The organism is Actinomadura rugatobispora (assembly GCF_042656285.1).
Lineage (GTDB): Bacteria > Actinomycetota > Actinomycetes > Streptosporangiales > Streptosporangiaceae > Spirillospora > Spirillospora rugatobispora.
This window is the reverse complement of sequence record NZ_JBHSON010000017.1, coordinates 1-114853: the sequence shown is the minus strand read 5'-3', so window position 1 is coordinate 114853 and position 114853 is coordinate 1. Positions and strand designations below refer to the sequence as shown.

Sequence of the window (114853 nt, the reverse complement as noted above, 5' to 3'; positions counted from 1 at the left end):
GCCCGGCTGCGCCTGGCGCGTCCCCGGTGGTCGGCCGCCGAGTCGTTCCTGTACGCGGCGAGCAGGCTGGGGCCCGTCCGGGCGTACGCGCGGCGCCGCGGCCTGCTGCTCCCCGACCTCGGTGCCCTGGAGGTCCCGGGGGAGGGGCGGATGCGGCACATCTACACGGGACGGTGGCTGCCCGGCGTGCCGCGCGGCGCCCTGTCCCTCGCCAAGATCGTCCAGGGGCCCGCGGAGGAGCCCCCCGATGCCGGGGATCCCGACGCGCCCGCCACCGTCATCTTCACCTCCGGCACCACCGAGAACCCCCGCGCGGTCGTCCATTCGCAGGGTTCGCTCGCCGCCGCGCTCGACCTGTTCCGGGAACGGCTGCCGCTGGGGCCGGGCGACGTCGTCCACACCGACCAGCTCATGCTCGGCCTGCCGACGCTCATCTCGGGGGCGCGCTGGTCGATGCCGCCGCTGTTCTGCTCCCCGGCCGCGTTCGCGCGCCTCCTCAGGGACCGCGGAGCCACCCACACCTTCTGCGTCCCGGTCCACCTCGCCGAGATCCTGGACGCCGCCCCCGAATTCCCGGCCGCCCTGCGCTACGTTCTTCTTGGCGCGGCCCCCGCACCCCCCGCGATCCTGCGCCGCGCCCTGTCCGCAGCCGCCCCCTCAGCCAAGGTCCTTTCCGTCTACGCGATGACCGAGATCCTCCCCGTGGCGATCGCCTCCGCCGAAGAGAAACTGGCCCACACCCGCTCGGGCTCCGACGGGGACCTGCTGGGCGAACCCCTCGTCCCCGCACGCCTCGACGCCTCCGGCGAACTCCACCTGTCCGGGCCCAACCTCTGCCGCGGCTACCTCGGCGACCCGCCCCTCACCGAGCTGCCCACCGGCGACCTGGCCCGCCTCGACGACGGCCGCCTCGTCCTCACCGGCCGGAAGAAGGACATGCTGATCCGGGGGAAGTTCAACCTCTACCCCGGCCTGTACGAGCCGGCCATCGCCGCGCTGGACGGCGTCGCCGAGGCCGCCATCGTGGGCCTGCCCGACCCGGAGACCGGCGACGAGGAGGTCGTCCTGGCCGTCGTCGGCGACACCGACCCCGGCCGCCTGCGCCGCCGGCTCCCCGAGGTCATCGACCACGACGCCCTCCCGGACCGCGTCGTCGTCCTCCCCGCCCTGCCCCGCTCCGGGCGCGGCCGCAAGCTCGACCGGGACCGCCTGCGCGAACTGGTAAGGGAGGCGGCCGTATGAAAGTCGCCGTCACGGGGGCATCCGGATTCGTCGGCGGGGCCGTGTGCCGCGCCCTGGCCGAGCGTGGAATCGAGACGCACGCTTACGGCCGACGCACCGTCGTGGACCGCGCGCACGTGGGCGGCGCGTCCTACCGTTCCTGGGACCTGACCCAAGGGCCCCTCCTGGACGCCCCAGAGGTCAACGCCGTCATCCACTGCGCGGGCAGCGTCAGCGACTGGGGCCGGGCGTCCACCCTCTTCGCCACCAACCTGACCGGCACCAAGAACGCCCTGGCCGCCTTCCCCAAGGCGCGGTTCGTGCACGTCAGCACCGCCAGCGTGTACGACCCGTACAGCCCCACCGTCATGGCCAAGGAGCACGAGGCCCCCGCGCCCCGCTACCTCAACGCCTACGGGGCGTCCAAGGCCGCCGCCGAACGGGCCGTGCTGTCGGTGATGCGGGGCCACGGCAGGGCGCTCTGGCGCGGCCCCAGCCGCCGCGAAGCCCTCATCCTCCGGCCCCACGCCGTCTACGGCCCCGGCGACACCACCCTCCTGCCGCGCGTCCTGTCCTCGGTGCGCGGCCCCGTCCTCACCGCCGTCGGCAGGCCCCGGCAGCGCGTCAGCCTCACCTCCGTCGCCAACCTCGCCCAGGCGTGCCTCCTGGCCGCCTGCGGCCCCGTCGGGACGGGCGTCTACAACATCACCGACGCCGAACCGGTGACGCTCGACGAGGCGTTCCGCGCCCTCCTCGGCGAACGCGGCGTCAAGGCCCGCCCCGTCTACCTGCCCGCCGCGCCCGTCCGGTCCCTGGCCGCCGCCGTCGAGGGCGCCTACCTCCTCGCCCGCCGCCCCCAGCCGCCCACCCTCACCCGGTACGCCATCGGCCACCTCGCCGTCGAACGCACCCTCGACATCACCGCCGCCCGCTCCGTCCTCGGCTACGAGCCCGCCGCCACCACCTTCGCGGGCGCCGCCGCCTGGTAGAGGAGCCGCCCGGCCGGGGAAGGTAGGACGGCATGGAGATCGAACTCACCGGGCGCACCGCCCTCGTCAGCGGCTCCACCCAGGGCATCGGCCGGGCCATCGCCGCCGGGCTCGCCCGCGCCGGAGCCCGCACCGTGATCAACGGCCGGTCCGGGACCGGGGTCGCCGCCGCCGTCGAGGAGCTCACCGCCGAACTGCCCGGCGCCGACCTCACCGGCGTCGCCGCCGACCTCGCCACCGCCGCGGGCGCCCACACCCTGCTGGAACGGGTCCCGGCCGTCGACATCCTGGTCAACAACCTCGGGATCTTCGGCCCGCGGCCCGTCCTGGAGATCGACGACGCCGAATGGCGCCGCTACTTCGAGATCAACGTGCTCTCCGGGGTGCGGCTCACCCGCCAGTACCTGCCCGGCATGATGGAACGCGGCTGGGGCCGGGTCCAGTTCATCGCCAGCGACTCCGCCGTCGTGACGCCCGAGGAGATGGTGCACTACGGCATGACCAAGACCGCGCTGCTCGCCGTCTCCCGCGGCTACGCCAAGGCCGCCGCGGGCACCGGCGTCACCGTCAACACCGTCATGGCCGGGCCCACCCACACCGAGGGCGTGGAGGACTTCGTCGCCGAACTGGTCGGCGCCGGCCTCCCCTGGGACGACGCCCAGCGCCGCTTCATGGCCGAGCACCGCCCCAACTCCCTGCTGCACCGCCTCATCGAGCCCGAGGAGATCGCCAAGATGGTCGTCTACCTCGGCTCCGACCACGCCTCCGCGACCACCGGCGGCGCCGTGCGGGTCGACGGCGGCTACATCGACGCCATCCTGCCCTGACCCACCGGCCGCTCCCAGTCGATCCGGAACCGGTGCTCCTCGCCGAGCGTCCGCTCCGGCGTCATGAACGTCCGCGTCGCGACCGGCATCATCAGCTTCATCATGGCCAGCGCCGCCGGGCCCAGCGTCTTGCTGTTGTTCGTCCGCGCCGCCCGCGCCGCGACCTTCCGCACCCGGCCGCGGCGCAGCCGCTCGTACGCGGCGAACGCGTCGCCGAGATCGGGCAGGTCCCGCACGCACCGGGCCAGCTCCACCGCGCTCTCGGCGGCCAGCGACGCGCCCTGCCCCGAACTGGGCGACGGCGCGTGCACCGAGTCCCCGACCAGCACCATCCGGCCCCGGTGCCAGCGCGGCACGTCCGGCATGATCTGCGTCGTGCCCAGCACGAACAGCCGCTCCGCCGGGGTGCTCTCCACCAGCTCCCGCCCCGGCCGGTCGGCGGCGTAGATCTCCCGCAGCCGCCGCAGCCACTCCTCGTTCGGCACCTCGCGGGCCTGCGCCGACGTCATCGGCTCCCGGTGCGGGACGTTGCCGAACCACGCCGTCGTCCCGTCCGGCTGCACCCAGTAGCCCAGGAAGGCCCGGTCGCCGAACGCGAAGTACGCCGTGTCCGGCTCGGCGTCGACCGCGATGTCGGCCCGCGCGCCCAGGTTCAGCAGCGGCACGTGCTCGGGGCCGGGCGCCTCCCGGTCGATCAGCGTCCGGACCGTCGACCGGATCCCGTCCGCCCCGACCAGCAGGTCACCGGTGGCGGTGCTCCCGTCGGCGAACCGGGCCGTGATCCCGCCGGGCCCCTCCTCGACATCGACCAGCCTTCTGCCGTGCTCGATCCGCACGCCCTCCGCAAGGGCCCTGTCCTGCAGCACCCGATAGAGGTCGTAGCGCCACAGCGCCCGACCGGGCGGGAGCCCGTCCAGGCCCCGCATCACGCCGATCTTCTTGCCCTTGCCGTCCAGCATGACCGAGTGGCTCATCGGCTGCCCGACGCCCCGCACCGCCTCCGCCGCGCCGACCGCCTCCAATGCCGCCAGCCCGTTGGGCGCGAGCGTGAGCTGCCCGCCCACGCCGTCGGCGCCGCCCGCGTACGCCTCGTACACCACGGGCTCCACGCCCGCCCGCTTCAACGCCATCGCCGCGACCGTCCCGGCGATGCCGCCGCCGATGACCAGTGCCGTCCTGTCCGTCATGCTCGGCTCCCGAAGATCCGTTGCCATTCCCGGCCGTACGCCGGGTCCCGGAGCGACTCCACCAGCCGCCCCACGAAGCGGCGCTCGGCGTCGAGCACCTCCAGGCGGTACTCCTCCTCGACCAGGAACACCCAGGCCACCCCCTGCTCGGTGGCCTGCCTGACCTTGCCGCGGATCTCCTCCGCCTGCCCGTCCAGCGCCTCCGCCCGCCGCCCGAGCAGCTCGACCGCCTCGTCCGGCGCGAGCACGCTGAGCAGCGACAGGGCGGCGCCGAACCGGGGGTACTCCTCCTGGGGCTGCGCCACCAGCTCCCGCAACCAGTCGTAGAGCTCCGCCCGGCCCTCGCCGGTGAGCTCGTAGACCGTCCGCTCGGGCCGCTGGGTGTCGCGCACCGTCTCCCGCTCGACGATGAACCCGGCCTTCCGCAGCTGGTTCACGACCATGTAGAGCGAGCCCCGGTTGTACTTGAAGCTGCGCTCCTTGTCGGTCTCCTTGAGGCGCCGCCCCAGCTCGTAGGGATGCATGGGCTCCCAGAGCAGGAACGCCAGCACCGCCAACGCCAGGGGATTGGCCACCCGCCGCTTCTCCATATAGCCAGGATCAACTATCAACCATCGAATAGTCAATCCCAACTATTGCGCCCGCCGCCGTCAGGAGCCGGACCCGTCCCGCCGCGGCGCCCGCCCGTCCAGCACCCTCCGGACCAGCCGCCGGAACTCCGGATCCCGGGAATGCTCGTCGAGGATCTCCAGATTGCGCCGCACCCTCCGCGACAGGCGCGCGCCCTCGCGCGCCCTGTCGATCAGCGGCGGCTCACCGTCCCGGGATTCGCGCATCGGATCACCACTTCGTTCGCGCTTTACAGGGATGGGCTTCGCATGGCGACATGGAGAGGAAAGAGCCCATCGCGAAATGTTATCGATTGGCCACGCTTCGTATTCAAAGCATACGAGAGCTGGTCCGATGTGGTCAACGTGGGGTCAAGACGCGATCCCTGCCGAGGTGGAAGGCCGCATTTTTCCGCCTTATCTAGAAAGAGCTGGCGGTCCGCTCCCGTGGCCTTCCGCCGATCGGAGCGATATTGAGGTGTTGTCGTCGGTAATGGCTTTGCGTGGCGCAGGTTCGGCGGATTCGTCGCCCTTGGTGCCCGCGAGACGGGAGACGGAAGCCGGCGGCCACGGGGCGGGCCCTCGGGCGGCTGCTCGCGGGGACCGGCACCGGGTACGGCGGGCCCCGGCTTCATCGGCGGAACCCGCGGGTGGGGGCGTGCGTCTGTAGCGGAGTTCTGGATGGCGATCTTGGTGTGGAGGGTTTCCATGGGTGACGCGGCGGTGCTCGATCCGGATCGGGTGGTCGAGGCCGCGGCCGATCTGCGCTCCGTGCTGCCCTCGGCGCGGCGGATGTTCGCGGAGAACCCGGCCGGCTGCCGGATGGTGATCGTCTTCGCGCTGCTCGGGCTGGTGCAGGCGCTGCGGGAGGGGAACCCCGGCGAGCGCGAGGCGGCGCTGCGGGAGATCGGCGCGGCGACGTCCGGGTACGAGGAGGACGAGGTCCTGCGCGGCGTGCCCGGGGAGATGCGCCCCTACCGGCTGCGGTCGCAGCGGCGGCTGGCGACGCTGCTGCGGGACGGCGGCGACCTGGACGGGGCGCTGGAGGCGGCGACGGCGGCCCGGGACGAGGCGCTGCTGATCGAGCCGGGACGGCACGGCCTCGGCCTGGACGAGGAGGCCGCGGTCTCCGAGGGGCTGCTCATCTCGGTGCTGGAGCGGGCGGGGCGTACCGAGGAGACGCTGGAGGCGGGCGAGCGGCTGGTGCGGTACGAGGAGGTGCTGACGGCGCGCGACCCCGGCCAGGGGGAGTTGGGGAACGCCTGCCTCGACCACGGGCTGCGGCTGCTGAGCGCGGGTCGTACTGAGGAAGGCGCGGGGCATCTGCGCCGTGCCGTGGAGGCGTACCGGGTGCAGACCGGTGATGAGGTGCGGTTCAACCTGGCGCTGGCGGCGGACCGGCTCGGGGTGACGCTGGCGAGAGGCGGCGAGCCCGAGGAGGGGCTGGCGTTCATGCGGGAGGCCGTGGCGGCGCAGCGGGCCATGGAGTCGCCTGGGCCGGACGAGATCGAGGCGCTGGCCTGGAGCCTGCGGAACATGGCCGTATGCCTGGGCGGTCTCGACCGAGACGACGACGCGGTGGAGTCCGGGCGGGAGTCGTTGGAGCAGTTCCGGCGGCTGGCCGGGCTGGATCCGCGGTGGTTCGACGAGGTCGTTTCCGGGGAGCGGTTGCAGGCGGAGTTCCTGGCCGCGGCGGGGCGCCTGGAGGAGGCGCTGGAGCTGGGCGAACGGTCGATCGCCGAGGAAGGGGAGCGGCTGGCGAAGGATCCGGGGCGCAGCCGGATGTCCCTGGCCGAGTCGCGGATCCGCCAGGGGCTGCGGCTGGAGCGCCTGGGGCGGCCGGACGAGGGCCACCTGAGCGGCGCGATGGAGATCTACCGGCAGGCCGTCGCGGCCGGTCCCGGTGATGGTCTGTACGACGATCTCGTCCGGACGGCCGGAAGGCAGGCGGTGTCCCTGGAAGGGGTGGCCGACCGCTATCGCGGGCGGCCCGAGTACGGGGAGCGCCTTGTGGAGGTGCTCGAAGTGCTGGAGAGGGCGCACGTCCTGGACGGCAACGAGGAGGACGCCGCCCGCGTGCGGGCCGAGAGGCTGTCGTCAGCGCAGGCGTAGGGCGAGGAAGAAGTCGACCCGGTCCTCCAGGCGGGAGAGGTCGCGGCCTGTGAGTTCCTCGATGCGCTGTATGCGGTAGCGGACCGAGTTGACGTGCAGGTGCAGCTGTTCGGCGCAGCGCGTCCAGGAGCCGGAGTGCTGGAGAAAGGTCTCCAGGGTGAGGACGAGGTCGGCTTTGTGCTCCTCGTCGTAGGTGAGGAGGGGGTCCAGCAGGCGCTCCTTGAACATCTGCCTGACGTCGTCGGGGACGCTGGCCAGCAGGAGTACGTGCGTGGCCAGTTCGTCGTGGCCGACCACGCACACCGGGTCGGTGCGGGCGGCGGCCAGGCGCCGCGCGTAGCGGGCCTCCTCCGTCGCGCCGCGCAGTTCTCCGGCGGCCACCGGTTTGCTCACGCCCACGGCGAGTCCGGCGAGTCCGGGGGCGAGGGCGGAGAGGGCGGTGCGCAGGGGGGCGGTCAGGTCGTCCCGGGCAGGGACCAGGGCGATGGCCTCCTCGCCAAGGAGACCTATGAGCGAGTGGTCGGGGAGGATCTCCGCCAGGACGGTGCGCAGTTCCCCTGGGCGAAGGTCGCCGTGTGCGGTGGCGGCCACGGCGGTGAACGGGACGTCCAGGTCCAGGCCGGTGAGCTTGAGGTGGGGCAGGATCTCGTCGTCGCGTGAGGCGACCACCCGGACCAGTTCCTGGGAGAGGCGGCCCTCGGTGCTGAGGCGGTCGTCCAGGCGGGCGCGTTCCAGGGCCACGATCGCGGCGAGCTCGTCGGTGAGGGCGCGGCGCTCGGCGGGCCATTCGGACCAGTCGCCCTCGCAGGCGATGAACCAGTCGGCCACCCGCGAGGTGGTCTCCTCGGCGACGGGGAGGAGCGTGATGTCGGGTCCGGCCTGGTGGCAGGGGAGCCGGTCCGCGGTGAGGAAGGCGCGGGCGAGGGCGGACGGGTCGGTGTCCAGGGGGTGCGGGCCCGCGACCAGGCGACCGGCCGGGGTGAGGACCCAGCAGCGCATGCCCAGGTCGCGGCCGACGAGCTCCAGCACCGGGTCCAGCCCGGTGCCGCGGGTCAGCCCGGCGACCAGGCGGCGGTGCCGGTCCAGGACGGCGCCGAGGTCGGCGGCGCGGGCGGTGGACAGCCGCCGCACGACCTGCTCGGTGATCGTGGCGAACGCCACGTCCTCGGGCACCTGGAACAGCGGGATGTCGTGCCGCTCGCAGGCCGCCGTCAGGTCGGCGGGGATGCGGCCGCGCTCGACGTCCCAGGCGGCCAGGCCGGACACGCCCGAGCGGGCCAAGGCGCGGACGAACACCTCGGAGTCGGCGGGCCCGGACCACCAGACCAGCCCGGTCAGGACCAGTTCGCCGCCGCTGAGGTAGCGGCCGGGGTCGAGCAGGTCGGTGGTGACGACCCAGCGGATCTCGCGGTCGAGGCCGTCCTCGCCCGTGACGGCGCGCAGCCGGAGGTCGGGCATGGCCAGCAGGGCTCGCAGTTTCATGGGGCCTCTCTTGGAGCAATGCACGAAAAGTACCCGTTCGGAGGAGGCGCGGTTCGGAGGTCCTGCGTCTCGACCGGCGCGGGGCGGGCTGTGTGTACTGCTGGTGGAGGGAGGGGGCCGGTGACCTTGGAGGAGTTCGACGCGCTCGCCGCGGCGGACGCGGAGGCCGCGCTGCTGGCGTGCTGCGCCTCGCGCCGCTGGGCGGCGGAGGTGGCGGGCGGGCGGCCGTTCGGCGACCCCGGGAGGCTGCGGTCGGCCGCGTCGGCGGCGCTGGACGGCCTGGAGTGGGCCGATGTCGAGGAGGCGCTGGCCGCGCATCCGCGGATCGGGGAGCGGGCGGCGGGCGCGGGCCGCGAGGCGTCCTGGTCCCGGCGCGAGCAGTCCGGGATGGACGCGGCCGGGCGAGAGGTGCGTGAGGCGCTGGCCGAGGGGAACCGGCGGTACGAGGAGCGCTTCGACCACGTCTTCCTGATCTGCGCGACGGGGCTCGGCGCGGCCGAGATGCTCGCGGCCCTGGAGGAGCGGCTCGGCAACGACGCCGCGGCCGAGCGGGTGATCGTGCGCCGGGAACTGGGCAGGATCATGCGGTTGCGGCTGGACGAACTGCTGGACGGCGCCGCCGCGCGCGGGACGGGGGGTTGATCGGGTGGCCATCGTGCTCGGGCCGAACCGGTACGGGAAGGCGGAGACCCGGGTCGTCCACGTGACCAGGGACGGCGATGTCCATCACCTCCGCGACCTCAACGTGGGGATCTCCCTGTCCGGCGACATGGACGAGGTCCACCTGACCGGCGACAACGCGGCGGTGCTGCCGACCGACTCGCAGAAGAACACCGTGTTCGCCTTCGCCCGGGAGCACGGGATCGGGGAGATCGAGGAGTTCGCGCTGCTGCTGGCCCGGCATTTCACCGCCGCGCAGCCCACGATCCGGCACGCCCGCGTCGAGATCGAGGAGTACTCCTGGTCGCGGATTCCCTCCGGGAGCGGGCACTCGTTCGTCCGGTCGGGGACGGAGGTCCGCACGGCGCTGGTGCACAGCGACGGGCCCGGCGGGGCCGAGTCGGTGGTGTCGGGGTTGAAGGACCTGGTGGTGCTCAATTCGACCGGGAGCGAGTTCCACGGCTTCATCCGGGACGAGTACACGACGCTCCAGCCGACCGACGACCGGGTCCTGGCCACGGAGGTGACCGCGCGCTGGCGCCACCGCGACCCCGGCCGCTCGGAGTACGGGGGCTCGTTCGCGGCGGCCCGCCGCTGCCTGCTGGAGGCGTTCGCCGGGACGCACAGCCTCTCGCTGCAGCAGACGCTGTACGCGATGGGACGCCGCGTCCTGGAGGAGCGGCCGGAGATCTGCGAGGTGCGGCTGACGATGCCCAACAAGCATCACTTCCTCGTCGATCTGGAACCGTTCGGGCTGGACAACGACAACGAGGTCTACTTCGCCGCCGACCGCCCGTACGGGCTGATCGAGGGCACCGTGCTGGACGACGCCGCCCCCGCCGTCCCGGCCGCGTGGACCTGAGACATTCTGGAGACAGGGGAATTCGGATGGACTTCCTGCGGCCCGCGTCCTGGGAGGACGCGCTCGCGGCGAGGGCGGAGCGGCCGGGCGCGCTGCCCGTCCAGGGCGGCACCGACGTGATGGTGGAGCTCAACTTCGCCGCGCGCCGCCCGGACGCGCTGCTGGACCTCACCCGGGTCGGCGGGCTGGCGGACTGGGACACGGCGCCGGACGGCCGGCTGCGGGTCGGCGCCGGCGTCACCTACGCGCGGCTGATCGACGGGCTGGGGGACCGGCTGCCCGGGCTCGCCCAGGCGTCCCGCACGGTCGGGTCGCCGCAGATCCGCAACCGCGGCACGGTCGGCGGCAACCTGGGCGCCGCCTCGCCCGCGGGCGACTCCCATCCGCCGCTGCTGGCCGCCGGAGCCGAGATCGAGGTGGAGTCGGCGGCGCGCGGCGTCCGGATGATCCCGGTCGAGGCGTTCTACGCCGGGGTGAAGCGCTCGGCGCTGGAGCCGGACGAGCTGATCCGCGCGTTCTGGACGGCCCCCGCGTCCGGCCCGCAGTACTTCTCCAAGATCGGGACGCGGAACGCGATGGTGATCGCGGTCTGCTCGTTCGCGATCGCGCTGCGCCCGGAGGAGCGCCGCGTCGGGACGGGCCTCGGCTCGGCGGCGCCCACCCCGCGCCGCGCCGCCGCCGCCGAGGAGTTCCTGAGCGCAGAGCTGGACTGGGACGGCGGCGCGCCCGTCTCCCCGGCCGCCGCGCGGCGCTTCGGCGAGCTGGTCAGGGGGGCCGCCTCGCCCATCGACGACGTGCGCGGCACCGCGGGCTACCGGGAGCACGCGCTGGCGGTCATGGCGCGGCGCACGCTCGCGTGGGCCTGGAACGAGCACACCGGAGCGGCGACCAGGGAGGCGTCCTGATGCGGGTGACGTTCACCGTCAACGGCTCGGAGGAGACCGTCGACGACGTGTGGGAGGGCGAGAGCCTGCTGTACGTGCTGCGCGAGCGGATGGGCCTGCCGGGTTCCAAGAACGCCTGCGAGCAGGGCGAGTGCGGGTCGTGCACGGTGTACCTGGACGGGGTGACGGCGTGCTCGTGCCTGGTGGCCGCCGGGCAGGTGGAGGGCCGTGAGGTCCGCACCGTCGAGGGCCTGGCCGGGCGCGAGGGGCAGGACGGGCTCGACCCCGTGCAGCGGGCGTTCGTGGACGCGGGCGCGGTGCAGTGCGGGTTCTGCACGCCGGGGCTGATCGTCCAGTCGCACGCCCTGATCGACCGGGTGCCGGACCCGTCCGACGCCGAGATCCGCGAGGCGCTCGCGGGGAACCTGTGCCGCTGCACCGGCTACGAGAAGATCCTGGACGCGGTGCGCCTCGCCGCGGAGCGGAGGAGGGGCGCATGAGCGTCGTCATCGAGAACGCCCATGTCGTCACCGTCTCCGGCGCGGAGCACCCGTCCGGGCACATCGTGGTCGACGGCGACCGGATCACCGCGCTCGGCCCTGGCTCCGCCCCCGCCGGCGCGGTGCCCGAGGGCGCGGAACGCGTCGACGCCGCGGGCCACCTCGCCACCCCCGGGCTGGTCAACACCCACCACCACCTCTACCAGTGGGCGAGCCAGGGCCTGGCCACCGACGGCACCCTTTTCGAGTGGCTGACCACGCTCTACAAGCCCTGGTCGAAGATGGACGCGGAGGTCGTCGCGGGCGCGGCGAGCGCCGGGCTGGGCTGGCTGGCCAAGTCGGGCTGCACCACCTCCACCGACCACCACTACGTGTTCCCGAAGGGGCGGGGCGACCTGTTCGCCGCCGAGATCGACGCCGCCGCCGAGCTGGGCATCCGGTTCCATCCGTGCCGGGGTTCCATGGACCGCGGGCAGTCGGAGGGCGGGCTGCCGCCCGACGAGGTGGTCGAGGACCTGGACACGATCCTGGCCGAGACCGAGGCGGCGATCGACCGCCACCACGACCCCTCGCCCGGCTCGATGCTGCGGGTGGCGGTGGCGCCGTGCTCGCCGTTCTCGGTCAGCCGGGAGCTGCTGGTGGAGTCGGCGCGGCTGGCTCGGGAGAAGGGCGTGCGGCTGCACACCCACCTCGCCGAGACGCTCGACGAGGAGGAGCACACCCGCGAGCAGTTCGGGACGACCCCGGCCGAGTACATGGACGATCTCGGCTGGCTCGGCGGCGATGTGTGGCTGGCGCACTGCGTCCACCTGCACGACTCCGACGTCAAGCGGCTGGCGGAGACCGGCACCGGCGTCGCGCACTGCCCCAGCTCCAACGCCCGGCTGGGCGCCGGGATCGCCCGGGTGGCGCATCTGCTGGAGGCGGGCGCGCCGGTCGGGCTGGGCGTGGACGGGGCCGCGTCGGCCGAGCTGGTCCCGCTGGCCGGGGAGGTCCGCCAGGCCATGTACATGCAGCGGGCCCGGTACGGCCCGTCCGCCCTGACCGCCCGCCAGGCGCTGGAGATCGCGACCCTGGGCGGCGCCCGCTGCCTGGGCCGCGCGGACGAGATCGGCTCGCTGGAGCCCGGCAAGCTCGCCGACATCGCGCTGTGGCGGCTGGACGGGCCGGGCGCCGAGTTCTACCCGGCCGTGGACGACCCGGTGGTCGCGTTCGCGTTCGGCCGGACGCCGCCGCTGGCCAGGCTGCTGGTCGGGGGCCGCACCGTGGTGGAGGACGACGCCCTGGTCACCGTCCCGCAGGACGAGGTGGGCCGCCGCGGCGCCGCCGCCCACCGCCGCCTCATGAAGCTCGCCGAAGAGGTGTTGTGATGACCATGGAGACGAGTGAGGCGGCGGTGACGGGGCTCGGCGGCGTGGGGGAGAGCGCGCGGCGGCCGGACGGCACCCTCAAGGTCTCGGGGGAGTTCGCCTACGCCTCCGACCTGTGGATGGACGGGATGCTCTGGGGCGCCACGCTCCGCAGCCCGCACCCCCGCGCGAGGATCCTGTCCATGGACGTCGGCCCGGCGCTGGCGACGCCAGGGGTGCACGCCGTCCTCACCCACGAGGACGTGCCCGGCAGGAAGCTGTACGGCCTGGGCGAGGTGCCCGACCAGCCCGTCCTGGCCGAGGGCGAGGTGCGGCACCAGGGCGAGCCGATCGCGCTCGTCGCCGCCGACCACCCCGAGATCGCCCGGAAGGCGCTGGGGCGGATCGCGATCGGGTGGGAGGTGCTGGAGCCGGTCACCGACCCGCGCGCAGTCGTCGCCGACCCCGAGCGGCACCGGGTGCAGCCGCGCGGCGGCGTCGTCCGCCACCAGCCGGTGCGGGTCGGCGACGTGGACCGCGCGAAGGCCACCGCCCCGGTGGTCGTCTCCGGCGAGTACGAGGTCGGCATCCAGGACCAGGCGTTCCTCGGCCCCGAGTCCGGGCTCGCGGTGCCCGCCGACGACGGCGGGGTCGACCTGTACGTCTCCACGCAGTGGCTGCACGGCGACCTGGAGCAGATCGTGCCCTGCCTGGGCCTGCCCGCGGAGAAGGTCAGGCTGACGCTGGCCGGGGTGGGCGGCGCGTTCGGCGGGCGCGAGGACCTGTCGATGCAGATCCACGCGGGCATGCTCGCGCTGCGCACCGGCCGGCCCGTGAAGATGTCCTACAACCGGCAGGAGTCGTTCTTCGGGCACGTGCACCGGCATCCCGCCCTGATGCGGTACGAGTACGGCGCCACCGTGGACGGGCGGCTGCTGTACGCCGACGTGGAGATCATCCTGGACGGCGGGGCGTACACCTCGTCCACCGGCGCCGTGGTCGGCAACGCGGCCTCGCTCGGCGTCGGCCCGTACGAGATCCCCGACATCCGTATCGAGGCGTACGGCGTCTACACCAACAACCCGCCGTGCGGCGCGATGCGCGGGTTCGGCGCCGTGCAGGCGTGCTTCGCCTACGAGTCGATGATGGACAGGGTCGCCGCGGCCTGCGGGATCGGCCCGCTGGAGGTGCGGCGGCGCAACGCGGTGGGCCAGGGGTCGAGGCTCGCCACCGGGCAGGTGATCGACTCCCCGGCGCCGATGGCGGAGATGCTCGACCGGCTGGAGGCCGTCCCGATGCCGCCGCCGCTGGACCCCTCCGACCTGCGCGACCTGCCCGGCGGCGCGTCCCAGACCACGCACGGCGAGGGCGTGGTGCGGGGCGTCGGCTACGGCATCGGGATCAAGAACATCTGCTTCTCCGAGGGCTTCGACGACCTGTCCACCGCCCGGGTCCGGCTGGAGGTGATCGGCGGCGAGCCGGCCGCGCTGGTGCACACCGCCGCCGCCGAGGTCGGGCAGGGGCTGGTGACGCTGCAGGCGCAGATCGCCCGCACCGAGCTGGGCGTGGAGAGGGTGACCGTGCAGCCCGCCGACGACCGGGTCGGCGACGCCGGGTCCAGCTCGGCCTCGCGCCAGTCGTACATGACCGGCGGCGCGGTGAAGGCGGCGTGCGAGGCGGTGCGGGAGCGGCTGCTCGCCCTGGCCGGACGCCGCCTCGACCGCACCTACGGGGACCTGACCCTGCTGGGCGGCAAGATCGTGTCGCGGTCGGCGGGCGTCGTCGCGTCCATCGAGGAGATCCTCGGGGAGGAGGCCGTCGAGGAGACCCGCGAGTTCCACCACCGGCCCACCGTGGCGATGGACCCGGTCACCGGGCAGGGCGCCAGCCACACCCAGCTCGCGCTGTGCGTGCACCGCGCGGTGGTGGACGTGGACGTGGAGCTGGGCCTGGTCAAGGTGGTGGAGCTGGCCGCCGTCCAGGACGTCGGGAAGATCATGAACCGGCAGGCGCTGGAGGGCCAGATCCACGGCGGCTCAGCCCAGGGTCTCGGGCTGGCGGTGATGGAGGAGATCGTGGTGTCGGGCGGGACGGTCCGGAACCCGTCGTTCACCGACTACCTGATCCCCACCATCCTCGACATGCCGCCGATGAGACTCGACATCCTGGAATATCCCGACCCGAACGCCCCCTACGGGCTGCGCGGCGCCGGGGAGCCGCCCACGCTCTCCTCGACGCCCGCGATCGTCGCGGCCGTGCGCGCCGCCACCGGCAGGCCGCTGACCCGCGTGCCGGTGCGCCCCGAGCACATCGTCCTCGGGGAGGCGGGCCGGTGACCCGGCACGACCTGGTGATCCGCTCCTCGCGGGTCGTGCTGCCCGGCGGGGAGCGCCCGGCGGCGGTGGCCGTCGACGGCGGCCGGATCGCCGCGGTCGGCGGCCGCGGCGACCGTCTGGAGGGCACCACCGAGGTCGACCTGGGCGCCGTCGCGCTGCTGCCCGGCCTGGTCGACACCCACGTCCACATCAACGAGCCGGGCCGCACCGAGTGGGAGGGCTTCGCCACCGCCACCCGCGCCGCCGCGGCCGGGGGCGTCACCACGCTGGTCGACATGCCGCTGAACTCCTTGCCGCCCACCACAGAGCCGCGGGCGCTGGAGGCCAAGCGGGACGCGGCGCGCGGACAGGTGCACGTGGACGTCGGGTTCTGGGGCGGCGCCGTGCCCGGCAACGTGCCGTCCGCCCTGCGCCCGCTGCACGAGGAGGGGGTCTTCGGGTTCAAGTGCTTCACCTCCGACTCGGGCGTCCCGGAGTTCCCGCCGCTCCCGTACGAGCGGATGCGGGAGGCGTTCGCCGAGATCGCCTCGTTCGGCGGCCTGGTCATCGTGCACGCCGAGGACCCGGCCGCCCTGGCGGAGCCCGGCGACGGCGGCTACCCGGCGTTCCTGGCCTCCCGGCCGCCCGGCGCCGAGCGCCGCGCGGTCGAGCAGGTCGTCCGGCTCGTCGAGGAGACCGGAGCGCGGGCCCACATCCTGCACCTGTCGTCCGCCACCTGCCTGGAGCCGCTCGCCGAGGCGCAGGCCCGGGGGCTCCCGGTGACCGCCGAGACCTGTCCCCACTACCTGACCCTGGCCGCGGAGGACGTACCGGCCCCGCACTCCACCGCCTTCAAGTGCTGCCCGCCCATCCGCGATGCCGCCAACCGCGAGGAACTGTGGCGCGGCCTGGACGGCGGCGTCATCTCCTGCGTCGTCACCGACCATTCCCCCTGCACGCCCGAGCTCAAGAAGGGCGACTTCGCGACGGCCTGGGGCGGCGTCTCGTCCCTCCAGCTCGGCCTGTCCGCCGTGTGGACCGCCGCAAGCGCGCGCGGGCACGGCCTCGCCGCAGTGGTCCGCTGGATGGCGGAGGGCCCCGCCGCCCTCGCGGGACTGGACGGACGCAAGGGGCGGATCGAGGCCGGGGCCGACGCCGACCTGGTGGCCTTCGACCCCGACGAGACGTTCGTGGTGGACCCAGCCGGGCTGCGGCACCGCCACCCCGTCACCCCCTACGGCGGGCTCGCGCTCACCGGGGCCGTCCAGACCGCCTGGCTGCGCGGGCAGGTCGTCGACCTCGACGGCCCGCCGCGCGGCGAGCTGCTGCGCCGCCCCGCCACCGAGAAGGGAGAGGCGTGAACGCCGCTGGTTTCGCCTCGCTGCCCGACCTGGCCGTTCGGACGCTCGGCGGCTCGGTCGTCGCCGCCAGCGACGAATCGTTCGCCGACAAGGAGAACCTCCTCAACCCGTGGGCGCCCGCCTTCCAGCCCCAAACGTTCGGCACCAAGGGGCAGGAGTACGACGGCTGGGAGACCGCGCGCCGCCGCCCCGGCGAGGACGGCGCACTGGGGCACGACTGGGCGATCGTCCGGCTCGGGCTGCCCGGCGTGATCCGCGGCGTCGTCATCGACACCGCCTGGTTCAAGGGCAACTTCCCGCCGTACGCGTCCGTGGAGGCGTGCGGTGTGGACGGCCACCCCTCGCCCGCCGAGCTCGCGGCCGCCGACTGGACGGAGATCGTGCCGCCGAGCCCGCTCGGGGGCGACGCCGCGCACGCCTTCGAGGCCGGCGCGGCCCGGCGCTTCACCCACGTCCGGCTCAACATCTTCCCCGACGGCGGCGTCGCCCGGCTGCGCGTGCACGGCGACGTCGTCCCCGACCCCCGGCTGCTGGCGGGGCTGACCGTCGACCTGGCGGCGCTGGAGAACGGCGCGCGGGTGATCGGCTGCTCCGACATGTTCTACTCCGTGCCGGACAACATGCTGTTCCCCGGCACGGCCCGCAACCAGGCCGAGGGCTGGGAGACCGCGCGCCGCCGCGGCCCCGGCAACGACTGGGCGATCATCAGGCTGGCCGCTCCCGGCGTCGTCCGGCTCGCCGAGTTCGACACCACGCACCTGAAGTTCAACGCGCCCGGCCACGTGTCGCTGTCGGGGATCGACGCCCGCACCGGTGACCTCGACGACCCCGGCGCCTGGCGCGAACTGCTCGGGCGCACCCGCGTCCAGCCCGACGGGCGGCACCGCGTCCGCCTCGACACCGCCCCGGACGCCCCGCGCGAGATCACCCACGCGCGCCTGGACATCCACCCGGACGGCGGCCTCACCCGGCTCCGCCTCCTCGGCGACCTGACCGCCGCCGGCGAGCGCCTCCTCACCGACCGCTGGAACGAGCTCACGCCGGCCGGAACGGGGCACCGGGCCCCGCCCCGGCCGGCGTGAGACCGGACCGCCCGCCGCTCAGCCGCCGGCGGGCGGCTCCTCCTCGAGCAGATCGTCGAACTCGCCGTCCTTGACGCCCGCGACGAAGGCGTCCCACTCGGCCTCGGTGAAGTACAGGATCGGGCCGTCGGAGTTCTTGGCGTCGCGCATGACGACCGCCCGCTCCCCGAAGTCCTTGTGCTTCACGGGCACGTCCTTGCCGTCGATGAACTCGATGATGACGCCGTCACTGAGTACCGGCTGCTGCTCGCTCACTGCGCACCCTTTTCCGTCCTGGCACCTGCTTGGCACTCAAGGCTAGTCCGGGCCGCGAACGCCGCGGCGCTCATCGGCGAAGGAGGGATGACCGTCCACCACCGAAAGGCGCACGATGACGCGAATGAGGCCCTCGTGGCAGCGTTGACACGCCTCCCTGACACCCCCGGACGCCGGGACACCGATGCCGCGATCATCGGCCGGTCGCGGCACGAGCCCGAGCTGTTCGCCGCCCTCTTCGACCGCTACCACGCCGCGATCCACGGGTACGCGGCGCGCCGCCTCGGCCCGGCCCTCGCCGACGACGTCGCCGCCGAGACCTTCCTGATCGCCTTCGACCGGCGCGGGGGATACGACCTCGACCGGTCCGACGCGCGGCCCTGGCTGTACGGGATCGCGTCCAACCTGATCGCCCGCCGCCACCGGGCGGAGGTCCGCCAGTACCGGGCGCTGGCCCGGGCCGGGACGGACGAGGTGGCCGAGGGCCACGCCGACCGGGTCGCGGTCCGGATCGACGCGCAGGCCGCCCGGGGCCCGCTCGCCGCCGCGCTGGCCGCGCTCGCCGACGGCGACCGGGACGTGCTGCTGCTGGTCGCCTGGGCGGAACTGACCGTCCAGGAGGCGGCCGAGGCGCTCGGCATCCCGGCGGGCACCGCCCGGTCGCGGCTGCACCGGACCCGCAAGAGGATCCGCGCCGCGCTCGGCGCCACCGCCCACGGAGAGGACAGCGACCGATGAACGACCTCGACGACCTGGAGACCCTGCGCGCCGCCTGGGCCGGAACCGAGCCGCCCTCCGACGAAGCCCGCGCGACGGCCCGAGCGGCCCTCCTCGAACGCGCCGCCGCGGACGCTCCCTCGGCTCCAAGGACCCGGCGCGGGTTCCGCCTGCCCCGGCTGGGCGTACGGCTGGTCGCGGTCGCGGCGCTGGCCGCCGCCATCGCGACCGGCGTGACCGTCCTGCAGAGCTGGGGCGGCGACCGTGCCGTGGTCCCCGGCGTCCCGCCCGCGCCCGCCGCGAGCGCGGCGGAGGCCCTCGACCGTGCCGCCACCGCCGCCGAGCGCCGGCCGTTCACGACGCCCCGTCCGGACCAGTGGGTCTACACGCGCTACAAGAACGTGAAGGTGAAAGAGCGCTGGCCCCTGACCGACTCTGCGGGGAACGATTTCAGCAGCCGCATCGTCGAGGAGCAGTGGGCGCGTGCGGACGGCAGGCGGTCGGCCTACCGCGACGGAGGAAAGCTGCACTTCGTCAACGAGGAGAGGCGCCCGCAGGATGTGTGGCCTCCGTCGGACTACGCGGTGCTGGCCGCGCTGCCGACCGACCCCGATGAGCTACTTGCCCTGGTCTACCGGCACGTCCCGCCCGTGGAGGAGCCACATAGCCGGCCGGGCGTCCGCCTCCTCGGATGCCCACCCGACCCGCGGTCACTCCGGGACGATTACGCGTTCAACGACCTCTTGAGAATGCTGGGGAACGGCATGCCCCCACCGAAGGTGGAGGCCGCGATCTACCGCGCGATGAAGAAGACCCCTGGCGTCCTCGTCACCAAGCACCTGGGCCCCGGCGACGACCAGGCGGAGGTCGGCCTGGGGCGCCACGTCAGCGGGTGGCAGTTCAACGAGGTGCTGTTCGACGCCCGGACCTACCGCTACGTCGGCCAGCGGTCCACCGCGGTCAAGGACCGCCGCGAGGTCATGAAGGCATGCGGAGCCCTCTCCGGCGGCGGGCTCAACATGCGGGTGGTCGGCAGCGGGGTCGTCGACAAGGCGGGGCAGCGCCCCTGAGACCCGGCCCTGAGGTCCCGGTCAGAAGTCGGTGAGGAGGCGGCCCGCGATCGTCTCCAGCCGGACCTGGATCTGCTCCATGGTGGCGTGGCCGCGCAGCATCTCGATCATCTCCATGGTCCAGACGCTGGACAGCGCCCGCGCCACCACGCGGCGCGAGTCGCCCTCGGGCACCTCGGTGCCCGGCCCGGCGGCGGCGCGCAGCAGCATCCCGGTCATCCGGTCGCCGAAGTCGGTCTTGACGTCCGACAGCAGCAGCGAGCGGATCAGCGCCTCGGCCAGCTCGGGCTCGCGCATCAGCCCGCGGGTGGCGCGCATCAGCACCTCCACCGCGCGCAGGGCCGGGCTCTCGGTGCGCGGCGGGCGGCGCTCGATGCTGCCCTCCAGCAGGTCGAGCTCCTCGCTGACCACGGCCACGACCAGGTCCATCTTGGACGGGAAGTAGCGGTAGAGGGTGCCCAGCGCGACCCCGGCGCGCTCGGCGACCGTGCGCATCTGCATCGCCTCGACCCCGCCGCGGGAGGCCAGCGCGGCGGCGGCCTGCACGATGCGCTTGCGCCGCTGGTGCTGGCTGCGCGAGCGCACGCCCTGCTCGGTCGCCGTCGGCTCTGCGGTCACGGTCGTGTTCCCTTCCCCGGGCGAGCGCGCGTACCGCGCTCAGAAGTGGCCCTCGCCCTAGCCTACCGCGCGAGCAAGAACGTGTTATCTGATAGCCCCCTGCCGGCGGGCGGTGAAAGCGTTTCCGGGCAGTCAGTCAACCCTGACATGCGTGGGGAACCAGGGATCTGCCAGGGGTGATCTTAGCTCTGGACACTGACTAGAATCTGTTCTAGTTTTGCGGCCGACGGCAAGGGTCGCGGACGGCGGTCCGGGAGGTGGGGCGCGGTGACGGTGGCGGAACTGCTGCGGGCCCGCGCGGACGACGACCGGCCGGGGCTGCGCTGCGCCGACGACGGCCGGTCCTGGACCTGGCGGGAGGTCGTCGCCGAGTGCGAGGACCGGGCCCTGCGGCTGGCCGCCCGGGCCCGTCCCGACCGCCCGGCGCACGTGGGCGTGCTGCTCGACAACGTCCCCGAGATGGTCTTCCTGCTGGGCGGCGCGGCGCTGTCGGGGGCGGTCCTGGTCGCCCTGAACCCGACCCGGAGCGCCGCCGAGCTCGCCGGGGACGCCGGCCGCGCCGACTGCGACCTGATCGTCACGCAGGCCCGGCACGCGGACCTGGCCGCCGCCGTCGCGGCGGCCGCGACGCACGCGCCGCTCCCGGTGCTCCCCATCGAGAACGCGTCCTACCGCGCGGACCCGCCGCCCCCGCCGACCGCCGCCGCGCCGCCCGGCCCGCCGGACGACGGGACGCTGCTGATGCTGATCTTCACCTCGGGCACGTCCGGACGCCCCCGCGCGGTCCGCGTCACCCACCGCAAGGTGACCGTCCCGGGCGAGAACCTCGCCGGGCGGTTGCTCGGACCCGGCGACGCGGTCTACTGCCCGATGCCGCTGTTCCACTCCGGCGCGGTCATGGCGGCCTACGCGCCCGCGCTCGCCGCCGGCGCCGAGCTGGTGCTGCGCTCCCGGTTCTCCGCCTCCGGGCTGCTGCCGGACGTCCGCGCGCACGGCTGCACCTACCTGCACTACGTCGGCAAGGCGCTGTCGTACGCGCTGGCCACCCCCGAGACCCCCGCCGACCGCGACAACCCGCTGCGGGTCGCGTTCGGGAACGAGGCGGCGCCGCGCGAGCAGCGGGCCTTCGCCGAGCGGTTCGGCTGCGCGGTCGTCGACGCCTACGGCTCCACCGAGACCGCGATCTCGCTCAGCCCCGACCCCGCCGGCCCGCCCGGCTCGCTCGGCCGCCTCGCCGAGGGGGTCAAGGTGCTCGATCCCGAGACCGGCCGCGAGTGCCCGCCCGCCCGCCTCGACGCGTCCGGGCGCCTGCTCAACGGCGAGGAGGCCATCGGCGAGCTGGTCAACACCCGGGGCCTGGGCCTCTTCGACGGCTACTACAACGAGGACGCCCCCGACCGGCTCCGCGACGGGATGTTCTGGAGCGGCGACCACGCCTACGCCGACGCGAACGGTCACGTCTACTTCGCCGGACGGTCCGCCGACCGGATCCGCGTGGACGGCGAGAACTTCGGCGCCGCCCAGGTCGAGCGGGTCCTCGCCGACCTGCCCGGCGCGCGGCGGCTCGCGGTGTACGGGGTGCCGGACGCGGCCTCCGGCGACCAAGTGATGCTCGCCCTCGTCCTGGACACCGCCGCCGGCCCCTTCGACCCCGAGGCGTTCGCCGCCTACCTCCGGGGCCGCGCGGACCTGGGCCCCAAGTGGCCGCCCCGCTACGTCCGGGTCGCGCCGGAGCTGCCCGCCACCGCCTCCAACAAGATCCTCAAACGGTCCCTGGTCCGGGACGGATGGGGCACCGGCGACCCGGTGTGGTGGCGTCCCGGCCGCGACCTCGGCTACCGCCCGATGACCCCGGACGACAAGGCCCGCCTCCGCGCCGAGTTCGAGCGGCGCGGCCGGCTGCACCTGCTGCACGACCTCCTGGAAGGGAGTGGATGAGTGGACTTCAACCTCGACGAGACCCGGCAGGAGCTGCGTGGCTTCGCCACCGGCCTGCTCGGGCGGGAGGCGTCCCGGGAACGGCTGGAGGCGTTCGAGAAGACCGGCGCCGCCTATGACGACGCGCTCTGGAAGGCTCTCGGCCAGGCCGGGCTGCTGGGCGTCTGCCTGCCCGAGGAGGTCGGCGGGGCGGGACTGGGCGCGATCGAGCTGACCGTGGTGCTGCGGGAGATCGGCGCGCACGCCGCGCCCGTCCCGGCGTACGCGTCGCTGGCGCTGGCCGCCGCCCCGGTCGCCGCGCACGGCACCGCGGAGCAGAAGGCCCTGCTCGCGCCACTGAACGACGGCGAGGCGGTCTTCACCGGCGCCTACCGCGAGGTCGGCCCGGCCGGGACGGTCGCGGCGACCGCGCGGCGCGACGGCGACGGGTACGTGCTGGACGGCGTGAAGACGTTCGTCCCGTACGCGGCCGAGGCGTCCCGCATCCTCGTCCCCGCCCGCGTGGACGGCGCCGGCATCGGAGTGTTCCTGGTCGAGCCGTCGGCGGTGGAGCTCACCCCGCAGCCGTCGGCGACCACCGAGCCGCTCTCCCGCATCGCGCTGGGCGGCGTGCGGGTGGACGCGGACGCGCTCCTCGGCGGCACCGCCGACGGCGCGGCCTGGCGCACCTTCCGCCGGTCGGCGGTCGCCGGGGCGGTGGCGCTGTCGTCCGGCGCGATCGAGGCGGCGCTGAACCTCACCACCGAGTACGTCAAGACCCGCGAGCAGTTCGAGCGCCCGCTGGCGCAGTTCCAGGCCGTGACCATGCAGATCGGCGACGTCTACATCGCCAAGCGGGCCCTGGACGTGGCGGTCTGGGCGGGCGCCTGGCGGCTCGCCGAGGGCGCGGAGGACGCCGACGAGGTCCTCGCCATCGCGTCGTACAACGCCTGCGACCCGGTGGTGAAGGCGCTCTACACCTGCCAGCACCTGCACGGCGGGATCGGGCTGGACGTGACCTACCCGCTGCACCGCCACTTCGCCTGGGCCAAGCAGGCCGGGCACCTGCTCGGCGGCGCCGAGGACCAGCTCGACACCCTCGGTGTCCTGATCTCCCAGGAGGCGTGAGTTGTTCATCGATCTGACCGCCGAGCAGAAGAGGCTCCGCGCCGAGCTGCGCGAGTACTTCCGGAACTGCCTGGACGCCGGGCAGCGCGCCGCGATCGCCGGCGACCCGTTCGGCGCCGCGTACATGGAGCACTGCAAGCGGCTCGGCGCGGACGGCATGCTCGGCGTCGCGCTGCCCAAGGAGTACGGCGGCCGCGGCTACGGCCCGATGGAGCAGCAGATCTTCGCCAACGAGATCGCGCGCGCCGAGGTGCCCTACCCGATCATCACGCTGAACTCGGTCGCGCCGACGATCCTGCAGTACGGCTCCGACGCGCACAAGGAGTTCTTCCTGCCCCGGATCCTGGCGGGGGAGTGCCACTTCGCGATCGGCTACAGCGAGCCGGGCGCCGGCACCGACCTGGCCTCGCTGCGCACCAGCGCGGTCCGCGACGGCGACCACTACGTCGTCAACGGCCAGAAGATCTTCACCTCCGGGGGGCACTTCTCCGACTACGTCTGGCTGGCCGCGCGCACCGACCCCGGCGCCAAGAAGCACAAGGGCATCTCGATGCTCATCGTCGACTGCGAGGACCCGGGGTACTCCTGGACGCCGATCGTCACCATGGACGGCCGCCACCACACCAACGCCACCTACTACCAGGACGTGCGGGTGCCGGTGGACATGCTGGTCGGCGAGGAGAACAAGGGCTGGGACCTGATCGTCAACCAGCTCAACCACGAGCGGGTCACGCTCGGCCCGGCGGGCAACATCGGGCACACCTACGACCGGTTCGAGCGGTGGGCCCGTACCGCCAGGGGCCGCGACGGCAGGCCGCTGACCGAGGAGCCGGCGGTGCGCCGCGCGGTCGCGCAGGTGTACGGCTACCTGCGCGTCAACGAGTTCCTGAACTGGCAGGTCGCGGCCAACCAGGACCTGGGCTGGCTGGGCGCCCCGGACGCCTCCGCCACCAAGATCTACGGCTCGGAGCGGATGCAGGACGTGGGCCGGATCGTCGGGGACGTCCTGGCCCGGTTCGGCGACCCCGGCGACCCGGCGACCGCCGAGTTCATGGACCGGCTCGACCACGGCGTCAAGGGCGCGATGGTGCTCACCTTCGGCGGCGGCGTCAACGAGATCCAGCGCGAGCTGATCGCGATGATCGGCCTCGGCCTGCCCCGGGCGCCGCGGTGACGGGCACCACCGGTGAGCCGGGGGAGGACGCCGGCGTCCACGCGCGGCTGACCGCGCTGGCGGCGGAGCTGGCCGCGGCCGGTGAACGGCCCTCGCCGCCCTGCGCCGACCCGGTCAACGAGCCGATGATCCGCAACTGGACGCAGGCGCTCGGCGACCCGGACCCGGCCTGGCACGAGGGCGGGCTCGCGCCCCCCGCCATGATCCAGGTCTGGTCGATGCCCGGGCTGCGCGCCCCGGGCGGTGGCAAGGGCGGCTCGGCCGGGGACCGCGTGCTGCGCCTGCTGGACGAGTCGGGCTTCTCGGGCGTCGTCGCCACCAACTGCGAGCAGACCTACGACCGCTACCTGCGGCACGGCGAGCGGCTGCGCTCCACCATGCGGTTCGGCGGCCTCGACGGGCCGAAGCGGACCGCGATGGGGGAGGGCTACTTCGTCACCTGGCACCAGACCTGGTACGACGAGCGCGACCGGCGCGTGGCGGAGATGCTGTTCCGGGTCCTGAAGTTCAAGCCGCGCAAGCGGGCGGCCGGGCGCGCTCCCGCCAAGGGCGGCACGTACCCCTTCCAGCCCGCGGTCGGGCCGGACACCGCGTTCTTCTGGGACGGCGTCAAGGCCGGCGAGCTGCGTATCCAGCGCTGCGCCGACTGCGGCGCCCTGCGCCACCCGCCCGGCCCGATGTGCCCGTCCTGCCACTCGGTGAAGCGGGACTTCGTCGTGGCGAGCGGGCGCGGCGAGGTGCACAGCTACGTCGTCCACCACCATCCGCCGGTGCCCGGCCGCACGCCGCCGTACGTCGTCGCGGTCGTGGACCTGGAGGAGGGCGTCCGGATCGTCGGCAACGTCAACGGCTGCCCGCCGGAGGACGTGGCGATCGGCATGCCGGTCAAGCTCGCCTTCGAGCGCATGGACGACGAGCTCGTCCTGCCGCAGTGGATCCCCGCCGCCTCGGCCGAGGTCGTGCCGGACGAGGACGGGCCGGAGGGGCCGCCGCCGGTCCTGGAGATCCCGCTGACCCCCACGTTCGTGATCGCGACGGCGCTGGCGACCCGCGACTTCACCCCCGTCCACCACGACACCGCGCTGGCCCGCGCCCAGGGGACCAAGGACATCTTCGTCAACATCCTCACCACCATGGGCCTGGTGCAGCGCGCGGCGCTGGAGGCAGCGCCCGGCGCCGCGCTGGAGCGCGTCCAGGTCAGGCTGGGCGCGCCCGCCTACGCCGGGGACACCCTGCGCCTGTACGCCGAGCGCGCGGACGCGGCCACGGTGCGCGTGCGCGGCGCGGTGTCCCTGGGCGACCACGTCACCGCCACCGTCACGATCAAGGAGGGTGAGTGACTCTCTCCGGCAAGACCGCGATCGCCGGGATCGGCGCCACCGAGTTCTCCAAGGAGTCGGGCCGCTCGGAGCTCCAGCTCGCGGCCGAGGCGTGCCTGGACGCGCTGCGCGACGCGGGCCTGGCCCCCGCCGACGTCGACGGCCTGGTCACCTTCGCCGCCGACGCCAACTCCGAAATCGCCGTCCAGCGCGAGCTGGGCATCGCCGGCCTGCGGTTCTTCTCCCGCGTCGACTACGGCGGCGGCGCCGCGTGCGGGACCGTCGCGCACGCCGCGATGGCCGTGGCGACCGGGCAGGCCGACGTGGTGGTGTGCTACCGGGCGTTCAACGAGCGGTCCGGGCACCGGTTCGGGCAGGCCACCGCGTCCGGCCGGGCCGACTCGACCGGGCTGGAGTTCTCCTGGCACCTGCCGTACGGGTTCGCGACCCCGGCGGCCTGGGTGGCGATGCACGCCCGCCGCTACATGCACGAGTACGGCGCCACCAGCGAGGACTTCGGCCGGGTCGCGGTCGCGATGCGCCGGCACGCCGCCACCAACCCGCGGGCGTGGTTCCACGGCCGTCCGATCACGCTGGAGGAGCACCAGGAGTCCCGCTGGATCGTGGACCCGCTGCACCTGCTGGACTGCTGCCAGGAGTCCGACGGCGGCGTGGCGATCGTGGTGACCTCCGCCGAGCGCGCCCGCGACCTGCCCCGCCCGCCCGTGCTGATCAACGCGGCGGCGCAGGGCACCGGCCCGGACCAGATGATGATGTTCGGCTACTACGGCGGCGACCTGGCGGCGCTGCCCGCGATGGGCAACGTCGGCGCCGACCTGTGGCGCCGCTCGGGCCTGACGCCCGCCGACGTGCAGACCGCGATCCTGTACGACCACTTCACGCCGTTCGTCCTGGTGCAGCTGGAGGAGCTGGGCTTCTGCGGGCGCGGCGAGGCGGCCGGCTTCGTCCGGGACGGCGGGATCGAGCTCGGCGGCCGGCTGCCGGTCAACCCCAACGGCGGCCAGCTCGGCGAGGCCTACATCCACGGCATGAACGGGATCGCCGAGGGGGTCCGGCAGGTGCGCGGCACCTCGGTCAACCAGGTCCCGGACGTGCGGAACGTCCTGGTCACCGCCGGGACCGGCGTCCCCACCAGCGGGCTGGTCCTGGGCGCGGCCTGACCCCGCCCGCGCCGGTCAGCGTTCCGTGGGGTAGTTGACGCCCTCCTCCAGGAGCTGGAACGCGGCGTCCGCCGCCTCCGAGAGGGTGCTGTAGCCCAGGGTGCCCGTGGCGACGGCCTCGGCGGCGGCGTGGAAGGCGGCGATGACCGTGGAGGCGACCACGTGCGGGCGCAGGTCGCCGGCCGGGTCGACGCCCATCCGGTCCGCGATCGCGCGGGTGATCAGGACCTGCTTCTTCTGCGCGTGCTCCAGGCTGCCGGCCAGCAGGGTGTCGCTGTCGGCGGTCAGCGTCATCATGCACTCGAAGCGGTCGGCGCTGAAGCCCAGCTCGCCGCGCTCGCAGGCGACCGCGATGCCCACCACGGCGCGGCGCACCGCCGTCATGATCGGTTCGTCGGCGGGCCGGTCGTTCAGCGCCGCGAGCATGGCGGCGTGCTGCTCCTCCTGGAACGTGAGGGCCACGTCCTCCTTGGAGGCGAAGTAGCGGAAGAAGGTCCGCGACGACACGTCCACCGCGTCGGCGATCTCCTCCACGGTGGTGGCGTCGAAGCCCTTCTCGGCGAAGAGCCGGAACGCGGCGTCGACCAGCGCCTTCCGGGTGCGCTGCTTCTTGCGTTCGCGCCGCCCCGCGGGGTGGGTGCCGGGACCCGCGGGGTGGGCCTCGGGGACGGTCGCGGTCATGGGCGAAGTGTAACCAGCGGGCGACCCGCTGCCAATCGCCGTCCGGTGTCGATTGGCAGAACGTGAAGCATGTCTCTCAATGACTCTCGCCAGTTGACGACAACTGTCATGCCATGACACTTTTGCTCCGTACGAGCCGTACGAGCCGTACGACTTCCCGTCGCCTTCGTCCGTCCTTGGAGGACGTTCCATGTCGCAACCGCCCGGGGCCGGCGTCGCCGTGCCCGGCCCCCCGCTCCACCACGACACGCCACCGGTCCGGCCCGCACGCCGCGGCGGCCGGGCCGGCCACGGCCATCCCTGGCTCACCCTCCTCGCCGTGGCGCTCGGCGTGATGATGGTCGGCCTGGACGCCACCGTCGTGTCCATCGCCAACCCCGCCATCGCCCGCGACCTCGGCGCCGACCTGTCCGGCCTGCAGTGGGTGACCAACGCCTACCTGCTCACCATCGCGGTCACGCTGATCCCGGCCGGCAAGATCGCCGACCGGTTCGGCCGGCGCCGCACCTTCCTCGCGGGGGTGGTCGGCTTCGCCGTCTCCTCGGTGCTGATCGGCCTGTCCGGCGGGCTCGGCGCGGTGATCTTCTGGCGGGTGGTGCAGGGCTTCGCGGGGGCGCTCCTGCAGCCGGCCAGCCTGGCCATCCTGCGCAACACCTTCCCGGCCGAACGGCTCAACACCGCCATCGGCGTCTGGGGCGGCACCGTCGGCGTGTCCATCGCGGGCGGCCCCATCGTCGCCGGGCTCCTGGTCGAGAACGTCACCTGGGAGTCGGTCTTCTTCCTCAACGCCCCGCTCGGCCTGATCGCGCTGGCCGTCGGCCTGTGGGTGATCCGCGAGTCCCGGGACGAGGAGGCCGCCGGATCGTTCGACCTGCCCGGCGTCGTGCTGCTCAGCGGCGGGCTGTTCGCCCTGGTCTGGGGGCTCATCAAGGCGGGCGAGGACGGCTTCGGCGACACCGTCCCGCTGGTCTCCTTCGGCGCCGCCGTCGTGCTGGGCGCGCTCTTCGTCCTCAACGAGCTGCGCGCCGAGCGCCCGCTGCTCCCGATGAGCCTGTTCCGCTCGGTGTCCCTCTCGGCGGCGACCGGGCTGATCGTGCTCGGCTTCTTCACCATGTTCGGGACGATCTTCTTCCTGACCCTCTACCTCCAGCAGGTGCACGGCATGAGCCCGGTGGACGCGGGCGTGCGGCTGCTGCCGATGACCGCCATGTTCATCGTCGCCTCACCCCTCGCGGGCGTCCTGACCAGCCGGTTCGGCCCCCGGGCGCCGCTGTCGCTGGGAATGGCCTTCACCGCCGCCGCGATGTTCGGCCTCTCCCGGGTCGGGGCGGAGGCGCCCTACGCCCAGCTGTGGCCGTGGTTCGTGCTGGTCGGGCTGGCGTTCGGGTTCGTGATGGTCGGCGGCACCGAGGCCATCGTCGGCAACGCCCCGCCGCAGCTCGCGGGCGTCGCGGGCGGCCTCCAGCAGACGGCGGCGCAGGTCGGCGGCGTGCTCGGCACCGCCGTCCTCGGCACGATCCTGTCCACCCGCGTCGGTGACGTCCTCGTCGGCCGCCTCACCGAGGCCGGGGTCCCGGCGTCGTCCGCCGGGCAGCTCCAGGGGGCGGGCGGCCTGGTCTCCCAGGGGGTGGCGCCCGTACCACCGGGGACGCCCGCGCCCGCGGCCGAGGCGATCACCACCGGCAGCCATCTGGCGTTCATGGACGGCTTCCAGTCGGCGCTGTCCGTGGCGGGCGCGGTCGCCCTGGTCGCGATCCTGGCCGCCCTGCTCGTCCGCCGGGGGCAGTCCCCGGTCGAGGGCGCCGCCGCCCTCTGACGCGCCGTCGTCCGACCCTGCCGCGTCCGGCCCGTGTTACCGGGGAGGCAGCGAAACACTCCTGGGGCGTCATAGACTGCCGCGCGATCGGAGGTCGCAGGCCGCGTAGGAGGGTCTTGACCTCCTCCCCCTCGTGAACGAGGGGGATTCCAACCCGTGGCCTCAGGAGAGGAGGACAGGTTGAGGTTCGCGGTTCGTCCGCTCCGGTACCCCGGGGCGTCCCCGCGCAGCGACGGCCGGTCCGGCCGCCGTGCCCGCGAGCGTGCAGAGGAGTCTGGTCTCGTGGGCGATGTTGCGTGCCGCGTTCACGTCGGCGTTGCAGGCGAAGCCGCAGGACCGGCACCGGAAACGCGCTTGGCTCTCACGCGCCTGCGGGTCGATGGTCCTGCACGCCGAGCAGCGCTGCGAGGTGTACGCGGGATCGATCTTGTACACGCGGCCGGGCGCCTTGTGCTCCAGCCGCTCGACCAGCATGGCCCATCCGCTGGCCAGGATGCCCCGGTTCAACCCGGCCTTGGCGGCGACGTTGCGTCCTGGCCGCTGGAGGGTGCCTTTGGCGGAGCGGGTCATGCCTCGGATGTTGAGGTCCTCGACGCCGATCGCGTCGAACTGGCGGGCCAGCGTGGTGGAGGTCTGCTCGACCCAGTTCTTGCGGCGGTCGGTTTGGCGGGCTTTGAGCCGGGCGAGCGCGGCCTTGAGCCTTGCGCGGCGGCGGGAGCCGCGCCGGGCGCGCCCCAGCTTGCGGGCCAGCAACTTCCGGCGCCGCGTCTCCCCGGGTATGAGGCCGGGGACCTTGAGCAGGGCCCCGGTGGACAGGGCGGCGCTGACGGTGACGCCCCGGTCCACCCCGATCACGGTTCCTTCGCCGGGGCCGGGGACCGGGGGCGGGACGTGCGCGAACGCCACATGCCAGCGCCCGGCCCGATCACGGGTCACCCGGTAGGACTTCACACCTGGGGGTACCGGCCGCGACAGGCGGAACCGCACCCACCCGCACTTGGGCACCAGCACCGCACCCCACCTGCGCGACAACCGCTCGACCTGGTGGGGTTTGACGCCGACCTGCCGGAACCCCTCATGGACGCCTTGCTTGCGCCAGGTGGGGCGGCGGTGGGTGCCGGCGAAGAAGTTGCCCATCGCCTGCGCGAAGTCACGCAGCGCCTGCTGCTGCACGGTCTGCGACCCGGCCTGCAACCAGTCGAATTCGGCGCGGGCCGCGGTGAGCTGCCGGGACTGCTCGTTGTAGCCGGGTGCCCTGCCCCGGTGCGGGGACCAGAAGCTGTGTTGCTCGACGGCGAGGTTCCACACGTACCGGGCGTGCGCGCAATGCCCGAGCAAGGCGGTGTGCTGCTCGGGCGTGGGGTCCATGCGGTAACGCGGCACGGGGCGAGCCTAGCGTGCACGCTCGAACACAGGGGCGAAACGTGCTGCCTCGTGCCTGCTCAACCAACACTCGCCCCCGGAGCAAGTCTCCTTCCCCTGCCTTGCTCCCCCGGGGGGCCGATTCCTCCCCGGCCTCAAGTCAAGGCCGGGGTTTCCTCGGAGGTCATTTGATGATGGGCAAGCACAGCAAGCCGCCCACGCGCACATGCCCCGGCTGCAAGGGTTCGGGCGTCCACAGAGGCCAGACCTGCGGTGTCTGCCGGGGCGAAGGAATGATCTGACGTGACGACGTATCCTCCGGACGGCTGCACGTTCGAGGTCATCTACACCCTCGGGCGGCGGGGGATGGGGCGGGAGTCGTTTCCCGACGTGTACGCCCTGGGACGCTGGTTCAAGGAGATGGAACGGCGCGGGGCGCTGGCCCCCGAGGAGTTCAGCACCCCCGACGAGGACGGCCGCAACGGCTACCGCATCGTCTGCGTGACCGACAGCGAGCGCGTCGCCATCAGCTACTTCCACCCGCGCCTGGTCATGGGGCGGATCGAGGGCGCCGCCCACGCGGCCGCCGCCGAGTAGGGGCGACCGCCGGTCGTCAGCCGGTGGTCGTCGGGCTGGGAGCCGGGTTCGAGGTCGGGCTCGGGCCCGGCTCGGGGCCCTCGTCCGGCGGCGGGTCCGACGGGGGCTGGGACGGGTCGGGCGGGTCCGACGGGGCCGGCGAGTCCGGGGGCGTGGACGGCTCCTCGGGAGCGTCCGGGCCGGTCGGGGACGGGTCCTGCGGTGCGGGCGAGTCCTGCGGCGGCGCCGTCGTCTCGTCGGGCTTCGAGGTCTCGGGCTTGGAGGGCGCGGGGGCGGCGGGCGCGGCACCCGTGCCGCCGCCTGAGCCGGTTCCCTGCGGGGCGGTCGAGGTGGGTCGCTGGTCCTGGGTCGCCGGGCTGGGCTCCGGGGCGGTGCCCTTGCGGTTGCCGCGCTCCGGGGTCGCGCCGCCGGAGCCGGTGAGGAGCCCGGTCGGCTCGGCCGTCCCGGTCGGGCTGTTCCCGGCGGACGGCGCGATCGCGCCGACGCCGTCGCTCTTGGCCGACGGCCACGAGACCAGCAGGCCGACGGCCGCCGCCACCGACGCGGCCATGCCCGCCATGGCGCCGGCACCCCTGATCCCCTTGCGGCGGCCGGCGCGGTCGCGGCCCGTGCGGCCGCGGCCCGGGGGCGCGGCCACCTCGGACCCGATCACCACCAGCGGGCTGGGCGAGGTGATCTCGGTGAGCGGGCGGGTGGCGGTGGCGTCGCACGCCTCCAGGACCCGGTCGCGCAGCCAGGACGGCGGCCGGGCGGGCGCCCGGCGGGCCAGCAGGTGCGGCAGCCGGCCCTTCTCGAACGCGGTGATGACGTCCCGGTGGTCCCCGGGGGCGCCGCGCATGAGCTGGTCCACCACGGCGCGCTCCAGCCGGGTCCGCGCGGCGTGCAGCAGCCCGCGGGCGGTGTCGGGCGCGATGCCGAGGACCCGGGCGATGTCGGGCACCTCCAGCCACTCGCCGGCGTCCAGCAGCAGCGCCTCGCGGTGGTCGGGGCGCAGCGCGCCGACGGCGCGCAGCAGCGGGTCGGCGGCGACCGGCCGGCCGGTGAGTCCGGGCGCGGCGGCGGGGGCGGGACCGGAAACGGCGCCGAAGACGGGCCGGATCGTCCCGGCGAAGGCGTCGCGCTCGGCGCACGCCGATCGTGACAGTGCGTAGAGCCAGAGGACGATGTCGCCGCGCGGCGGGTGCCGTACCGCCGCGACGAAGGCGTCCTGGACCGCGTCCGCCGCGCCCTCGTCACCGAGCAGTGACCAGCAGTGAGCCAGCAGGCGATCGGCGTGCGCGTCGTAGAGGGTTCCCAGGTCCCCGCGCATGTGTCCTCCGTCGTGTGCCGATCCGGGCGTCGTCCGCGGCCGAACGGACCGGTCGGGAGGGGGACTCTAGCGCACGGGGGTTAAGTCTGAGAAGTCCGTGACTGTCCGGGCGTGTCGGGTCTTACGGAGAGTAATGATTCATCTCACGTATGCCAGGTTCACTGAGATTTCCGGAAGATTCTGGTGATCGGTTGATTGGTGATGCGGTTCAGCCGGGAAGGTCTCGAACTCGCCATCGGAATATCGGAGTGAGGGGGAGTTCATGGCCGGACTCACCGTCGACGAGGTCTACCGGTACATCCGCGGGGTCTGCTTCAAGAACGGCCCGCCCGGCACCGTGGGAGCGGAGACCGAGTGGTTCGTCCTCGACGCCGCCGCCCCCGGCGCCACCGTGCCGGCCGCGCGGCCGCAGGCCCTGCTGGAGGCGGCGGGACCGCTTCCGCACGACTCCAAGATCACCTACGAGCCGGGCGGGCAGCTCGAGCTCAGTTCGCTCCCGTTCCCGGGGCCGGCCCGGCTGCACCGTGCGCTGGCCGCCGACCTGGACCATGTCCGCGCCGCGCTGGCCGGGGGAGGGCTCGTCCTGGCCGGGCACGGCGTCGACCCCGTGCGGCCGCCGCACTTCCAGGCCGAGCATCCCCGCTACCGGTCCATGCGCAGCTACTTCGACTCCGGCGGGTTCGCCGACGCCGGGGCGGCCATGATGTGCTCGACCGCCTCGGTCCAGGTGTGCCTGGACATCGGCGCCGACGCCGCCGACGCCGCCCGGCGGTGGCGGCTCGCGCACGCGCTCGGCCCCGTCCTGGTCTCGGCGTTCGCCAACTCGCCGCTGCGCGGAGGGCGCCGCACCGGGCTGCGCTCGACGCGGCAGGCGGTCTGGACGGCGCTGGACCCCTGCAGGACGCTTCCGGTCCACGCCGTGCCTGGACCGGGCGCCTCCGACGGGGAGGACCCCTGGGAGTCCTGGACGCGCTACGCCCTGGACGCCCGCGTGATGGCGCTGCGCACCGAGGCGGGCGACTGGGTGGCCGATCCCGGCATGACCTTCGGGGAGTGGGTGGCCGAAGGCGAGCCGGGGCTGGAGGATCTCGGCTACCACCTGTCCACCCTGTTCCCGCCGGTCAGACCGCGCGGCTGGCTCGAACTGCGCATGATCGACGCGCTGCCCGACCCGTACTGGCCGGTCCCGGTCGCGGTCGCCGCCGCGCTCCTGGACGACCCGCGGGCCTCGGCGGAGGCGGAGGCCGCCACCGAACCGGTCGCCTCCCTCTGGGAGGAGGCCGCGCGCTGCGGGCCCGACAGCCCCGCGCTGGCCGAGGCCGCGCGGCAGTGCTTCGCCGCCGCGCTGGAGGCGCTGCCGAGGATGGGCGCCGCCGAGCTCGTCCCGGTGGTGGAGGAGTACGCCCGGCGGTACGTGGACCGGGGCCGCTGCCCCGCCGACGACTTCCCGACCGACTTCGCTAGCCCGGGGGCGGAGGCAGAGTGTGACCTGCCCGAGGAGACGGAGAGACTGACATGGCCGCGATGAGCGCCCCCGGATCGCCGGGCGGGCTGAGAGCGGCGCCGGGCTCGCTGGACGAGCCCGCGCTGAAGGAGCTGATCGCCGCCGAGCTGGGCGCGGTCCGGGACCGCAGCCTGGGCCTGACCACCGGGGCCCTGGACGCCGCCGAGCTGACCGCGCAGGTGTCGCCGCTGATGTCCCCGCTGGTCTGGGACCTGGCGCACGTCGGCAACTACGAGGAGCTGTGGCTGCTGAGGGCCGCCGCCGGAGTGGAGGCGATGCGGCCGGAGATCGACGACCTGTACGACGCGTTCGAGCACCCCCGCGCGGAACGGCCGCGCCTGCCGCTGCTCCAGCCCGAGGAGGCACGCGCCTACATCGCGACGGTCCGTTCCAAGGTGCTGGACTCTTTGGACTCGGTCCGCTTCGACAAGGGCGACCCCCTCACCAGGGGCGGGTTCGTGTACGGGATGGTCGTCCAGCACGAGCACATGCACGACGAGACCATGCTCGCCACGCACCAGCTCCGCAAAGGGGCCCCGGCCCTGCTCGACCCGCCCGGCGCCTTGCTGGACGCCCACGCCCCTGGCGCGGCCGGCGAAGTCCTCATCGAGGCGGGCCCCTTCGAGATGGGCACCTCGGACGACCCCTGGGCCTACGACAACGAGCGTCCGGGCCACATCGTGGACCTGCCCGCCTACTACATCGACACCGAGCCGGTGACCAACGCCGACTACATCGCGTTCATCGAGGCGGGCGGGTACGACGACCCGCGCCACTGGCATCCCAAGGGATGGGAGTGGCGCTCCGAGAGCGGCAAGCGCGCGCCCGGGTTCTGGTCGCGCGACGGGGGCGGGCCGTGGCTGCGGCGGCGCTTCGGCCGTACCGAGCCGCTCCCGCTCGACGAGCCGGTGCAGCACGTGTGCTGGTACGAGGCGGACGCCTACGCGCGGTGGGCGGGCAAGCGCCTCCCCACCGAAGCCGAGTGGGAGAAGGCCGCGCGCTGGGACCCGGCCGCGGGCCGCTCCCGCCGCTACCCGTGGGGCGACGTGTACGAGGAGGGCCGCGCCAACCTCGGGCAGCGACTGCTGCGTCCCGCCGAGGCCGGGTCGTACGAGTCGGGGGCGTCCGCGTACGGGGTGCGCCGCCTCGTGGGGGACGTCTGGGAATGGACGTCCTCCGACTTCCACGGCTACCCGGGCTTCCGGTCGTTCCCCTACAAGGAGTACTCGGAGGTGTTCTTCGGGCCCGACTACAAGGTGCTGAGGGGCGGTTCCTGGGCGACCCACCCGCTGGCCGTGCGCGGCACGTTCCGCAACTGGGACTACCCCATCCGGCGGCAGATCTTCGCCGGCTTCCGCTGCGCCCGCACCGCCGGGGCCGCCTGATGTGCCGTCACCTCGGATACCTGGGGCCGGCCCGCACGCTCGCCTCCCTCATCTACGAGGGGGAGTACTCGCTGGAGCACCAGTCGTACGCGCCCCGCATGACCCAGGGCAACCTCCTCAACGCCGACGGGTTCGGCGCGGGCTGGTACCACGGGGACGGCGGCCGCGCGGTGCGGTTCCGGCGGGCGCAGCCGATCTGGGCCGACCCCTCGTTCCGCGAGATCGCCGAGGTCACCGAGACCACCTGCGCGGTCGCGGCGATCCGCTCCGCCACCGTCGGGTTCCCGGTGGACGAGTCGTGCGCCCAGCCGTTCCGCGCCGCCGCCGGCGGGCGGGGCCGCTTCTTCAGCCACAACGGGAAGATCGAGGGGTTCGCGGGGATCGAGGGCAAGCTGCGCGAGCTGGCCGGGGACGTCGCCGCCGTCCCCGACGCGCGGGCGCCGGTCGACTCGGCCCTGCTGTTCGCCCTGGCCGCGCGGCTGTGGCGGGACGGCCGCACGCTCGGCGACGGCCTCGCCGAGACCGTCCGCGAGGCCGCGGCCCTGTCGCCCGGCCGCTACAACCTGCTCGCCGCCGACGGCACGGCGCTGGCCGCCACCACCTGGGGCGACTCGCTGTTCGTCCGGGAGCGCGGCCACACCGCCTGGCGGGTCGAGCAGGCCACCGGGGCGCCGGTGAAGGACCGGCCCCGGCTCCGGGAGGTGTGGATCTCCTCCGAGCCGCTCGACGACGACCCCGGTTGGCGGCCCGTGCCCGAACGCTCGCTCGTCACCGCAGACCTGGCGTCCGGCGTGCACGTCACCCCGCTGTGACGCCGTCCCTACCGAAGGAGGCTCCGTGGACCGGTTCCTGACCGCCGACGACCTTGCCAAGACGCTCCGCCAGGACGTACGGGAGGGCCTGGAGGCCACCCCGAAGACCCTGCCGCCCAAATGGTTCTACGACGAACGGGGCAGCGAACTCTTCGAGGAGATCACCAGGCTGGAGGAGTACTACCCGACCCGCCGCGAACGCGAGATCCTCATCGCCCGCGCCCCGGAGATCGCCGCCGCCACCGGCGCCCGGACGCTGCTGGAGCTGGGCGCCGGATCGGGCGAGAAGACCCGGCTCCTCCTGAACGCCCTGAACGGCACGCTGCGCTCGTACGTGCCGGTGGACGTCAGCGGCGACTTCCTGGAGGAGGCGGCGGCCCGGATCGCCGCCGACCATCCCGGACTGGAGGTGCGGACCGTCGTCGCCGACTACGAGCAGCACCTGCACCTGCTGCCCGCGGGCGAGCGGCGGCTGGTGGCCTTCCTCGGCGGCACGATCGGCAACATGCCGCCCGCCGACCGCCTCGGCTTCCTGACCGGGCTGCGCGCCACGATGGGCCCCGGGGACGCGCTGCTGCTGGGCGCCGACCTGGTCAAGGACGAGGCACGGCTGGTCGCCGCCTACGACGACGCGGCCGGGATCACCGCCGAGTTCAACCGCAACGTGCTGCACGTGATCAACCGTGAGCTGGACGCCGGCTTCGACCCGTCGGCCTTCGAGCACGTGGCCGTGTGGAAGGAGGCAGAGGAGTGGATCGAGATGCGGCTCCGCTCCACCCGCGACCAGACCGTCCGGATCGGCGGCCTGGACCTGGAGATCGCGTTCGCGGCGGGCGAGGAGATGCGCACCGAGATCTCCGCCAAGTTCCGCCGGGACCGCCTGGAGGCCGAACTCGGCAGGGCCGGCCTGGCACTGGCCGGATTCTGGACCGACGAGTCGGGCGACTTCTCCCTCAGCCTCGCCCGCCCCGCCGCCTAGCCGGTCACGACTGCGCGGGGTGCGCCAGCCCCAGCCGCTTGAGGCTCTCGACCAGGCGGGTCGCCAGGTAACGGTGGCCCTCCTGGTTGGGATGCGTCCCGTCCCGCTGGATGAGCCGCGCGGCGTTGCCGGTGCCGTGCGCGCGGTTCCCGGTGATCCACTGCTCGGCGATCGGATCGATGAACGGCATCCCGAGCTGCTGGGCCACCTGGCGCAGCGCGTCCCGCACCGCCAGCGCCCCCTGCGGCGGGGACTGGTTGCCCCAGATCGGCCCGAGCACCGCGATCCGCGAGTCGGGCCACCGCCCGCGGGCCCGTTCGAGCAACTCGTGCGCCGCCGCGCCCACCTCCTGCGGCGGGTACGACCAGTCGTTGTGGCCACCCGAGACGATCAGCAGATCGGGCGCGGGCCGCCAGCCGAGCTGGCTCTCGTACAGCGTGCCGAACGTCCGCCGCACATGGCTGCCCGCGATGAACCCGGTACCGCCCTGCCCCGCCAGGACGGGCTGCCACCCCAGCAACCGCGCGGTCGCGGCCGCGTAGGTGTACTCGGGGAAGCTGCCGCGCTCGCCGACCGTGTAACTGTCGCCCAGGAACATCACCAGGGGCGTGGACGAGGCGACGGGACTGGTGCTGGCCGCCGCCGGACTGGAGTTCTGCGCCGGCTCGTCGCCGAACGCGCCGCACCCGGTGGCCGGGAAGGAGGCGAGGCACAGCGCAAGGAGCGCCGCGCCGCGACGGGCGCGGCGAGAGGTCATGGGGGGACCACCGGTCTTCCGTGAGGAGGGGTGTCGTCCCGATTTTAGAAGAATCCGTGGCCGCGTGCGCACACTACGTTTCATTGTGGGGGGACGACCCCGCCTGCCCGTCCCTCCACTCCGCCGGCGTTCCGCTCCGGGCCGGACAGTTGCGGCGGTCGCTCCTCCGCTGAACCTGTGCTCATACCCTCTTGTCGCTCGGGCATGCGTCCTACACCTGGCGTTCACCGGGGGCTCATTCCGGGGTCCCTGGTCGGCCACCCGGTGACGCGAGGGTCTCGCGGGTGACACGACACGACCGCCGCCTGCGCGAACTGGATCTGCTGCGCTTCCTGGCGGCCATGGCGGTGGTGCTCTTCCACTTCACCGGGTTCAAGGGCGCCGGGCCGTGGCCGGAGCCCTCGCTGGAGCTGTTCCCGGGGGCGGGGGCGATCACCCGGTACGGGTACCTGGGCGTCGACCTGTTCTTCATGATCAGCGGGTTCGTGATCCTGATGAGCGCGTGGGGGCGCAGCCCGGGCGAGTTCGGGATCTCCCGGGTGGTGCGGCTGATGCCCGCCTACTGGGCCGGGGTGCTGATCGGGCTGGTCATCTACCTCGGGTTCCGGCTGGGCAACGGGGTGCCGGGCCTGGTGCTGCCCAACCTGTCGATGCTGCAGGCGGGGCTCGGGCTGAAGAACATCGACGCGGTGTTCTGGACGCTCTGGGTGGAACTGCACTTCTACGTGCTGATCGGCGCGCTGGCCGCGATCAGGATCACCTACCGCAGCTGCCTGGTGTTCATGGCGGTCTGGACGCTCGCCGGAGTGTTCGCCGACGAGGCTGGCAACAAGTTCCTCCAGGTCATGCTGATGCCGACGTGGAGCCCGTACTTCGTTGCGGGCATGGCGCTGTTCCTGATGTACAAGTTCGGTCCGACGCTGCTGCTGTGGGGGTACGTCGGCGTGTCCTGGCTGCTGGCCGTGCACTGGAGCGCGTGGCGGACCGGGCACGTGTTCACGACGGCGAACGAGAACGTGGTCGCGGTGGCCGTCACGCTCATCTTCGCGGTGATGATCCTGGTGGCGACCGGGCGGCTGCGGTGGCTGCGCTGGAAGGGCCTGACGGTGCTCGGGGCGCTGACCTACCCGCTGTACCTGACGCATTCGCAGGTCGCGCTGCCGCTGCTGAAGCACGTCTACCCGGGCCTGAACCGCTATGCCGCCCTGGTGCTGGTCATCGCGGTGTCGCTGGCGGTGGCGTACGCGGTGTACCGCCTGGTGGAGAAGCCGGGGCAGGCGTGGATGCGGGCCAGGCTGCGCGAGTCGCTGATTCCGATCCGCGGCGGCGACGGGCGGGAGGAGACCGCGGCGGTGGTTCCGCAGCCGCGGGCCGCGGACGAGACGAAGGCGGAACTCGTCCGGCCCTGACCCTGCCGCGTGCGGCCCGGGGGCGGCACGCCATGATCGTGTGGTGGTGGCGTGCGTGCCCGGGCCGGTGCGGAGGCGCGGGCGCGCCCGTCCCCAGAAAAATCGGCAGACGGTGTGACGTTCATGGAGCGGCCGGCGCTGTCATGAGTAGAGGGCGGGCCAGTCCGGTCAGAGCGGGGATCGGGCGGCGCGCCCTCCCCAATTTCAGCCGGGGTCCAGGGGACGCAGCTCGTCGGCGTAGCTGACCGAGGTGCGGCGCATGAGGCCGTCCTCGGCGATGGTGTACTGCCCGAGCCGCCACAGCGGGGGCGAGTAGGCGTGGAGGGACACGCTGGTGTCGGCCGCGCCCACGAGCCTGTGGATGTGGTCGGGGCCGAAGCAGAACGAGGTGTTCTCCGGCACGAGTGTCTTGATGTGGAGCCCGCCTATGCGCGGGTTGCACTCCTCCAGTGAACCGGCCACGACCCGTACGGCCCCGGAGGAGATGTCGTGGTCGTGCCAGCCGGTGTCGTTCTGCGGGGTCCAGCACAGCAGCCACACGTCGACGTACTCGTCCCGGTGGAGCGAGGCGTAGTGGCGGCGGTCGGAGGAGAAGCGGACGTGCTGCCGCCACAGTTCGGGCTGTTCGGCCAAGGCGTCGACGAGTGCGCGCAGTTCGTGCTTGCCGAGGGCTCGGGCGGGCAGGCCCTTCCAAACCGTCCGACGTGCCTCCGCCTCAGCCTGCATGGGGTCGCTCCTCTCTCTTCAGAAGGCGGTGGGGGTTGGTCACGCGGAAGGCGTGATGGGCGGCCTCACCCAGGGCCAGGTCGCGGGGGGCCGCATAGGGCCGGTCCGTGCCGTGGACGATCACGTCGACGCCCAGGGCCCGTACGGCGGAGTCCGCCGCGCGGGGTCCGTAGGAGGACGTCTCCACGAACGCGTCCGGATCGACCGTGCCGCGCCCTCCGCCACGGGCGGCGAGGCGTTCGCCGTGCAGGGGAGCGAGCCCGGCGAGCATGGCGAAGCACACCCTGAGCCGGGGATGGCGCGGGCGGCCGTGGGCGCGGAAGGCGAACCAGGCGGCGTGCATCTGCTGGACGTAGGGCACCAGCGCCGCCCACCACGCGGGCGCTCCGGAGGAGGCCGGGGCCGGGCCGGGGTGGACGAAGAGGGGCAGGTCCCGCTCTTGGAGGAGGTCGAGGAGCGGGGCGCAGCGGTCGTAGCCGTCCGCGTCGGCGAGGGCGGTGGCGGGCAGTTGCAGGCCCGCGACGGGCAGGTCGAGGGCGCGGGCGGTGGCGTCCGCGTCGATCTTCCGCACGCAGGTGGAGGCCCACGCGCCGAACGGCTCGGGCAGTGCGGCGGCGCCCTCGTGGTAGGCGTCCAGAAGCGGCCACGCCTCGCCGGGAGGCAGCCATTCGGCGCCGAGCGGCGTGGAGAGGGAGACCAGGGCGAGGCCGAGCCCGTCCGCGCGGGCCAGGCCGGCGCGGAGGGCGGGGTCGTGGTCGGCCGGATCGACCTCGTAGGGCGGTTCGCCGTCCAGGTGGAGTGTCCAGCCGTCCAGGAAGGGCGGGGTGCGCCGGGCGCGGAGCGCCTCGATCAGCGGGGCGCCCCACAGGTGCTGGTGGACGTCCACGGGCCCCCTGCTCACAGTGCTCCCCATCCTACTGAACCGCATCAGTTAACCGCTTCAGTGAACCGGTTCAGAAGACATCCCGTCAAGTCGTTCCCCGTTCTGTCGCACCGGCCGTCTAGGGTTGGGTGCGTGCCAGAGCGGCGCAAGCGCGCGACCATCCGCGAGGTGGCGCAGGCGACGGGGCTGTCGCCTGCGGCCGTGTCGTACGCGCTGCGCGGGATCCAGACCTCCGAGGAGACCCAGGAGCGGGTCCGCGCCGCCGCCGACGAGCTCGGCTACGAGGCCCATCCGATCGCCCGCGCGCTGGCCAGCGGGCGCTCCGGCATGGTCGGCCTGCTGTGCGGCTCGCTGGAGGACTACTGGCAGCAGTCCCTGGCGGTGGGGATCAGCCGGTCGCTGCTCGCCCGCGACCGCTACGCCCTGATCGTCGACGCCTTCAACGATCCCGCCCGGGAGCTGTCCCTGGCCCGCCAGCTGCGCGACCAGCGGGTCGACGGCCTCATCGTGCAGCCCCTCGACCCGTCCGCGCCGCTGTGGGCCGAGCTGTCGGAGGCGCTCCCGGTGGTCTCCATCGGCGACGCGCTGCACGGCGGGCGCTCCCAGGGCGAGGTGGTCTTCGACAACCGGCGCGGCGTCACGCTCGCGCTGGAGCACCTGCGCGAGCTCGGCCACCGGCGCGTCACGGTGTTCACCCCGACCCTGGCCAGCACCCCGGACCGCCCCGCCGACGTGCACGTCAACGCCGAGGCGGTCCGGCTCGGCCTGGACGTCGAGGTGGTCGTGGCGCCCCAGTCGCTGGCCGAGGCCACCGAGGTCGCGGTCGAGAGCCTGCGCGGCCCCGCCCGCCCCTCGGCGGTCTTCTGCTTCTCCGACTCCATCGCCTACGGCGTCTACGCGGCGACCCGCACCCTGGGCCTGGCCGTCCCCGGCGACGTGGCGGTCTGCGGCTACGACAGCCATCCGATGTCGGCCCTGCTCAGCCCGCCGCTCACCACGGTCGACTGGGACATCGACGGCATCGTGCACTCGGCCGTCCGGCTGGTCGTCGACGTCATCGACGGCAAGCCGCGCAAGCGCCGCGTCGTCCGCGAGCCGTCCCTGCGCGTCCGCGAGTCCACCACCGGCCGCTGACCCGGGTCAGGGGAGGAGGCGGGCCAGGGTGGGGAGGAGGTCGGCGGCGACCGCGATGTCGGTGTCCAGCGGGCGGTCGTCCACCCGCGGGTCCAGCGCCTCGGCGGCCACGCCGTAGGCCGACCGCAGCGGGCCGCCCGCCGGGGGCCGGCCCTGCGTCCGCAGCGCCCGGACGGCCGCGACCAGCTCGCAGCCCAGTGCGATCCGGTACGCGCCCAGCGCCTCGGTGGTGGCGCGGGCCGACTGGGTGGAGAACCCGGCGTGCTCCTCCACGCCGCGCGACAGCACCGCGCTGCCCAGCGCCGCCGGGGTCGCCAGGCGGCGGACGTCGGCGAGCGCCGAGTGCGCCACGTACTCCAGGATCATGATCCCCGACGACGCCTCGGTCGCGCCCTGGAACGGGTAGAGCCCGGTGAACGACGGCTCCGACAGCGTGCCGAGCCGGGCCGCCGACAGCGCCATCGTCTGGAAGAGCGCGGCGCGGGCGGCGTCCAGGGCCAGGCCCGCATAGGCGGTGTGGAAGTTGCCGTTGTGCCAGACGGCGCGGCCCGCCACGTCCACCAGCGGGTTCTCCGCCGCCGCGTTGATCTCCCTGCCGACCACGTCGGCGGCGTAGCCGCCGGCCTCCAGCGCGGGCCCGTGCACCTGCGGGAACGCGCGGTAGCCGTAGGGGTCCTGGATCCGCATCGGGGCCGGCTTCTCGAAGGCCAGCAGCGTCCGCATCGCGGTGGCGACCTCCTGCTGCCCGGGGTGGGGGCACGCCTCGTGCACGGCCGGCGCGTACGGCTCCTCCGAGCCGCGCACGGCGTGCAGCGACAGCGCCGCCACGACGGTCGAGGCCGACAGCAGCGTGCGCAGGTCGGTGACGGCCAGCGCCGACTCCCCGAGCGTGGCGGCGTTGGAGCTGATGAAGGCCAGCGCGTCGGCCGAGCGCAGCCTGAAACCGGGGCCGCGGTGGGGGGCTCCGTCGGGTGCGGGGAGCCAGTGGCGCTCGCCGAGCAGGCACAGCGCGGTCGAGGCCAGCGCGGTCAGGTCGCCGGTGCCGATCGCCCCGTACACCGGGACGGGCGGGAGCAGGCCCAGGTTGAGCACGTCGGCCAGCACGGCCAGCACGCCCGGGTCGACGCCGGAGCCGCCCGCGGCGAGCTGGTTGAGCCGCACGACCAGCATGGCCCGGACGATCTCGGGCGCCACCAGCGGCCCGGCGCCCGCAGCGTGGCTGCGCAGCAGCCGCAGCCCGTGCGCGTCGGCGTCCTCCCACTCCACGCCCACCTCGCGGTTGGCGCCGACCCCGGTGGTGCGGCCGTACACCGGCTGCTCGGCGGCGACCTCGCGGGCCGTCCGCCAGGCCGCGCGGGCCCGTGCCACGCCCTCGGGGGAGACGGCGACCGGCACCTCCTCCCGGGCGGCGCGGGCGACCTGCGCGCAGGTCAGCGCGGTACCGTCGACGACGATGGTCCTCACCCGGCCCACGCTAGTGACCGGCCTCCGGCCGCCGCCGTACGGCGGAAGCGGAGATGTCTCACATGCGAGACATCTCCGCGAGCGTCCGCCTGACCTCGGGGTCGCCGAGGATCTCGGCCGCCACCCGTTCGACATCGCCCCCGGAGGGCCGGTCGTCGTCCAGCCGCGGGACGGCCCGTCGGATCGCCGCGTGCAGGAACGCGGGTCCCCGCCCGAGGACGCCGGGCGACTCCCCGTCCCGGACCAGGTCGACCGCCTGGGCCGCGGCCACCGCCTCGACCGCGATCAGGCGCTCCAGCAGGCCGAGGACGCGGTCCAGCCGCCTGGCCCCGAGGGAGGCGTTGGTGGAGTCGTCCTCGACCATCTCCGCGCCGTACCGGGGATCGGTGCTCACCGGCGCGGACAGCGCCCGGATCTCGGTGACGAGCGCCTGCGCGGTCTTGGCCAGCGGCGCCAGCCCGGAGCGCTCCGGCCCGTGGGGGGACAGGTTCGCCGGCAGCCCGCTGAGCGAGGGCGTCAGGAGCCGCTGCATGCGCGCCGCCGACACCGCCGCCAGCTGGGTCAGCGCCAGGGCCAGGGTGTCGAACGCCAGCGCGAGCGCCGGGGTGTGGAAGTTCCCGGTCGAGAGGATCTCGTCGGCCACGACGAGCGGGTTGTCGCCGCTGCCGTTGAGCTCGGGCTCCAGCGCGGCCCGTGCGAAGTCGAGCGCGGCGTGCACCGAGCCGTGCACCTGGGCGGCGCAGCGCAGGCTGACCGGGTCCTGGACGCGCCGCGCCCGTCCGGCCAGGTCACCGCCGTCGAGCAGCGCGAGCAGCTCCTGTGCCGCCGCGGCCTGCCCCGGCGCGGGGCGGGCGGCCTGGACGCGCGGGTCGAGCACCCCGACGTTGGCCCGGAAGCCCTCGAAGGTGAGCGCGGTCACGGCCTGGGCGAAGGTGAGGGCGGCCGCCGCGTCGTGGACGACCAGCGCGCCGTGCCCGGCGGCGACCGGGCTCGCGCCGCACAGCACGAGGCCGTCCTTGGGCCCGAGCCGCGCCGGGGCCAGACCGGCCCGGCGCAGCGCCTCGGCGCCGTCGAGGACCTCCCCGTCCAGTTCGGCCAGGCCCTCCCCGATCACCACGAGCCCGATGTGCGCGGACTGGCACAGGTCGGCCGACCCGATCGACCCCACCTCCGGCACCACCGGGGTCACGCCCGCGTTCAGCAGGTCCACCAGCAGCCGGGCCACGGCGGGCTGGACGCCGCTGCCGCCGCCCGCGACGCCGTTGACCCGGGCCAGGACGGCGGCGCGCACCACCCCGGCGGGCAGCGGCGCGCCGACGGCGTTGGCGCGGCCCCGGACCGTCCGGACGCTGAACTCGGCCAGCTCCTCGCGCGGCAGCGCGTAGGTCGACCGGCTGCCGAGCCCGGTGGTGACGCCGTAGGCGGGGACCTGCCGGTCGACGGCGCCGTCGACGACGGCGCGGTCGCGCTCCAGGCGGGCGGGCACGTCCGGGGCCAGCGCCACCCGGGCCCCGCCCCGCGCGACCGCAGCCACGTCTTCGCAGGTCAGGGTGCGTCCATCGACGATCACCTGGCCCGTCATGCGTACCGCAGCCGCTGGCCCAGGCCGAGCGCCGCGGCCTTCTCGAGCATGGCGGCGCCGAGCGCGATGTCCGACAGCGACAGCCCCCGGTGCCAGAACAGGGTGGTCTCCGCGTCGTCCTCGCGGCCCGGCCTCGTCCCGGCGACGATCTCGCCGAGCTCGGCGTGCAGGGTGTCCTCGGTCAGCCGGCCCGACTCCACGTGGGCGCGCAGCGCGCCGAACCGGCCGGTGCGGCACTGCCCCCAGTCGTCCACCACGATCTTGTCCATGACGTCGGTCAGCGACAGCTCGACCGCGCTCATCGTGCCGTAGGGGATCACGCACGCGCCTGGAGCGATCCATTCCGTCTTCAGCAGGGGCTCCGGCTCGGGGAGCCGGGACGCCTCCACCACGATGTCTGCGCCCCGCACGCACGACTCCCAGTCGCCGGTCACCGTCACCGGCTTGCCGAGGTCGCGCTCCAGCCGCTCGGCGAACGCGGTCCGGCTCTCGGGGCGCCGCGAGTGCACCCGGATCTCCTCGAACCCGAAGATCCGGTCGAGCAGCCGGACGTTCCAGTACGCCGTGCCGCGCGCCCCGATGTGCCCGAGCACCTTCGACCCGGGACGGGCCAGGTGCCGGGCGCCCAGCGCGGTCACCGCCCCGGTGCGCATCTCGGTGATCGCCGTGGCGTCCAGGATCGCCACCGGCATCCCGGTGCGCGGGTCGAACAGGTTGAGCAGCGCCATCTCCGACGGCAGGCCCAGCTTGTAGTTGTCGACGTAGTCGCCGACGACCTTCACCCCGGCCACGCCCAGCGGCGCGACGTAGCCGCGCAGGACGTTGAAGTGGCCGCGGAACGCCGGGTCGGGCTCCAGGTGGACGCGCGGCTCGATCACGGTCTCGCCCCGGCCCTGCGCGCGCAGCCCCGCCTCGACCGCGTCCAGGATCTCCGCGTCGCCGAGGGCGAGGCGTTCGACGTCCGTGCCGTTGAGGAAGGTGAGCCAGACGGGTTCCATGGCGTCCAATTCAGGCTAATGCGGTCAGTATTATCGGGTTCTCATGGTCACATTCCGGGCACTACATCGTTCTCGACGGCGGGTACGGTCCTGTGACGAACCGCCCGACGTGCGACCATACCGACATTCGATTCCGACATTCGATACAGAAGCGGCGACGATCGCCGCCGGGAGGTGAGTCGTTGATCACCTTTGACGGCGTCTCCAAAAGGTACCCCGACGGCACCGTCGCCCTCGACGAGGTCAGCCTGGAGTGCGAGACGGGCCGGATCACGGTCTTCGTCGGCACCTCCGGGGGCGGCAAGACCACGGCGCTGCGCACCATCAACCGGATGGTCGACCCGACCGCCGGCCGGGTGCTGATCGACGGCGCGGACGTGCGCGACCGGCCGCCCGCCGAGCTGCGCCGCGGCATCGGCTACGTGATCCAGCACGCCGGGCTGTTCCCGCACCGCACCATCGTCGACAACATCGCCACCGTCCCCTACCTGCTGGGCTGGGACAAGAAGAAGGCGCGGGCCCGCGCGCTCGACCTGATGGAGCGGGTCGGGCTCGACACCGGCATGGCCAGGCGCTACCCCTTCCAGCTGTCCGGCGGCCAGCAGCAGCGGGTCGGCGTGGCGCGGGCGCTGGCCGCCGACCCGCCGATCATGCTGATGGACGAGCCGTTCAGCGCGGTCGACCCGGTGGTCCGCGCCGAGCTGCAGGACGAGTTCCTCCGGCTCCAGGCCGAGCTGGAGAAGACGATCGTCTTCGTCACCCACGACATCGACGAGGCGATCCGGCTGGGCGACAAGATCGCGGTGTTCCGCACCGGCGGCAAGCTGGTGCAGTTCGACACCCCCGAGCACCTGCTGGCGCACCCGGCCGACGACTTCGTGGCCGAGTTCATCGGCCAGAACCGCGGCATCCGGAGCCTGTCCTTCGCCAGGGCGGCCGACCTGCGGCTGCGCGACGACGTCGTCGTCAAGGAGACCGCCGCCGGCGTGGACGCCGCCGACTCCGAATGGGTGCTGGTGGTCGACGCCGACCGGCGCCCGCTGGGCTGGGCGCGCACCGCGGAGATCACCGGCACGCCGGGGGAGGCGCCGCTGTCCCCGGTCGGCGGCACCTTCGACGTCGCCACCGACACTGTGCGCGGCGCCCTGGACGCGGCGGTGCTGTCCCCGGCCGGGCTCGCGGTCGGGCTCGGCCCCGACGGCGCGGTCGCCGGCGTGGCCGGCGGCGCCGACCTGCTCGCGGTGCCCACCCACGGCGGCACCGGATGACCGCCCTGGCCGCCGACGGCGAGCCGCTGATCCGGTGGTCCTGGATCGGCGACAACGCCGCCGAGCTGGCCGAGTACACCGGGGTCCACCTGCGGCTGGCGCTGCTGCCCGTGCTGTTCGGGCTGGTCATCGCGGTGCCGCTGGGGGTGGCGTGCCGCCGCTGGGGCTGGCTCTACCCGCCCGCCCTCACCGCGACCAACGTGCTGTACGCGATCCCGTCGCTGGCACTGTTCATGATCTTCGTCCAGTACACCGGGCTGACCGGCAGCACGGTGATGATCCCGCTCACCCTCTACACGCTGGCGGTGCTGCTGCCCAACGTCGTGGACGGGCTCGCGGCCGTCCCCGAGCCGGTCCGGCAGGCGGCCACCGCGATGGGCTTCGGCACGCTGCGCCGGCTCGTCCGGGTGGAGCTGCCCATCGCCGTCCCGGTCGTGATCGCCGGCGTCCGGGTGGCGGCCGTCTCCTCCATCAGCCTGGTCGCGGTCGGCCAGCTGATCGGCCAGGGCGGCCTCGGCTACTACATCACCCGCGGCATGCAGCTGGACTTCCCGACCCAGATCATCGTCGCGATCGTCCTGATCGTGCTGCTGGCCCTGGTGACGGACGCGCTGCTGGTGCTGCTGCAGCGGCTGCTCACCCCGTGGCAGCGGGCGCGAGGGGCGTCATGACCGAGCGGAGCGAGGGAATGATCGCGGTTCTTGCCGGGGGGTGTGGGGGGTCGCCCCCCACAAGGAGGCACGCATGAACGGGCTCTGGAACCAGATCACGCTGGTCGCGGACTGGCTGAGCTCCTCCGCCCAGTGGCGGGGCGACGACGGCATCCCGAACCGGCTGGCCGAGCACCTCACCTACAGCGGCCTGTCGCTGCTGTTCGCCGCCCTGATCGGGCTGGCGCTCGGGCTCCTGGTCGGGCACACCGGGCGCGGCGCGTTCGGGGTGGCGAGCCTGGCCAACCTGGCCCGCGCCATCCCCACCTTCGGCCTGGTGGTGCTGATCGTCACGCTCGTCGGGATCCAGGTCACCCCGGTCGTGGTCGCGCTGGTCGCGCTGGCGGTCCCGCCGATCCTGGTCAACACCTTCGAGGGCGTCCGCGGCGTGGAGGCCGACGCGAAGGACGCCGCGCGGGGCATGGGCATGACCGGCTGGGGGGTGCTGTGGCGGGTCGAGGTCCCGATGGCCCTCCCGCTGATCCTGCTGGGGCTGCGCACCGCCGCCATCCAGGTGGTGGCCACCGCGACCGTCGCGGCCTACCCCGGCCTGGGCGGCCTCGGCCGCTACATCGTCGACGGCCTGTCCCGCAACGACTACGAGATGGTCATCGGCGGCTCGGTCGTCGTCGTGTCGCTGGCCCTCCTCGTCCAGGCCCTGTTCACCGCGCTCCGGCGCCTGATCGTCTCGCCCGGACTGCTGGGCCGGGCGCCCTCCTCCTGAGAGAAGGAACCACATGACTCGCACACTCCGCGGCGTCGTCGTGTCGCTGGCCGTTGCCCTGAGCCTCGCCGCCTGCGGCGGGGGAGGGGGTGACGGCGACCCGCTGTCGGGCGACACCGGCGGCGGTGGCGGCGTCACCGTCGGCTCGGCCAACTTCGTCGAGAGCTCGCTGCTCGCCGAGATCTACGCGCAGGCGCTGGAGGCCAAGAACATCAAGGTCACCCGCAAGTTCGACATCGGGGCCCGCGAGGTCTACTACGACCAGGTCGTCAAGGGCGGGCTGAGCGTCGTCCCCGAGTACAACGGCGCGCTGCTGGCCACCTCGGTCGACAAGAACAGCAAGGCCACCACCCCGGACCAGATCAACGCCGAGCTGAAGGCCAAGCTGCCGCAGTCGGTGGAGATCCTGAACTCGGCGCAGGCCGAGGACAAGGACTCGATCACGGTCACCAAGGCCACCTCGCAGAAGCACAACCTCACCTCGCTGGACCAGCTCAAGAACGTCGCCGGGCAGATGACGCTGGCCGCCGGCTCGGAGTTCAAGACCCGCCAGCAGGGCGCCGTCGGGCTGGAGTCGGTCTACGGGGTGAAGTTCAAGAAGTTCCAGTCGGTGGACGCCGGCGCGCAGAGCACGGTGGTCAAGCTGCTCAAGGACGGCGACATCCAGGCCGCCAACCTCTACACCACCGACCCGTCCATCGCGGCGGAGGGCTTCGTCGTCCTGCAGGACCCCAAGAACCTGTTCGCCTCGCAGAACGTCACGCCGCTGATCTACAAGTCCGCGGTGAACGCCACCGGCCGCGAGGCGCTGAACGCGATCTCGGCCAAGCTGACGACGCAGGACCTGCTGGACATGATGAAGCGGGTCTCGATCGACAAGGCCGACCAGGAGACGGTCGCCAAGGACTGGCTCAAGAAGGCCGGTCTCGTCTCCTGATCCCGACCGGGGACTCCTCGCCTCATGAGGGCGGGCGTCCGCCGAGCCGTGCCGTGAGCTCGGCCGCGGACGCCCGCACCACCCCGGCGAGGTCCGGCCAGGTCTCCTCCGGACGGGTCTCCCGCCGGAACGTCACCGTGATCGCCGCCGTGGGGTGCCCGGTGTGGTCGAACGAGCAGGCCGCGATGCTGGCCAGCCCCTCGGTGATGTAGCCGTCCTCGGTCGACCAGCCGCGCCGGGCGTCCTCGGCCAGGCCGCGGCGCAGTTCGCGCAGCGAGCCCGGCCCGTGCCCCGTGCGGTCCACGAACGGCCCCGGGAACAGCGCCCTGACCTGCGCGGGCGGCAGGTGCGCCAGCATCGAGCGGCCGCTGGCGGTGAGCTGGGCGGGCATCCGCACGCCGACGTCCGTCACGAGGGTGGCGTGCCGGGGCGGCTGCTCCTTCAGCAGGTAGAGGGTCTCGGCGCCGTGCAGGACGCCCAGCTGCGCGATGTCGCCGACCCGGTCGACCAGGCGGCGCAGCAGCGGGCGGGCGAGCCGTTCGAGGGGGCCGTGCCGCAGGTAGGCCGAGCCGATCTCGAACGCCGCGACGCCCAGGCCCCACCGCCGCTCCTCCGGGACGTACGCGACGAAGCCGTCCTCGGCCATCGCGGACAGCAGGTGGTAGGTGCTGGAGCGCGGCAGCCCCAGCTCCCGCGCGATCGCCGAGGCGGGCAGCGGCCCGGCGGCGCCCGCCAGCAGCCGGAGCACCGCCAGCGCCCGCTTCGCGGCCGGTACCTGTCCCATCCGCCCATTGTCTCGCATGTGAGACACAATGCCGCCGCGCGGGCTCCTCCGCGCGGGCCGCCTGCCGTTCCAATGGTGGGTATGCAGAACGGCATGGGGGAAGCACTCGTCGAGGTCGGCCCGGAACCGCCGTCCTTCGACCAGGTCGTGGCGGTCGCACGGGACGGCGCCCGCGTCGCGCTGACCGACGAGGCGCTCAAACTGATCGCCGGGTCGCGGGCGCACATCGAGGAGCTGGCGTCGCGGCCCACGCCCGTCTACGGGGTGTCCACCGGCTTCGGCGCCCTGGCCACCCGGCACATCGCGCCGGAACTGCGCGCGCAACTGCAGCTGAACATCGTCCGATCGCACGCCGCCGGATCAGGGCCGGAGGTGGAGCGGGAGGTCGTGCGGGCGCTGATGCTGCTGCGGCTGCGGACCCTCGCCACCGGCCGCACCGGCGTCCAGCAGGCCACCGCGCGCACCCTGGCCGCGCTGCTCAACGCGGGCATCACCCCGGTCGTCCACGAACACGGCAGCCTCGGCTGCTCGGGCGACCTCGCCCCGCTGGCGCACGTGGCCCTCGCGCTCATCGGCGAGGGGAACGTGCGCGACGCCGCCGGTGAGCTTCGGCCCGCCGCCGAGGCGCTCGCCGCCGCCGGGATCGCCCCGGTCACCCTCGGCGCCAAGGAGGGCCTCGCGCTGCTCAACGGCACCGACGGCATGCTCGGCATGCTGGTGCTGGCCATGCACGACCTGCGCCGCCTGCTCACCAACGCCGACCTGGCCGCCGCGATGACCGTCGAGGCCCTGCTGGGCACCGACCGCGTCTTCGCCGCCGACCTCCAGGAGCTGCGCCCGCACCCCGGGCAGGGCGTCTCGGCCGCCAACCTGCGGGCGCTGCTGGCCGACTCGGAGATCATGAAGTCGCATCGCGGGCCGGACTGCACCCGCGTCCAGGACGCCTACTCGCTGCGCTGCGCCCCGCAGGTGAACGGCGCGGCCCGCGACACCCTCGCGCACGCCGAACTGGTCGCCTCCCGCGAGCTGGCCTCGGCCATCGACAACCCCGTGGTGCTGCCCGACGGACGGGTCGAGTCCAACGGCAACTTCCACGGCGCCCCCCTCGCCTACGTGCTGGACTTCCTGGCGATCCCGGTCGCCGACGTGGCCTCCATGGCGGAGCGCCGCACCGACCGGATGCTCGACCGGGCCCGCTCGGGCGGGCTCCCGGCGTTCCTGGCCGACGACCCCGGCGTCGACTCCGGCCACATGATCGCCCAGTACACCCAGGCCGCGATCGTGTCCGAGCTCAAGCGGCTCGCGGTGCCCGCCTCCGCCGACTCCATCCCCAGCTCGGCGATGCAGGAGGACCACGTCTCGATGGGCTGGAACGCCGCCCGCAAGCTGCGCCGGGCGGTGGACGGGCTCGCGCAGGTCGTCGGGATCGAGATCCTCACCGCCGCGCGGGCCCTGGACCTGCGCCGCCCGCTGCGTCCCGGGCCCGCCACCGCGGCCGTCGTCGCCGCGCTGCGCGAGCACGTCCCCGGCCCCGGGCCGGACCGCCATCTCGCCCCCGAGATCGCCGCCGCCACCACACTCGTCCGCGGCGGCGGCCTCGTCGCGGCCGCCGAGGCCGTCACCGGCCGCCTCTCCTAAGGAGCTCTCGACATGTCCGGTCCCAGACCCGAGTCATTGTGGGGGGACGACCCCCCACACCCCCCGGCAAGAACGCACGACCGCCCTTCGGGCGCTCGGCCGGTCGTGCAGGCGCCGCGCGGCACGAAGCCGTCCAACGCCAAGGGGTGGCCGCAGGAGGCCGCCCTGCGCATGCTCATGAACAACCTCGACCCGGAGGTCGCCGAGCACCCCGACGAGCTGGTCGTCTACGGCGGCTCAGGGAAGGCGGCCCGCGACTGGGCGTCCTTCGACGCGATCGTCCGGTCGCTGCAGGGACTGGAGGGGGACGAGACGCTGCTCGTCCAGTCCGGCAAGCCGGTCGGGATCTTCCGCACGCACGAGTGGGCGCCGCGGGTGCTCATCGCCAACTCCAACCTGGTCCCGCAGTGGGCGACCTGGGAGGAGTTCCGGCGGCTGGAGTCGCTCGGGCTGACGATGTTCGGGCAGATGACCGCCGGATCGTGGATCTACATCGGCACGCAGGGCATCCTGCAGGGCACCTACGAGACGTTCGCCGCCGTCGCCGCCAAGCGTTTCGGGGGGAGCCTGGCCGGGACGATCACGCTGACCGCCGGGCTCGGCGGGATGGGCGGCGCCCAGCCCCTGGCCGTCACCATGAACGGCGGCGTCGCGATCTGCGTGGAGTGCGACCCGTCCCGCATCGAGCGCCGCGTCGCGCACCGCTACTGCGACCGCAGGGCGGAGTCGCTGGACGAGGCGCTCCGCCTCGCCGAGGAGGCCGCGGCCGAACGGCGCCCCCTCTCCGTCGCCGTGCTCGGCAACGCCGCCGACCTCGTCCCCGAGCTGCTGCGCCGCGGCGCCCCGATCGACATCGTCACCGACCAGACCAGCGCCCACGACCCGCTGATGTACCTGCCGCGCGGGGTGGCGTTCGAGGACTGGGCCGCCGAGCGCGACAAGGACCCCGAGGGCTTCGTCTCCAAGGCGCGCGAGTCGATGGCCGCGCACGTGGAGGCGATGGTCGGCTTCCGGGACGCGGGCGCCGAGGTGTTCGACTACGGCAACTCCATCCGCGGCGAGGCGCGGCTGGCCGGGTACGACCGGGCGTTCGCGTTCCCGGGGTTCGTGCCCGCCTACATCCGGCCGCTGTTCTGCGAGGGCAAGGGCCCGTTCCGGTGGGCCGCGCTGTCCGGCGACCCCAGGGACATCCACCGCACCGACCGGGCGATCCTCGACCTGTTCCCCGACAACGAGCCGCTCAGCCGGTGGATCAGGATGGCGGGGGAGAAGGTGCGCTTCCAGGGGCTGCCGTCCCGGATCTGCTGGCTCGGGTACGGCGAGCGCGACAAGGCCGGGGCGCTGTTCAACGACCTGGTGGCCCGCGGCGAGATCAGCGCGCCGCTCGCCCTGGGCCGCGACCACCTCGACACCGGCTCGGTCGCGTCCCCGTATCGGGAGACCGAGGGCATGGCCGACGGCTCGGACGCGATCGCCGACTGGCCGTTGCTGAACGCCATGCTCAACACCTCCTCCGGTGCCACCTGGGTGTCGATCCACCACGGCGGGGGCGTGGGCATCGGCCGTTCGATCCACGCGGGGCAGGTGTGCGTCGCCGACGGCACGCCCCTGGCCGCCCAGAAGCTGGAGCGCGTCCTGACCAACGACCCGGGGTCGGGCGTGATGCGGCACGTGGACGCGGGCTACGACCGCGCCGCCGAGGTCGCCGCCGAGCGCGGCGTCCGCATCCCCATGCAGGAGTTGTGAGCGAGCCGGAGGGGCGCGGTGCCGCCTGGACTGACGAACGCAGGGAGCGAGGAACGAGCGACCGGAGTGAGGAGGGAAGGCGGCGCCAGGAGGCGCCCCGAAGGCGAGCGGGGAACACAGTGAGCTTCGAGGAGATGTGGGCGGCGCTGCTGCCCGTCGGCCGGGACGCGGGTACCGGCGGCTACCACCGGTTCGCCTGGACGCCGCCCGAGCTGGAGTGCCGCGCCTGGTTCCTGGACGAGGCGCGCCGCCGCGACCTGGCCGTCGAACGCGACCGCAACGGCAACCTGTTCGCCTGGTGGGATCCGGACGGAACGCGCGGCGGCGCCGTCCTGACCGGCAGCCATCTGGACTCGGTGCCGGGCGGCGGCGCCTTCGACGGCCCCCTCGGGATCGTGTCCGCGTTCGCCGCGGTCGACCTGCTGCGCGAGCGCGGCGTCCGGCCCGCCCGGCCGATCGGGATCGCCGCGTTCGCCGAGGAGGAGGGCGCCCGGTTCGGGGTGGCGTGCCTGGGGTCGCGGCTCCTCACCGGCGCGATCTCCCCGGAGCGCGCCCGCGGCCTGCGCGACCGCGACGGCCGCGCGTTCGCCGACGTGATCGCCGAGCACGACCTCGACCCCGCCCTGATCGGCCCGGACGAGGACCTCCTCGGCCGCGTCTCCTGCTACGTCGAACTGCACGTCGAGCAGGGGCGCGCGCTGGCGGAGCCGGTCGGGGTCGCGAGCGCGATCGTCCCGCACGGGCGGTGGCGGTTCGGGTTCGCCGGCGAGGGCAACCATGCCGGCACCACTCTCCTGGAGGACCGGCGCGACCCCATGCTGCCGTTCGCTCGCATGGTGCTGGCGGCGCGGGAGGCCGCCGGGCGGCACGGGACGCTCACCACCGTCGGCAGGGTCGAGGTGGTCCCGAACGGCGTGAACGCGATCCCGTCCGAGGTCACCGCCTGGCTGGACGGCCGCGGCCCCGCCGACGACGCCGTGCGGCGCACCGTCGCGGAGGTGCACGAGGCGGCGCGGGACGCGGCGCGCGAGCACGGCGTCGCCGTCGAGCTGGCCGAGGAGTCGTACTCGCCGGTCGTCGACTTCGACACCGCGCTGCGCGACCGCGTCGCCGCCGCGCTCGGCGGGGCGCCCGTGCTGCCCACCGGGGCCGGGCACGACGCGGGGATCCTGGCCGCCCGGCTGCCGACCGCGATGCTGTTCGTCCGCAACCCGACGGGCGTCTCGCACGCCCCCGAAGAGCACGCCGAACCCGCCGACCGCCTCGCGGGTGTCGAGGCCCTCACCGCGGTGCTGGGCGACCTGGCAGGCGGGTAGGAAGACCGATATGCAGTGGCATGCCGAGTTCGCCTGGCTCGGGGACGAGGTGGCCGCCGATGTGCTCCTCGAAGCCGACGGCGAGCGCTTCACCGCCGTGACCCCCGGCGTGCCGGCCCCGCCCGGCACGCCCCGCCTCCCCGGCCTCACCCTCCCGGGACTGGCCGACGCCCACTCCCACGCCTTCCACCGCGCCCTCCGCGGCCGCGTCCAGGCCGACCGGGGAACGTTCTGGACGTGGCGCGAGCAGATGTACAGGGTGGCCGACCGGCTCGACCCCGGCACCTACCGCGCCCTCGCGACCGCCGTGTACGCCGAGATGGCCCTCGCCGGGATCAGCTGCGTCGGCGAGTTCCACTACCTGCACCACCGGCCGGGCGGCGCCCCGTACGACGACCCCAACGCGATGGGCGAGGCGCTGATCGCCGCCGCCGCCGACGCGGGCATCCGCATCACCCTGCTCGACACCTGTTACCTCGCGGGCGGGATCGGGCGCCCGCTCCAGGGCTCGCAGCTGCGCTTCGGCGACGGCAGCGCGGGCAACTGGGCGCGCCGCGTCGACAGCCTGCACGAGCTGACCGGCAAGGCGGGCCGCCGGCACGCCCGCGTCGGCGCCGCGATCCACTCGGTGCGGGCGGTGCCGCGCGAGCAGATCCACGCGGTGGCGGGCTGGGCCAAGGACCGCGGCGCGCCGCTGCACGTCCACCTCTCCGAGCAGCCCGCCGAGAACGAGGCGTGCCGGGACGCCTACGGCATGACCCCCACCCGCCTCCTCGCCGAGTGCGGCGCGCTGGGCGCCCGTACCGTCGCCGTGCACGCCACCCACCTCGAACCCGAGGACATCGGGCTGCTCGGCGCCACCATGACCGGCGTGTGCATGTGCCCCACCACCGAGCGCGACCTCGCCGACGGCATCGGCCCCGCCCGCGACCTGTTCCGCGCCGGGTCGCCGGTCTGCCTGGGCTCGGACCAGCACGCGGTGATCGACCTGTTCGAGGAGGCCCGCGCGGTCGAGCTGGACGAGCGGCTGCGCACCCGCGAGCGCGGCCACTGGTCCGCCGGGGAGCTGCTGGCCGCCGCCACCTGGAACGGCCACTCCGGCCTCGGCTGGCCGGAGGCGGGCCGGCTGGAGCCCGGCGCCTACGCCGACCTGGTCGCCGTCTCGCTGGACTCGGTCCGCACCGCCGGCGCCGGGCCGCGGCACGCCGCCGAGGCCGCGGTGTTCGCCGCCACCGCCGCCGACGTCCGCACGGTCGTGGTGTCCGGGCGCGAGATCGTCCGGGACGGCCGCCACCTGCTCGTCGACGACGTCCCCGGCGCCCTCGGGCGTGCCGTCGCGGTCGTGAGCGGGGCGGACGACCAGGACGTTTGATCTCACAAGAGTGATCTGGTGATTTTCCGTGCGTCGGCGGGCCAAGTGTGGTTCCCTGCATGGTCAGGTTTGTGGAAGATATTCGCTTTACGGGGACGTGGGTTATGTTGCGGCGGTTGCTGCTGCTCTTCGGAGTGATGACGATTGGGTTCGCGGTGCCCGGCACGATGCCGGCCTCCGCGGCGACGGGGCCGGCCATGGTGCTGGATCTGGCGAACGTGCTGAGGGAAGCCGAGATCCGGCCCATCGCCGACTCGATTCCGGGAAGGGTGAAGGTCTACACGACCCGGGTGCCGTCCACCAGGACGGCGATGGAGCAGTGGATCAAGGACCGGCGGACCAGCACCGACACGGTGGTGGTGGGGTACCACCCGACGCTGGACTACCTCTACATCACCGCCAGCGCCTCGTCGGGTTTCACCAACTCCGACCTGTCGGCGGCGACCAGCGCGTTCGGGCGCAGCGCCCGCACCACCCGCGACCCCACGCGCGCCTACGTCGCGCTGCTGCAGTCGCTGCGGGGCAACGCCCCCGCCGGCACCCCGACGACCGACCCGGCGCCGACGCCGTCCTTCTCGGCCCCGACCTACAACCCGCCGGACATCGACACCGACCCCGATGTCAGCACCGGCCGGCGCCGCGGCGGCGGCATCGGCAAGTTCATCATCTTCGGTGTGATCGCGCTGGTGGTCCTGGCCGTCGCCGGTATCGCCAAGCTGGCCACGAGCGGCAACAAGAAGCCGCCGATGCCCCCCGGCCCCGGCGGCCCGCCGATGGGCGCCCCGATGCCCGGTGCCCCGATGCCCGGCGCGGTCCCGCCGCCGCCCGGCCCCGGCGCGCCGTACCCGCCCCAGCCGGGCCACGGCGCACCGCCCCCGCCGCCCGGACAGGGCTACCCGCCGGCCCCGCCCGGCGGAGGCTACCCGCCCCCGCCGCCGGCCGGCCCCGGCTACCAGCAGCCGCCGCCCGCGCCGCCCGGTCCCGGCTACCCGCCGCCCCCGCCCCCCGGGCAGGGCGGCCCGCCGCCGCAGGGCTGGTAACCCGCCGCCGCCGGGCACGACCGGCCGAGTGCCCGGAGGGCGGTCGTGCGTTCTGGCCGGGAGGTGTGGGGGGTCGTCCCCCCACAATGTGGTGTCTCGGATCCGGGACACCACCGGCGCGGACACCGGTCCGCACCGCCCCCGGCCATGCGATTCTGGGCCGGTGGGCATCGCGATCACCAACATCGGGGAACTGGTCACCAACGAGCCCGGGCTCGGCGAGGGCCCGCTCGGGCTGCTGCGCGACGCGGCGCTGATCCTGGACGGCGGCGCGGTCGCCTGGGCCGGGCCGTCCGTGGCCGCGCCCGCCGCCGACGAGGCGTACGACGCCCGCGGCCGCGCCGTCCTCCCCGGCTTCGTCGACTCCCACGCCCACCTGGTGTTCGCGGGGGAGCGGGCCGAGGAGTTCGCCGCCAGGATGAGCGGCCGGCCGTACGCGGCGGGCGGTATCCGCACCACCGTCGCCCGCACCCGCGCCGCCACCGACGATGAACTGCGCGCCAACCTGCGCCGCCTCGTCGCGGAGATGGCCCGGCAGGGCACCACGACCGTCGAGTGCAAGTCCGGCTACGGCCTGTCGGTCGAGCAGGAGGAGCGGGCGGTGCGGATCGCCGCCGAGGTCGCCGACGAGGTCACCTTCCTGGGCGCGCACGTCGTGCCGTCCGAGTACGCCGGCGACGCCGCCGGGTACGTGCGGCTCGTCACCACGGACATGCTGGCCGCGTGCGCCCCGCACGCCCGCTGGATCGACGTCTTCTGCGAGGAGGGCGCCTTCGACGCCAGCCAGACCCGGGAGATCCTCGCGGCCGGGATCGGGGCCGGGCTGACGCCCCGCCTGCACGCCAACCAGCTCCGCGCCGGGCCGGGCGTGCGACTAGCCGTGGAGATGGGCGCCGCGTCCGCCGACCACTGCACCTTTCTCACGGACGCGGACGTGGACGCGCTCGCGAACTCCGAAACCGTCGCCACCCTGCTGCCGGGCGTCGAGTTCTCCACCCGCCAGCCCTACCCCGACGCGCGGCGGCTGATCGACGCCGGGGCGACCGTGGCGCTGGCCACCGACTGCAACCCGGGCTCCTGCTACAGCTCCAGCATGGCGTTCTGCGTCGCGGTCGCCGTACGGGACATGCGCATGACCCCGGCGGAGGCGGTGTGGTCCGCCACCGCCGGGGGAGCGCGGGCGCTGCGCCGCACCGACGTGGGACGGCTCGGCCCCGGCGCCCGCGCGGACGTGCTCGTGCTGGACGCGCCCTCCCACGTCCACCTCGCCTACCGCCCGGGAGTGCCCCAGGTCGCGGCGGTCTGGAAGGGCGGCGTCGCTCAGGGAACGATGTAGGAGTGGGTGTCCAGCACCGTGTGGCCGGCCGAGAAGTAGGTCACCGTGTCACCCCCGGTGTTGTTGAGGAAGCCCGTGGTCAGGTTGTTGTAGTACGCGCCGGGCCGGTCGGTCCCGGGCCCGACGTAAACGCGCAGCAGGCTCCCCGGCGGGATCACCTGCCCCTCGCCGATGCGCAGCAGGTTGGTGGCCTGGTCGCGCAGGTAGTGCCCGCTCACGTCGATCGGCTTGCCGGTGGTGTTGCGCAGCGTCACGTGCTCGCCGGTCTCGGGCTGGAGGTCGTCGCCGCTCGGGTTGGGGAACACGTGGTCGACGACGACGCCGTTGGCGCGCGGGAAGGGCTCCTTGCCCGCCCGCACGCGCAGCGCCGTCGCCGGGAAGTTGGTGATCGTCCAGTCGTAGCCCTGGCGCAGCGCCATGGTGATCTCCGCGGGGCTGTCCACCGGGTCGCTGAAGACCTTGAGGCCGCGCCGATGGGCACGTTCCACATCGGCGGCGGAGGTGACCCGCGGGTGGGAGAACACGCCGACCGTCCAGCCGGAGAGCCGGTCCAGCGCCGCGTCGTCCAGCATCGCGCCGCCGGTCAGCACGGCCAGCTGCACCTTGGGCGCGCCCGCGTGGAACTCGCGCAGCGCCGCCTCGTCCCGCGAGTGCACCTTGACCCGCCACGCGCCCGACTTCAGCGTCCTGCCGTCGGTGAGCCCGGCCCGGTTCAGCTCCGCGGCCAGCTTGGCGCCCACGCCGGGGCTGTTGGCGGGCGACTTCAGCTCCAGCGTCAGCCCGGCCTTCCCCCGGTTGATCTCCAGCAGCTCCCGCACGGTCGGCACCCGCTCGCCGGCGAAGCGCGGGTGGAACCACGACCCGGCGTCCAGCCGCTTGATCTCGGCCAGCGTGAACTGCCCCACCCGCCACGGCGCGCGGTCGGGGAACACCGTCTCCGCGTCGGTCGTGCGGACCAGGGTGTCGTCGTGGACGAGCACCATCTCGCCGTCCGAGGTGAGCTGGACGTCGCCCTCCAGGACCTCGGCGCGCTCGGCGAGCGCCTGCCGGTACGAGGCGGGCGTCTCCTCGGGGGCCAGCCCGGGGGAGCCGCGGTGTCCGGCGACCACGGACCGCTCCTTGGGTTCCGCCGCCTGGGACGGCCCGGCCGCGACGAGGGTGGCCGCCGCGACGGAGGCGGCGAGCAGGGCGCGGGGGACGAACTGGTTCACAAGTGACCCTTTCGGTCAGATGGGGAACAACCAGCTGATCATTCAAGAATCCCGTGTCCCGCCCCTGGCCGTCCGCTGAACGGAAAGTGTGAAACGCGTGCGTCGGGTAGGAGCCTGCGTGCCCGCACAGCACGAGGGAGGCACGCATGGCGGAGTTCCTGACCGATCTCAAGACGTTGCGCGACCGAGCCCGGCAGGAGATCGACAAGGGTCCGGTCACCGAGGCGTACGGAGCCGACCGGGAACGGGTCGTCCAGGTCTGCAACGAGGCGCTGGCCACCGAGATCGTGTGCACGCTGCGCTACAAGCGGCACTTCTACACCGCCACCGGCATCCACGCCGAGTCGGTGGCCGCCGAGTTCCTGGAGCACGCCCAGGAGGAGCAGCAGCACGCGGACATGCTGGCCGAGCGGATCGTCCAGCTGGGCGGCGAGCCCGACTTCTCACCCGACACCCTCACCACCCGCGCCCACGCCGAGTACGACGCGAGCCTCGACCTGGTCGAGATGATCAAGGAGGATCTGGTCGCCGAACGCGTCGCGATCATGTCCTACACCGAGATCGTCCAGTGGATCGGCGACGGCGACCCCACCACCAAGCGCATCTTCGAGCGCATCCTGGAGCAGGAGGAAGAGCACGCCGACGACCTCAGGGGCCTCCTGGAACGCCTCCCCAGTGATCTCAAGACTCAGACATAACGGCGGTTCACCCTGATCAGGGGGTCCTTGCCGCGGTCGACGTAGTCGGCGGACCGGACTTCGGCGACGAAGAGGGTGTGGTCGCCGGCCTGGACGCGCTGCCGGGTCTCGCACTCCAGGGCGGCCAGGCCCCCCTCGACGATCAGGGCGTCGGAGAGGGGCCCCCGGTGGTGCGGCTCGCTCGCGAGGAGGATGCGGGCGTTGGGGCGGCCCTGAATGGCGAAGCGGCCGGCGAGGGCCCGCTGCCCGGTGCCCAGCACGGTCGCCGCCCAGCGGTCGCCGCGGTCGAGCACCTCGGCCAGGTAAGACGTGGAGGTGATTCCGGCCAGCACCATCGGCGGTTCCAGGGACACCGACATGAACGAGGTCACAGTGATGCCGAGGTCGTCGCGGCCGTCCCGGACGGTCAGGACGACCACGCCGGTGGCGAAGCTTGAGATGGCCTCGGTGAAGTCGGTGACCCCGTTCAGCGGATCTCCCAGGAGCCCGGGAGGGTGAGCGGGCCCGCCGAGGGCAGGCCCAGGCGCGCGGCGAGGCCGCCCAGGGAGCCCCAGGCGTCGAAGCGGGCGCGGGCGGCGGTGCGGTCGTCGCTGGACTCGGGCGGGCGGAGCCGGTCCAGCGGGGTGGCGTGCGGGAAGGTGCGGACGGGGGCGTCCTCGGGCAGCCCGGCGCGCTTGCGGGCCAGGTCGAGGGCGAGGTCCAGGCCGCCGAGTTCGTCCACCAGGCCGTTGGCCTTGGCGTCGGCGCCGGTCCAGACCCGGCCGCGGGCCAGCTCGTGGAGGCGTTCGCGGGACATGCCGCGGCCTTCGGCGGCCTTGGCGGTGAAATCGTCGTAGATGCGGTCGAGCGAGGCGTTGATCCGCTCCCACTCGGAGTCGCTGAAGTCCTTGGTGGCGCTGAACATGCGGGCGTGGTCGCCGTCGGCGACGGCGCCGAGGCCCACGCCGACCCGGTCGAGCAGGTCGTTGACGACGGCCTTCCCGACGACGACGCCGATGGAGCCGGTGATGGTGCCCGGCTGGGCGACGATGGCGTCGGCGGCCATGGCGACGTAGTAGCCGCCGGAGGCGGCCACGTTGCCCATCGAGACGATGACGGGCTTGCCGGCCTCGCGGGCCAGCACGACCTCGCGCCAGATGGCGTCGGAGGCGACGGCGGAGCCGCCGGGGCTGTTGACGCGGAACACGATCGCCTTGACGCGGTCGTCGCGGGCGGCGGCGCGCAGCGCGGCGCCGATGGTGTCGGAGCCCATCGCGGGGGCCTGGCCGGGCAGCGGCCCGCCGCGGCCGCCGCGGCCGAGGCGGATGGGGCCGTTCCCGTTGACGAGGGCGATCGTGTCGTGGCGGCCGGGCTGGGGGAGGCGGCGGGTGAGGCCGTGCGTGCGGTTGTAGCGGGAGACGTAGCGCAGCAGCGCCTCGTCGCCGATCTCCTTGCGGACGTCGCCGTACACCTGGTCGCGGTAGCCGAGCCGGTCGACCAGCCCGGCCTCCAGCGCCTCGGACGCCAGCAGGGGGCCCTGGTCGGTCAGCTTCCGGACGCGTTCCTCGGTGAGGCCGCGGGCCGCGGCGATCCCGGAGGTGATCTGCTCGCCGAGGGAGGCGACCAGCCGCCGGGACGACTCCTCGTGCTCGGGCGTGTAGGTCTTCTCCATGAAGGTGTTGGCCATGGTCTTGTACTCGTGGCGCTTGGCGAACCGGGGCTGGATCCCGGCCTTCTCCAGCGCGCCGGCCAGGAACGGCTCCTCCAGGGCGACGCCGGTCAGCCCCACGTCCCCGGACGGCTGGAGGTAGACGCGCTCGAACGCGCTCGCCAGGTAGTAGGGGACGGTGCCGTGCCCGGCCTCGCCGAAGGTCTCGGCCCAGGCGACGGTGAGCTTGCCCGCCTCCCGGAAGTCCCGTACGGCCTCGCGCAGTTCCTGGGCCATGGCCAGGCCGACGCCGCCGGACACCTTCACGATCAGGCCCCGGACGCGGGCGTCGCCGCGGGCGCGGCGCAGCCCGTCCAGGACGTCGCGGAGGTGGTTGCGGCGGATCGACATGAGCGCCGTCAGCGGGTCGGACGGGGCGGACTCCACGAGCCCGTCGGTGAGGTCCAGTTCCAGGATCAGCGGCGCGGTGCGCCGATCGCGGGCCTGCTTGATGACGTTGACGACTGTGCCGGGATCCACCATGGGCCCCAGCCTATGCGTTCAGCGCGCGAAAGCCCGGTTGGGCACCACGGCCGCGGACGCCTGCGCGACGAGACGGTCCTGCGCGTCGGTGACCACGGCGTTGGAGACCATGCGGGTGCGGCCGGGGTGCACGCAGGTGCCGACGACCCGGTAGGTGTCGCCGGGCATGGCGGCGCGCAGGTAGTCGACGTTGAGGCTGAGGGTGAGCATCGGCATGAAGTGCTCGCAGGTGCTGGAGCCGGCCAGGCACACCGCGTTGTCGAGGATCATGGCGATGTAGCCGCCGTGGACGGCGCCGCCGGGGTTGGTGAGCCGCTCGCCGGGGGTCCAGTCGATCTCGACGCGGCCGGGCACGGCGCGGCTGATCGCCTGGCCGATGTGGGTGTTCACGCCGGAGATCTCCGGGAACCGCCCGTCGCCCATCGCCTGGATCAGGTCGGCGCCGGACAGGGTGTTCCACAGATCGGCACCGGGGCCGGCGGTCGGGTCGTACGCGGCCTCCACGCTCACCTGGGTCCCCCCGTGCTCGGGCGCGTTCCATCGTCCAGCACCGAATCGTATTCCGGTCCCGGCGGGGCGGCGGCCCCGGGGGGCTGTGCCGTTCGTCACGGCCCCTTCGCCGCGGCCCGGTGGGGAGGGGCTAGGGTCGCGGCATGGGAGGCGACGGTGACGGCTGGGCGCGGTGCGCCAGGGGCCACACGCACTGGGGCCGGTTCGGCGCGTCCGGGCTGCTGGCCTACCACCGCGACCGGGACGGCGAGGTGTGGATCCTGCTCCAGCAGCGCGCCTGGTGGGGGATCGGCGGCGGGACGTGGGGGATGTTCGGCGGCGCCTTGAACAGCCACGAGGACCCGGTGCCGGGGGCTCTCCGCGAGACCGCCGAGGAGTGCACGCTCGACACCCGCAGCGTCCGGGTCCAGGGGATCCGGGTCGAGGACCACGGGGGCTGGCAGTTCGCCTCCATCGTCGGGGCCGTTCCAGAGAAGCAGGACGTGCGGCCCGCCTCCCGGGAGACGCGCAAGGCCGCCTGGGTGCGCCTAGGGGAGGTGGAGGACAAGAAGCTGTTCCCGCCGTTCGCCGCTTCGTGGCCGGTGCTGCGCAACGCCCTGAAGCGGCTGGTGCTGGTCGTGGACGCGGCGAACGTCGTCGGCGCGCGCGCCGACGGCTGGTGGAAGGACCGCGCGGGCGCCAACGCGCGCCTCCGCGACGAACTGGCCGCCCTGAAGGAAGGGGTGTCGGGGCTTCCCGAGGACGTCCTTCCCCTGGACACGTGCTTTCCCGAGGTCGTCATGGTGGTGGAGGGCGCGGCCGGCAGGATCGCCGACGAGCCCGCCGACGGCATGCGCGTCGTGGCGGCCTCCGGGAGCGGCGACGACCAGATCGTGGACCTGGTGAGCCGTCCCGATCCCGGCGCCGTCTACGTCGTGGTCACCGCCGACCGCGAGCTCCGCGCCCGCAGCCGGGCGGCGGGCGCGTCCGTGGCCGGCCCCCGCTGGCTGCTCGGCTGCCTCCCTGGGAAGGCCTAGGACGACTGCACGACCTGGTGCCCGGCCTCCTTCAGGGCCGCGGTCGCCTCGGGCACCTTCAGTTCCGGGACGAGGACGAGGTCGGCGTGGAACGTGGAGGTCACGAAGACCGGGATCCCCGCGCCGGCCAGCGGTCCCACGATCGCGGCCAGCACGCCGGGCGTGTCCAGGGAGTGGTCCGGCTCGCCGTAGAAGCCGACCCAGCGCTCGGCCTCCACGAACGGCGGGACCTCCCGGATGACGGTCAGGCCCTCGGGCGCGCGCACCAGCGCGATCCACTCGTCGTCGTCGGGGAACGTGGCGTTGGGCAGGTGCTCCACGATGAACTGCGACGGCACGATGTGAAGGCGCTGAGACATGCCGCCACCCTAGTCCGGCGGCGCCTGCCCGGGCCCCGTCTCCTCCGGGACGAGGAAGAGCGCGCCCAGCGGAGGCACCCGCACGAGGGCGGAGGCGGGCATGGCGTGCTGCGGCTCCTCGGTGGCCTCGACGCGCCCCATGTTCCCCACGCCGCTGCCCCCGTAGTCGTAGGCGTCGGTGTTGAGGACCTCGCGCCATCCGCCCGCCCTGGGCAGGCCCAGGCGGTAGTTCTCGTGCGGGGCGCCGGAGAAGTTGACCACGCAGGCGATGACGGGCTGCTCCTGCCGCGGGGACGGGGCGGTGCCGTAGCGGAGGAAGGAGAGGGTGTTCCCCTCCGCGTCGTTGGCGTCGATCCAGCGGAAGCCGTCGGGGGCGTCGTCCATGGCGTAGAAGGCCGGTTCGGAGCGGTAGAGCCGGTTGAGGTCGCGCACGAGTTTCTGGACGCCCAGGTGGTGGGCGCCCTCGGAGGCGTTGTCCAGGAGCCACCAGTCGAGTGAGCGCTCCTCGGCCCATTCGGCGCCCTGCGCGAACTCCGAGCCCATGAACAGCAGCTGCTTGCCCGGGTGGGACCACATGTAGGCCAGCAGGGCCCGCAGCCCCGCGAACTTCTGCCACGCGTCGCCGGGCATCTTCGCCAGGAGCGACCCCTTGCCGTGCACCACCTCGTCATGGGAGAGGGGCAGCACGTAGTTCTCGGAGAACGCGTAGACGAGGGAGAAGGTGATCTCCCCGTGGTGGTAGTGGCGGAAGAGGGGCTCGTGCCGGAAGTACTCCAGCGTGTCGTGCATCCAGCCCATGTTCCACTTGAACCCGAACCCGAGCCCGCCCAGGTGGGTGGGACGCGAGACGCCCGGCCACGCGGTGGACTCCTCGGCGATCGTCATGATGCCGGGGTTGCGCTTGTAGGCGGTGGCGTTCATCTCCTGGAGGAAGGAGATGGCCTCCAGGTTCTCCCGGCCGCCGTAGACGTTGGGCGTCCACTGGCCTTCCTCGCGCGAGTAGTCCAGGTACAGCATCGAGGCCACCGCGTCCACGCGCAGCCCGTCGACGTGGAACTCCTCCAGCCAGTAGCAGGCGTTGGCCACCAGGAAGTTGCGGACCTCGGCGCGGCCGAAGTTGAACACCAGCGTGCCCCAGTCGGGGTGCTCGCCGCGGAACGGGTCCTCGTGCTCGTACAGGGCGGTGCCGTCGAACCGGGCCAGCGCCCACTCGTCCTTGGGGAAGTGGGCCGGGACCCAGTCGACGATGACGCCGATGCCCGCCTGGTGGAGCCGGTCCACCAGATGCCGGAAGTCGTCGGGGTCCCCGAAGCGCGACGTGGGCGCGTAGTAGGAGGTGACCTGGTACCCCCAGGACGGCCCGTACGGGTGCTCGGCCACGGGCAGGAACTCCACGTGCGTGAAGCCCATGTCGCTCACGTAGCGGGTGAGCTCGTCGGCCAGGTCCCGGTAGCTCAGGCCGGGCTTCCACGACCCCAGGTGCACCTCGTACACGCTCATGGGCTCGTTCACCCAGGACCGCTCCTTGCGGAGGTCCATCCAGTCGCCGTCGGCCCACTCGTAGGCGGAGGTGAAGACGCGCGAGCCCGTGGCCGGGGGCACCTCGGTCCACTGCGCCATCGGGTCGGCCTTGATGCGCCACTGGCCGTCCGCGCCGAGGATCTCGTACTTGTAGGTGTCGCCGTCGCCCACGCCCGGGACGAACAGCTCCCACACGCCGGTGGAGCCGAGGGAGCGCATCGGGTGGGCGCGCCCGTCCCAGTGGTTGAAGTCGCCCACCACCCGCACCCCGCGGGCGGTCGGCGCCCACACAGCGAAGCCCGTGCCCGACACCGGACCGAACGCGGACGCGTAGGCGCGGACCCGCGCGCCGAGCGCGCGCCACAGTTCCTCGTGCCTGCCCTCGCTGATGAGGTGCATGTCGAGCTCGCCCAGGGTGGGCAGGTGCCGGTACGGGTCGTCCTGGAGGAACTCCTCCCCGTTGCCGTAGGTGACCGCGAGCCGGTAGTCGGGGACGGCCAGCGGAGCGGCGCCGGGGTCGGTCCCCGACAGCGACGCGTCCTCGGGCAGCGTCCCGGCGAAGACGCCCTCGTGGAAGTGGCGCAGCCGGTGCCGGTCCCCGTTCGGCAGCACCACCTCCACCCGCTCGGCCAGCGGCCGCAGCGCACGCACCGTCACGCCCGAGCGCTCGGGATGTGCACCGAGGACGCCGTGCGGATCGTGGTGGTCGCCCCCCACCAGTCTCTCGATCTCCTCGCGCGTCACCCGTGCCATGTGATCATGGCCTCCTCGTTCCCTGGGTCCGGTACGCCCCTAGGAGTGCCCCGGGAACGGCATAACTCACCTGCGGCCGGGACGGGTCTCAGCCGCCGCGCGACCGCCAGCGGCCATAGCCCCGCATCGCCCGGTCGGCCATGCCGTACAACCGCTCGCTGCCGAGGACGAGGTCGCGGCCGCGGGTGACCGGGGCGTGCCTGAGCCAGTGCGCGGCCCCGCCCGGCGAACGGCGCCGCACCACCCCCTCCGCCACCGTGATGGAGTGGTTCCGCAGCTCCTCCTTGTAGCGCCAGCCGACGGCCGGGCCCATGTCGATGTGCCGCACGCCCAGCGCCGCGGCCTCCTCCGCCATGCGCAGGTGCAGGACGAGGCCGGGCGAGTACTTGGCGAACTCGGGGTCGTACACCGGGAACCACGTCACCAGGGTGTGGTCGCTGCGCAGCCCGAAATGGCCCGCGACCGGCCTGCCGGCGGCGTACAGCATGGACAGCACCCCGGCGAAGCCGTCGTCGTGGGTGCCGTGCAGCCGCTCCACCAGCCGCACCACCCAGGGCCGGGAGAACCGGTCGGCGCGGCCCATCGCCCGGTACTGGGCCGACTTCCACGACTGGACGAGCGCCAGCGACGCGTCGTCGCGCACGTCGAACGCGAACGACACCTCACCCGCCTCGCGGCCCAGCTTCCGCTCCTTGTAGCGGGTCTGCCTGACGACCTTGGACCCCCTGGCGCGCAGCGACCCGGCGAACGCGTCGAAGCCGCCGGTCAGGTCCATCACCGCCGAGTCGAGCCGCTTGGTCGCGTACGGCGCGAACCACGGCTGGCCGGGCGCCAGCGTCCCGAACGCGTAGGCCGACAGCCCGCACGAGCGCAGCAGCTCGCGCGCGTCCAGCTCCAGTCCCGGCGCGTGCACCAGGCCCTGGCCGAGCGACAGCCACCCGCCGATCGCCCCCGCCGAAACCCGGCCGTGCAGCTCGTAGGGCAGGAACCCGACGATGTCGCCGCCCGCCCGCTCGCTCAGCACCGCCACCCGAGCGCCCGCGATCACGTGGTCGACCGCGACCGCGTAGCCCGCCGACAGGAACGGGTTGGCGAGCTCGGGCCGCCCGTCCTGCAGCGCGCGCCAGGCCGCCAGCTCGGCCGGGCCGAGTTCGCCGGGACGCGTCACCGCGACGTGCACCGCGATCACCTCGCGAACGTGAACGGCAGCCGGGTGATGCCGTTGTCGAAGCTGGAGCGCAGGTACTCGGGCCCGCCGTCCGCCCGCAGCCCCGGCAGCCGCCCGTACAGCTCCCGGAACATGATCCTCAGCTCCATCCGGGCCAGGTTCGCGCCCAGGCACAGGTGCGGGCCCGGACCGCCGAAACCGACGTGCGGATTGGGCGAGCGGGTGATGTCGAAGGAGTCGGGATCGGCGAAGACCTCCGGGTCGCGGTTGGCCGCCGGGTAGAACAGCACCACCTTGTCGCCCGCCCGGAACGGGTGCCCGCCCAGCTCGTGGTCCCGCGTGAGCGTCCGCCGGAACTGGATGATCGGCGAGGCGTACCGGACGATCTCCTCGATCGCCCCGCCGATCCGCCCGTCGTAGGCGGCCAGGTCGCCGGCCGTCAGCAGCTCCCGCTGCCCGGGATGCTCGGTGAACAGCCGCAGCCCGTGCGACAGCGCGTTCCGCGTGGTCTCGTTGCCCGCCACCAGCAGCAGGTCGAAGAACGACCCCAGCTCCTTCACCGACAGCCGCTCGCCGTCGGGATTGGCGTTGACCAGCGCCGACACCAGATCGCCTGCCGGGTTCTCGCGGCGGGCCCGGCCCAGCCGGGCCACCAGCCGGTGCAGGTCGACGATGGCCCGCAGGTTGCCGTACAGCAGCCGCAGCGTGCGCGGGCTCGCCGGCGACCCGCGCACCCCCGAGTACGCGGTCATCGCGTCGATCCGGCCCAGCACGTACGGGCGGGTCCGCTCCGGGACGCCCATCATCGCGCAGATCACGTTGATCGGCAGCCGCGCCGCGACCTGCTCCACGAAGTCCCGCGGCCCCTCGGCGAGCACGTCGTCGACGATCCGCGCCGCGGTCGCCCGCACGTCCTCCTCGATCCGGGCCAGCATTTTCGGTGTGAACGCGCGGAACACGATGCGCCGCAGCCGGGCGTGCGCGGGATCGTCCATGTTGACCATCGGGGTGCCGAACAGCGCCGGCAGCCACGGCGGCGGCTCCGGCGACGTCGCCGCCGGCTCGCTGGAGAACACCGCCGCGTTCCGGCTCGCCTCGACCACGTCGGCGTGCCGCACCAGCGCGTGGAAGCCCCGGCCCGACCGGACGAGCGGCACCCGCGGCTCGGGGAAGTACACCGGCCGCCCCAGCTCCCGCAGCCGCGCGAAGTCGGCCAGCCGCCGCTCCGGCGGCCGGTCCCAGAACTCCATGCCCACCAGGTCGATGCCGGTGACCCGCCGCGCCGGCGCCGTCACCGCGCCACCCACCTGACCTCGTAGGGGCGCAGCTCCAGCGCTTTGCCGTCGACCAGCGGCCGGACGGCCTTGGCCGAGCCGTTCACCACGACCATCCGCTCCCGCTGCGCCAGCACCCGCACCGCCGGGTCGGACGCCTTCACCTCCACCAGCGCGGTGCCGGGCGGGAACCAGAGGGCGAAGTTCTGCAGCATCGCCAGCGTCGGCGTGGCCCCGCCGCCCTTCGCCGGGCCCGACCACAGGCAGCCGGGGCAGTCGCCGGTCGTGGTCGTCTGCGGGCTCCAGTAGAACGCGCTGGCCGCGCCGCCCCGCACGAACTCCATCATCGCCGCGGTGTGGACGGCGGCGCGGCGCCCGGCCGTCCAGTTCGACGGCACCGGCTCGACGTACCACTCGGCCCACCACACCGGCAGGTCCGGGTCGAGCGCGCGCAGCCACCGGGTCACGTCGGAGAACTTCGTCAGCGCCTGGAAGTCGTTCAGGACGATCTCGCGCTGGACGGGCTGGCTGTGCCCGTCGACCGCGATGAAATCGGCGCCCCTCTTGTGCCGCATCCAGTATTCGACGGCGTCCAGATTGCGCTGGTCCATACTGCCCCACGCGCCCTTCAACTCCGAAGGCGGACCGTACCGGCCGCCGGGGGCGTTGCTGTTCATGACCATGTAGGGGCCGCCGACGCGGATGTCCCCGTCGACCTTCTTCAGGGCGTCGTAAACCTTGTTGTAGAGCCGGGTGTAACCCTCATAATCCCAGCGATTTCCGGGCGGATACCAGAAACCCTTGAACTCGTTCCATACGGTGTAGTACTTCACCTGGGGATAGCGTTTCGCGATCTCCGCCGACAGCTCCGCGAACGCGTCGAAGTACCTCGGCTCGACGGCCAGTTCCAGCCGGCTCCAGTCGGTGTCGCCGGGCGGCCCGCCCTTCATCCAGTCGGGCGCGCAGCACAGCGTGATGACCGGAACGCCCTTGGTCGCCTCGATCGTCTGGATCCGCCGGTCCAGCGACGCCCAGTCGTACTCGCCCGGCCGCGGCCGCGGGTTGTCCACCCCCCATCCCATGATGGGCGTGACCTGCACGACCGGGCCCGCGGACAGGTCGGCGAGGGCCCGCCGCGGGCCCTGCTCGTGGTCGACCGAGTTCTGCGTGTGGGTGAAGCCCCACGCGGGCCAGTCGGCCCCGGCCCCGGCCCCGACCCGGGCGGCGGGCGAGGCGGGCGCCTCCACCGTGCCGCCCGCGCCCCCGCCGGGCCGCCACCCCGTCACCCCCAGGACGATCGCGGACGTCGCCACCCCCGCGAGCGCGGCCGCGAGCGCGACCAGGAAAAGGCGCCTCCGGGGCGGGCGGCCGTGCCGGCCCTGCCGGGTGCGGAACAGCGCGGGACGGCTGTCGCGCGTCCTTGATTGCACGTCCAAGGGGGCCCCCAGAAAGGAACGGGCAAAAGCGCCGGGGACTCGCCCGGCACCTTCCTTAGAACGTGGTGGGCACGGCCGGAGTTCGCCGTTCCGCACCACGTTGTCGTGACATCTGCCTTACTTCCGGCGCGACCGCCGGCGCCCTGCGACCGGAACGAGGAGAACACAACCCGCGACGATGTGAGACGGCCTCGTGAAAAGCGTGATCGGAATGTGTGATCGCGAAATGGCGCGGGCGCCGGCCGCGACCGCACGGATGGCACGACTCTTCACGTAGGGGTCGCGCCGATGTGCCATCCGTGCGGTCACGCTCTTCTGGCCCCCGTGGTGACATCGACCACGCCGACCAAGCCTCCACTCCTGTGTCACCTCAGCGACACAGGTATCTTGCGCCCCGCGCCGTCCCGGCCCGGTCCGCCCCCGTGCGCGGACCGGGCCGCACGGCCTCCCCGGCCGCCCGCCGGCGCCCGCGGAACGGCGCCGCCGCCCCCCGCCCGCCACGGGCCCTCACCGCTCCTCGTCGTCGCGCCGGGCCTGATCACGCAGCAGCTCGCGCAGCCCCGCCGCGTCATCGGCCGCGACCGTCATCGCGTAGCCCGCCTGCAACTGGGCGTCGGTGAGATCGCCACTGCGCGTGGCGTACCAGCGGCCCGCGTCGCTCCGCCACACCAGCCACCCCGGGAACTCCCTCTCGATGGCCGTCTTCAGATCCTCGAAGTCGCCCATCAAGGTCGTCCTTTCCCCGAGGCGGTTCTTCCGTATACAAAAGTCTTACTCGGTCAAAGAGGTGTCAAGCTGTCCGTAAGCGGACCGTCCCCCTGGGGTTAGCGAAGGGAAGGATGCAGGGCGGGGGGCGACGGGCCGGGATCGAACGGCTCATCGATCCGGGGGGAACGGTGGGCCGGGGGACGAGAGAAGGTGATGCCGGTGCCGGACCGTCCGGCCTACCTCCGTATTGCCGACCAGCTGCGGGCCCGGATCAGGGACGGCCGCTACCCGCAGGGGGCGCGCCTGCCCACCATGGCCGACCTGCGCGCCGAGCACGGGGTCTCGGAGATCGTCGTGCGCCAGGCGATCGCCCTGCTGCGCGGCGAGGGCCTGGTCGAGACCCGCCGCGGCGGCGGGACGATCGTGAAGGTGGCGCCCCCGGTACGCCGCGTCGCCATGGACCGCTACCGCAGCGTGACCCGGCCGATGGCCGTGCCCGCGACCACGTTCACCCACGACCAGCGGATCTCCTGGAACGAGTACCGCCTCGACCGGGAGTTCACCCGGACCACCGCCGACGCCCCCCTCGCCGAACTCTTCGAACTCGCCCCCGGCACCGAGATGCTCCGCCGCCGCTTCGTCTTCTACGCTCGCGGCGAACCTCAGCAGATCTCCGTCAACTACCTGCCGTGGGACGTGGTCGGCGACACCCCCGTCGCCGACCCCGCCAACGAGCCCTGGCCCGGCGGCACCCTCGCCCAGCTCCGCTTCCTCGGCCACCCCCCGACCCGGGTCGAGGAGTCGGTGACCTCGCGGATGCCCACCCCGGAGGAGTCCGAGACCCTGCGGATGGGCGCCGGCGTCCCCGTCCTCACCATCACCCGCCGGCTCCTGTCGGGCCCCCGCGTCCTGGAGGTGTGCCGCGACATCGTCATCCCCGCCGACCGCGTGGTCCTCGACTTCGCGATCGATCTCTGAGCGGGAGGCGGGGGACGGCGACCAGGGTGCTGATGAGGAGGACGGCGGCCAGGCCGGCGCGGGGCGACCAGGTGCCGGTCATCAGCATGAGCTGGGCCGTGCAGGCGACCGTGACGATGCTCGCGGCGGCGGCGGCCACCAGGCGGCCGATCGGGTCCAGGTTCCGTACCAGGGTCCAGAAGGCCGCGCCCGGCGCGACGAAGAGCAGGGCCAGCAGCAGGAGGGTCACCGGATCACCACGAACCTCTCCACGATGACCGCGACCACGCTGACGAACAGCGGGACCGCCAGGACGGTCAGCGGCCGCAGGCGGGCCTGCCCGCCGGGCGGGACGCGCAGGCGGCGCAGCTCGCGGGTCAGCAGCACGCCCAGCAGGACCGGCAGGTAGACGAGCCCGGCCGGGGTCCAGGGGGAGGAGCGCAGGCCGAGGCCCGCCGGGGGCGGCACCTGGGCCACCGGTTCCGGTGGCGGGTTCCGCAGTCGGAAGACGGCGGCGTCGCGGTCGGCGAAGACCGTGCGGATCGCCGGGTGGGACGCCAGCGCGCGCCGCATCCGGGGGCCGTAGTCGGGGGCCAGGCCCGCGGTCAGCACCTGGAAGTCCTCGTGGCCGCGGGTGGTGACGAAGAAGCCGCCGGGTCCCTGCTCGCCGAGGCGCCGGAGGATCCGCGAGACGTCGGCGGGGTCGTCCCGGTCGGCGATGACGGGGGTGTAGGTGAACCGTTCCCAGCCGCGGTACGACCACGGCATCACCGGCGTCCCGCCGACCAGGTCGGGGTCCTCGGCGCTCAGCCAGACCACGCCGATCGCGCCCTGGTGCTCGCGCAGCATCACGTCGAAGGCGGTCACGTCGCTCTGGCGGACCTGCTCGTAGCGCTCGTTGCCGTACCGGACGGTGAGGAAGCCTCCGGTCAGCAGGAGGGCGAACGCGGAGGCGAGCGCCACCGTCGGCCAGTGGCGGCGGGTGCCGGCGCGCGGCGCCGGGAAGAACAGGTAGGCGATCAGCAGGCAGGCGGCGGGCAGCATGAAGAAGTAGATCCGCAGCGCGATCTCGCCGCCGTAGTTCTGCAGCCCGAACGAGGAGAACGGCACCAGCATCAGCACCGGCGCGACCCGGTCGTCGATGCCCCGGGCGCGGCGCCGCAGCAGCCCGGCCAGTGCCAGTACCACCACGGTCACGGCGATGAGGATCCGCAGCAGCTGGATGTCGCGGGTCTCGCCGGCCGCGTCGCCGAGCCGGCCGCCGGTGCTCTGCTGCACGTTGGTGAACACCTTGCCGAGGCCGCCGAAGATCTCCTCCTTGCGGCTCGACCAGTGGCCGACCGTCATGAAGCTGATCCACGCCGCGTACACGACGCCGGCGATGAACGGCAGGCCGCGCAGCTCGCAGCGGCGCACCAGCACCAGCCCGGCGCACGCGGCCGTCATCAGGAACGGGGTGAGCTGGTGCGCGGCGGTCCCGGCCAGCAGGAGGAGGAACAGCAGGACGAACAGGATCGAGCGTTCCCGGGCCGGGACGGCGGGCGCGGGCAGCTCCCCGGGGTCCTTGGGACGCCGGACGGTACGGCGGCGGCCCCTCCGCCGCGGGGTCCACTCGCGGTGGCGGAACCAGTTGACCAGGATCGCGACGAAGTACAGGTAGAGCAGGTACGCGAACGCCTGCGGGGACAGGTAGTCCTGCCCGACCCAGTTGGCCGCGATGAACAGCCAGGCCGCGAACCACTTGGCCCGCCAGGACGCCCGCAGCGCCCGCAGGATCAGCGCGTACGGCACCAGGTACATCAGGTTGGTGACGGGGGGCGCCCAGCGCAGCACCGGCTCGATGTCGTGCTGCCCGGCCGCCTTCATGACGAAGGAGACGAAGGCGAAGAAGCCGGGGGTGGAGAAGCGGGCGTCCAGGTCCCAGGCGACGGTCCCGGTGCGGGAGACGTACTCGATGAACCCGGCGGTCTGCCAGGCGGTGGGGAAGCGGGCGATCGGCTCCAGCGCCGGCGTGACGCCGTGCAGCGAGATGATCAGCACGCCGATCTGGGCGGCGAGGAGCGGCCGGTGGGGCGTGCGGAGCGCGAGCGTGGCCATGAAGGTCAGCACGATCACGGCGGCGCCGGCGAGGGTGGCGGCGGGCAGGACGCCGATGAGGCCGTGGCCGGTCAGCTCCTCCAGGTCCACGCCGCGCAGCGGCAGCCAGAACAGCGCGGCGCCGGTCAGCAGGGACGTGATCAGGGCGGCCAGGAGGAGGCGCGGGGTGCCCGGGGGTGACGGGGGAGCGGCCGGGGCTTCCCGGCGCGCCGGGAGTGCCGTCACGTTCATGGCCCGTCCCGGGTCGCGCTCAGCAGGCCGGGCAGCACGAGCGCCGCGACGATGGTGTTCACGCCGACGATGGCCAGGCCGGTGGTGGCCAGCCGGTCCGGGTCGATCACCACCGGCACCAGCGCCAGCACCCCGAGGAACCGGACCGCCTGCAGCGCGGCGATCAGCCGGGTGCGGCTCTCCACCCGCAGCACCCCGATGTACAGCTCGATGATCGCCTTGGGCAGCGCGGCCAGTGCCAGCGTCTGCAGCAGCGGCGCGCCCCGTTCGGCGTACTCGTGGCCGAAGAGGCGCAGCCCGAGCGGTGCCGCCGCCACCACGAGCAGGACGGCCGGGGTCATCAGGGTGAGCGTGCGGCGCAGCGCGGCCGCCGCGGACCCGGCGAGCCGTTCCCGGTCGAAGGACCCCTCGACGGTCAGCGACGTCGACAGGGTGAGGGCGAGCAGGTCGAGCATGATGCCCAGCGCCCAGGCCATCTGGAAGTAGGCGTTGGCGGCCGGGTCGAGGTGCGCGGCCACCACGACCGGGACCAGGCTGACCGAGGCGTACTGGAACGCGCCGCCCAGGTAGGCGCCCCCGGCGTACCGGGCGATGTCGCGGCGGGTGGGGCGGGCGCCGCGGCCGAGGTTGCGGCGGCTGTGCTCGGGGATCAGCCGCCCGAAGACGAGCAGGCCGACCGGGACGAGCATCGCGATGGCGGGCACGAACCACGACAGCGTCACCCCGCCGGAGGGGAACGCCGTCGCCAGCGCGACCAGCAGCAGCAGCTTGGCCACGCCGAAGGCCGCGTTCACGACCGGGACCCAGCCGGCGTGCCGCAGCCCGGTGAACACGCCCTCCTGCTGGTTCCACAGGTTCCACGCCACCGCCATGGCCAGGAACCACAGCCCGGTCCGCCAGCCGCCGAGGTGGGCGAACGACTCGCCCCACAGGTCCAGGGTGAGCAGGAAGCCGAGGGCGAGCAGGGCCGCCGCGGCCGCGCCGGCGGCGTAGCAGGCCAGCACCAGCGCGCGGGTGCGCCGGGCGGTCTGCGGGACGAACCGGATGAGCAGGAAGTTGAGCATCGTCACGCCGCCCACGAACATGATCGCCTGGATCACGGCCCAGTCGCGGCCCATGGCCTCGGGGGCGTACAGCGCGGCGCCCAGGCCCCAGTACGCCAGCCCCAGCAGCCCGGTGAGCCCGCCGTTGGCGACCAGCGCGTAGGCGTTGCGGAACAGCGGGTCGGACAGCTCGCGGCGCAGCCGCCCGGCGACGGCCAGATCAGCCATGGCGGCTCACCCGCCGCAGCCCGTGGCGGGTCCGCCGGACGGCGGCGTACCCCTTCGTCAGCGCCCGGTCCCGGAGGAAGATCAGGGGGATGCGCCGCCCGCCGGCGATCCGGGCGAACGTGGCGAGCGTGGTCGAGGCGCGGACGGTCAGCCGGGGGACGGTCAGCGTGCCGTCCGCCGCGGGGGGAAGGGGCGCGAGGCGGTTGGCGACGGCGCAGGCGCTGTCGTACCCGGCGGCGCGGACCGCGCGCCGCACCCGCGCGCTGGAGTAGCCGTACGGGTAGGCCATCGTGGTGACGGCCGTGCCGAGCCGATCCTCCAGGAGGCCGCGGCTGCGGGTCAGCTCGTCGGCGAGCGCCGGGTCCGGGAGCTGGTCGAGCTGCGGGTGGCCGTGGCTGTGGGCGCCGATCTCGATCCCGGACGCCGCCGACTCCCGCACCTGCGACCACGCCATCATCGCGGTCGGCGGGCGGCCGGCCGCGTCCGGTCCGGCGTCGGCCAGCCAGCCGGTGGTGACGAACACGGTCGCCGCGAAGCCGTGCCGCTCCAGGACGGGCAGCGCCGCCGCGTGGAAGTCGGCGTAGCCGTCGTCGAAGGTGAGGGCGATCGGGCGCCGGACCCCGGCCGCGCCCCCCGCCAGCGCCGAGAACGGGACGGGCGTGAAGCCCTCGTCCGCCAGCAGCGCCATCTGGTCGGCGAACGCGGCGGGACGCACCGCGAGCCCGGCGGTCGCGCGCGGCGGCCGGTCGGCGATCGAGTGGTACATGAGCACGGGCACGGAGCGCACGGTCACGCGCCCCCGAAGCGGCCCATGGCGTACCCCCACGCCGTCCAGGCCAGCCCGACGGAGATGGCGGAGGCGCGGCCGAGGCCGGCCGGGTCGCCGCGGAGGGCGTCGCCGACGCCGTGCAGCGCGCCCAGGGGCAGCGTCCTGAGGACGTGGGCGCGCTCGCTGGCCAGGCCGTCCTGGCTGCCCACGCTCCGGGTGACCAGGGCCTTGGACAGGCCCTCGGCGTAGCAGCGTTCGCGGAAGTAGGCGAACCGGGCGCGCTCGGCCGGGACGCGGTGCCAGATGACGGCGCCGTCGTCGTACACCAGCTCGGACCCGGGGCTGCGCTGGCGCAGCCGGATGCAGAACTCGGTCTCCTCGCAGCCCAGGGGCCGCCCGCTGAAGGTGCGGCCGATGCCGCTGTCGAAGCCGCCGGCGATCGGGAACGCCTCGCTGCGGAACGAGGCGTTGCCGCCCATCAGGTTCCGCACCGGACCGGGGACCAGGCCGCGGTAGGTGCACCCGACCGTCCAGTCGAACTCCTCGGGGAACCAGCGCGGGCGCCGCCCGGCCGGCTCCGGATCCGGCTCCGCGGACGAGGCCGGCCCGGCCGGCGGCGTCGAGCCCGGCCACAGCGGCAGCGTCAGGCCGCCGACGCCCGCGGTCCGCGGGTCGGCGTAGTGCCGGGCGAACGCGGCGAGCCAGCCCGGCGCGGCCACCGCGTCGTCGTCGAGGAAGGCCACCACGTCGCCGCGGGCGGCCGCGACGCCGGTGTTCTTGCCGCCCGACAGGCCGCGCGCCCCGGCGTTCGGCACGACCGCGACGTCGCGCAGCGAGCGCCTGAGCCGGTCGCGCAGGTCCGGATTGTGGTCGACGACCAGGATGATCTCCTCGGGCGCGTGCCGCTGCGCGCGCACGGACGCGACCGCGGCGTGCACATCGTCCCAGCGCCGGTCGGTGTAGGCGCAGACGACGACCGAGAAGCGGGGGCCGGGCACGGTCATCGCGTCCGCCCCCTCAGCCTGGCGCAGGTCTTCAGGACGCGGTCGGCGCGCCGGTAGAGCGCCGGGTGGTCCAGCACGGCGCCGCGCGCCCGGCCGAGCGGCGCGGCGCGCACCCAGTGCAGGCCCGCGCCCGCGGTGCGGCGGGCGACCCGGCCCTCGGCGATGGGGATCTCGCGGCCCTTGAAGCACTCCTTGAACTCCTTGCCGCCGCGGCCCATCGCGATCTCGGCGACGCCGGCCTCCGCGCAGCCGCGGGCCAGCCGCAGATGGCCGAGCATGCCGGGGGAGTACCTGCCGAAGCGGACGTCGTAGGCGGGGAACCAGCCCGCCATGACCGTGCCGCCGCGCAGGCCGAAGTGCGCCGACACCGGTTCCTCCCCGGCCCACAGCACGCTGAGCACCCCGAAGCCGGTCTCGTGGAAGTGCCGCACCAGCCGCACGATCCAGGGCCGGGCGAACCGGTCGGCGCGGCCCGTCCGGGTGTACTGCGCGGACTTCCACTCCATCAGCCGGCGCAGGTCGGCGGGGTCGGCGGAGGCGAACACGTACCGCACCTCGCCGACCTCGCGGCCGAGCTTGCGCTCCTTGTAGCGGAGGGTCCGGTGGGTCTTGGGCGCGGCCCGCCGCATCTCCCCCTCGAACGCCGCGAACCCGGCGCCCAGGTCCATCACCGGCTCGACCCGCCGCGCCGCGTGGTACGGCGCGAACAGCGCCTGGTGCGCCAGCAGGTGGTCGAAGTCCCAGACGCCGAGCCCGCAGGCGCGCAGCAGGGCGCGGGCGTCCAGGCGCAGGCCGGGCGGGGCGACGATCCCCTGGAGGTCGGTGAGGCCGGACCCGACCGGGTGGCCGATGCCGGCCGGGCCGCGCTCGTAGGGGAAGAACGCCACGACCTGCGGGCCGTCCTCGACCACGGCGATCCGGGCGCCGTCCCGGAACCGGCCGACCCCCAGGGCGAACTCGGGCGCCAGGAACGGGTTGCCCAGTTCGGGGTCGGTGAGCTGCAGCTCGCGCCAGCGCCCGATCTCGGCCGGGCCGAGGTCGCGCGGGCGCACCACGGTGACCTTCACGGTGATGCCGTCCCGGTCACTCGGTGGCGGTGCGGCTGAGGGCCGCCGGCCGCCGGCCGCAGTCCGGCCGGGCCCGGAGCCGGGGACGGGGACGGCTCGGCGGGGGCGGGGGCGCCGTCGCCTGGCAGCGGCTCCAGCGCGCCCCGGAAGCGCAGCCGGACCATCGTCTTGAGCACCCGCCAGCCGTCCCGCCAGGTGTTGAGGTTGGACTCCCCGTGCCGGCGCTCGGTCTCGTGGCTGACCACCTCGGCGATCCGCAGCCCGGCCCGGACGGCGTTGACGCACATCTCGGTCTCGATCTCGAAGCCGGTGGACTCCAGCCGCAGCCGCTCCACCGCGTCCCGGCGCATCGCGACGTAGCCGTAGCACAGGTCCGACCAGTGCTGCCGGTACAGCGCGTTGGCCAGCGCGGTCAGGGCGGAGTTGCCCAGCCGCCGCAGGCCGGTCAGGTCGTCCGAGCCGCCCCCGCAGCCGTACCGGGTGCCCTTCACGAAGTCGTAGCCGCGGCACAGCAGCGCCAGGAACGCGTCGAACTCGGCGGGGTCCATGCTGCCGTCGGCGTCCAGCATGATGATCATCTCGGAGCTCGCCGCGGCCATCCCCGTCCGCATGGCGCTGCCCTTCCCGGTGGGCGGCTCGACGATGATCCGTGCGTCCGGCCGGACCGACAGCACGAACTCGACCGTCCCGTCGGTGGACTGCCCGTCCACGATCACGATCTCGTCCACGGCGGCGAGCCGCGGCAGGAGCCAGCGGAGGTTGTCGGCCTCGTTGAGGGTCGGCACGACCGCGGTGACCGTGGGCCAGCGGCGGGCGGTGCGGTGCGCGGGGGACCGGTCCGGGGCGCGTCCGAGGCGGGCCGCCCTCGGCGCGCCCTCCGCGTGCGCGTGGGACTCGCGCACGGAAGAGTCAGGAGATTGCATGGGATTCCCCGTATGTGTCGGCGTCTTTCCCGGTTGAGATGTCGGGTGCGCCCATCATGTTTGGAGGAACTCGCGAAGCACTCCCGGCGCAGGCGGTCCTACGCACCCTGTACCGCTCCGGCAGGTAAGGGCATCGTCACGCATTGCGCGGCGGGGGACGCGGGAAATCACGAATTTGTTAATGGTGAACCCCTGGCCGCTTCCGGTCAGCCGCAGGTCGGAGGCGGCGTCTTCACTGGTCAAGGACCAAGATCGGAAATCGGGAATTGATCAACGCGGCCGTCGGCGGTACTTATCCTTACCGGAGGAAAGGGAGGTTTCCGGTGCGCCGCGGGACGGCATTGTCGACCGCGCGGTGATAACGCAATGCGGGGGAGTCGGGTGATCCTGGAGATTGCCGTAAAACGCCGCCGCGTCTTTGCGGGTACGGGAACGGGTAGCGCGCGGACGTCATTCGTCCGGGTCCCGCGGCGACCCCGTGGTCGCGGGGCCCGGCGGTCCGCCGGGCCGTCCCGGACGGCCGGCCTCAGCCCGCGCCGGCGGTGATGTGCTCCAGCGACCTCAGCGGCACGGGCAGCCACGAGGGCCGGTTCCGCGCCTCGTACCGGATCTCGTACACGGCCTTGTCCAGCTCCAGCGCGCGGATCAGCACCGCGTTCGCCGCCGGATCGGCCCCGCCCGCCTCCGCGTAGCCGCGGCAGAACGCCTCCCGGTTGCGGTCGGCCCAGGCCCTGGCGCGCAGCTCCAGCCCGCGCGCCGCCTCGGGCGACAGGCTGGCGTCGCCGGCGGGCAGGAAGCGCGCCGCGTACTCGAACGAGCGCAGCATCCCGGCCACGTCCCGCAGCGGATGCGCCATCGCGCGGCGCTCCTCGGGGGAGCGGGCCGGCTCGCCCTCGAAGTCCAGCAGCACCCAGCCCGTCTCGCTGCGCATCACCTGCCCGAGGTGGTAGTCGCCGTGCACGCGCTGCAGCGGGATGTCGGCGGCCCGCGCGGCGAGCTCGTCGAACGCCCGGCCGATCGGCCCGGCGTGCGGGGCCAGCTCGGGCACCGCGGCGCTGACCTCGTCGAGCTGGCGGTGCATCCCGCGGGCCAGCTCGCGCACCTGCGCGGCCGGCGCCGTCGTCACCCCGAACGCCACCGCCAGGTCGCGGTGCACGGCGGCGGTGGCGGCGCCCAGCCGCTCGGCCTCGGCCGCGAAGTCGCCGCCCGCGCCGCCCGCGTCCAGCTCGGCGGGCTGCTCGTGCTCCTCGGGGGCCGCGGCCCGGCCGTTCTCCCAGATCACCTCGCCGTGCCGGCCCAGGCCCGCCGCGGACCGGCCGGTCGGGTCGGGGAACCCGCCCGAGCCGGGCCCGCCGCCCGGATACCGCCCGTGCCCGTCCGGGCCGGGATGGGCCAGCCAGTCCCGCACGCTGGTGATCGCCAGCTGCCAGCCGTCGGTCGCGGTCCGCAGGTACTCCGACATCAGCGCCAGCGTGATCGGCTCGCCACCGCCGTCCGGCTCCATCTCGATCCAGCCGCGCACCCCGGCGACGTGCTCGCAGCCCGCCCGGGTCAGCGCGAGGTTGACCTCCAGGTCCGGGTTGACGCCCGGGGACAGCCGGCGGAACAGCTTGCACATGTAGGACTCACCGAAGACCAGCGAGGTGTTGCTCTGCTCGGCCGAGCCCGGCACGGCGGTCAGCCCGGTCTCGATCTCCACGCCCGGCGCCCGGTGGAACCGCAGCGCGCCCGCCCGGGTCTCCGCGGCGATGCCGTCCAGCAGCACGCGGGTCAGGCCGGGGTCGTGGACGGCGTCGTACAGGTGCCCGCCCTCGGGGTCCTCGCCGATCTCTCCCGGACGCAGCCGTTCGGGCAGCTCGTCGCGGCGGCCCACCAGCAGCTGGTACCGGTCGACGTCCGCGCCCTGCCGGACGTCGACGACCACGTGCCGCACCGACGACGGGACGGGACCGCCCTCGCCGCCGTGCGCGCCGTACGCGTCGTGCGCCCGGTGGGCGTCGCGCGCGCCGTGCGCGCCGGGGGCGTCGTGCGGGCCGCCGGGGACGTCCCCCGCGGCCACCGGCAGCTCGGTGTCGGAACTGATCGTCACCTCGCCGATCGGCCGGTCCTTGCCGGCGAACCACCGCTGCCGCGGCAGCCAGTGGGCGAGGGCTCCGGTCAGGGCACGGTCCAGCGGCCGCATCGCGTCATCACCTCGTCTCCGGTCCCCGGTCCCCGGCGCCGGATCCCGGATCGGGCGGCTCGGGCGGCGGCGGGAGCAGGAACCAGTAGAAACCGTGGCCGGGCAGCGTCAGCAGGTACGGCAGCTCCCCGATCGGCGGGAACCGCACCCCGCCCATGCACTCGACCGGCGCCGACCCCTGGAACCGGCGCAGGTCCAGCTCCACCGGCTGCGGGAAGCGGGACAGGTTGTTCACGCACAGCACCGTGTCCATGCCGCCCCAGTGGTTGGACTCGCCCTCGCCGATCTCCCGGACGAACGCCAGCACGCTGGGGTTGGACGCGGTCAGCTCCACGTACGACCCCACCCCGAACACCGGGTGCCGCTGCCGGATCTCGATCATCTTCCGGGTCCAGTGCAGCAGCGAGCCGGGGTTGTTGCGCTGCGCCTCCACGTTGACGGCCTGGTACCCGTAGATCGGATCCATGATCACCGGCAGGTAGAGCCGGGCCGGGTCGCACTGCGAGAACCCCGCGTTCCGGTCCGGGGTCCACTGCATCGGCGTGCGCACCGCGTCCCGGTCGCCCAGCCAGATGTTGTCGCCCATGCCGATCTCGTCGCCGTAGTACAGGACGGGCGAGCCGGGCAGCGACAGCAGCAGCGCCGTGAACAGCTCCAGCTGGTTGCGGTCGTTCTCGAGCAGCGGCGCCAGCCGCCGCCGGATCCCGATGTTGGCCTTCATCCGGGGATCCTTGGCGTACTCGGCGTACATGTAGTCGCGCTCTTCGTCGGTGACCATCTCGAGCGTCAGCTCGTCGTGGTTGCGCAGGAAGATCCCCCACTGGCAGCTCTCGGGGATCTTCGGCGTCTGCGTCATGATCTCCGAGATGGGGTAGCGCTGCTCCCGCCGCACCGCCATGAAGATCCGCGGCATCACCGGGAAGTGGAACGCCATGTGGCACTCGTCGCCGCCCGCCGCCGGATCGCCGAAGTACTCCACCACGTCGGCCGGCCACTGGTTCGCCTCGGCCAGCAGCACCCGGTCGGGGTAGAGCCGGTCCACCTCGGACCGGACCCGCTTGAGGTAGGCGTGCGTCTCGGGGAGGTTCTCGCAGTTGGTGCCCTCCCGCTCGAACAGGTACGGCACCGCGTCCAGCCGGAACCCGTCGATGCCCAGGTCCAGCCAGAACCGCAGCACCTCCAGCATCGCGTCCTGCACCGCGGGGTTGTCGAAGTTCAGGTCGGGCTGGTGGGAGAAGAACCGGTGCCAGAAGTACTGCCCCCGCACCGGGTCGTAGGTCCAGTTGGAGGTCTCGGTGTCGACGAAGATGATCCGGGCGTCGGGGTACGGCTCGTCGGTGTCCGACCACACGTAGAAGTCGCCGAACGGGCCGTCCGGATCGTTCCGGGACGCCTGGAACCACGGGTGCTGGTCGCTGGTGTGGTTCATGACCAGGTCGGCGATCACCCGGATGCCGCGGGCGTGCGCCTCCTCGATCAGCTCCACGAAGTCGCCCAGCTCCCCGAAGTCGGGCAGGATCTTGGTGAAGTCGGCGATGTCGTAGCCGCCGTCCTTCAGCGGCGACCGGTAGATCGGCAGCAGCCACAGGCAGTCGACGCCCAGCCACTGCAGATGGTCCAGCCGCTGGATCAGCCCGCGCAGGTCGCCGTACCCGTCCCCGTTGGAGTCGGCGAACCCCCGCACCGACACCTCGTAGAACACCGCGGTCTTGAACCAGTGCGGATCGCGCGGCACCTCGGGGTCGAAGGCGTCCGGCACGGGCTCGAACGGCGTGCTGTCGAACGCGTCGGGCGGGACCTCCGTGATCGGCTCTTCGACGGGGACCGCCCCCGGCGGAGGGGGAATGCTCGCGTCGCTCAACTCTCGTCTCTCCGGAGCGTGAAGATGTGGGCCGGCCGGACATGCGGATCGAGGCGCACGTAGTTGGACCGCCCCCAGCGGTAGGTCTCGCCGGACAACTCGTCGACCACGTCGAACGCGACGTCGTCCCGGTCGCCCGGCAGGCCCAGCGCCGGCAGGTCCAGGTGGACGGTGGCCTCGCGGACCTGGTGGGGGTTGAGGTTGACCACGGCCAGCACCACGTCGTCGAACCCGCTCAGGGGAGCGGCCTCCCCCGAGGCCCCCACGGTGTGCACGGACATGCCCGCGGCGCCGCCGGCCGCGTCGTTCCCGACGCCGTGCGTCTTCGAGAACGCGATGATCTCGGGCTGGTCGGGGTGGTGGAAGCGCAGGCCGCGCAGCCCGTGCAGCGCCGGATGCGCCCGCCGGAAGTCGTTCAGCCGGGTGATCAGCGGCGCGACGCTGCGCCCCTCCCGCTCGGCGTCCTCCCAGTCCCGCGGCCTGTACTGGTACTTCTCCGAGTCGCGGTACTCCTCGCTGCCGGGACGCACGGGGACGTTCTCGATCAGCTCGTATCCGGAGTAGACGCCCCAGGTGGGGGAGAGCAGCGCGGCCAGCACCGCCCTGATCTCGTACGCGGCGCGCCCCCCGTGCACCAGGTACTCGTTGAGGATGTCGGGGGTGTTGACGAAGACGTTGGGCCGCATGTACGCGGCCGCGCCGCCCGCCAGCTCCCGGAAGTAGTCCTCCAGCTCCTCGCGCGAGTTCTTCCAGGTGAAGTAGGTGTAGGACTGGTGGAACCCGATCTTGGCGAGGGTGTGCATCATCGCGGGCCGGGTGAACGCCTCGGCCAGGAACAGCACGTCGGGATCGGTCCGGGCGACCTCCGCCAGCAGCCGCTCCCAGAACGGGACCGGCTTGGTGTGCGGGTTGTCCACCCGGAAGATCCGCACCCCCTGGTCCATCCAGTGCCGCACCACCCGCAGCACCTCGCGGTAGATCCCCTCGGGGTCGTTGTCGAAGTTCAGGGGGTAGATGTCCTGGTACTTCTTGGGCGGGTTCTCCGCGTACGCGATCGTCCCGTCCGCGCGCGTGGTGAACCACTCGGGGTGCTCGGTCACCCACGGGTGGTCGGGCGAGCACTGGAGGGCCAGGTCGAGCGCGACCTCCATGCCGAGGTCGCCGGCGTAGGACACGAACGCCCCGAAGTCCTCCAGGGTGCCCAGGTCGGGGTGGATCGCGTCGTGGCCGCCGTCCTCCGAGCCGATCGCCCAGGGCGAGCCCGGATCGTACGGCCCGGCCTCCAGCGTGTTGTTGGGGCCCTTGCGGAACGTGCGGCCGATCGGGTGGATCGGCGGCAGGTACACCACGTCGAAGCCCATCTCGGCGATCGCGGGGAGCCGCTTCATCGCGGTTCCGAAGGTGCCCGACGCCGGGCCGCGGCGGCCCATCGGGTCGTACGAGGCGCCCTCCGAACGCGGGAAGAACTCGTACCACGACCCGATCAGCGCCCGCTCGCGGTGCACGACCAGCGGCGCCCACGCGGAGACGGTGAGCAGGTCGCGCAGCGGGTAGCGCCATTCGAGGTCGCGGACGTCGGGGTGGCGGGCGGCCTCCATCCGCTCGTCCGGGGAGACGGTCCCGTCGGCGAGCAGGGCGGCCAGCCGGACGAACGTCTGCCGGTGGACGGCGGGCAGCCCCTCGGCGGCGCGGGCGTACAGCAGCGACCCCTCGGCGAGCATCAGCTCCACGTCCTGGCCGCGCGGCACCTTGATCTCCGCGTCGTGCCGCCAGTGCGCGACCGGGTCGCCCCACGCCTCGACCCGGAAGTGCCACAGCCCGGTCTCGGTCGGCGTGGCCGGGGCGGCCAGCCGGTCCAGGCCGGGCGCCACGTCGGTCATCCGCACCGGCGGGCGCACGGTGCCGTCGGGGGCGCGCAGGACGATCTCGGCGCCGAGCATCTCGTGGCCCTCGCGGAACACGGTCGCGGAGATCTCGAACGTCTCGCCGACCACCGCCTTGGCCGGCCACCGGCCGCCGCCCACCCGGGGCTCGACGTCCAGGATCGGGATGCGGCCCAGCTCCGGCTCGGGAGCGCCGGACGCCTCGGGCGTTCCAGGCTGCTGCGGTGTCTCGGGCGCGCGGGGCGGCCCGGTCGGCCGTGTCGCGGCCTGTCGCGCGGAGGCCGCCGAGGACGTCCCGGACCTTCCCTGCATGCGCCATCCCCTACCCGGTCGTCGATTTCAAAACGTCCATGCCCGCGATTCCGCCTTTACCGCCCTGTAGCTTGCGATAACTTTGCGCAACCGATCGAATGCTCACCGCGATCCATGCCGCGCCCGTGCCGCGGCTGCGCGACCCCGGCGACCGGGCCTGCGACTCCTTCGGCGTGGCCGTCGGCGCGGTCGCGGCGCGGGGGTTGCTCCGCTGGGGAGGTCTTGGCGAAGAACGGACCCGGAGGTGACGCTCTCGTCCCGCGGGCTCGCGATCAACGGCGGGTCTTGTCTAGCGTGACGGTACGTGAAGGCCATTCGACGATTCACCGTGCGCACCGTCCTGCCGGAGCCGCTGCGCGGCCTGGAGGAGCTGATCCTCAACCTGCGCTGGTCGTGGCACCACGAGACGCTCGACCTCTTCCGGTCGGTGGACCCGGCCCTGTGGGAGGCCGTGGGCCACGACCCGGTACGGCTGCTGGGCGAGGTCCCGGCCGACCGGCTGGCGGCGCTGTCCGAGGACCGCCGCTTCCTGCGCCGCCTCCAGGACGCCTCCGACGACCTCAACGACTACCTGACCGCCCCGCGCTGGTACCAGGGCCTCGCCGGATCCGGCGAGGACGCGCCGCCGCGCGCCATCGCCTACTTCTCGCCCGAGTACGGGATCACCGCCGCGCTGCCGCAGTACTCCGGCGGCCTCGGCATCCTGGCCGGCGACCATCTCAAGACCGCCAGCGACCTGGGCGTGCCGATCATCGCCGTCGGGCTGCTGTACCGGCACGGGTACTTCTCCCAATCGCTGTCGCCGGACGGCTGGCAGCTGGAGCACTACCCGGCGATCGACCCCAACGGGCTGCCGCTGCGGCTGCTGCGCGACGCGTCCGGCGCCCCCGTCCACGTCACCATCGGGCTGCCCCAAGGACGCGACCTGCACGCGCAGGTGTGGCTGGCCCGGGTCGGCCGGGTGCCGCAGCTCCTCCTCGACTCCGACGTCGAGGAGAACGACCAGGCCAACCGCGACATCACCGACCGGCTGTACGGCGGCGGCGGCGACCACCGGCTGCTCCAGGAGATGCTGCTGGGCATCGGCGGCGTCCGCGCCATCCGCGCCTACTGCGAGATCAGCGGCCATCCCGCCCCCGAGGTGTTCCACACCAACGAGGGCCACGCCGGGTTCCTGGGCCTGGAACGCATCCGCGAGCTGGTCTCGGAGGCCGGGCTCACCTTCGACGAGGCGCTGGAGGCGGTCCGCGCCGGCACCGTCTTCACCACCCACACGCCCGTGCCCGCCGGCATCGACCGGTTCCCGCGCGAGCTGGTCCAGCGCTACTTCGGCGGCGTGAACGAGACGCCCGACGTCCCCGTCCACCGGGTGCTGGAGCTGGGCGCCGAGAGCTACCCCGACGGCGACCGCACCGTGTTCAACATGGCCGTCATGGGCATGCGGCTCGCCCAGCGCGTCAACGGCGTCAGCGAGCTGCACGGCCGGGTCAGCCGCGAGATGTTCGGCGGCCTGTGGCCCGGTTTCGACACCTCCGAGGTCCCGGTCGGGTCGGTCACCAACGGCGTGCACGCCGGAACGTGGGTGGCCCGGGAGATCCTCGACCTGGCCGCCCGCGAGGTGCCCGCCGTGGTGGAGAGCGGGCGCGGCTGGGACGGCGTCCGCGTCGTCCCGGCCGGGGAGATCTGGCGGGTCCGCCGCGTGCTGCGCGAGCGGCTGGTGCACGACGCCCGGCGCCGGCTGCGCGAGTCGTGGCGGCAGCGCGGCGCCAGCGAGGCCGAGATCGCCTGGATCGACGACGCGCTCGACCCCGACGTCCTGACCATCGGGTTCGCCCGGCGGGTGCCGTCCTACAAGCGGCTCACCCTGATGCTGCGCGACCCCGAACGGCTGCGGGAGCTGCTGCTCGACCCGGTGCGGCCGGTGCAGATCGTCATCGCGGGCAAGGCGCACCCGGCCGACGAGGGCGGCAAGCGGCTCATCCAGGAGATCGTCCGGTTCGCCGACGACGAGGACGTGCGGCACCGGATCGTGTTCCTGCCCGACTACGACATGGCGCTGGGCCGCGCGCTCGTCCAGGGCTGCGACGTGTGGATGAACAACCCGCTGCGCCCGCTGGAGGCGTGCGGCACCTCCGGGATGAAGGCCGCGCTGAACGGCGCGCTCAACCTGTCGGTCCGCGACGGCTGGTGGGACGAGTGGTACGACGGCCAGAACGGCTGGGCGATCCCGTCCGCCGACGGCCTGGCCGCCCCCGACCGCCGCGACGCGCTCGAGGCCGCCGCGATGTACGAGCTGATCGAGGACCACGTCGCGGTGACGTTCTACGACCGCGACTCGGCCGGGCTGCCGCGCCGCTGGCTGGAGATGGTCAAGCACACCATCGCCACCCTCGGCCCCCGGGTCCTGGCCACCCGCATGCTGCGCGACTACGTCGAGGGCTACTACACCCCGGCGGCCCGGTCGGCGCGGGCGATGGCCGCCGACGGGTACGCCGGGGCCCGCGCGCTGGCCGCGTGGAAGCAGCGGGTCCTCAAGGCGTGGCCGGGCGTGGGCGTCGAGCACGTCGAGTCGAGCGGGGAGGACAGCCCGCACGTCGGCGCCCGGCTCTCGATCCGGGTGGTCGTCGACCTGGGCGGGCTCGACCCGTCCGACGCCGCCGTGGAGGCGGTGTACGGGCGGGTGGACGAGTCCGACGCGCTGATCGACCCGGCGTACCTGGAGCTGGCGGGCGGCGACCCGGTCGACGGCGGCGGGCTGCGCTACGTCGGCGAGGTGCCGCTGACCCGCAGCGGCGCGTTCGGGTACAGCGTGCGGGTGGTGCCGCGGCACCGGCTGCTGGCTGGCCGTGCGGAGATGGGGCTGATCGCGCTGCCGCCCGCGCCGCACGGCATGACCAACGGCGACCTGCGGTAGGCGTCAGGCCCGCTTGCCGTACGCGTCGTGCCCGTCGTTGTCGTGCGCGTCGTCTTCGCCGTCCTCGCCGTCGCCGGGCGGCTCCGGCACCCGCCAGGCGATGACGAGGGTCGGCATGACGGCGACCGTGGCCAGCAGCGCCGCGAACAGCAGGAACACGGCCGCGCTCGGGATCCGGCTGATCGAGTCGTCCGAGCCCACCGCGGCCGGCACCGCGAAGTAGACGACGAAGAGCAGGATGAGGGTCAGCCGGTGCGAGAGCGCGTGCGCCCGCAGCCGCTCGCCGCGCTGCCGCTCGTCCAGCAGGTGCTCGGGCAGCCCGATGGTGCCGCGGGTGCCCACGATCAGCGCCCGGAACAGCACGCTCGCGGCGACCACGACCACCGCGATGATCGCGAAGCAGGTGAACATCGCGGCGTCGCTGGGCGCCAGCGCGTAGGACACCCCGGCGTTCACCCACAGCAGCCCCAGCAGCCCCGCGCACAGCAGGACGGCGCGGCGCCGCCCGGCGCGGCCCGCGGACCAGCGCTTCGGGCGCTCCTGCGTCAGTTCGAGCAACCGCTCCTCGCGCTTGTTGCGCGGTTTCATGGTCGACTCCCGTTCTTTCTCGGTGGGGGCTCAGGCGCTGCCGAGCCGGGGGAAGGGTTCGAGCGAGAAGACGATCTCCACCGGCACCTCGAAGTACGCGGCGATGCGCAGGGCCAGGTGCAGGCTGGGGCTGTACTCGCCGCGCTCCAGGTAGCCGATCGTCTGGTAGTGGACGCCCAGCGCCGTCGCCAGGTCGCGGCGCGAGACCCCGCGCTCGGCCCGCAGTACGGCGATCCGGTTGTGGACGAGTTCTTTGTCCGTGGACACCGGCACAGTCTCCCGTGGACGATCAGTGGCCGGGCTCGCCGCGCAGCACCTCGGTGCGGTCGTACCGCATCCGCAGGCCGCGGATCCTGAGGGCCGGAGCTGTCATGACCCTACTCCTCTCTGAAGTATCTCTGCGATCGAAGATAGCACATGTACTACATCTCATCGCAGAGTCATGACGGCGGCGGTGCTGGCAGGATGGAACGGTGCGATCACCGACCCGGCCGCGCGGCCGGACCGCCGACGCGCTCCTGGCCCTGGCGCTCCTGGGGGCCGTCCTCGTCCCGACGGTCTGGGCGGACCTGCGGAGCGACGGCCGCGCGCCCGTCCCCGGACTCGGCTGGGCGCTGATCGTGATCGCCTGCGCCGCGCTGTACTGGCGGCGCCGCCACCCCACCGCCGTCCTGGCGACCGCCCTGGTCGCGTGCCTGCTGTACTACCCGCTGACCGAGCCGGACGGCCCGATCATGATCGTGTTCGTGGTGGCGCTCTACAACGCCGCCTCTCTGGGCCGCGTCCGGGCGGCGGTGACCGTCGCCGCGATCGCGATGGCGGTCGTCGTGTACGGCGAGGCCGGCAGCGACGTCAACCACCTCGAGGACGCCGCGGTGTGGCTGCTGGCCGGCTGGATCGTCGCGGTCGTCGCCATCGGCGGGGTCGTCCACAACCGCCGCGCCTACCTGCGCGAGGCCGACCGGCGCGCCCTCGCCGCCGAACGCGGCCGCGAGGAGGAGGCCCGGCGCCGCGCCACCGAGGAGCGGCTGCGCATCGCCCGCGAACTGCACGACGTCCTCGGCCACAACATCTCGCTGATCAACGTCCAGGCCACCGCCGCGCTGCACGCCGGCGACCCGCACGGCAACGAGGCCGCGCTGGAGGCGATCAAACGCGCCAGCAAGGAGACGCTGCGCGAACTGCGCACCACCCTCGGCGTGCTCCGCCAGGTCGACGAGGAGGCGCCGACCGCCCCCGCGCCCGGCGTCGACCGCCTCGGCGAACTCGCCCGTCGCACCACCGCGGCCGGGCCCGCCGTGCGGACCGAGACGGAGGGCGAACCGCGTCCCCTGCCGCCCGAGACCGACCTGGCCGTGTACCGGATCGTCCAGGAGGCCCTCACCAACGTCACCCGGCACTCCGACGCCGCCACCGCCACCGTCCGCGTCCGCTACACCGGCACCGACGTGCGCGTGGAGATCGCCGACGACGGCCACCCCAACGGCGACGGCGACGGCGACGGGTCGGGCAGCGGCCTGGGCGGCATGCGCGAGCGCGCCGAAGCGCTCGGCGGGACCTTCGAGGCGGGACCCGCCGAAGGCGGCGGCTACCGCGTCCGCGCGACCCTCCCGCTCGACCCCGGCGTACGACCGGAGATGTAGGAACGGCCACCCGCTTAACGCGCGAGGCGTACGCGCGGTCCCGCCTCCCGCGGGTTTCCCGCACGCCCCGCCTTCGCCATCATCGGGCATGAGGACGACAAGGGGGTCGGATGAGAGCGGTCGGCGCGGTCCTGCTGGGCTTCATCGCCGGACTCTTCGCCGGCTTCGCCCTGGAACTCCTCGCCGCCGGGGTCGGCAGGCTCGTCGTCGACGCCCCCGGCCTCCCCGCGCCGCTGCCCGTCGCCCTCGCCGTCACGGGCGGCGTCGCCGCGCTCGTCGCCGACCGGCGCGCCCGCCGCAGGGAACGGCGCTGACCGTCCGGTGGCGGGACGTCCGTATGCGCCCCTATCCTGCCGATTGATCATCTCGAGGCGAGGGGGAGCGCGCGTGGAGGCCCTGCGGCCCGAGGACCCGCGGCGGACGGGCGACTACCGGCTGCTCGGACGGCTCGGCGCCGGCGGCATGGGCCGGGTCTTCCTGGGCCGCTCCCGCACCGGGCGCATGGTCGCCGTCAAGCTCGTGCACGCCGAACTCGCCCGCGACCCCCGGTTCCGCCGCCGCTTCCGGCAGGAGATCGACGCCGCCCGCCGCGTCGGCGGCGCGTGGACCGCGCCCGTGCTGGACGCCGACCCCGAGTCCGACACCCCCTGGGTCGCCACCGGCTACGTCCCCGGCCCCACCCTCAGCGAGACCGTCGAACGGCACGGCCCCCTCCCGGAGGCCACCGTCCTGGCCCTGGCCTCCGGCCTCGCCCGCGCCCTCCAGGCCGTCCACGGCCGCCACCTCATCCACCGCGACCTCAAACCCTCCAACGTCCTGGTCACGATCGACGGGCCGCGGGTCATCGACTTCGGCATCGTCCGGTCCGTGGACGCCGGCGTCGCCACCCGCACCGGCGCCCTGATCGGCTCGCCCGGCTTCATGTCGCCCGAGCAGGTCCGCGGCACGCCCCTCACCCCGGCCGGCGACATCTTCTGCCTCGGCTCCGTCCTGGCGTACACGGCGACCGGACGGCAGCCGTTCAGCGTCGGCGACAGCGGCCTGCACGCCCTCCTCTTCCGCGTCGCCCAGGAACCCCCCGACCTGGGCGACCTGTCCGGACCGGTTCGCGACCTGGTGGAATCCTGCCTGGCCAAGGACCCGACGCGGCGCCCGAGTCTCGCCGAGATCCTGGACTCGCTGCCGCCGGTGCCCCCGTCCTGGCTGCCCCCCGACGTCATCTCCGAACTGGGCTGTGTCTCAAAGTCCCGGCCTACGGCGCTCGCCTGGCGGCTCGCCCCTAACCGGTCCTTGGCGAGCGCGGCATCGCTTCGCGATCTGGCCGGTGAAGCTCGCCTCCGGCATCGCCTCACCGGCCAGGTAACGCGCTCGCGCGGTACCTGAGGCCACCGAGACAGGGTCCTGGGCCGCCACGCCGCCGCCCTCCTCGACCTCGAAGACCCGAAGAACCAGAACCCGCCCCCCGTGCCCCCCGCCGCCTACCTCCGGCCGCCCCCACGAGCTCGGGCCCGGCCGCCAAGGGCGTCGTCCCCGCCAAAATGATCGGCACCTGGGAGGGCTGGGTCCGCAGGAACGGCACCGGCTCCCAGTGGCTCCGCCGCATCACCGTCGAACAGGGCTGGGCCGGCGACACCGTCGCCCGCGTCCGCTCCGCCAACAACGACGAGCTGTGCGAGTTCAACGCCACCCTGCTCGCCGGCGGCCCCTCCATCGAGATCCGCACCCACACCACCCGCAGCCTCCCCACCGGGAAATGCGGCCAGGGCGCCCGCCAGAGAATGACCCTGAACGGCGACGGCACCGTCCACTGGGCCTCGCAGGCAGTACCACGGCACCTGGCGCGTCACCATCGACAAACCGCGCTCGGGCACCGCCCCCGGACGAACCGTCGAGATCCGCAACGCCCCCGTCGGCCAGGAGGCCGTCAAGGTCACCGCCGGCCGATGCCAGGCCATGGCGACCCTCGTCTCCGCCGAAAGCGAGATCGTCATCTTCTCCAGCCGCCTCCTCACCCCGGGCGACGGCTGCACCCTGGGCGGCCTGCAGAAGCTCACCCCCCGAGGCGACGGCACCCTCTTCTGGCAGAACCCAGGCAAGGGAGACACAGGAACCGCGCAGCGAGCGTTACGCACCGGGTCAGGTGGGGTCGGCCAGGGACTCGTAGGCGGGGGTCAGGACGTCGGTGAGGTCTCGGCGGCGGATGCGGACGGGCGGGGGTGTGGCCACCTGGAGGATGAAGCCGGGTGGGACGGGTGGAGTGGGGCGCCGCTCGCGCAGGGCGGCCAGGCCGGTGGGGGGCGTCCAGAAACCGTCGGCCGTCAGAGGCTCGGGTTCCATCTCCAGCGGGTCGGGGGCGCCGGTCTTGCGGCGGCGCAGGGCCTTCAGGAGCTGGTCCTTGGTGCGGCCGTTCCAGGCGAGGATGAGGAACGGGTCGTCGTCGAACGCCTCGGCCAGCAGGTAGAGGACGGCGGCGGCGTGCTTGCACGGGTCGCCCCAGTCGGGGCAGCTGCACATCATGTGCAGCTCCTCCGCGGCGCCCGGGAAGAGGGCCAGGCCGAGCTCGGCGAACACCCACTCGATCTCCGGGGGCATCTCCCCGGCCAGCAGGCGTGCCTGGAAGACCGCCCGGGACGCCAGTTCCTCCTCGACCCGGCGCCAGCCGGACTCGGGGATGGCGTCGATGCCCAGCGCCACCTCGTAGGGCTCCTCGACCGACCCCTGGACTCGGGCGGTGACCTCGTACCGCTCCACGCGCAGGTCGAGCACCTGCCCTTTGCGCGCGTACGCCCGGCCCCGCTGCAGTCGGCCCGAGTCGGCGAACGACTCCACGAGGTCGATGAACCGGCGCGACCACCACGTCGACCCGATCGAGCCGCGGGACGTCCGCGCGCGGATGCCGTCGGCCTCGATCGGCGGCCGCCACTCCATCAGGAGCTCACCGCCTCGGGCGACAGGCGCAGCACGTCGCGGAGTTCGGCGACCGACAGCTCGGTGAGCCAGTCCTCGCCGGTGCCGACGATCGACTCGGCCAGCGCCTTCTTGCGCTCGATCATCTCGTCCACCCGCTCCTCCATGGTGCCGACGCAGATGAACTTGCGGACCTGGACGTTCCTGGTCTGGCCGATGCGGAACGCCCGGTCGGTGGCCTGGTCCTCGACCGCGGGGTTCCACCAGCGGTCGACGTGCACGACGTGGTTGGCCGCCGTCAGGGTGAGGCCGGTGCCCGCGGCCTTCAGGGAGAGCAGGAAGACCGACGGCTCCTCCTCGGACTGGAAGCGCTGCACCAGCTCGTCGCGCTCGGTCCTGGACGTGCCGCCGTGCAGCCACAGGACGGGACGCTCCAGGCGGGAGGCGAGGTAGGGCCGCAGCATCGAGCCGAACTCGGCGTACTGCGTGAAGACCAGCGCCTTCTCGCCCTGGTCCAGGACCTCCGCGCAGATCTCCTCCAGCCGCTCCAGCTTTCCGGAGCGCCCCGGTAGCCGCGAGCCGTCCTTGAGGAGGTGCGCGGGATGGTTGCAGACCTGCTTGAGCTTGGCCATCGTCGCCAGCACCAGCCCGCGGCGCTGCTTTTCGTCGGACTCGGAGATCTGCGCGAGCATGTCGTCGAGCGTCGCCTGGTACAGCGAGGCCTGCTCGGGGGTGAGGTTGCAGTAGACCTTGATCTCCTGCTTCTCCGGCAGATCCGAGATGATCGACTTGTCGGTCTTGAGGCGCCGCAGGACGAACGGCTGGGTGGCCCGCCGGAGGGCCTGCGCCGCCCGCTCGTCGCCGTCCTTCTCGATCGGCACCGCGAACCGCTCCCGGAACGCCGACCGCGGCCCCAGCAGCCCCGGATTCGCGAACTCCATGATCGACCACAGCTCGGTGAGGTGGTTCTCCACCGGGGTGCCGGTCAGCGCGATCCGCGTGCGCGCCGGGATGCTCCGCACCGCCCGCGCCTGCCGCGTGCCGCTGTTCTTGAGGGCCTGCGCCTCGTCGCACACCACCCGCCCCCACCGGACCCGGGCCAGCGACTCGGCGTCGCGCGCCGCGGTGCCGTAGGTGGTCAGGACCAGGTCGGAGCGCCCGACCGCCGCCACGAGATCGTCGTCGCGGTGCCGCGCCGTGCCGTGGTGGACGTAGACCCGCAGCTTGGGCGTGAACTTGGCCGCCTCACGCTGCCAGTTGCCGACCAGGGACATCGGCCCGATCAGCAGCGTCGGCGCGGGCGCGGCCCCGTCCTCCCGCTCCGAGGCCAGCAACGCCAGCGTCTGCGCCGTTTTTCCCAAACCCATTGAATCCGCCAATATGCCGCCGAGGCCGACTTTTTCGAGGAAGGTGAGCCAGGCCAGGCCGCGTTCCTGGAAGGGGCGGAGGGTGCCGTTGAAGCCCTCGGGCGTGGTCATGGGGGTGAGGCGGCGGTCGGACTCGCCGCTGATGAGGACGCCGAAGGCGCCGTCGGCGTCGACCTCGGTGAGGGGGAGGGCGTCGTCGCCGGCGTGGATGACCGCGCGCATCGCCTCGCCGGCGGTCATGGTGCCCTGGCGGGGGTGGCGGAGGAAGTCGAGGGCGGCCTGGAGCTGCTCCTCGTCGAGCTCGACCCACTGGCCGCGCAGCCGGACGAGGGGGGTCTTGAGGCGGGCCAGCTCCTCCAGTTCGGCCTCGTCGACGGTGTCGTCGCCGATCGCCAGGTCCCAGCGGAAGTCGACCATGCCCTGGAGGTCGAAACCGGACGAGGCGACGGCGCCGGAGCCCTCGCCGTCCTGGCTGCGGGTGGTGAGCTTCATGCCGAGCTTGGCCTTGCCCGCCCACTGGGGGAGCAGGACGCCGAAGCCCGCGGCCGACAGCATCGGGGCCGCCTGGCGCAGGAAGCGGAACGCCCCGGCGGTGTCGAGCGTCAGCTCGAAGGGGGTGGGGGTGTCGAGGGCCGCGGCCAGGTCGGGGAAGAGGCGCAGGGCCCGGCCCAGGCCGGTGAGGAGCGTCTCCTCGGCGTCGGGGACGGAGGCGGCCTCCCCGGCCCAGAGCATCGCGGCGGGCACGTACAGGCTCGGGTCGTCGGTGCCCTGGAGGGCGAACTCGACCCGCCACGGGTCGCCGGGCCGCTCCTTCTGGTCGAGCGTCCAGGAGGCGGCCGCGTCGAGCACGTCGCCGCCGGGCACGCCGGGGGTGGGTTCGGCGAGGCGGAAGCAGACGCGGAGGGGGCCGGACGGACGGCGCGCGGCGGCGGCCCAGGCGTCCAGCTCGGCGATGAGGTCGTCGGCGTCGTCGCGGGGCTCGCGGGGCACCTCGGGGGACGGCCCGGTGAGCGCCTCGACCCAGCGCTCGGCCAGGGGGACGCGGTCGGGGACCTTGCCGCGCCGGACCGGCAGGAGGGGGTGCGGGACGACGCCGCGCACGGCGGTGTCGACCAGGCCGCACAGCGCCTCGCGCAGGACCTCGGCGGCGGGGCGGCCCCCGTCGGCGGCGCGGCAGGCGGCGGGCATGGCGCGGACGAGGTCGCCGAGGCGGCCCGCGTCGTCGAGGACGGGGTGCCAGCGGGCGACCAGGTCGCCGTCCTCGCGCAGCAGCCGGGGCAGCACCCGGCCGCGCCCGGCCAGGTGCACGGCCTCGTCGGCGAGCAGGCACAGGTAGCGCAGGTCGGAGCCGGGGATCACGTCGGCGGCGTCCTCGGCGGCCTGGAGCAGCGCCATCGCGGGGAACGGCTCCAGCACCAGGGCGGGCACCCGCCAGCCGCGCAGCCCCGGTTCGCCGTCGATCGGGCGCGGGCCCAGCTCGGCGGACGGCGTCGGCAGGCCGCCGTGGGTGGGGAGCGTCATCGTCAGCTCGACCCGTGCGGCGCCCTTGACGAAGGGTTCGTAGGAGGTGCCGGTGAAGTCGCGGGAGGCGAACGGGTGGGTCTCCGAGGCGCCGGTGTCGTAGGGGCCGGTGCGCTCGGCCCACAGGCACAGCGCACCGCCGTGCCATGTGGCGTGCGCGACGAGCATGACGCAGTTCCCCCGGACGTGCAGGTGAGGCGGCCGGTCCTGAAGCTACCAGCGGGGTGTGACAGGCGCGGCCGGTCGGGACGGGCGGCGCGGGCCGGGAAGGGCCGGGAAGTTAGGCTCTGGGGCATCTCGGAAACGGTTCTGTAACGAGTGACCTGTGGAGGGCGTTGTGGCGGAGTTCGTGCGTGTGGAGGTCGAGGACGGCATCGCGACGATCCGGCTGGACCGTCCCAAGATGAACGCGCTGAACGCGCAGATGCAGCGGGAGCTCATCGAGGCGTCCCGGGAGGTCACCCAGGACGACGAGGTCAGCGCGGTGATCCTCTACGGCGGCGAGCGGGTGTTCGCGGCGGGCGCGGACATCAAGGAGATGGCCGGGATGTCGTACGCGGAGATGGCCGGGGGCCACTCGCGGCTGCTGCAGGACTTCGCGAAGGCGCTGGCCGGGATCCCCAAGCCGGTGATCGCGGCGGTGAACGGGTACGCGCTGGGCGGCGGGCTGGAGGTGGCGCTGTGCGCGGACTTCCGGGTGGCGGGCGAGGGCGCCAAGGTGGGCCAGCCGGAGATCCAGCTCGGGATCATCCCGGGCGCGGGCGGCACCCAGCGGCTGGCGCGGCTGATCGGCCCGGCCCGGGCCAAGGACCTGATCTTCTCGGGGCGGCACCTGTCGGCGGCGGAGGCGCTGGAGATCGGCCTGGTGGAGAAGGTGGTGCCGGACGCGGAGGTGTACGCGGCGGCCCGGGAGTGGGCGGCGACGTTCGTGGGCGGGCCCGCGATCGCGCTGCGGGCGGCCAAGCAGGCCATCGACGCGGGCTGGGAGGTCGACCTGGGCACCGGCCTGGAGATCGAGCGGACCCAGTTCGCGGCGCTGTTCTCCACCGACGACCAGAAGAACGGCATGCGCAGCTTCGTCGAGGAGGGGCCGGGGAAGGCGACGTTCACCGGCCGCTGAGCGCGGGGCTGCGAGATCGCTACCGGACATGCCGGATTGATCGCGACAGAGTCCGCCAGTCGCTAGCATCTCGCGCCATGCGACAGGCGTACCGCACGGCGCTGGTGACCGGCGCCTCCAGCGGGATCGGGGAGAGCTTCGCGCGGGCTCTGGCGGGCCGCGGCACCGATCTGGTGATCGTGGCCCGCCGGGCCGGCCTGCTGGACGAGCTGGCGCGCGAGCTGGTCGAGCGGTACCGGGTCGCGGTGGAGGTGGTGGCGGCCGACCTCACCGATCCGCTGGAGCGCGGGGACGTGGAGCGGCGGCTGCGCACCGACCCGGTGGAGCTGCTGGTCAACAACGCAGGTCACGGTGCGTTCGGAACGTTCTCGGACCTGCCCCTGGACGATCATCTGCGGCAGATCGAGCTGAACGTGGCGGCGCTGGTCCGGCTCACCCACGCCGCGCTGCCGGGGATGCTGGAGCGGCGCCGCGGCGGGGTGCTGAACGTGGCGTCGATGGCGGGGTTCGCGCCGTCGCCGGGGAGCGCGACCTACGGGGCGACGAAGGCGTACGTGACGGCGTTCTCCGAGAGCCTGCACGCGGAGGTCGCGGGCAGGGGCGTGCACGTGACGGCGCTGTGCCCGGGGTTCACCCGCACCGACGAGGAGTCGGAGCCCGGCCTGCTGTGGCTGCGCCGCGCGGACGTCGCCAGGGCGGGGCTGGACGCGGTGGCGGCGGGCCGGGCGCTGTGCGTGCCGGGGGCGCAGTACAAGGCGGCGCTGCCCGCGCTGCGGATGATGCCGAGGCCGCTGCTGAGGGCGGCGGCCAACCGGATGTGGCGCCAGGCCGCCGACACCCGCTGACCCCCGCCGGCACTCCTTGACCGTCGGCGGACGATGACAAAAGCGGGACCGGAGTTTCGCTCACGTCTACAAGAAAATGCGCGTGCGCGTTGTGCGTGGGGTGACTTGACGGGGGGCACGGGGCTCGCGAGCATCGAACCTACGGTTAAGTAGGTTGTGTCGTGCCTGCTTGGGAACCGTTTTCCGATGCCGTCGGTCGGTGGCCAGCCGGCCCCGGCCCCCTCGTACAGCGAAGGACGCAGGAATGCCCGTGCCGTTGCAGACCAGGCTGATGCTCGACCTCGAGCCGGTGGTCGAGAAGGAGATCGACCGGCACATGTCGATGGCCAAGGAGTGGTTCCCGCACCAGTACGTCCCGTGGGGGCAGGGCCGCGACTTCGACGGTCCGCTGGGCGGGGAGGGCTGGACGCCCGAGGACTCCAAGCTGGGGACCGAGGCCCGCGAGTCGCTGATCGTCAACCTGCTGACCGAGGACAACCTGCCCGGCTACCACCGCGCGATCGCCGACGTGTTCGGCCGCGACGGCGCCTGGGGCACCTGGGTCAACCGGTGGACCGCCGAGGAGAACCGGCACGGCATCGCCATCCGCGACTACCTCACCGTCACCCGGGCCGTCGACCCGATCGCGCTGGAGCGCGCCCGGATGCACCACATGGAGGTCGGGTACGAGCCGACGCACGGCACCGAGATGCTGCACGGCATCGCGTACGTGTCGTTCCAGGAGCTGGCCACCCGGGTCGCGCACCGCAACACCGGCAAGGCCTCGGGCGACCCGATCTGCGAGCAGATGCTCTCCCGGATCGCGGCCGACGAGAACCTGCACATGATCTTCTACCGGAACCTGCTGGCCGCCGCGCTGGAGATCGCCCCGAACGAGACGATGCGGGCGGTCACCGAGGTCGTCAAGGCGTTCGAGATGCCCGGGGCCGGCATCGAAGGCTTCCTCCGCAAGTCCGTGATCATCGCCAACGCCGGGATCTACGACCTGCGGCTGCACCACGACGACGTGCTGACCCCGGTGCTGCGCAAGTGGGGCGTGTTCGACCGCACCGACCTCACCGGCGACGGCGACAAGGCGCGCGAGGAGCTGTCGGAGTTCCTGGCGCAGCTGGACGCGGCGGCGACCAAGTTCGAGGAGCGCCGCGCGGAGCGCCGCGCCCGCCAGGCCGCCCGCAAGGCCGGATGACCGCCACCGGACAAAGATGATCACGGAAGCATCTCGATAGGAACGACTCCCGCTTTTCCGGCGTCAAAGGGTGTATGGGGACTCAGCGGCGACTGGGTGGGTATCGGTTGCTGGACGAGATCGGCCGGGGGACGACGTCCGTCGTCCACCTGGCCATGGACTCCGCCGGCCGCGAGGTCGTGGTCAAGGAGCTGCGGCCCGAGTACGCGGCCGAGCCGGCGGGGCGCGGCGCGCTGGCCCGTGAGATGGCGGCGCAGTCCAGGGTCGACAGCCCGTACGTGGCGCGCCTGCTGGGCGGGGAGGTGGCCGCCGGCCGGCCGTACGTGGTGATGCAGTACGCGGCCGGCAGCCCGCTGGGCGACCTGGTCGCCCAGTACGGCCCGTTCGGCGGCGAGCGGCTGCCCCGGCTGGCCCGCCGCCTCGCGCTGGCGGTGGCGGCGGTGCACGACGCCGGGGTGCTGCACCGCGACGTGGCGCCCAAGAACGTGATCGTGCTCGGCGACCGGCCCACCCTGATCGACTTCGGGATCGCGCACGGCCGGGACGCCGGGCGGACCACCGTCCGCGGCATGGTGGCCGGGACCCCCGCCTACCTGCCGCCGGAGATCATCGAGGGGGAGCCGGCGACGACCGCGTCGGACGTGTTCTCCTGGGCCGCCACGCTGGCCTACGCCGGCACCGGGCGCCCGCCGTTCGGCGGCGGGACGCTGCACGCGGTGTGCTTCCGGATCCTGCGCGGCGAGCACGACCTGGCGGGACTCGGCGAGCCGCTGGCCTCGCTGCTGCCGCTGGGGCTGCGCCGCGACCCGGCGCGGCGGCCGACCGCGCGCTGGTTCGCCGGCGCGCTGGCGCCCGGGAACGCCGGCGCCGCCGAGGGCGGAAGGGTGATGTTCGCATAGTCACGGGGCGCGGGAAGGGCAGGACCCGACGATGCCGGATACGGCCGCGCCGATCCACTCGGCTCCACTCGGCCATAGAGGCGAAGGTAGGGTTTCGTAAACGATGAAGGGGGTTGCCACGTCCGGGGACCGTATCGGCCACTACCGCGTCCTGAAGACCCTGGGGGAGGGCGGGATGGGCGTCGTGTACCTCGGCGCCGATCCGGAGGGGCGCAACGTGGCCATCAAGGTGCTGCGGCCCGCGGTCGCCGGCGACGCCACCGCGCGCCGCCGGCTGGCGCGCGAGGTCGACTCCATGCGCCGGGTGCACAGCCCGAACGTCGCGGAGATCCTCGACGCCGACGTCACCGCCGACCGGCCCTACATCGTCACCCAGTACGTGCCGGGCCGCACCCTGGAGGAGCTGGTCGAGGAGGACGGCCCGATCTACGGGCACGCCCTGCAGCGGCTGGCGGTCGGGCTGGCCTCGGCGCTGTCGGCGATCCACGGCGCGGGCATCATCCACCGCGACCTGAAGCCCGGCAACGTGATGCTGGTCGACACCGAGCCGGTGGTCATCGACTTCGGCATCGCGCAGGGCGCGGACGCGACCCGGCTGACCGCCACCGGCATGGTGATCGGCACCCCCGGCTACCTGGCCCCGGAGATCATCGAGGGCGAGGACGCGGGCGCGCCGTCGGACGTGCACGCCTGGGCGGGCACGGTGGCCTACGCCGCCACCGGCCGGCCGCCGTTCGGCTCCGGCACCTTCGAGTCGATCTTCTACAAGATCATGTCGGGCACGCCGGACCTGGACGGGGTGCCCGAGGCGCTGATGCCGGTGCTGCGCTCGGCGATGGCCCGCAACCCCGCCGAGCGGCCCACCGCGGTCAGCCTGGGGCAGCTGACCCGGCGGATCCACTTCGAGACCACCATCACCGACACGACCCGCGTCGACGAGCACTTCACGCTGCCCGACCAGGGGTCGCCGGGCGCCTCGCAGCCGGTGGAGCGGCCGCCGACCGACCACGCGCAGACGTTCTCGATGCCGCCGTCGGCCTCGCAGCCCTCGGTGTCGCAGCCGTCGCAGGACGGGCGGGCGTCGCGGCCGGTCGAGACGCCGCCGCCCACCCCGCCGCCGATCCCGGCGGCGGCTCCCGTCCCGCCGCCGACGCCGCCCGCGCCGTCGCAGCCCAAGGACTTCAAGGGCATGCTGCCCCCGGCCGCGCCGCCGCCGGTGCCGCCGCCCGGGCCGAGCCCGTACGAGACCGGGCAGCGGTACGACCAGAGCTGGTACGACCAGGCGTCCTACGCTCCGTACCAGCCCCAGCAGCAGCCGCCGCAGCCGCCGCAGCCGTCGCGCGGCGCGTTGCAGCGCGGTGACCAGGGCGCCCCTCCGCCGGGGCCCGCGCCGTACGACCCGTACGGGCCGGGCACCCAGCCGCGGCCCGACCAGCGGCCGGACCAGCGCTCCGACCGGCGGCCCGACCAGCAGCAGCGCGACGCGCGGCGGCCCGGCGACCGGGAGGCGGCCAAGCCGTACGGCTGGTACCGGGTGCTCAGCTTCCTCGTCCTGGTCGCCTTGCTCGGATTTGCGAACATCGCCCCGGTTCTCTCCCTGGCCGTTACGGTGGTCGGCGTGCTGGTGCTCCGGATGGGCGACAAGGCCGCCAAGGGTATGGAGAACAAGCGGACCCGGCGCGGCCCGCGCTCCGGCGACGCGATGGCGGCGGCGTTCAAGACGCCGCTGCACCTGCCGGGCGCGGTGCTCATGACGCTGCTGCTGGCGGGCCTGGCCGCGCTGGCCGGGTTCATCCTGCTGGTCGTGCTCATGTTCGCCAACCCCGACATGACCGCGTCGAGGGCGATCGCGTACTCGTGCATGGCCGTGATCGTGCTGCTGTGCCTGGCGCCCGGCAGCGGCGCGCCGCGCCGCCAGATGGCGCGGCTGTGGGGCGCCCTGCTGCCGCGCACCGAGGCGGCGCTGGCGGGCGCGCTGATCGTGGGCGTCTTCGCGGTCGTCCTGGTCGCCCTGTCGCAGCAGCAGCCGCCCGACACCACGCCGATCGGCGGCATGAGCCAGAGCCTCGAAGACCTCCGCGTCAGCATCCGTGAACTGGTCTCCGGGCTCCCGCTGATCTGACGACCCCTGCTCCCATGTCCGAGGACTTCCGGCTCCCCCCGCCCATGCCCATGGCGGCGCCCGTGCCCATGCCCGCGCTCGTGGACGCGCCCGTGCGCGGGGCGGCCGCGCTGCCCGAGCGGATCGGCCCGTACCGCCCCGTCGAGCTGATCGGCGCGGGCGGCATGGGGCAGGTGTTCCGCGCCGTCGCGCCCGACGGCTCCGAGGTCGCCGTCAAGACGCTGCACCCGCACCTGGTCGACGCGGGCGACGCGCGCACCCGCCTGCGCCGCGAGGTGGAGACGATGGGACGCGTCACCACCCCGCGGGTCGCGGAGGTCCTGACGTTCGACGTGGACGCGCCTATCCCGTACGTGGTCACCCGCTACGTCGAGGGCCGCCCGCTGCTGGACGAGGTGCGCACCGCGGGCCCGATGACCGGCGCGGCGCTGTGGCGGGTCGCGACCGGCACCGCCGAGGCCCTGGACGCCATCCACCGGGCCGGGGTCGTCCACCGCGACATCAAGCCCGGGAACGTCCTGCTGGAGGCGGGCGAGCCCGTCGTCATCGACTTCGGCATCTCCCAGGGCGTCGACGACACCCGGCTGACGCACACCGGGGGCCGGTCGGGCACCTGGCGCTACCTCTCGCCCGAGTTGCTGGAGGGCGAGGACGCGGGTCCGGCCGCCGACGTGTTCGCGTGGGCGGCGATGGTGGCGTTCGCCGCGACGGGCCGCGACCTGTACGACGCGCCCAACGACGCCGCGGTCTGCGTACGGATCATCCGGGGCGACCACGATCTGGGCGACGTGCCGCAGGAGGTGCGCGGGCTGCTGGCCGAGGCGCTGGCGTCCGACCCGGCGCAGCGCCCGGGGGCGGACGGGCTGGTGCGGCGGCTGCGCGCGCTGCGGCCCGACTCCATCGGCCTGGGGATGCGCGCCTCGGGCGGCAGCGGCCCCTCCACCGGCGGCGGCACCGGCCCGACCGGCGGCGGCACGGGCGGGGGCACGGGCGGGGGCGTGGTCATGCCTGCCGCCGCCCGCGCGGCACGGCCCCGTCCACTCGCCCCGATCGGCCCGTACCGGCCGCTGCAGCGGCTCGGGAAGGGCGGTATGGGCGAGGTCTTCCTGGCCCGCGCCGACGACGGCCGGATGGTCGCGATCAAGACGCTGCTGCCGCTGCTGCCCGCCGAGTTCCAGGCCAAGGACCGGCTGCGGCGCGAGGTCGAGGCGATGCGGCGCGTCCGCGACCCGCACGTCGTCGAGCTGGTCGACCACGGCCTCGACGCCGACCCGCCCTACATCGTCACCCGCTACGTCGAGGGCACCGCGCTGCTGGACGTCGTCCGCCGCAAGGGCCCGCTGGAGCGGGACGCGCTGCTGCGGCTGGCGGGCGGCCTGGCCGGGGCGCTGCAGGCCGTGCACGCCGCGGAGAGCGTGCACCGCGACATCAACCCGGGCAACGTGATGATGGTCGCCGGGGAGCCGGTGGTCATCGACTTCGGCATCGCCTACCTCACCGGCGCCGACCCGCTCACCCGCGGCCCGGTCGGCACGCCCGGGTACGTCGCCCCGGAGGTCGTGGAGGGCAGGCAGGCCGGGCCGGCCGCCGACGTGTTCGCGTGGGCGGCGACCGTGGCGTTCGCCGCGACCGGGCGGCGCGCGTACGAGGCCACCAGCCCCGCCGCGTTCGTCCGCCGGGTGCTGACCGGCGAGCCCGACCTGGCCGGCATCGACCGCGACCTGCGCGAGGTGCTGCAGGACTGCCTGGCCCGCGATCCCGCGCTGCGGCCCAGCGCGGGCGAGCTGAACGCCAGGTTCGTCAATCCCGGCTCCATCGCGCCGCGGCTGCACCGCCCGCGCCCCGAGCCGGCGCCCGCTCCGCCGCGTCCCGAGCCCGAGCCGTCGGCCGGGGGCCGCGAGGCGTTCGCCCGGGCCGGGCTGGCGCTGACCCTCCCGGTGATCGAGGTGACGCTGCAGGAGGTCAAGCGGGAGCTGGCCGTCGCCGAGCGGCTCCGCGCGCTGGGCGGCAGCTGGGCCGACGACTCGGCCGCGTACGCGCGCCGCACGCTGGAGGCGGCGGCGCGGGCGGTGCGCGACGCCGAGGTCGGCACCGGGGTGCCCGCCAACGCGCCCCGCCTCGCCGAGATCATCCGGGCCGCCACGACGTACGCCGCGCACGCCCGCAGCCTGCTGGGCGGCGTCTCGCTGCCGCCGGGCCGGCTCGTCGACACCGGCCGGGTCGCCGCGCTGCTGGCCGGGGCCCGCTTCACCCGGGTCCGCTTCAAGGAGGGGTACGACCCCGCCGAGGTGGACGCCTTCGTCGGCCAGCTGCGGACCTGGTTCGGCGGCGACCATCGCGAGCTCGCCCAGGTGATCGGCGCCGACGACGTGCGGGCCAGGCGGTTCACCGTGCGCCGCATGCGCGAGGCCTACGTCCGGGACGAGGTCGAGGCGTTCAAGGCCACGCTGGAAGCGGAGATGCGCCACCTCGGCTACGCATGATCGGTAAGGTGGCGATCCTTATGAGCAGGGAAACGAGCCACCGGGAGCACATCGGGCCGTACCGGCTGCTGGACCGCGTCGGCGGCGGGGTCGGCGTCGTCCACCGCGCCGCCGATCCCGGCGGGCGCGACGTGGCGATCAGGGTGCTGCCCCCGGGGACCTACGACGTCGCGGCCATGCGCGAGGTGCGCAGCCCGTACGTCGTGGACGTCCTCGACGGGGCGGGCGACGGGGATCGGCCGTACGTCGTCAGCCGCTTCGTGCCCGGCCGGCCGCTGGACGAGTGGCTGACGGCCCCGCTGGAGGGCGCCGGGCTGCACCGGATGGCGCTGGGCCTGGCCAAGGCCGTCGCCGCCATCCACCGGGCCGGGCTGACCCACGGCGATCTGCGTCCCGACCACGTCCTGGTGGTGGACGGCGCGCCGGTGGTCATCGACTTCGCCCTCGTGCCCGGCGAGCCCGCCCGCGACCTGCGCGCGTGGGCCGCCACCGTGGCGTTCGCCGCGACCGCCGACGCGCGGTGCCTGACCGCGCCCGATCCCGTCGCCGTCGCGGGCGAGGCGATTCCCGAGGCGCTCCGGCCGCTCTTGGAGGCGGCGTCCGGGGAACTCGCGACCGGGGACGCCGCGGCCGAAGAGCAGGGGGGCGCTCCGCTCACCGCAGAGCGGCTCGCCGACGAGGTGGCCGCGCTCAAGCCCGTCCTCGCCGAGGGCGCGCGAACGTCCGCGCCCGCTCCTGCCGCGCCCTCGTCCGCGGCCTCCCCGGTGCGAGAGGCGGCGCCGCCGGTGCCGGCCCCCACCGCGCCGAACGCCGCGCCGACCCCCGGGCAGGACCGGCGCGAGGCGCACGAACTGGCGGTGGCGCGGGCCTGGTCCCGGCTGCTGACCGCGATGGTGGTCGTCATCGCGGTCGGGATCGCCATCGCGATGCCGCTCGCCGGGATCGCGCTGTCGCTGGCGGCGGTGACGGTCCTGCGGGCGGGCTCGGACGGCGCGGCCCGCGCCGTGGGCGGCGCGGCCCTCGGCGTCGTGTGCGCGGCGCCGGTGGCGGTGCTGGTCACCCTCGGCCTGGCCGCGATCTCGCTGCTCGGGGTCGAGGTGGATCCGCTGGGCGCGTGCGCGTTCGGCGCGGGCGCGGCCGTCGGCGTCCTCTGGGCGGTGCCGGGCGCCCGGGGCCCGCGCCGCCGCTTGGAAGAGGCGTTCGCCTCCGTGGTGCGCGGCCCCGGCCGCATCGTGCCCGCCGGGATCGTGCTGGGCGTGCTGGCCCTGGGCGCCGTGGTGGCGGCGATCTCCCTGACGCCCAGCCTCGCGCCGATGTACGGCCTGCAGAGCACCCTGGAGAGCAGCGTCGCCCGCTTCCAGCACGCCATCCAGTGACCCCCTCGCGGGCGCGGGCGGGCGAGTGATCCGCGTCACGGGACGCTAAGGCGGGTACCGGCTCTCCGCGGCCGGAGGGCGGGTGGGTAATGTCTCGAACGCTGGGATTTGCCACTAGGCTACCAGCGAGTAACATATGGGGTGCACGGCTTAATCAGGGACCCGGGGCCGAAGCGCGTTCGGGTGTTTGGCAGGCTGTGAGGTGCTAACGCATGTCAGACCGCGTCGACCCGCCCTGGGCGGCGCCCCTCTGCCGCTCACCCCAGCGGCCCAGAAGAGTGCATGGGAGGTCGGCCACCGGCCATGAACATCGTCGTCCTGGTGAAGCAGGTTCCCGACACGGAGAGCCCGCGCAAGCTCAAGTCCGACGACAGCACGCTCGACCGTGCCGCCGCGGACGGTGTCATCAACGAGCTCGATGAGTACGCCATCGAGGAGGCGCTGCGCGTCAAGGAGGCCCACGACGGCGAGGTGACCGTCCTGACCATGGGCCCCGACAAGGCGACCGACTCGATCCGCAAGGCCCTGGCCATGGGCGCGGACAAGGCGGTGCACCTCATCGACGACGCCCTGACCGGCTCCGACGCGCTGCAGACCTCGTACGCCATCCAGCAGGTCCTCGGCCGCACCGGGTTCGACCTGGTGATCCTCGGCTCGGAGTCCACCGACGCGCGCACCGGCGTGCTGGCCGCGATGCTGGCCGAGCGCCTCGGCGTCCCGCAGCTGTCGCTGGCCAACAAGGTCGAGATCGACGGCACCGCCATCAAGATCCAGCGGCAGACCGACTACGGCTACGACAAGGTCGAGGCGAGCCTGCCCGCGGTGGTGAGCGTGGTCGAGAAGATCAACGAGCCGCGCTACCCGTCGTTCAAGGGGATCATGGCGGCCAAGAAGAAGCCGGTCGAGACCCTCGGCATCGCCGACGCGGGCATCGAGGCCGGCCAGGTCGGCCTGGCGAACGCCGCCACCGCGGTGGTGGACTTCGCCGAGGCCCCGCCGCGGGCCCAGGGCCAGATCGTCACCGACGAGGGCGACGGCGGCGCGAAGATCGCCGAGTTCCTCGCGTCGAAGAAGTTCGTCTGAGCGAGGAAGGGAAGCACGGATAATGGCTGAGATTCTCGTCCTCGTCGACCATGTCGACGGCGAGGTCAAGAAGGTCGCCCTCGAGCTGCTGACGCTGGCCGGGCGGTTCGGTGAGCCCGCCGCGGTCTGGATCGGTCCCGGCTACGAGGGCGCCAAGGACAGGCTGGCCGAGTACGGCGCCGCCAAGGTCTACGTGGCCGCCGACGAGGAGCTGAACTCCTACGTCGTCGCCCCCAAGGCGAGCCTGCTGGCCCAGCTGGTGAGCGAGAAGTCGCCCGCCGCGGTGCTGGTGTCGGCCACCGCCGAGGGCAAGGAGATCGCCGGGCGGCTGGCCGTCAAGACCGGCTCCGGCGTCCTCACCGACGTCGTGGACGTCGCCGAGGGCTTCGTCGGCGAGCACTCCATCTTCGGCGGCGGCATCATCGCCCACGCCAAGGTGAACACCGGCACGCCGATCATCGCGGTGCGGCCGAACTCGGTCGCGCCCGAGGCGTCCCCGGCCACCCCGGCCGAGGAGCAGGTCTCGGTGGCGCTGACGGACGCCGACAAGGCCGCCAAGATCGTGGAGAAGGTCGTCCAGGAGAAGGGCGAGCGCCCCGACCTGACCGAGGCCGCGATCGTGGTCTCCGGCGGACGCGGCGTCGGCGGCGCCGAGAACTTCACCATCATCGAGGGGCTGGCCGACTCGCTCGGCGCGGCCGTGGGCGCCTCCCGCGCCGCGACCGACGCCGGCTGGTACCCGCACCAGTTCCAGGTGGGCCAGACCGGTAAGACCGTCTCGCCACAGCTGTACATCGCGGTCGGGATCTCCGGGGCCATCCAGCACCGGGCCGGCATGCAGACCTCCAAGACGATCGTCGCCATCAACAAGGACCCCGAGGCGCCGATCTTCGAGCTGGTCGACTACGGCGTGGTGGGCGACCTCTTCCAGGTGGCCCCGCAGCTCACCGAGGAGATCACCAAGCGCAAGTGAGCGGTGCCGCGCCCTCCGGGGCGCGGTGCGGCGCGTGCGAGCGGCCGGGACGGGCGACCGTCCCGGCCGTTCCGCGTCTCCGGGTCCGGCGCGTCCCGGCCGCGCCGCCGCCCTGCGCGCGACGCTTCCGCTTCGTGGGGCTTTAGGTGCTTTTTCGGCAGGGGTGGGAAGACTGCCGACGCGGGACGGGGCACACGCCGCCGTCCCGTCTTGCGCGAGCGACGGCATGGGGCGGCCGTGAACGCGGCCCCCGCCCCATGCCGTATGGAACAGTGCGGCGCCTCGTCCGCGTTGTGAGTGCGAGCGGTGACCGCAGACCCCAAGGGAGCCATGGAAGCGATTCCCGAAAGCAACGGACACACCCGCACGGCGCCGCACGGCCGACTGGCCCCGGCGCCGCGCTCCCTGTCGGTCACCCCGCGCGAGCGCGTCCCGCTGACCGTCGACCAGGTCGCCCGGCTCGGCGAGCGGCTGCGCGACGGCATCGGCCGCGCGGTCCGGATGCCCGCCGAGGTGCTGGAGGTCGTCCTGGCGACCGTGCTGGCGGGCGGGCACCTGCTGGTGGAGGACCACCCCGGCGTCGGCAAGACGCAGCTGGCCCGCACCCTCGCCCGCACCCTCGACGGGCGCTTCGCCCGCGTGCAGGCCACCGTCGACCTGCTCCCCGCCGACATCGTCGGCGCCAACGTGTGGCGGGCCGACCGCGGCGAGTTCGAGTTCCGGCCCGGCCCGGTGTTCGCCAACGTGGTGCTGGTCGACGAGATCAACCGGGCCACCCCCAAGACGCAGTCGGGGCTGCTGGAGGCGATGGAGGAGCGGCAGGTCACCGTGGACGGCGACAGCCGGCCGCTGCCCGCTCCCATGATCGTCATCGCCACGCAGAACCCGGCCGCGGGCTACGACGGCACCTACCCGCTGCCGCCCGCGCAACTCGACCGCTTCCTGTCGCAGGTCTCGCTCGGCTACCCGACGCCCGAGCAGGAGATGGACCTGCTCCGGGCCGGGCCCGAGCCGGGCACCGCCGCGGTCACCGACCCCGAGCGGCTGCTGGCGGCGCAAGAAGGCGCCGCGGCCGTGCACGCCGCCGACCCGCTGCTGCGGTACGTCGTCGGGCTGCTGGCGGCGACCCGCGAGCACCCGTTGGCGGAGGTCGGCGCCAGCCCCCGCGCCGGGCTGCTGCTGCTGGCGGCGGCCCGTGCGCGCGCGGCGCTCAACGGCCGCGCGTTCGTGCTGCCCGACGACGTGCAGGCCCTCGCCGTCCCCGTCCTGGCGCACCGGTTGCAGCCCACCGCGGCGGCACCGTCGAGCGCGGCACGGGAGATCGTCGAGGACGCCGTCGGGCAGGTCCGCGCCCGATGACCGGCCCGGTGACCGCCCGCCGCCGGCGGCGGCGGGCCGAGCGGGCCGACCGGATCGGCGGGCGCTGGTGGCTGTGGCTGCTCGCCGCCGCGATGCTCGTCGCGCTCGCGGGCGCGCTGCCCTCCCTCACTCTCTTCACCCTCGCCGCCGGCCTGGTGCTGACCGTGGCCGGCGCCGCCGTCGTGGTGCTGCCGGCGTCCGGGCGGCTGGCGGTCGAGCGCACCGTGCCGGTCCGCGAGGTGCGCGAGGACGAGCCGCTGCCGCTGGAGTTCCGGGTGCGGGCGCCGTCCTGGCTGCCCGTCCGCCTGGAGGTGGACACCGGCCAGGGCATCTGGGTCCCGCTGGAGCGCGAGGGCGGCACCGTCGACCTGTTCGTCGAGCGGCGCGGCGCGTTCGCGGTGGGGCCGTCCCGGATCCGGCTCGGCGATCCGCTCGGGATCGTGCGCCGTCCGCTGACCGCCGGGGTGCCCGAGCCGGTGCTGGTCCTGCCCGAGCCCGGCACCGACGCGCGGGTCGTCCCGCCGCGCGGCGCCCGCGCCGACGACCTGGAGCCCGACGGGCTGCGCCCCTACGTGCCCGGCAGCCCGATCAGCCGCATCCACTGGGCGTCCCTGGCGCGCGGCGGCGAGCTGCAGGAGCGGCGGATGGCCGCGCCCCCGACCGGGCTGCCGCTGGTGATCGTCGACACCGCGGGCGCCGCCGACCCGCGCGCGGTCGACTGGGTGGCGCGGGCCGCCGCCGGATGCGCGCTGACGCTGGCGCGCGGCGGCGGCTGCGAGGTCCTCCTCCCCGGCGCCGCGACCCCCATGACCGTGGTGGACGCGCCGGGCTGGCGGGCGCTGCACCGCCGCCTCGCGCTGCTGGAGGAGGGCGGCCACGGGCAGGCGCGGCGCCCGCCCGGCGGCCGCGGCTCGTCGGTCGTCCACGTGCCGCCGGGGCTCGACCTCGGCCCGCCGCGTCCGCCGCTGCCGCCCGGTGTCGTCCCGCTGCCGGCCGGGCACGGCGAGGCCCTCGCCGTCACCCTGGACGGCGCGCCGCTCAGGCGGCCCAAAGCTTCTGGCGCCGCGCCCAGGGACCGGGAGCCGGTGCGATGATGCGCGCCGCGGGACTGCTGCTGGCGGTCGCGGTCACGGCGGCGGCGTGGGTGCCGCTGCTCGGCTGGAGGGTGCTGTGGGTCGCCCCGGTCGTCGCGCTGGCCGCCGGCGCCCTGGCCGTCGAACGGTTCCCCGTCCGGCTCGCGGCGGCGGCGCAGCTCGCCTGGATCCCCGCGGCGGTGCTGGCGGGCGGCGCCCCGGCCGGCTGGCTGTGGCCGGGTGCCTGGGACACGATCGTGCTCGCGCTGTCGGACGGCGTGCGGGAGCTGGCCCTGCTGGTCCCGGGCGAGCGGGCGGGCGACATCGGCACCCGCTCGGTCTGGCTGCTCGGCGCCGGCGTGCTCTACCTCCTGGCCGCCGCGCTGGCCGCGCCCGCGCCCGCGTCCCGGCTGCGCTCGGGCACCGCCTTCGCGGTCGTCGCCGTCCCGTGGGCGGTGGCCGCCGCGATCCGGCAGACCGACGAGACGGCCTGGCCGGGCGCCGCGCTGCTGCTGGCCGGGCTGCTGTGGTTCGCGCCGCGCCGGGCCGCGCTGCCCGTGCTGGCGCTCGGCACGTCCGCGGCCCTCGTCGCGACCGTCGCCGCGCAGGCGCTCGGGCCCCGCTCGCAGTGGCTGAACGTCGACGACATGGTGGGCCGCGAGGAGCAGTTCCGCACGCTCAACACCACCCAGTCCTACGGCCCGATCACCGACCGGCGCAGCGGCGCGACGATGCTGGAGATCGCCTCGCCGCGCCCCGCGCTGTGGCGGATGCAGGTGCTGGAGCGCTACAGCTGGCGCGGCTGGGAGGTCGGCGGCGGGGTGGTGCGCGACCGGCTGCCCGAGCCGGCCGCCGAGCCGGTGTCCATCGAGGTGACGGTGCGCGGCCTGCGCGACTCCCAGGTCGTCTCGCCGGGGCACATCACCTCGGTCGAGGCGTCCGGGAAGATCGACACGATGCCGGGGGACGCGCAGCGCGTCATCCCGCAGCCCCGGCAGGACGACACCTACCGCGTCCAGGCGGAGATGGTCCGGACCGACCCGAAGGCGCTGCGGGCCGCGCCGCCGCCGACCGACCCGGCCCTGCACGCCTACACCAACCTCATGTACCGGTGGGGCGGCGAGCGGCTCGCGGGCAACCTCGGCCAGTACGGGGCGGCGCCGGACGTGTCGCCCCGGCTCGAGCGCTTCATCCAGCGCGTCCCGGCGATGGGCGAGGTCATCGAGACGGCCCGGCAGCTGGGCAGCGGCGCGCGCTCGCAGTACGAGGTCGTCGAACGGGTCGAGCGCCACCTCACCGGCGGCGGGCGGTTCCGCTACTCCACCGAGGTGGAGCGCGGCGTCGGCTTCCCGATCCTGGACTTCCTGACCGCGAGCCGCACCGGCTACTGCCAGCACTTCGCCGGGGCCGCCGCGCTGCTGCTGCGGCTGGCGGGGGTGCCGACCCGGGTGGTCGCCGGGTTCGCCACCGGCAGGTCCGAGGACGGCATCTACAAGGTGCGCGACACCGACGCGCACGCCTGGATCGAGGTCTACTTCGAGGGCGTCGGCTGGGTGCCGTTCGACCCGACCCCGGCGGCCGACGCCGAGGTGGCCGCGGAGGTCGACCCGCTGTCGCCGCCGCCCGCACCCGACAAGGGCGGCTTCGCCCTCGCCGGCCCGGCCGCGGGCCTGTCGCTGGTGCTGGCCGCCGTCGTCGGGCTCACCCTGCGGCGCCGCTCGCGTCGCGGCGGCGGCCACGACGGCGAGCTGCTGGAACGGCTCGTCGTCCGGACCGGCGGCACGGTCACGCCCGCCACCACCCTCGGCGACCTGCGCGACCAGCTCGGCCGGATCGGCCCGCACGTGGCGGCCGTGGCCGCCGACGCCGAACAGGCACGGTACGCGCCGGGCCCCGCACCGCCCGGCTCGCGGCGGCGGATCGCCCGCGCGCTCGCCGCCGACGTCGGCACGCCCCGGGCGGTGCTGCTGCTGGCCGGGGCCGCGGTCGCCCGGCCGGAGGGCGGCGGCGCGCCGAAACCGGCCGCCGGTCAGGGACGGCCCGAGGGCCGCACCGACGACGGCGGGAACGGGACGGCCTTGACCACCTCGGGCCGCAGCAGCCCGGAGAGCCGGTCGTAGGGGATCTTGACCACGGGCTGGCCGCAGGCCATCTCGTAGGTGCCGAGCCCGGGCGCGTCCAGGGACAGCTCCAGTTCTCCCTTGGTGAGCGCGAGCTGGACGTACGGCCCGTTCAGCTGGGGGATGCCCAGGGACGGCGGGCGGTCGGCGAAGCACGTGCCGGTGCCGCGTTCCCGGATCCGGGCCGTCAGCGTCTGCAGGCCGCTCCCGGTGAGCGCGGCGGGCAGGAACAGGTCTTCGGCGCGCAGCGCGCGGCCGGTCGTGAGGTCGACGGTGACGGTGCGGGCGCGGCTCCAGCTGGAGTGGCCGAGCGCCTGCGAGGCAAGGACGAAGTCGTACCGGACCGAGAGGTAGCGGGGCCCGCCCAGCCGCACCGACGGCGTGACCGTCGTGGACGACGGCTCGCCCCGGAAGTCGGTGAGCGCGCGGCGGTACTCGGCTGCGCGCGTGTCGACCGGGGCGCGCAGCGCTGCGTTGACGCGCTGCGCCAAGGCCGGGTCGGCGCCGCCGCCGACCCGGACGATCCGCCCGTTGACCTGGAACGGGGGAGTGGACGTGGCGTCCTGGTGCGAGGCGAGGGAGAAGGTCAGCGGGGGCGCCTGCGGGCCGTCGTCGGCGGCGACGTACACGGCGGTGCCGCCGCCCGCGGCCACGACCACCGCCGCGCCCGCGATCGCCGCGCCCTTCGCGCCGATCACGCCGCCCGCCCCGGCGGCGCCCCCGCCCGGCACCCGCCACAGCCGCGTCACGCGCCGGGTGGCGAGGTCGAGCGCCGCCACCGTCCCGTCGCCGCCCAGCACGTACAG

97 protein-coding genes (1 of these 97 cut by a window edge) are annotated in these 114853 nt (G+C 74.0%); 56 read left to right on the top strand and 41 right to left on the bottom strand.

The window, feature by feature from the left end; all coding sequences use genetic code 11:
• The 3 genes in view from ACFPZN_RS14780 to ACFPZN_RS14770 are tightly spaced (at most 32 nt apart) and all read left to right on the top strand, a layout consistent with a single transcriptional unit that may run on beyond the window.
• On the top strand, positions 1 to 1242 hold the 3' portion of the coding sequence (locus ACFPZN_RS14780) for a class I adenylate-forming enzyme family protein (RefSeq protein WP_378282505.1). It extends 276 nt beyond the left edge of the window; only the last 1242 of its 1518 coding nucleotides appear in the window; its start codon lies beyond the left edge, outside the window; the stop codon is at positions 1240 to 1242.
• Entirely contained in the window at positions 1239 to 2210 is a 972-nt protein-coding gene (locus tag ACFPZN_RS14775; protein ID WP_378282504.1) for an NAD-dependent epimerase/dehydratase family protein, read from the top strand. Before ACFPZN_RS14780 ends, ACFPZN_RS14775 begins: the two co-directional genes overlap by 4 nt.
• 32 nt (positions 2211 to 2242) lie before the next feature.
• Positions 2243 to 3037 carry an SDR family NAD(P)-dependent oxidoreductase gene (locus ACFPZN_RS14770; RefSeq protein ID WP_378282503.1) on the top strand — a complete coding sequence of 265 codons (795 nt, stop codon included), beginning with the start codon at positions 2243 to 2245 and terminating at the stop codon, positions 3035 to 3037.
• Here ACFPZN_RS14770 and ACFPZN_RS14765 read toward each other — a convergent pair.
• The 3 genes from ACFPZN_RS14765 to ACFPZN_RS14755 are packed head-to-tail and all read right to left on the bottom strand — an operon-like array spanning position 3013 to position 5060.
• Positions 3013 to 4224: an FAD-dependent oxidoreductase gene (locus tag ACFPZN_RS14765; RefSeq protein WP_378282502.1), complete on the bottom strand. Its 1212-nt coding sequence runs from the start codon at positions 4222 to 4224 to the stop codon at positions 3013 to 3015. The two genes, ACFPZN_RS14770 and ACFPZN_RS14765, sit on opposite strands and share 25 nt — an antisense overlap.
• Positions 4221 to 4814, bottom strand: a complete 594-nt coding sequence (locus tag ACFPZN_RS14760; RefSeq protein ID WP_378282501.1) for a PadR family transcriptional regulator — start codon at positions 4812 to 4814, stop codon at positions 4221 to 4223. The genes ACFPZN_RS14765 and ACFPZN_RS14760 overlap by 4 nt, the downstream gene beginning before the upstream one ends.
• A gap of 60 nt (positions 4815 to 4874) precedes the next feature.
• Complete coding sequence (locus tag ACFPZN_RS14755; RefSeq protein WP_378282500.1) at positions 4875 to 5060, bottom strand: hypothetical protein; 186 nt, start codon at positions 5058 to 5060, stop codon at positions 4875 to 4877.
• Positions 5061 to 5540: 480 nt separating this feature from the next.
• Here ACFPZN_RS14755 and ACFPZN_RS14750 point away from each other — a divergent pair, with 480 nt between their 5' ends.
• Positions 5541 to 6944 carry a hypothetical protein gene (locus ACFPZN_RS14750; RefSeq protein ID WP_378282499.1) on the top strand — a complete coding sequence of 468 codons (1404 nt, stop codon included), beginning with the start codon at positions 5541 to 5543 and terminating at the stop codon, positions 6942 to 6944.
• Here ACFPZN_RS14750 and ACFPZN_RS14745 read toward each other — a convergent pair.
• A complete protein-coding gene (locus ACFPZN_RS14745; RefSeq protein ID WP_378282498.1) occupies positions 6930 to 8426 on the bottom strand; it encodes a PucR family transcriptional regulator in 1497 nt (498 codons plus the stop codon). The genes ACFPZN_RS14750 and ACFPZN_RS14745 overlap by 15 nt on opposite strands.
• A 120-nt stretch (positions 8427 to 8546) precedes the next feature.
• On the opposite strand from ACFPZN_RS14745, the gene uraD reads away from it, so the two are divergent.
• From uraD to alc, 8 genes are read left to right on the top strand one after another with little or no spacing between them, the layout of a single operon-like run.
• The gene (gene uraD, locus ACFPZN_RS14740; RefSeq protein ID WP_378282497.1) at positions 8547 to 9068 is read left to right on the top strand and encodes a 2-oxo-4-hydroxy-4-carboxy-5-ureidoimidazoline decarboxylase; all 522 of its coding nucleotides are present in this window, start codon (positions 8547 to 8549) and stop codon (positions 9066 to 9068) included.
• Positions 9069 to 9072: 4 nt separating this feature from the next.
• On the top strand, positions 9073 to 9948 hold the full coding sequence (pucL, locus tag ACFPZN_RS14735) for a factor-independent urate hydroxylase (RefSeq protein ID WP_378282496.1): 876 nt from the start codon (positions 9073 to 9075) through the stop codon (positions 9946 to 9948).
• 26 nt (positions 9949 to 9974) lie between these two features.
• Complete coding sequence (locus tag ACFPZN_RS14730) at positions 9975 to 10853, top strand: FAD binding domain-containing protein (protein WP_378282495.1); 879 nt, start codon at positions 9975 to 9977, stop codon at positions 10851 to 10853.
• The gene (locus ACFPZN_RS14725; protein WP_378282494.1) at positions 10853 to 11332 is read left to right on the top strand and encodes a (2Fe-2S)-binding protein; all 480 of its coding nucleotides are present in this window, start codon (positions 10853 to 10855) and stop codon (positions 11330 to 11332) included. Before ACFPZN_RS14730 ends, ACFPZN_RS14725 begins: the two co-directional genes overlap by 1 nt.
• A complete protein-coding gene (locus ACFPZN_RS14720; protein WP_378282493.1) occupies positions 11329 to 12702 on the top strand; it encodes an 8-oxoguanine deaminase in 1374 nt (457 codons plus the stop codon). Before ACFPZN_RS14725 ends, ACFPZN_RS14720 begins: the two co-directional genes overlap by 4 nt.
• A complete protein-coding gene (pucD, locus tag ACFPZN_RS14715; RefSeq protein WP_378282492.1) occupies positions 12702 to 15017 on the top strand; it encodes a xanthine dehydrogenase subunit D in 2316 nt (771 codons plus the stop codon). Before ACFPZN_RS14720 ends, pucD begins: the two co-directional genes overlap by 1 nt.
• Positions 15014 to 16357 (top strand): allantoinase AllB, encoded by a 1344-nt coding sequence (gene allB, locus ACFPZN_RS14710; RefSeq protein WP_378282491.1) that lies wholly within the window; start codon positions 15014 to 15016, stop codon positions 16355 to 16357. Before pucD ends, allB begins: the two co-directional genes overlap by 4 nt.
• Positions 16354 to 17439, top strand: coding sequence for an allantoicase (alc, locus tag ACFPZN_RS14705; protein ID WP_378282490.1), 1086 nt, complete (start codon positions 16354 to 16356; stop codon positions 17437 to 17439). The genes allB and alc overlap by 4 nt, the downstream gene beginning before the upstream one ends.
• Positions 17440 to 17457: 18 nt before the next feature.
• On the opposite strand, the gene ACFPZN_RS14700 is transcribed toward alc, so the two are convergent.
• Positions 17458 to 17694 (bottom strand): DUF397 domain-containing protein, encoded by a 237-nt coding sequence (locus ACFPZN_RS14700; RefSeq protein WP_378282489.1) that lies wholly within the window; start codon positions 17692 to 17694, stop codon positions 17458 to 17460.
• A 135-nt stretch (positions 17695 to 17829) separates the two neighbouring features.
• Between ACFPZN_RS14700 and ACFPZN_RS14695 the strand changes: the two genes are divergently transcribed.
• Both ACFPZN_RS14695 and ACFPZN_RS14690 read left to right on the top strand, forming a co-directional pair.
• Positions 17830 to 18432: an RNA polymerase sigma factor gene (locus ACFPZN_RS14695; RefSeq protein ID WP_378282488.1), complete on the top strand. Its 603-nt coding sequence runs from the start codon at positions 17830 to 17832 to the stop codon at positions 18430 to 18432.
• The gene (locus ACFPZN_RS14690) at positions 18429 to 19481 is read left to right on the top strand and encodes a CU044_5270 family protein (protein ID WP_378282487.1); all 1053 of its coding nucleotides are present in this window, start codon (positions 18429 to 18431) and stop codon (positions 19479 to 19481) included. The genes ACFPZN_RS14695 and ACFPZN_RS14690 overlap by 4 nt, the downstream gene beginning before the upstream one ends.
• A 21-nt stretch (positions 19482 to 19502) precedes the next feature.
• Here the strand turns inward: ACFPZN_RS14690 and ACFPZN_RS14685 are convergent, their stop codons facing one another.
• Entirely contained in the window at positions 19503 to 20099 is a 597-nt protein-coding gene (locus ACFPZN_RS14685; RefSeq protein ID WP_378282486.1) for a TetR family transcriptional regulator, read from the bottom strand.
• Positions 20100 to 20366: 267 nt separating this feature from the next.
• Between ACFPZN_RS14685 and ACFPZN_RS14680 the strand changes: the two genes are divergently transcribed.
• The 5 genes from ACFPZN_RS14680 to ACFPZN_RS14660 are packed head-to-tail and all read left to right on the top strand — an operon-like array spanning position 20367 to position 26818.
• Complete coding sequence (locus ACFPZN_RS14680) at positions 20367 to 22037, top strand: AMP-binding protein (RefSeq protein ID WP_378282485.1); 1671 nt, start codon at positions 20367 to 20369, stop codon at positions 22035 to 22037.
• Positions 22038 to 23144: an acyl-CoA dehydrogenase family protein gene (locus ACFPZN_RS14675; protein WP_378282484.1), complete on the top strand. Its 1107-nt coding sequence runs from the start codon at positions 22038 to 22040 to the stop codon at positions 23142 to 23144. It abuts the gene before it with no gap.
• Between the two features lies 1 nt (position 23145).
• Positions 23146 to 24318 (top strand): acyl-CoA dehydrogenase family protein, encoded by a 1173-nt coding sequence (locus ACFPZN_RS14670; RefSeq protein WP_378282483.1) that lies wholly within the window; start codon positions 23146 to 23148, stop codon positions 24316 to 24318.
• Positions 24315 to 25658: an OB-fold domain-containing protein gene (locus ACFPZN_RS14665; RefSeq protein WP_378282482.1), complete on the top strand. Its 1344-nt coding sequence runs from the start codon at positions 24315 to 24317 to the stop codon at positions 25656 to 25658. Before ACFPZN_RS14670 ends, ACFPZN_RS14665 begins: the two co-directional genes overlap by 4 nt.
• Positions 25655 to 26818, top strand: coding sequence for a lipid-transfer protein (locus tag ACFPZN_RS14660; RefSeq protein WP_378282481.1), 1164 nt, complete (start codon positions 25655 to 25657; stop codon positions 26816 to 26818). The genes ACFPZN_RS14665 and ACFPZN_RS14660 overlap by 4 nt, the downstream gene beginning before the upstream one ends.
• 15 nt (positions 26819 to 26833) lie before the next feature.
• Here ACFPZN_RS14660 and ACFPZN_RS14655 read toward each other — a convergent pair whose 3' ends face one another.
• The gene (locus ACFPZN_RS14655) at positions 26834 to 27499 is read right to left on the bottom strand and encodes a TetR family transcriptional regulator (protein ID WP_378282480.1); all 666 of its coding nucleotides are present in this window, start codon (positions 27497 to 27499) and stop codon (positions 26834 to 26836) included.
• Positions 27500 to 27689: 190 nt separating this feature from the next.
• Between ACFPZN_RS14655 and ACFPZN_RS14650 the strand changes: the two genes are divergently transcribed.
• Positions 27690 to 29315 carry an MFS transporter gene (locus tag ACFPZN_RS14650; protein WP_378282479.1) on the top strand — a complete coding sequence of 542 codons (1626 nt, stop codon included), beginning with the start codon at positions 27690 to 27692 and terminating at the stop codon, positions 29313 to 29315.
• Between the two features lie 162 nt (positions 29316 to 29477).
• Here the strand turns inward: ACFPZN_RS14650 and ACFPZN_RS14645 are convergent, their stop codons facing one another.
• Complete coding sequence (locus ACFPZN_RS14645; RefSeq protein WP_378282478.1) at positions 29478 to 30698, bottom strand: RNA-guided endonuclease InsQ/TnpB family protein; 1221 nt, start codon at positions 30696 to 30698, stop codon at positions 29478 to 29480.
• 282 nt (positions 30699 to 30980) lie between these two features.
• Between ACFPZN_RS14645 and ACFPZN_RS14640 the strand changes: the two genes are divergently transcribed.
• Positions 30981 to 31274 carry a hypothetical protein gene (locus tag ACFPZN_RS14640; RefSeq protein WP_378282477.1) on the top strand — a complete coding sequence of 98 codons (294 nt, stop codon included), beginning with the start codon at positions 30981 to 30983 and terminating at the stop codon, positions 31272 to 31274.
• A gap of 16 nt (positions 31275 to 31290) precedes the next feature.
• Here the strand turns inward: ACFPZN_RS14640 and ACFPZN_RS14635 are convergent, their stop codons facing one another.
• Positions 31291 to 32583: a sigma factor-like helix-turn-helix DNA-binding protein gene (locus tag ACFPZN_RS14635; RefSeq protein ID WP_378282476.1), complete on the bottom strand. Its 1293-nt coding sequence runs from the start codon at positions 32581 to 32583 to the stop codon at positions 31291 to 31293.
• Between the two features lie 262 nt (positions 32584 to 32845).
• Here ACFPZN_RS14635 and egtA point away from each other — a divergent pair, with 262 nt between their 5' ends.
• The 4 genes from egtA to egtD are packed head-to-tail and all read left to right on the top strand — an operon-like array spanning position 32846 to position 37263.
• A complete protein-coding gene (egtA, locus tag ACFPZN_RS14630) occupies positions 32846 to 34111 on the top strand; it encodes an ergothioneine biosynthesis glutamate--cysteine ligase EgtA (protein WP_378282475.1) in 1266 nt (421 codons plus the stop codon).
• A complete protein-coding gene (gene egtB, locus ACFPZN_RS14625; protein ID WP_378282527.1) occupies positions 34108 to 35472 on the top strand; it encodes an ergothioneine biosynthesis protein EgtB in 1365 nt (454 codons plus the stop codon). The genes egtA and egtB overlap by 4 nt, the downstream gene beginning before the upstream one ends.
• Entirely contained in the window at positions 35472 to 36284 is an 813-nt protein-coding gene (egtC, locus tag ACFPZN_RS14620) for an ergothioneine biosynthesis protein EgtC (protein WP_378282474.1), read from the top strand. Before egtB ends, egtC begins: the two co-directional genes overlap by 1 nt.
• Before the next feature lie 25 nt (positions 36285 to 36309).
• The gene (egtD, locus tag ACFPZN_RS14615; protein WP_378282473.1) at positions 36310 to 37263 is read left to right on the top strand and encodes an L-histidine N(alpha)-methyltransferase; all 954 of its coding nucleotides are present in this window, start codon (positions 36310 to 36312) and stop codon (positions 37261 to 37263) included.
• 4 nt (positions 37264 to 37267) lie between these two features.
• Here egtD and ACFPZN_RS14610 read toward each other — a convergent pair whose 3' ends face one another.
• Positions 37268 to 38020: an SGNH/GDSL hydrolase family protein gene (locus ACFPZN_RS14610; RefSeq protein ID WP_378282472.1), complete on the bottom strand. Its 753-nt coding sequence runs from the start codon at positions 38018 to 38020 to the stop codon at positions 37268 to 37270.
• A 284-nt stretch (positions 38021 to 38304) separates the two neighbouring features.
• Here ACFPZN_RS14610 and ACFPZN_RS14605 point away from each other — a divergent pair, with 284 nt between their 5' ends.
• Positions 38305 to 39429 carry an acyltransferase family protein gene (locus ACFPZN_RS14605; protein ID WP_378282471.1) on the top strand — a complete coding sequence of 375 codons (1125 nt, stop codon included), beginning with the start codon at positions 38305 to 38307 and terminating at the stop codon, positions 39427 to 39429.
• 204 nt (positions 39430 to 39633) lie between these two features.
• On the opposite strand, the gene ACFPZN_RS14600 is transcribed toward ACFPZN_RS14605, so the two are convergent.
• Together ACFPZN_RS14600 and ACFPZN_RS14595 are read right to left on the bottom strand one after the other, a co-directional pair.
• Positions 39634 to 40155, bottom strand: a complete 522-nt coding sequence (locus ACFPZN_RS14600; protein ID WP_378282470.1) for a cysteine dioxygenase — start codon at positions 40153 to 40155, stop codon at positions 39634 to 39636.
• The gene (locus ACFPZN_RS14595; RefSeq protein WP_378282469.1) at positions 40145 to 41056 is read right to left on the bottom strand and encodes an amidohydrolase family protein; all 912 of its coding nucleotides are present in this window, start codon (positions 41054 to 41056) and stop codon (positions 40145 to 40147) included. The genes ACFPZN_RS14600 and ACFPZN_RS14595 overlap by 11 nt, the downstream gene beginning before the upstream one ends.
• 114 nt (positions 41057 to 41170) lie before the next feature.
• Between ACFPZN_RS14595 and ACFPZN_RS14590 the strand changes: the two genes are divergently transcribed.
• A complete protein-coding gene (locus ACFPZN_RS14590) occupies positions 41171 to 42172 on the top strand; it encodes a LacI family DNA-binding transcriptional regulator (protein ID WP_378282468.1) in 1002 nt (333 codons plus the stop codon).
• Positions 42173 to 42178: 6 nt separating this feature from the next.
• Here ACFPZN_RS14590 and ACFPZN_RS14585 read toward each other — a convergent pair whose 3' ends face one another.
• Genes ACFPZN_RS14585 through ACFPZN_RS14575 form a run of 3 tightly spaced genes read right to left on the bottom strand, consistent with a single transcriptional unit; the run spans position 42179 to position 46216 of the window.
• A complete protein-coding gene (locus ACFPZN_RS14585) occupies positions 42179 to 43636 on the bottom strand; it encodes an aromatic amino acid ammonia-lyase (protein ID WP_378282467.1) in 1458 nt (485 codons plus the stop codon).
• A 58-nt stretch (positions 43637 to 43694) separates the two neighbouring features.
• Positions 43695 to 45206, bottom strand: coding sequence for an HAL/PAL/TAL family ammonia-lyase (locus ACFPZN_RS14580; RefSeq protein ID WP_378282466.1), 1512 nt, complete (start codon positions 45204 to 45206; stop codon positions 43695 to 43697).
• Positions 45207 to 45214: 8 nt separating this feature from the next.
• Positions 45215 to 46216, bottom strand: coding sequence for an ornithine cyclodeaminase family protein (locus tag ACFPZN_RS14575; protein WP_378282465.1), 1002 nt, complete (start codon positions 46214 to 46216; stop codon positions 45215 to 45217).
• Between the two features lie 182 nt (positions 46217 to 46398).
• On the opposite strand from ACFPZN_RS14575, the gene ACFPZN_RS14570 reads away from it, so the two are divergent.
• The 4 genes from ACFPZN_RS14570 to ACFPZN_RS14555 all read left to right on the top strand — a co-directional run bounded on the left by ACFPZN_RS14570 (position 46399) and on the right by ACFPZN_RS14555 (position 49855).
• Entirely contained in the window at positions 46399 to 47484 is a 1086-nt protein-coding gene (locus ACFPZN_RS14570; protein WP_378282464.1) for an ABC transporter ATP-binding protein, read from the top strand.
• Positions 47481 to 48155 (top strand): ABC transporter permease, encoded by a 675-nt coding sequence (locus tag ACFPZN_RS14565; RefSeq protein ID WP_378282463.1) that lies wholly within the window; start codon positions 47481 to 47483, stop codon positions 48153 to 48155. The genes ACFPZN_RS14570 and ACFPZN_RS14565 overlap by 4 nt, the downstream gene beginning before the upstream one ends.
• Positions 48156 to 48228: 73 nt before the next feature.
• Positions 48229 to 48918, top strand: a complete 690-nt coding sequence (locus ACFPZN_RS14560) for an ABC transporter permease (protein ID WP_378282462.1) — start codon at positions 48229 to 48231, stop codon at positions 48916 to 48918.
• 13 nt (positions 48919 to 48931) lie between these two features.
• Positions 48932 to 49855, top strand: coding sequence for an ABC transporter substrate-binding protein (locus ACFPZN_RS14555; protein ID WP_378282461.1), 924 nt, complete (start codon positions 48932 to 48934; stop codon positions 49853 to 49855).
• Between the two features lie 22 nt (positions 49856 to 49877).
• Here ACFPZN_RS14555 and ACFPZN_RS14550 read toward each other — a convergent pair whose 3' ends face one another.
• A complete protein-coding gene (locus ACFPZN_RS14550) occupies positions 49878 to 50639 on the bottom strand; it encodes an IclR family transcriptional regulator (protein WP_378282460.1) in 762 nt (253 codons plus the stop codon).
• 93 nt (positions 50640 to 50732) lie between these two features.
• Here ACFPZN_RS14550 and hutH point away from each other — a divergent pair, with 93 nt between their 5' ends.
• From hutH to hutI, 6 genes are all read left to right on the top strand, one after another.
• Positions 50733 to 52277 carry a histidine ammonia-lyase gene (hutH, locus tag ACFPZN_RS14545; RefSeq protein WP_378282459.1) on the top strand — a complete coding sequence of 515 codons (1545 nt, stop codon included), beginning with the start codon at positions 50733 to 50735 and terminating at the stop codon, positions 52275 to 52277.
• A 12-nt stretch (positions 52278 to 52289) separates the two neighbouring features.
• Entirely contained in the window at positions 52290 to 54023 is a 1734-nt protein-coding gene (gene hutU, locus ACFPZN_RS14540; RefSeq protein WP_378282458.1) for a urocanate hydratase, read from the top strand.
• 119 nt (positions 54024 to 54142) lie between these two features.
• Entirely contained in the window at positions 54143 to 55339 is a 1197-nt protein-coding gene (locus ACFPZN_RS14535; RefSeq protein WP_378282457.1) for an allantoate amidohydrolase, read from the top strand.
• 10 nt (positions 55340 to 55349) lie between these two features.
• A complete protein-coding gene (locus ACFPZN_RS14530; protein WP_378282456.1) occupies positions 55350 to 56711 on the top strand; it encodes a formimidoylglutamate deiminase in 1362 nt (453 codons plus the stop codon).
• 116 nt (positions 56712 to 56827) lie between these two features.
• Positions 56828 to 57751: a hypothetical protein gene (locus tag ACFPZN_RS14525; RefSeq protein WP_378282455.1), complete on the top strand. Its 924-nt coding sequence runs from the start codon at positions 56828 to 56830 to the stop codon at positions 57749 to 57751.
• A gap of 163 nt (positions 57752 to 57914) precedes the next feature.
• On the top strand, positions 57915 to 59087 hold the full coding sequence (hutI, locus tag ACFPZN_RS14520; protein WP_378282454.1) for an imidazolonepropionase: 1173 nt from the start codon (positions 57915 to 57917) through the stop codon (positions 59085 to 59087).
• On the opposite strand, the gene ACFPZN_RS14515 is transcribed toward hutI, so the two are convergent.
• Entirely contained in the window at positions 59072 to 60298 is a 1227-nt protein-coding gene (locus tag ACFPZN_RS14515; protein WP_378282453.1) for a glycerophosphodiester phosphodiesterase family protein, read from the bottom strand. The genes hutI and ACFPZN_RS14515 overlap by 16 nt on opposite strands.
• 146 nt (positions 60299 to 60444) lie before the next feature.
• Between ACFPZN_RS14515 and ACFPZN_RS14510 the strand changes: the two genes are divergently transcribed.
• Positions 60445 to 60996: a ferritin-like domain-containing protein gene (locus ACFPZN_RS14510; protein WP_378282452.1), complete on the top strand. Its 552-nt coding sequence runs from the start codon at positions 60445 to 60447 to the stop codon at positions 60994 to 60996.
• Here the strand turns inward: ACFPZN_RS14510 and ACFPZN_RS14505 are convergent.
• Genes ACFPZN_RS14505 through ACFPZN_RS14495 form a run of 3 tightly spaced genes read right to left on the bottom strand, consistent with a single transcriptional unit; the run spans position 60987 to position 63676 of the window.
• Positions 60987 to 61415: a flavin reductase family protein gene (locus ACFPZN_RS14505; protein ID WP_378282451.1), complete on the bottom strand. Its 429-nt coding sequence runs from the start codon at positions 61413 to 61415 to the stop codon at positions 60987 to 60989. The two genes, ACFPZN_RS14510 and ACFPZN_RS14505, sit on opposite strands and share 10 nt — an antisense overlap.
• Positions 61416 to 61462: 47 nt before the next feature.
• Positions 61463 to 63166, bottom strand: coding sequence for a signal peptide peptidase SppA (gene sppA, locus ACFPZN_RS14500; RefSeq protein ID WP_378282450.1), 1704 nt, complete (start codon positions 63164 to 63166; stop codon positions 61463 to 61465).
• Between the two features lie 18 nt (positions 63167 to 63184).
• Positions 63185 to 63676: a PaaI family thioesterase gene (locus tag ACFPZN_RS14495; RefSeq protein ID WP_378282449.1), complete on the bottom strand. Its 492-nt coding sequence runs from the start codon at positions 63674 to 63676 to the stop codon at positions 63185 to 63187.
• A gap of 143 nt (positions 63677 to 63819) precedes the next feature.
• Here ACFPZN_RS14495 and ACFPZN_RS14490 point away from each other — a divergent pair, with 143 nt between their 5' ends.
• The gene (locus ACFPZN_RS14490; protein WP_378282448.1) at positions 63820 to 64692 is read left to right on the top strand and encodes an NUDIX domain-containing protein; all 873 of its coding nucleotides are present in this window, start codon (positions 63820 to 63822) and stop codon (positions 64690 to 64692) included.
• Here the strand turns inward: ACFPZN_RS14490 and ACFPZN_RS14485 are convergent.
• From ACFPZN_RS14485 to ACFPZN_RS14460, 6 genes are all read right to left on the bottom strand, one after another.
• Positions 64689 to 65051, bottom strand: coding sequence for an ACT domain-containing protein (locus tag ACFPZN_RS14485; RefSeq protein ID WP_378282447.1), 363 nt, complete (start codon positions 65049 to 65051; stop codon positions 64689 to 64691). The genes ACFPZN_RS14490 and ACFPZN_RS14485 overlap by 4 nt on opposite strands.
• Before the next feature lie 9 nt (positions 65052 to 65060).
• Positions 65061 to 67325 carry a 1,4-alpha-glucan branching protein GlgB gene (gene glgB / locus ACFPZN_RS14480; protein ID WP_378282446.1) on the bottom strand — a complete coding sequence of 755 codons (2265 nt, stop codon included), beginning with the start codon at positions 67323 to 67325 and terminating at the stop codon, positions 65061 to 65063.
• Between the two features lie 88 nt (positions 67326 to 67413).
• On the bottom strand, positions 67414 to 68514 hold the full coding sequence (locus ACFPZN_RS14475; RefSeq protein WP_378282445.1) for a GNAT family N-acetyltransferase: 1101 nt from the start codon (positions 68512 to 68514) through the stop codon (positions 67414 to 67416).
• Positions 68511 to 69743: a cytochrome P450 gene (locus tag ACFPZN_RS14470; protein ID WP_378282526.1), complete on the bottom strand. Its 1233-nt coding sequence runs from the start codon at positions 69741 to 69743 to the stop codon at positions 68511 to 68513. The genes ACFPZN_RS14475 and ACFPZN_RS14470 overlap by 4 nt, the downstream gene beginning before the upstream one ends.
• Positions 69744 to 69784: 41 nt before the next feature.
• Positions 69785 to 71197, bottom strand: coding sequence for a xylan 1,4-beta-xylosidase (locus ACFPZN_RS14465; protein ID WP_378282525.1), 1413 nt, complete (start codon positions 71195 to 71197; stop codon positions 69785 to 69787).
• A 513-nt stretch (positions 71198 to 71710) separates the two neighbouring features.
• On the bottom strand, positions 71711 to 71929 hold the full coding sequence (locus tag ACFPZN_RS14460) for a hypothetical protein (RefSeq protein WP_378282444.1): 219 nt from the start codon (positions 71927 to 71929) through the stop codon (positions 71711 to 71713).
• Positions 71930 to 72124: 195 nt separating this feature from the next.
• Between ACFPZN_RS14460 and ACFPZN_RS14455 the strand changes: the two genes are divergently transcribed.
• The gene (locus ACFPZN_RS14455) at positions 72125 to 72889 is read left to right on the top strand and encodes a GntR family transcriptional regulator (protein WP_378282443.1); all 765 of its coding nucleotides are present in this window, start codon (positions 72125 to 72127) and stop codon (positions 72887 to 72889) included.
• Here the strand turns inward: ACFPZN_RS14455 and ACFPZN_RS14450 are convergent.
• The 10 genes from ACFPZN_RS14450 to ACFPZN_RS14405 form a co-directional block, all read right to left on the bottom strand.
• Positions 72843 to 73118, bottom strand: coding sequence for a hypothetical protein (locus ACFPZN_RS14450; RefSeq protein ID WP_378282442.1), 276 nt, complete (start codon positions 73116 to 73118; stop codon positions 72843 to 72845). The two genes, ACFPZN_RS14455 and ACFPZN_RS14450, sit on opposite strands and share 47 nt — an antisense overlap.
• Positions 73115 to 75196 carry a hypothetical protein gene (locus ACFPZN_RS14445; protein WP_378282441.1) on the bottom strand — a complete coding sequence of 694 codons (2082 nt, stop codon included), beginning with the start codon at positions 75194 to 75196 and terminating at the stop codon, positions 73115 to 73117. Before ACFPZN_RS14445 ends, ACFPZN_RS14450 begins: the two co-directional genes overlap by 4 nt.
• Entirely contained in the window at positions 75193 to 76467 is a 1275-nt protein-coding gene (locus ACFPZN_RS14440) for a hypothetical protein (protein ID WP_378282440.1), read from the bottom strand. The genes ACFPZN_RS14445 and ACFPZN_RS14440 overlap by 4 nt, the downstream gene beginning before the upstream one ends.
• Positions 76460 to 77245 carry a polysaccharide deacetylase family protein gene (locus tag ACFPZN_RS14435; RefSeq protein WP_378282439.1) on the bottom strand — a complete coding sequence of 262 codons (786 nt, stop codon included), beginning with the start codon at positions 77243 to 77245 and terminating at the stop codon, positions 76460 to 76462. The genes ACFPZN_RS14440 and ACFPZN_RS14435 overlap by 8 nt, the downstream gene beginning before the upstream one ends.
• Positions 77246 to 77256: 11 nt before the next feature.
• Entirely contained in the window at positions 77257 to 78240 is a 984-nt protein-coding gene (locus ACFPZN_RS14430; RefSeq protein WP_378282438.1) for a glycosyltransferase family 2 protein, read from the bottom strand.
• Positions 78237 to 79307: a GNAT family N-acetyltransferase gene (locus ACFPZN_RS14425; protein WP_378282437.1), complete on the bottom strand. Its 1071-nt coding sequence runs from the start codon at positions 79305 to 79307 to the stop codon at positions 78237 to 78239. Before ACFPZN_RS14425 ends, ACFPZN_RS14430 begins: the two co-directional genes overlap by 4 nt.
• Positions 79304 to 80209 (bottom strand): glycosyltransferase family 2 protein, encoded by a 906-nt coding sequence (locus ACFPZN_RS14420; RefSeq protein WP_378282436.1) that lies wholly within the window; start codon positions 80207 to 80209, stop codon positions 79304 to 79306. The genes ACFPZN_RS14425 and ACFPZN_RS14420 overlap by 4 nt, the downstream gene beginning before the upstream one ends.
• A gap of 547 nt (positions 80210 to 80756) precedes the next feature.
• Positions 80757 to 82412, bottom strand: a complete 1656-nt coding sequence (locus ACFPZN_RS14415) for a maltokinase N-terminal cap-like domain-containing protein (protein WP_378282435.1) — start codon at positions 82410 to 82412, stop codon at positions 80757 to 80759.
• Between the two features lie 7 nt (positions 82413 to 82419).
• Entirely contained in the window at positions 82420 to 84219 is a 1800-nt protein-coding gene (gene treS, locus ACFPZN_RS14410; RefSeq protein ID WP_378282524.1) for a maltose alpha-D-glucosyltransferase, read from the bottom strand.
• Between the two features lie 50 nt (positions 84220 to 84269).
• The gene (locus ACFPZN_RS14405) at positions 84270 to 86468 is read right to left on the bottom strand and encodes an alpha-1,4-glucan--maltose-1-phosphate maltosyltransferase (protein WP_378282434.1); all 2199 of its coding nucleotides are present in this window, start codon (positions 86466 to 86468) and stop codon (positions 84270 to 84272) included.
• 304 nt (positions 86469 to 86772) lie between these two features.
• On the opposite strand from ACFPZN_RS14405, the gene glgP reads away from it, so the two are divergent.
• On the top strand, positions 86773 to 89382 hold the full coding sequence (gene glgP, locus ACFPZN_RS14400; protein WP_378282433.1) for an alpha-glucan family phosphorylase: 2610 nt from the start codon (positions 86773 to 86775) through the stop codon (positions 89380 to 89382).
• Positions 89383 to 89385: 3 nt separating this feature from the next.
• On the opposite strand, the gene ACFPZN_RS14395 is transcribed toward glgP, so the two are convergent.
• Together ACFPZN_RS14395 and ACFPZN_RS14390 are read right to left on the bottom strand one after the other, a co-directional pair.
• Positions 89386 to 89970 carry a hypothetical protein gene (locus ACFPZN_RS14395; RefSeq protein WP_378282432.1) on the bottom strand — a complete coding sequence of 195 codons (585 nt, stop codon included), beginning with the start codon at positions 89968 to 89970 and terminating at the stop codon, positions 89386 to 89388.
• A gap of 30 nt (positions 89971 to 90000) precedes the next feature.
• On the bottom strand, positions 90001 to 90243 hold the full coding sequence (locus tag ACFPZN_RS14390) for a helix-turn-helix transcriptional regulator (protein ID WP_378282431.1): 243 nt from the start codon (positions 90241 to 90243) through the stop codon (positions 90001 to 90003).
• 200 nt (positions 90244 to 90443) lie between these two features.
• Here ACFPZN_RS14390 and ACFPZN_RS14385 point away from each other — a divergent pair, with 200 nt between their 5' ends.
• The 3 genes from ACFPZN_RS14385 to ACFPZN_RS14375 all read left to right on the top strand — a co-directional run bounded on the left by ACFPZN_RS14385 (position 90444) and on the right by ACFPZN_RS14375 (position 92996).
• The gene (locus ACFPZN_RS14385; protein WP_378282430.1) at positions 90444 to 91613 is read left to right on the top strand and encodes a sensor histidine kinase; all 1170 of its coding nucleotides are present in this window, start codon (positions 90444 to 90446) and stop codon (positions 91611 to 91613) included.
• Positions 91614 to 91723: 110 nt separating this feature from the next.
• On the top strand, positions 91724 to 91927 hold the full coding sequence (locus ACFPZN_RS14380) for a hypothetical protein (RefSeq protein ID WP_378282429.1): 204 nt from the start codon (positions 91724 to 91726) through the stop codon (positions 91925 to 91927).
• A gap of 73 nt (positions 91928 to 92000) precedes the next feature.
• On the top strand, positions 92001 to 92996 hold the full coding sequence (locus ACFPZN_RS14375; RefSeq protein ID WP_378282428.1) for a serine/threonine-protein kinase: 996 nt from the start codon (positions 92001 to 92003) through the stop codon (positions 92994 to 92996).
• A 753-nt stretch (positions 92997 to 93749) separates the two neighbouring features.
• Here ACFPZN_RS14375 and ACFPZN_RS14370 read toward each other — a convergent pair.
• Positions 93750 to 94541 carry an SWIM zinc finger family protein gene (locus tag ACFPZN_RS14370; protein ID WP_378282427.1) on the bottom strand — a complete coding sequence of 264 codons (792 nt, stop codon included), beginning with the start codon at positions 94539 to 94541 and terminating at the stop codon, positions 93750 to 93752.
• Entirely contained in the window at positions 94541 to 97576 is a 3036-nt protein-coding gene (locus ACFPZN_RS14365) for a DEAD/DEAH box helicase (RefSeq protein WP_378282426.1), read from the bottom strand. Before ACFPZN_RS14365 ends, ACFPZN_RS14370 begins: the two co-directional genes overlap by 1 nt.
• A 169-nt stretch (positions 97577 to 97745) precedes the next feature.
• Between ACFPZN_RS14365 and ACFPZN_RS14360 the strand changes: the two genes are divergently transcribed.
• The 12 genes from ACFPZN_RS14360 to ACFPZN_RS14305 all read left to right on the top strand — a co-directional run bounded on the left by ACFPZN_RS14360 (position 97746) and on the right by ACFPZN_RS14305 (position 114047).
• Positions 97746 to 98528 (top strand): enoyl-CoA hydratase/isomerase family protein, encoded by a 783-nt coding sequence (locus ACFPZN_RS14360; RefSeq protein WP_378282425.1) that lies wholly within the window; start codon positions 97746 to 97748, stop codon positions 98526 to 98528.
• Positions 98529 to 98605: 77 nt separating this feature from the next.
• Complete coding sequence (locus tag ACFPZN_RS14355; RefSeq protein WP_378282424.1) at positions 98606 to 99373, top strand: SDR family NAD(P)-dependent oxidoreductase; 768 nt, start codon at positions 98606 to 98608, stop codon at positions 99371 to 99373.
• A 244-nt stretch (positions 99374 to 99617) separates the two neighbouring features.
• Positions 99618 to 100559 (top strand): acyl-ACP desaturase, encoded by a 942-nt coding sequence (locus ACFPZN_RS14350; protein ID WP_378282423.1) that lies wholly within the window; start codon positions 99618 to 99620, stop codon positions 100557 to 100559.
• Between the two features lie 107 nt (positions 100560 to 100666).
• On the top strand, positions 100667 to 101458 hold the full coding sequence (locus ACFPZN_RS14345) for a serine/threonine-protein kinase (RefSeq protein ID WP_378282422.1): 792 nt from the start codon (positions 100667 to 100669) through the stop codon (positions 101456 to 101458).
• Positions 101459 to 101561: 103 nt separating this feature from the next.
• Positions 101562 to 103580 (top strand): serine/threonine-protein kinase, encoded by a 2019-nt coding sequence (locus ACFPZN_RS14340; RefSeq protein WP_378282421.1) that lies wholly within the window; start codon positions 101562 to 101564, stop codon positions 103578 to 103580.
• Between the two features lie 14 nt (positions 103581 to 103594).
• Positions 103595 to 106063 (top strand): serine/threonine-protein kinase, encoded by a 2469-nt coding sequence (locus ACFPZN_RS14335; RefSeq protein WP_378282420.1) that lies wholly within the window; start codon positions 103595 to 103597, stop codon positions 106061 to 106063.
• Between the two features lie 20 nt (positions 106064 to 106083).
• Positions 106084 to 107439 carry a protein kinase family protein gene (locus tag ACFPZN_RS14330; RefSeq protein ID WP_378282419.1) on the top strand — a complete coding sequence of 452 codons (1356 nt, stop codon included), beginning with the start codon at positions 106084 to 106086 and terminating at the stop codon, positions 107437 to 107439.
• 303 nt (positions 107440 to 107742) lie between these two features.
• On the top strand, positions 107743 to 108522 hold the full coding sequence (locus tag ACFPZN_RS14325) for an electron transfer flavoprotein subunit beta/FixA family protein (protein WP_378282418.1): 780 nt from the start codon (positions 107743 to 107745) through the stop codon (positions 108520 to 108522).
• 22 nt (positions 108523 to 108544) lie between these two features.
• A complete protein-coding gene (locus ACFPZN_RS14320; RefSeq protein ID WP_378282417.1) occupies positions 108545 to 109495 on the top strand; it encodes an electron transfer flavoprotein subunit alpha/FixB family protein in 951 nt (316 codons plus the stop codon).
• 330 nt (positions 109496 to 109825) lie between these two features.
• Positions 109826 to 110854, top strand: a complete 1029-nt coding sequence (locus ACFPZN_RS14315; RefSeq protein ID WP_378282416.1) for an AAA family ATPase — start codon at positions 109826 to 109828, stop codon at positions 110852 to 110854.
• A complete protein-coding gene (locus ACFPZN_RS14310; protein WP_378282415.1) occupies positions 110851 to 111948 on the top strand; it encodes a DUF58 domain-containing protein in 1098 nt (365 codons plus the stop codon). Before ACFPZN_RS14315 ends, ACFPZN_RS14310 begins: the two co-directional genes overlap by 4 nt.
• Positions 111945 to 114047 (top strand): transglutaminase-like domain-containing protein, encoded by a 2103-nt coding sequence (locus ACFPZN_RS14305; RefSeq protein ID WP_378282414.1) that lies wholly within the window; start codon positions 111945 to 111947, stop codon positions 114045 to 114047. Before ACFPZN_RS14310 ends, ACFPZN_RS14305 begins: the two co-directional genes overlap by 4 nt.
• Here ACFPZN_RS14305 and ACFPZN_RS14300 read toward each other — a convergent pair.
• The coding region (locus ACFPZN_RS14300; protein WP_378282413.1) for a hypothetical protein at positions 113957 to 114853 on the bottom strand (897 nt) is incomplete at its 5' end. The genes ACFPZN_RS14305 and ACFPZN_RS14300 overlap by 91 nt on opposite strands.

Coding starts and splice junctions, on each gene's coding strand:
- ACFPZN_RS14575 (WP_378282465.1), bottom strand. CDS start 46,216: ATGGAACCCGTCTGGCTCACCTTCCTCAACGGCACGGACGTCGAACGC.
- ACFPZN_RS14355 (WP_378282424.1), top strand. CDS start 98,606: ATGCGACAGGCGTACCGCACGGCGCTGGTGACCGGCGCCTCCAGCGGG.
- ACFPZN_RS14455 (WP_378282443.1), top strand. CDS start 72,125: ATGCCGGTGCCGGACCGTCCGGCCTACCTCCGTATTGCCGACCAGCTG.
- ACFPZN_RS14530 (WP_378282456.1), top strand. CDS start 55,350: ATGCAGTGGCATGCCGAGTTCGCCTGGCTCGGGGACGAGGTGGCCGCC.
- ACFPZN_RS14365 (WP_378282426.1), bottom strand. CDS start 97,576: ATGCTCGTCGCGCACGCCACATGGCACGGCGGTGCGCTGTGCCTGTGG.
- ACFPZN_RS14320 (WP_378282417.1), top strand. CDS start 108,545: ATGGCTGAGATTCTCGTCCTCGTCGACCATGTCGACGGCGAGGTCAAG.
- ACFPZN_RS14730 (WP_378282495.1), top strand. CDS start 9,975: ATGGACTTCCTGCGGCCCGCGTCCTGGGAGGACGCGCTCGCGGCGAGG.
- ACFPZN_RS14485 (WP_378282447.1), bottom strand. CDS start 65,051: ATGTCTCAGCGCCTTCACATCGTGCCGTCGCAGTTCATCGTGGAGCAC.
- ACFPZN_RS14350 (WP_378282423.1), top strand. CDS start 99,618: ATGCCCGTGCCGTTGCAGACCAGGCTGATGCTCGACCTCGAGCCGGTG.
- ACFPZN_RS14600 (WP_378282470.1), bottom strand. CDS start 40,155: ATGCAGGCTGAGGCGGAGGCACGTCGGACGGTTTGGAAGGGCCTGCCC.
- hutH (WP_378282459.1), top strand. CDS start 50,733: ATGGGGGAAGCACTCGTCGAGGTCGGCCCGGAACCGCCGTCCTTCGAC.
- hutU (WP_378282458.1), top strand. CDS start 52,290: ATGTCCGGTCCCAGACCCGAGTCATTGTGGGGGGACGACCCCCCACAC.
- ACFPZN_RS14560 (WP_378282462.1), top strand. CDS start 48,229: ATGAACGGGCTCTGGAACCAGATCACGCTGGTCGCGGACTGGCTGAGC.
- sppA (WP_378282450.1), bottom strand. CDS start 63,166: ATGGTGGATCCCGGCACAGTCGTCAACGTCATCAAGCAGGCCCGCGAT.
- ACFPZN_RS14370 (WP_378282427.1), bottom strand. CDS start 94,541: ATGGAGTGGCGGCCGCCGATCGAGGCCGACGGCATCCGCGCGCGGACG.
- ACFPZN_RS14470 (WP_378282526.1), bottom strand. CDS start 69,743: ATGGAGTTCTGGGACCGGCCGCCGGAGCGGCGGCTGGCCGACTTCGCG.
- ACFPZN_RS14310 (WP_378282415.1), top strand. CDS start 110,851: ATGACCGGCCCGGTGACCGCCCGCCGCCGGCGGCGGCGGGCCGAGCGG.
- ACFPZN_RS14655 (WP_378282480.1), bottom strand. CDS start 27,499: ATGACCGCGACCGTCCCCGAGGCCCACCCCGCGGGTCCCGGCACCCAC.
- ACFPZN_RS14415 (WP_378282435.1), bottom strand. CDS start 82,412: ATGCGGCCGCTGGACCGTGCCCTGACCGGAGCCCTCGCCCACTGGCTG.
- ACFPZN_RS14440 (WP_378282440.1), bottom strand. CDS start 76,467: ATGGCTGATCTGGCCGTCGCCGGGCGGCTGCGCCGCGAGCTGTCCGAC.
- ACFPZN_RS14325 (WP_378282418.1), top strand. CDS start 107,743: ATGAACATCGTCGTCCTGGTGAAGCAGGTTCCCGACACGGAGAGCCCG.
- egtA (WP_378282475.1), top strand. CDS start 32,846: ATGGCCGGACTCACCGTCGACGAGGTCTACCGGTACATCCGCGGGGTC.
- ACFPZN_RS14755 (WP_378282500.1), bottom strand. CDS start 5,060: ATGCGCGAATCCCGGGACGGTGAGCCGCCGCTGATCGACAGGGCGCGC.
- ACFPZN_RS14635 (WP_378282476.1), bottom strand. CDS start 32,583: ATGCGCGGGGACCTGGGAACCCTCTACGACGCGCACGCCGATCGCCTG.
- ACFPZN_RS14750 (WP_378282499.1), top strand. CDS start 5,541: ATGGGTGACGCGGCGGTGCTCGATCCGGATCGGGTGGTCGAGGCCGCG.
- ACFPZN_RS14335 (WP_378282420.1), top strand. CDS start 103,595: ATGTCCGAGGACTTCCGGCTCCCCCCGCCCATGCCCATGGCGGCGCCC.
- ACFPZN_RS14775 (WP_378282504.1), top strand. CDS start 1,239: ATGAAAGTCGCCGTCACGGGGGCATCCGGATTCGTCGGCGGGGCCGTG.
- egtC (WP_378282474.1), top strand. CDS start 35,472: ATGTGCCGTCACCTCGGATACCTGGGGCCGGCCCGCACGCTCGCCTCC.
- ACFPZN_RS14305 (WP_378282414.1), top strand. CDS start 111,945: ATGATGCGCGCCGCGGGACTGCTGCTGGCGGTCGCGGTCACGGCGGCG.
- ACFPZN_RS14430 (WP_378282438.1), bottom strand. CDS start 78,240: ATGACCGTGCCCGGCCCCCGCTTCTCGGTCGTCGTCTGCGCCTACACC.
- ACFPZN_RS14760 (WP_378282501.1), bottom strand. CDS start 4,814: ATGGAGAAGCGGCGGGTGGCCAATCCCCTGGCGTTGGCGGTGCTGGCG.
- egtB (WP_378282527.1), top strand. CDS start 34,108: ATGAGCGCCCCCGGATCGCCGGGCGGGCTGAGAGCGGCGCCGGGCTCG.
- pucD (WP_378282492.1), top strand. CDS start 12,702: ATGACCATGGAGACGAGTGAGGCGGCGGTGACGGGGCTCGGCGGCGTG.
- ACFPZN_RS14510 (WP_378282452.1), top strand. CDS start 60,445: ATGGCGGAGTTCCTGACCGATCTCAAGACGTTGCGCGACCGAGCCCGG.
- ACFPZN_RS14380 (WP_378282429.1), top strand. CDS start 91,724: ATGAGAGCGGTCGGCGCGGTCCTGCTGGGCTTCATCGCCGGACTCTTC.
- ACFPZN_RS14720 (WP_378282493.1), top strand. CDS start 11,329: ATGAGCGTCGTCATCGAGAACGCCCATGTCGTCACCGTCTCCGGCGCG.
- ACFPZN_RS14445 (WP_378282441.1), bottom strand. CDS start 75,196: ATGAACGTGACGGCACTCCCGGCGCGCCGGGAAGCCCCGGCCGCTCCC.
- ACFPZN_RS14315 (WP_378282416.1), top strand. CDS start 109,826: ATGGAAGCGATTCCCGAAAGCAACGGACACACCCGCACGGCGCCGCAC.
- ACFPZN_RS14395 (WP_378282432.1), bottom strand. CDS start 89,970: ATGAAACCGCGCAACAAGCGCGAGGAGCGGTTGCTCGAACTGACGCAG.
- ACFPZN_RS14550 (WP_378282460.1), bottom strand. CDS start 50,639: ATGGGACAGGTACCGGCCGCGAAGCGGGCGCTGGCGGTGCTCCGGCTG.
- ACFPZN_RS14745 (WP_378282498.1), bottom strand. CDS start 8,426: ATGAAACTGCGAGCCCTGCTGGCCATGCCCGACCTCCGGCTGCGCGCC.
- ACFPZN_RS14460 (WP_378282444.1), bottom strand. CDS start 71,929: ATGGGCGACTTCGAGGATCTGAAGACGGCCATCGAGAGGGAGTTCCCG.
- glgB (WP_378282446.1), bottom strand. CDS start 67,325: ATGGCACGGGTGACGCGCGAGGAGATCGAGAGACTGGTGGGGGGCGAC.
- ACFPZN_RS14330 (WP_378282419.1), top strand. CDS start 106,084: ATGAGCAGGGAAACGAGCCACCGGGAGCACATCGGGCCGTACCGGCTG.
- ACFPZN_RS14765 (WP_378282502.1), bottom strand. CDS start 4,224: ATGACGGACAGGACGGCACTGGTCATCGGCGGCGGCATCGCCGGGACG.
- ACFPZN_RS14725 (WP_378282494.1), top strand. CDS start 10,853: ATGCGGGTGACGTTCACCGTCAACGGCTCGGAGGAGACCGTCGACGAC.
- ACFPZN_RS14340 (WP_378282421.1), top strand. CDS start 101,562: ATGAAGGGGGTTGCCACGTCCGGGGACCGTATCGGCCACTACCGCGTC.
- ACFPZN_RS14405 (WP_378282434.1), bottom strand. CDS start 86,468: ATGCAGGGAAGGTCCGGGACGTCCTCGGCGGCCTCCGCGCGACAGGCC.
- ACFPZN_RS14490 (WP_378282448.1), top strand. CDS start 63,820: ATGGGAGGCGACGGTGACGGCTGGGCGCGGTGCGCCAGGGGCCACACG.
- ACFPZN_RS14610 (WP_378282472.1), bottom strand. CDS start 38,020: ATGACCTCTCGCCGCGCCCGTCGCGGCGCGGCGCTCCTTGCGCTGTGC.
- ACFPZN_RS14565 (WP_378282463.1), top strand. CDS start 47,481: ATGACCGCCCTGGCCGCCGACGGCGAGCCGCTGATCCGGTGGTCCTGG.
- ACFPZN_RS14770 (WP_378282503.1), top strand. CDS start 2,243: ATGGAGATCGAACTCACCGGGCGCACCGCCCTCGTCAGCGGCTCCACC.
- ACFPZN_RS14555 (WP_378282461.1), top strand. CDS start 48,932: ATGACTCGCACACTCCGCGGCGTCGTCGTGTCGCTGGCCGTTGCCCTG.
- ACFPZN_RS14650 (WP_378282479.1), top strand. CDS start 27,690: ATGTCGCAACCGCCCGGGGCCGGCGTCGCCGTGCCCGGCCCCCCGCTC.
- ACFPZN_RS14690 (WP_378282487.1), top strand. CDS start 18,429: ATGAACGACCTCGACGACCTGGAGACCCTGCGCGCCGCCTGGGCCGGA.